The organism is Streptomyces sp. NPDC107517, assembly GCF_055582645.1.
Window position 1 is genome coordinate 101,859 of the sequence record NZ_JBVJPM010000010.1, and the last position, 112,385, is coordinate 214,243.

Consider the following 112,385-nt stretch of genomic DNA (forward strand, 5'->3'; position numbering starts at 1 on the left):
CCTCCGTTTCCAGGCGGCGACCGGTCAGCTCGAGAACCACGGTCGGCTGAAGGCCGTCCGCAAGGACATCGCGCGGATCTACACCCTCATGCGTGAGCGCGAGCTGGGCATCGAGACGGTGGAGAACGCCTGATGAGCGAGAGCAACGTGACTGAAGAGACTGCCGCCCGCGGCTTCCGCAAGACCCGTGAGGGTCTGGTCGTCAGCGACAAGATGGACAAGACCGTCGTCGTCGCTGTCGAGGACCGCGTCAAGCACGCGCTGTACGGCAAGGTCATCCGCCGTACGAACAAGCTCAAGGCGCACGACGAGCAGAACGCTGCCGGCGTCGGCGACCGCGTCCTCATCATGGAGACGCGTCCGCTGTCGGCGACCAAGCGCTGGCGCATCGTCGAGATCCTCGAGAAGGCCAAGTAATTCTCTGAGGGGTATCCCTCAGAGTTCGTTCCGCCAGGCTCCCGGGGCAGTTCGCTGAACTGCCCCGGGGGAACCGGCAGACAATCAGGAGATAGACGTGATCCAGCAGGAGTCGCGACTGCGCGTCGCCGACAACACGGGTGCGAAGGAAATTCTCACCATCCGTGTTCTCGGTGGCTCGGGTCGCCGCTACGCGGGCATCGGTGACGTCATCGTCGCCACCGTCAAGGACGCGATCCCCGGCGGTAACGTGAAGAAGGGTGACGTCGTCAAGGCGGTCATCGTTCGCACCGTCAAGGAGCGCCGCCGTCCGGACGGCTCGTACATCCGCTTCGACGAGAACGCCGCCGTCATTCTGAAGAACGACGGCGACCCTCGCGGCACCCGTATCTTCGGCCCGGTGGGCCGTGAGCTGCGCGAGAAGAAGTTCATGAAGATCATCTCGCTCGCGCCGGAGGTGCTGTAAGCATGAAGATCAAGAAGGGCGACCTGGTACAGGTCATCACCGGTAAGGACAAGGGCAAGCAGGGCAAGGTCATCGCGGCCTTCCCCCGCGAGGACCGCGTCCTGGTCGAGGGTGTCAACCGGGTCAAGAAGCACACCAAGGCCGGCCCCACCGCCAGCGGTTCGCAGGCCGGTGGCATCGTCACGACCGAGGCCCCTGTCCACGTGAGCAACGTTCAGCTCGTCGTGGAGAAGGACGGCAACAAGGTCGTCACGCGTGTCGGTTACCGCTTCGACGACGAGGGCAACAAGGTTCGCGTTGCCAAGCGGACGGGTGAGGACATCTGATGGCTACCACCACGACTCCGCGTCTCAAGACGAAGTACCGCGAGGAGATCGCGGGCAAGCTGCAGGAAGAGTTCTCCTACGAGAACGTCATGCAGACCCCGGGCCTCGTCAAGATTGTGGTCAACATGGGTGTCGGCGACGCCGCCCGTGACTCCAAGCTCATGGACGGTGCCGTCCGTGACCTGACCACGATCACCGGTCAGAAGCCGGCCATCACCAAGGCCCGCAAGTCCATCGCGCAGTTCAAGCTGCGTGAGGGTCAGCCGATCGGTGCCCACGTCACGCTCCGTGGCGACCGCATGTGGGAGTTCCTGGACCGCACCCTGTCGCTCGCGCTTCCGCGCATCCGCGACTTCCGTGGTCTGTCTCCCAAGCAGTTCGACGGCCGTGGCAACTACACCTTCGGTCTCACGGAGCAGGTCATGTTCCACGAGATCGACCAGGACAAGATCGACCGCGTCCGGGGTATGGACATCACCGTGGTCACCACGGCGACCAACGACGATGAGGGCCGTGCGCTCCTCCGTCACCTCGGCTTCCCCTTCAAGGAGGCGTAAGCGAGATGGCGAAGAAGGCTCTTATTGCCAAGGCTGCTCGTAAGCCGAAGTTCGGTGTGCGTGGCTACACCCGCTGCCAGCGCTGCGGCCGCCCGCACTCCGTGTACCGCAAGTTCGGCCTGTGCCGCGTGTGCCTTCGTGAGATGGCTCACCGTGGCGAGCTGCCGGGCGTGACCAAGAGCTCCTGGTAATCCCCTTCTGTCCTTAGGGACTTGGGAATTACCGGACGCTCTCGGTAAGTATTTGGACGGCGGGAGCCCTCCTTCACATGCCGTAGGCTTGTGGGGTTGGGCGCCCGCCGCCCATACCGACTTACTACGCCGTAGGTCCCCGCACCGCACCCGTCCCGCCTCTGTGTGGGGAGAGGGATGGCGCATACAGGAAACCCCGGCGAGAGAGGCCGAAGGCCAATTCATGACCATGACTGATCCGATCGCGGACATGCTGACTCGTCTGCGTAACGCGAACTCGGCGTACCACGACACCGTGGCGATGCCGCACAGCAAGATCAAGTCTCACATCGCGGAGATCCTCCAGCAGGAGGGCTTCATCACGGGCTGGAAGACCGAGGACGCCGAGGTCGGCAAGAACCTCGTCCTCGAGCTCAAGTTCGGCCCGAACCGTGAGCGCTCCATCGCGGGCATCAAGCGGATCTCCAAGCCCGGTCTCCGGGTTTACGCGAAGTCCACCAACCTGCCCAAGGTCCTCGGCGGCCTCGGCGTGGCGATCATCTCCACGTCGCACGGTCTCCTGACCGGCCAGCAGGCAGGCAAGAAGGGCGTAGGTGGGGAAGTCCTCGCCTACGTCTGGTAGTCGGGAACGGAGGAATAGCTAATGTCGCGTATTGGCAAGCTCCCCATCACGGTTCCCGCCGGCGTGGACGTCACCATCGACGGTCGTACGGTCTCGGTTAAGGGCCCCAAGGGTTCCCTCAACCACACGATCGTCGCTCCGATCGTCATCACGAAGGACGAGGACGGCGTGCTGAACGTCGCCCGTCCCAATGATGAGCGTCAGAACAAGGCTCTGCACGGCCTGTCCCGCACGCTGGTGGCCAACATGATCACCGGCGTGACCGAGGGTTACGTGAAGAAGCTCGAGATCAGCGGTGTCGGTTACCGCGTCCTGGCGAAGGGCTCCAACCTGGAGTTCTCGCTCGGCTACAGCCACCCGATCCTGATCGAGGCGCCCGAGGGCATCTCGTTCAAGGTCGAGTCGCCGACCAAGTTCTCGGTCGAGGGCATCGACAAGCAGAAGGTCGGCGAGGTTGCGGCCAACATCCGCAAGCTGCGCAAGCCCGACCCGTACAAGGCCAAGGGCGTCAAGTACGAAGGCGAAGTCATCCGCCGCAAGGTCGGAAAGGCGGGTAAGTAAGCCATGGCATACGGTGTCAAGATTGCTAAGGGCGACGCTTACAAGCGTGCTGCCATCAAGCGCCGTCACATTCGTATCCGTAAGCACATCTCGGGTACGGCCGAGCGCCCGCGCCTGGTCGTGACGCGTTCGAACCGCCACATCGTGGCCCAGGTCATCGACGACGTTAAGGGTCACACCCTCGCGTCGGCGTCGACCCTGGACACCTCGATCCGTGGTGTCGAGGCCGACAAGTCCGCGCAGGCCGTCAAGGTCGGCGCCCTGGTCGCCGAGCGCGCCAAGGCCGCGGGCGTCGAGGCTGTCGTGTTCGACCGTGGTGGTAACCAGTACGCCGGGCGCATCGCCGCTCTGGCGGACGCCGCCCGCGAAGCCGGTCTGAAGTTCTGATCCGGTTCCGTAGCTAGCGGAAAACGAAGAGAGGTAATTCCAATGGCTGGACCCCAGCGCCGCGGAAGCGGTGCCGGTGGCGGCGAGCGGCGGGACCGGAAGGGTCGCGACGGTGGCGCTGCTGCCGCCGAGAAGACCGCATACGTTGAGCGCGTTGTCGCGATCAACCGTGTCGCCAAGGTTGTCAAGGGTGGCCGTCGCTTCAGCTTCACTGCGCTCGTCGTGGTGGGCGATGGCGATGGCACGGTAGGCGTCGGTTACGGCAAGGCCAAGGAGGTGCCGGCCGCCATCGCCAAGGGTGTTGAGGAGGCCAAGAAGCACTTCTTCAAGGTCCCCCGTATCCAGGGCACCATCCCGCACCCGATCACGGGCGAGAAGGCTGCGGGCGTCGTCCTGCTCAAGCCGGCTGCTCCCGGTACCGGCGTTATCGCCGGTGGCCCGGTGCGCGCCGTGCTCGAGTGCGCCGGCGTTCACGACATCCTGTCGAAGTCGCTCGGTTCGTCGAACGCGATCAACATCGTGCACGCGACCGTGGAGGCCCTCAAGGGCCTGCAGCGTCCCGAGGAGATCGCGGCTCGCCGTGGTCTGCCCCTCGAGGACGTCGCCCCCGCGGCTCTGCTTCGTGCACGTGCGGGAGCGGGTGCGTAATGGCTCGCCTCAAGATCACGCAGACGAAGTCGTACATCGGTAGCAAGCAGAACCACCGCGACACCCTGCGTTCGCTCGGGCTCAAGCGCCTGAACGACGTGGTCGTCAAGGAGGATCGTCCCGAGTTCCGCGGCATGGCTAACACCGTGCGGCACCTCGTGACGGTCGAGGAGGTCGACTGATCATGGCGGAGAACAACCCGCTCAAGATCCACAACCTCCGTCCCGCCCCGGGCGCCAAGACCGCGAAGACCCGTGTGGGTCGCGGTGAGGCGTCGAAGGGTAAGACGGCCGGTCGTGGTACCAAGGGCACGAAGGCCCGTTACCAGGTTCCGGAGCGCTTCGAGGGTGGCCAGATGCCCCTCCACATGCGTCTCCCGAAGCTCAAGGGCTTCAAGAACCCGTTCAAGACCGAGTTCCAGGTCGTGAACCTCGACAAGCTGAGCGCGCTGTACCCGGAAGGTGGCGAGGTCACCGTCGAGGGTCTCGTCGCCAAGGGTGCCGTTCGCAAGAACAGCCTCGTCAAGGTGCTCGGCCAGGGTGAGCTCACCGTGGCGCTGCAGGTGACGGTTGACGCCGTCTCCAACTCCGCCAAGGAGAAGATCACCGCCGCCGGCGGTACCGTCACCGAGCTCGTCTGACCTTTTCAGACGTCTCGATGACATGAGCGATTCCCAACCGGGGATGCCCCACATATGGGGCATCCCCGGTTGGTCGTTCCAAGGGGGGCATGGTCGCCGGTATGGTGGCCTGCACTGTGCTGTATCTGTCTGGGGCTCACGCCCCGGGCCGGGCGGTGTGTCCTGAAGACGATGTGTCTGAGGGATCTTCACCCGGTGCTTGACTGTTACGCATTCCTTCACTCATCGAACCTCAAGACCGTCACCTCTGACGCACGTGCGCGGGGGTCGCAGGAGGCACCGTGCTCACCGCGTTCGCCCGGGCGTTCAAGACGCCCGACCTGCGCAAGAAGCTGCTCTTCACGCTCGGCATCATCGTGGTCTACCGACTCGGTACGCATGTACCGATCCCGGGGGTCAGCTACTCGAACGTCCAGACATGCGTGGACGCGAACAAAGGCACGCAGGGGCTGTTCGGTCTCGTCAACATGTTCAGTGGTGGCGCGCTCCTGCAGATCACGATCTTCGCGCTCGGCATCATGCCGTACATCACCGCGAGCATCATCCTGCAGCTGCTCACTGTCGTGATCCCGCGGCTCGAGGCCCTGAAGAAGGAGGGTCAGGCGGGTACGGCGAAGATCACGCAGTACACCCGTTACCTGACCGTGGCGCTCGCCATCCTCCAGGGCACCGGCCTCGTCGCGACCGCTCGCAGCGGCGCCCTCTTCCAGGGCTGCCCCGTCGCGAACCAGATCGTCCCGGACCAGTCGATCTTCGTGACGATCACGATGGTCATCACGATGACCGCCGGTACCGCCATCGTCATGTGGCTCGGTGAGCTCATCACCGACCGCGGCATCGGCAACGGCATGTCGATCCTGATGTTCATCTCGATCGCCGCCACCTTCCCGAGCGCCCTGTGGACCATCAAGACGACCGGTGACCTCGCCGGCGGCTGGATCGAGTTCGGCGCCGTGATCCTGGTGGGCCTCGTGATGGTCGGCCTGGTGGTGTTCGTCGAGCAGGCGCAGCGCCGCATCCCTGTCCAGTATGCGAAGCGCATGATCGGTCGCCGGTCTTACGGCGGTACGTCCACCTACATCCCGCTGAAGGTCAATCAGGCGGGTGTGATCCCTGTCATCTTCGCCTCGTCGCTGCTCTACATCCCGGCCCTCGTCGCGCAGTTCGCGGGAGGCAATTCCGGGTGGAAGACCTGGATCAACGACCATCTGACCAAGGGAAATCACCCCTATTACATCGTTTCGTACTTCCTCCTGATCGTTTTCTTCGCGTTCTTCTACGTGGCGATCTCGTTCAACCCCGAGGAAGTCGCGGACAACATGAAGAAGTATGGTGGCTTCATCCCGGGCATCCGGGCTGGCCGGCCGACCGCTGAGTACCTGAGCTACGTACTCAACCGGATCACGTGGCCGGGTTCGCTGTATCTGGGTCTGATCGCTCTCGTACCAACGATGGCGTTGGTTGGCTTCGGGGCAAGCCAGAACTTCCCGTTCGGCGGGACCAGCATCCTGATCATCGTGGGTGTCGGTCTGGAAACGGTGAAGCAGATCGAGAGCCAGCTTCAGCAGCGCAATTACGAAGGGTTCCTCCGCTGATGCGTATCGTCCTCGTCGGGCCGCCCGGTGCGGGCAAGGGAACGCAGGCCGCGTTCCTTGCCAAGAACCTGTCGATTCCGCACATCTCCACGGGCGACCTCTTCCGTGCCAACATCAGCCAGGGCACGGAGCTGGGCAAGCAGGCAAAGGCGTACATGGACGCCGGCAACCTGGTCCCTGACGAGGTCACCATCGGGATGGCCAAGGACCGCATGGAGCAGCCGGACGCCGTGAACGGCTTCCTGCTCGACGGCTTCCCTCGCAACGTCTCGCAGGCCGAGGCGCTCGACGTCGCCCTCAAGGCGGACGAAGTGAAGCTCGACGCGGTCCTGGACCTCGAGGTCCCCGAGGACGAGGTGGTCAAGCGCATCGCCGGCCGCCGCATCTGCCGCAAGGACTCCGCGCACGTCTTCCACGTGTCGTACAAGCAGCCGAAGCAGGAAGGCGTCTGTGACGTCTGCGGCGGCGAGCTGTACCAGCGCGAGGACGACAGCGAGGACACCGTTCGCAAGCGTCTCGAGGTCTACCACACGCAGACCGAGCCGATCATCGACTACTACCGGGCCCAGGGCCTGGTGCGGACGATCTCGGCGCTCGGCAAGGTCGACGAGGTGACCGCGCGGGCCATGGAGGCCCTCGGGCGCGACAAGTAAGCCGTTACGCTGCTCCGGCCGCGGTGCCCGTACAGGGCGCCGCGGCCGTAGTGTTGTCCAGGTAAACCCGTAGTGCGGAAGACGGAGAGCGCAGGCCCCCATGGTGCAGATCAAGACCCCCGAGCAGATCGCCAAGATGCGTGAGGCGGGGCTGGTCGTCGCCGCGATCCACGCGGCGACGCGTGAGGCCGCGGTGCCCGGTGCCACCACCCGGGATCTGGACGAGGTCGCGCGCAAGGTGCTCGACGCGCACGGGGCCAAGTCGAACTTCCTCGGTTACGGGGGTTTCCCCGCGACCATCTGCACCTCGGTCAACGAGGTCGTCGTCCACGGCATCCCGGACGACAAGACCGTCCTCAGGGACGGCGACATCATCTCCATCGACTGCGGCGCGATCATCGACGGCTGGCACGGCGACGCCGCGTACACCGCGTTCGTCGGGACCGGCCACGCTCCGGAGCTGGTCGAGCTCTCGCGGGTGACCGAGGAGTCGATGTGGGCCGGCATCGCCGCGATGAAGAACGGCAACCGGCTCGTCGACATCTCCCGCGCCATCGAGTCCTACATCCGCCGCCAGCCGAAGCCGGGCGGCGGCAAGTACGGCATCGTCGAGGACTACGGCGGCCACGGCATCGGCACCGAGATGCACATGGACCCGCACCTCCTGAACTACGTCGAGCGCCGCCGCGGCAAGGGCCCCAAGCTCGTCCCCGGCTTCTGCCTCGCGATCGAGCCGATGGTCTCCCTCGGCACCCCGCGCACCGAGGTCCTCGAGGACGACTGGACGGTCATCACCACGGACGGCACCTGGTCCTCGCACTGGGAGCACTCCATCGCGCTGACCGAGCAGGGCCCGCTGGTCCTGACGGCGCCGGACGGCGGCAAGGCGAAGCTGGCCGAGCTCGGTGTCATCGCTGCTCCGGACCCTCTTGCATAATGATCTTGAGCGTAGGGCAGACTTCCCCGATTCGTGTTTCCGGGGGCCCTGACGTAGACTGACTCGTCGGCTCTCGTGCACACGCATGCCTGCATGTACGTGTTGAGTCGATCAAGGTAGTCGATTCGAAGGGCAAAGCGTGGCCAAGAAGCAAGGTGCCATCGAGATCGAAGGCACTGTCGTCGAGTCTCTCCCGAACGCCATGTTCAAGGTGGAGCTCCAGAACGGCCACCAGGTCCTGGCTCACATCAGCGGCAAGATGCGTATGCACTACATCCGTATCCTCCCTGACGACCGGGTCGTGGTGGAGCTGTCTCCGTACGACTTGACGCGTGGCCGGATCGTCTACCGGTACAAGTAGATCTTGCCCGCACTCCGCCTCGCGCGGGGTGGTGGCACTGACCCGGAGAACCTCACCCAATGAAGGTCAAGCCGAGCGTCAAGAAGATCTGTGACAAGTGCAGGGTGATCCGCCGTCACGGCCGGGTCATGGTTATCTGCGACAACCCGCGCCACAAGCAGCGCCAGGGCTGACGCACTACTGCACTTCGCAGATCGCGCGACGCAAGTAAGCACATATGCAGGACCCGTCCCTCTTCAGATCCATTGGTAATGGAGGGCGACACCCCCGGTCGGAGGCCGGGGACCCAGGATGTACCTCGTACGGCACCTGGGAACGGTTCTGCTGAAGACCTCCGAGAATCAACAGGAGCCTTGAATGGCACGCCTTGAAGGCGTTGACCTCCCGCGCGACAAGCGCGTAGAGGTTGCCCTCACCTACGTGTTCGGCATTGGCCGCACGCTGTCCCAGCAGACGCTGGACGCCACCGGTGTGGACCGCAACATCCGCGTTCGTGATCTGTCCGAAGAGGACCTGATCAAGATCCGCGAGTACGTGGACGCGAACATCCAGACCGAGGGTGACCTCCGTCGCGAGATCCAGGCCGACATCCGCCGCAAGGTCGAGATCGGCTGCTACCAGGGTCTTCGCCACCGTCGTGGCCTGCCCGTCCGCGGTCAGCGCACCAGCACGAACGCTCGTACCCGTAAGGGCCCGCGTCGCGCCATCGCCGGTAAGAAGAAGCCGGGCAAGAAGTAGTCCTCGCTCAGCGGTCTATCGACAGCTGTCGCTGCAGGACCGACCACCTCCCGTAGGAGTAATAGATGCCCCCCAAGGGTCGTCAGGGCGCTGCCAAGAAGGTGCGCCGCAAGGAAAAGAAGAACGTCGCCCACGGGCACGCTCACATCAAGAGCACGTTCAACAACACGATCGTGTCCATCACGGACCCGACCGGCAACGTGATCTCCTGGGCCTCCGCCGGCCACGTCGGCTTCAAGGGCTCGCGCAAGTCCACTCCGTTCGCCGCGCAGATGGCCGCCGAGTCGGCCGCGCGTCGCGCCCAGGAGCACGGCATGCGCAAGGTTGACGTCTTCGTCAAGGGTCCGGGCTCCGGCCGCGAGACCGCGATCCGCTCCCTCCAGGCCACGGGCCTCGAGGTCGGTTCGATCCAGGACGTCACGCCGACCCCGCACAACGGCTGCCGTCCGCCCAAGCGTCGCCGCGTCTGACCTGACGTACGACTGCTTGGTCTGAGGTTTTCGGGCGGTACGGCTCTTAGGGGCCGTATCGCCCGTACCCTTGTTACTGCATCAACACCGGGCCACCACCCGGTGGCATCAGGGCATCAAATAGTGGGTGCCCCTGTCTGAAGGATTCCTTCATGCTTATTGCTCAGCGCCCGTCGCTGACCGAAGAGGTCGTCGACGAGTTCCGCTCCCGGTTCGTGATCGAGCCGCTGGAGCCGGGCTTCGGTTACACCCTCGGCAACTCGCTTCGCCGCACCCTCCTGTCGTCGATCCCCGGCGCTGCTGTCACCAGCATCCGCATCGACGGTGTCCTGCACGAGTTCACCACCGTGCCGGGCGTCAAGGAAGACGTCACCGACCTCATCCTGAACATCAAGCAGCTGGTCGTCTCCTCGGAGCACGACGAGCCGGTCGTGATGTACCTGCGCAAGCAGGGACCGGGTCTGGTCACCGCCGCCGACATCGCGCCCCCGGCCGGTGTCGAGGTGCACAACCCCGACCTCGTCATCGCCACGCTCAACGGCAAGGGCAAGCTGGAGATGGAGCTGACCGTCGAGCGCGGTCGCGGCTACGTCTCCGCCGTTCAGAACAAGCAGGTCGGTCAGGAGATCGGGCGCATCCCGGTCGACTCGATCTACTCGCCGGTCCTGAAGGTCACGTACAAGGTCGAGGCGACCCGTGTCGAGCAGCGCACCGACTTCGACAAGCTGATCGTCGACGTCGAGACGAAGCAGGCCATGCGTCCGCGTGACGCCATGGCGTCGGCCGGTAAGACCCTGGTCGAGCTGTTCGGTCTCGCCCGCGAGCTGAACATCGACGCCGAGGGCATCGACATGGGCCCGTCCCCCACGGACGCCGCCCTGGCCGCCGACCTGGCGCTGCCGATCGAGGAGCTCGAGCTCACCGTTCGTTCGTACAACTGCCTCAAGCGCGAGGGCATCCACTCCGTGGGTGAGCTCGTCGCCCGCTCCGAGGCGGACCTGCTCGACATCCGCAACTTCGGTGCGAAGTCGATCGACGAGGTCAAGGCGAAGCTGGCCGGCATGGGCCTTGCGCTCAAGGACTCGCCTCCCGGCTTCGACCCGACCGCCGCCGCCGACGCCTTTGGCGCCGACGACGACGCGGACGCCGGCTTCGTGGAGACTGAGCAGTACTAGTCGCCTTCGGCGGGGCTCGCGGACTTCCGTGGCCGCCCCGCCGTTGTCGCCGAGGCTCTGTCCTCAAACGCCGGACGGGCTGAAAATGCCCGCCCGGCCCATCCTCCAGGCGCCCGCCTGCGGGGAACTGACTCCGGTACCTGATACGGCCGGTGCAGAGAAGGAGAAACACCATGCCGAAGCCCGCCAAGGGTGCCCGTCTGGGCGGCAGCGCTGCGCACGAGAAGCAGCTTCTCGCGAACCTCGCGAAGGCCCTCTTCGAGCACGGCAAGATCACGACGACCGAGGCCAAGGCCCGTCGTCTGCGTCCGTACGCGGAGCGTCTGGTCACCAAGGCGAAGAAGGGTGACCTTCACAACCGCCGTCAGGTGCTCACGGTCATCACGGACAAGAGCGTCGTCCACACGCTCTTCACCGAGATCGCCCCGCGCTACGAGAACCGTCCGGGTGGTTACACCCGTATCACCAAGATCGGTAACCGCCGTGGCGACAACGCGCCCATGGCTGTCATCGAGCTGGTCGAGGCGCTGACGGTTGCGCAGCAGGCCACTGGTGAGGCCGAGGCCGCCACCAAGCGTGCCGCCAAGGACGCCGAGGCTGCCGCTCCGGCCGCCGAGGAGTCCAAGGACGCCTGAGGCTCTGCCTTGATGTGAGCGGGTCCGCCCTTCGGGGCGGGCCCGCTTTCGTATTGCCTTCGCCTGAGAGGATCTGTGTGTGAGTGACGAGGTAGAGCCCGGGTTCGTGCGGGTGCGGCTTGACGTGTCGTACGACGGCAAGGACTTCTCCGGGTGGGCGAAGCAGGCCAGCGGCCGGCGGACCGTGCAGGGTGAGATCGAGGACGCGCTGAGGACCGTGACCCGGTCCGCGCAGACGTACGAGCTGACCGTGGCCGGGCGGACCGACGCGGGCGTGCACGCGCGCGGGCAGGTCGCGCATGTCGATCTGCCGGAGGACGTCTGGGCCGAGCACCAGGACAAGCTGCTGCGCCGGCTCGCGGGGCGGCTGCCGCACGATGTGCGGGTGTGGAAGGTGGCCGAGGCACCCAACGGGTTCAACGCGCGGTTCGCCGCCGTGTGGCGCCGGTACGTGTACCGCGTGACCGACAACCCCGGTGGCGTCGACCCGCTGTTGCGCAGTCATGTGCTGTGGCACGACTGGGAGTTGGACCTCGACGCGATGAACGTGGCCGCTCAGAAGCTGCTCGGGGAGCACGACTTCGCCGCGTACTGCAAGCGGCGTGAGGGCGCCACGACGATCCGCACGCTCCAGGAGCTGCACTGGGAGCGGTCGCCCGACGGGATCCTCGAAGCGACCGTCCGGGCGGACGCGTTCTGCCACAACATGGTGCGCTCGCTGGTCGGCGCGATGCTGTTCGTCGGTGACGGGCACCGGCCGCCGGACTGGCCGGCGAAGGTGCTTGCCGCCGGTGTGCGGGACTCGGCGGTGCACGTGGTGCGGCCGCACGGCCTGACGCTGGAGGAAGTCGGTTACCCCGCCGACGAGTTGCTCGCGGCGCGCAGCCGGGAGGCGAGGAACAAGCGGACGCTGCCGGGGGCGCCCTTCTCGGAACCGGGGTGCTGCTGAGCCCCTACTGGGGCGCCTCGGCCGCCGCCGAGGCCTGCGCCTCACCGCGCCGGGTGATCTGACGGAACGTGAACTCGGCGAGATCGTCCCCGGTCGTGTAGACCGCGCGGTCCTTGGTGGTGACGTCCCGCCCGCCGCTGGTGAAGCCGGCGGTCGTGAAGTACGCGTAGCGGCCGTACGAGTTGGTGGTCGAGCGGCAGATCGTCGTACGGCAGAACGCGGGGACGCCCGAGCCGGACAGGGAGGTCACGGTGCCCTTGGTGTACTGGTTCTTGGCCTTCGTGGCCTGGGCCTCCGTGTCGAAGACGGCGACGCCGACGGTGACCGCCACACCGTCCTTCGCGTAGGTGGCGCGGATCAGGCGCGTGCAGTCGTTGCCCGTCAGGACGCCTCCGAGCGCGCCCTGGGTGGCCGAGCCGCAGCTCTTCGTGCTGGCGGTCGCGCCCTTCTTGTAGACACGGTCGCCGACGGTGAGCCTGGTGCCGGGGAAGAGGGTGTCAGCGCTGAGCGGGGCCTTGTCCTTCTCGGCGCTGGAGATGAAGTCCTTGGGGTCGAGCGGGGGCGGCGGCGTGGTCTCCGCGAACGTCGGGTCCGCCGGGGTCGTGTCGCTCGGGATGTCCGCGGTCGTCGGCAGCTGGTCGGCGGGCTTGTTCGAGGCCGAGCTGTTGCCGTTGGCGGAGACGATCGCGAACGCGACGGCCGAGCCGACGGCGACCGTGGCGAGCGCGCCACCGCCGATCATCAGCCAGCGGCGGCGCCGCGCGCGCGCCTCGGACGCCTCGGCGAGCGCCGCCCAGTCCGGTCCCTGTGAACCACCACTGCCCCCGGAACCCCACTGGGGTCCCCCCTGCCCAAAGCTCATGGGGCGCATCTTAGACCGCCGCGCAGGGGGTGCCGGGGCGTGGTGGGGAAGGGTGTGCGCAGGGTCTGGCCGATCTTGTGTGTGCCTTGTGTGCGCTTCCTGTGTGCCGGGGGTCACGCGCGTACGGTGCTGCCTGCGGCGACGTGCGGTTACTCTGGTACACGGCAGGGCCGCCCAGTGCGGCGGATCCGGCGTTGCCGGTGTCCAGGTCCGCGTTTTGACCCGTACGGGGAAGCGCGGGTATCCTGCTTGTTCGTTATGTGTATTGGCTTTCTCGTTCTCACGTGAGAGGCCATGCACAGGTTCCCTGGAGCAGTTACCAGTGGGCGGCATACGGGCGCTGAACCCGGCACTGTCGTCCCCAGCTGCACGATCGCTTCAGTGATGCCACTTTCAGCACCCATCCACTGAAGAAGAAGAAGGCTGCTAAGTGCGTACGTACAGCCCCAAGCCCGGCGACATCACTCGCCAGTGGTACGTCATCGACGCCCAGGATGTCGTCCTGGGTCGTCTGGCGACCACTGCCGCGAACATCCTGCGGGGCAAGCACAAGCCGATCTACGCCCCCCACGTCGACGCTGGTGACTTCGTCATCATCATCAACGCGGACAAGGTGCACCTCTCCGGCAACAAGAAGACCCAGAAGATGGCGTACCGCCACTCGGGTTACCCGGGCGGTCTGCGTTCGGTTCGTTACGACGAGCTGCTGGACAAGAACCCCGAGAAGGCCGTCGAGAAGGCCATCAAGGGCATGATCCCCAAGAACACCCTGGGCCGTCAGGTGCTCTCGAAGCTGAAGGTCTACTCGGGCGACCAGCACCCCCACGCTGCCCAGCAGCCGGTGCCGTTCGAGATCACCCAGGTCGCGCAGTAGTTCCGGCCACCCCCAAAGACGAAAAAGAATCTGAGGAGAATCGTGGCCGAGACCACCGTTGAGCAGCCGGTCGAAGAGACCGAGATTGTCGACGTCGAGCAGTACACCACCGAGTCCGAGATCCCCGTCGAGGGCGAGTACACCTCGGAGTCGAACGCCGCGCGCTTCGGCGACCCGCAGCCGGCCGCCGGCCTGGGCCGTCGCAAGAACGCCATCGCGCGCGTTCGCATCGTGCCCGGCACCGGCAAGTGGAAGGTCAACGGGCGCACGCTCGAGGACTACTTCCCGAACAAGGTCCACCAGCAGGAAGTCAACGAGCCCTTCAAGGTGCTCGAGCTCGACAACCGCTACGACGTCATCGCCCGCATCTCGGGTGGCGGCGTCTCCGGTCAGGCCGGTGCGCTCCGTCTCGGTGTCGCCCGTGCGCTGAACGAGGCCGACGTCGACAACAACCGCGGCGCCCTCAAGAAGGCCGGTTACCTCAAGCGTGACGACCGTGCGGTCGAGCGCAAGAAGGCCGGTCTCAAGAAGGCCCGTAAGGCCCCGCAGTACAGCAAGCGCTAAATCGCTGCTGCTCGTTCGTTTCGTTCGCCCCGGCGGCACGCTGTGTGCCGCCGGGGCGTTCGTCTATAGCGGCGCCGGGCGTATAACGGCACAAGGCGCTCACAAGTTTGCATGCTCGGATGATTTCCGACGCTTCTTCGAGAATTGCGAAAGTTCGGAGGACACCAGTGGGACGACTGTTCGGCACGGACGGCGTACGAGGTGTCGCCAACGCGGATCTGACGGCCGAGCTCGCGCTCGGACTCTCCGTGGCGGCGGCACATGTACTCGGCGAGGCGGGGACGTTCGAGGGGCACCGTCCCGTGGCCGTGGTCGGTCGTGACCCGCGGGCCTCGGGCGAGTTCCTCGAGGCCGCGGTCGTCGCGGGTCTGGCGAGCGCGGGCGTCGACGTCCTGCGGGTCGGCGTGCTGCCCACCCCCGCGGTGGCGCATCTCACCGGCGCGCTGGGCGCCGACCTCGGCGTGATGCTGTCCGCCAGCCACAACGCGATGCCGGACAACGGCATCAAGTTCTTCGCGCGCGGCGGCCACAAGCTCGCCGACGAGCTGGAGGACCGGATCGAGCAGGTCTACGAGCAGCACCGCACCGGTGAGCCGTGGGACCGCCCGACCGGTGCCGGCGTCGGCCGTGTGAACTCGTACGTCGAGGGTGCCGAGCAGTACGTGGCCCACCTCATCGGTGTGCTGCCCAACCGACTCGACGGCCTGCGGATCGTCCTGGACGAGGCGCACGGCGCGGCGGCGCGGGTCTCGCCCGAGGCGTTCGCGCGGGCCGGTGCCGAGATCATCACGATCGGCGCCGACCCGGACGGCCTGAACATCAATGACGGCTGCGGATCCACGCACCTCGACCTGCTGAAGGCCGCCGTCGTCGAGCACGGCGCCGACCTCGGCATCGCGCACGACGGTGACGCCGACCGCTGCCTGGCCGTCGACCACACCGGCGCCGAGATCGACGGGGACCAGATCCTCGCCGTGCTCGCCCTGTCGATGCGGGAGCACGGCGGCCTGCGCCAGGACACCGTTGTCGCGACCGTCATGTCGAACCTCGGCTTCAAGCTGGCCATGGAGCGCGAGGGCATCCAGTTCGTGGCGACCGCCGTCGGCGACCGGTACGTCCTGGAGTCGATGAAGGAGCACGGCTACGCGCTCGGTGGCGAGCAGTCCGGGCACGTGATCATCCTCGACCACGCGACGACCGGCGACGGCACCCTCACGGGTCTGCTGCTCGCGGCCCGCGTCGCCCAGACCGGCCGCACCCTCCAGGACCTCGCCTCCGTCATGGAGCGCCTCCCGCAGGTGCTGGTCAATGTGCGCGACGTCGACAAGTCCCGGGTCACGACGTCCGCCGAGCTGGCCGCCGCCGTCAACGACGCCGAGCGCGAGCTGGGCGAGACGGGCCGGGTGCTGCTGCGTTCGTCCGGCACGGAGCCGCTGGTCCGCGTCATGGTCGAAGCCGCCGACATCGAGCAGGCCCGCTCGATCGCCGGGCGCCTCGCCGATGTCGTCAAGTCCACGCTGGGCTGAGGACGTCCGGCCCGACCGGTGCGCTACACCGGTCCGGCCGCGGGAACGGCACGCTTGCGCTGCATCGCCCAGAACCACTTCTGGGCGAGCAGGGTGAGCGTGCCGGCCAGGACGATGCCGCCCAGGTTCGCGAGGAGCTGGCCGGTCGAGCCCCAGGTCTGGGCGTAGTCGCTGTACGCGAACGCCACCGCCGCGTTCGCCGCGGCCGGGACCGTCGTCACCGAGATGGCGACGCCGATCAGGGCGCCCGACTTCGCCGACGTGAGGGACAGCGTCCCGGCGATGCCCGCGAGGAACGCCACGACGAACGACATCCAGTCCGGCTGCCAGATGAACGACGTGTTCGGCCGGTCCGCCTCGATCATCGAGCGCGTGAACAGGCCGAACGTGTCAAGGAGCCAGCTGAACCCGGCCGTGAGCACCATCGCGGCGGCGAATCCCGCCAGCAGCGCCCACAGCGATCGCCACACCAGGCGCGGGGCGCGCTGTACCAGCGCCGTGGAGATCCCGGCGAGCGGCCCGAACTCGGGCCCGACGGCCATCGCGCCGACGATCAGGATCGCGTTGTCCAGCATCACACCGCAGGCCGCGAGCATCGTCGCGACGGCCAGGAACGCCACGTAGGTGACGTTGAGCGTCGACTCCTCGTGCGTCGCCTCCGTCAGTGCTTCCCACAGGACCGCGTCCGCGCCCTCGCCCGGCGCCTCGTCCTCCGCCCTGTCGGCCAGCCTCGACAGCGACAGGTCGATGTTCTCGACGGCGATCGAGCCCGTCGTGTCGATGTGGAGGCCGCGCAGCCCGCTGATCAGCGCGTCGCCGGCCTCCCGGGCGACGTCGCACATCACGACGTCACCCTTGGGGTCGCGGGCCGCGCCCGGCACCACCACGAGATGCGTGGTGCCGACGGTCCTCTCGATCAGGCGGGCCACCGCGTCGGTCTTGTCGGCCGGGGTGATCAGTCGCAGGTGCAGCATGCGCGAAGCGTAGCTTTCCGGCTTTCTACAGCTTCCGCAGGCTCAGCCGCTGCACCTTGTGGTCGGGGCCCTTGCGCACGACGAGCGTCGCGCGGCCGCGCGTGGGCGCCACATTCTCCAGCAGGTTCGGCTTGTTGATGGTCCGCCAGGTCGTGCGCGCGTAGTCGAGCGCCTCCTCCTCGGAGACCTGCGTGTACTTGCGGAAGTACGAGGACGGGTTCTGGAAGGCCGTCTGGCGGAGCTTCTTGAACCGGTTGAGGTACCAGCTCTCGATGTCCTCGGCGCGCGCGTCCACGTACACGCTGAAGTCGAAGTAGTCGGCGAGGCCGACGCGGGTGCGGCCGTCCTTGCCGGGCATGGCCGGCTGGAGCACGTTGAGGCCCTCGACGATGAGGATGTCGGGGCGGCGGACCGTGAGCTTCTGGCCGGGCACGATGTCGTAGATCAGGTGGGAGTAGACGGGTGCCGAGACCTCGTCCTTGCCCGCCTTGATGTCGGCGACGAAGCGGGTCAGGGCGCGTCGGTCGTACGACTCGGGGAAGCCCTTGCGCGACATCAGGCCGCGTCGCTCCAGCTCCTTCGTCGGCAGCAGGAAGCCGTCCGTGGTGACCAGCTCCACGCGGGGGTGCTCCGGCCAGCGGGACAGCAGCGCCTGGAGGAGGCGGGCGACGGTCGACTTGCCCACCGCCACCGAACCGGCGACCCCTATGACGAAGGGTGTGCCCGACTGGGACGCCTTCTCGACGGTCTCACCGAGGAAGGTGTTGAGGGCGCCGCGCAGGGTGTCGGTGGCGCCGACGTAGAGGTTGAGGAGGCGCGAGAGCGGGAGGTAGATGTCCCGGACCTCGTCGAGGTCGATGACATCGCCGAGGCCGCGCAGTTTCTCCAGCTCATCGGCGGTGAGGGGGAGCGGCGTCTTGTTGCGCAGCGCGCTCCACTCGGTGCGGGTGAGGTCGACGTAGGGAGTCGCCTCCGGCTTGTGCCGGTGGGCGCTCCGCGGTGCCGTCGGGGGCACAGAGACCGAAGAGATCACAGTCCATTGTTACGGCTGTGTGGACGGGGTGGGGGGTGGGGTGCGTCACCTTGGCGGCGGTGAGGTGCGGCGAGTGGGGGTGCGGTGGGCTTTTTGTGCGTGGTTCGTGCCGGAATTCGCGGGTTTTCGTGGTCGCAGGTCTGGACCGGGCGGGGGAACGGGGATACGTTCCCGGCACCCGGCGCCGAGCCGCGCCGCCCGGGTGGGAGGGAACCGTTATGGCCGTGCCCCGATTGCGTGACCTCGTCCGGCGCAGACCCGGACCCACTGAGGGCGACTTCGCCGGTCAGGTGCGCAGTGAGCTCGCCCTCGATCTGCCCGACGAGGACCTGCGCGAGGACCTCGACGACTGTCTCGACCTCTACGAGATGGGCAGCAAGCCGCGCTGCGAGGAAGTGGAGTACCTGCGTCTGCTCGAAGACGCGCGGGACCGGATCGTCTGGGGCTGCTGACCGCGCCGCGCGGCCTTAGGCTGCCGCCATGTGCGGAATCGTGGGATACGTCGGATCTCAGTCGGCGCTCGACGTCGTGCTCGCCGGGCTGAAGAGGCTCGAATACCGGGGTTACGACTCGGCGGGGGTCGCGGTGCTCGCCGACGGCGGCCTCGCCTCGGCCAGGAAGGCGGGCAAGCTCGCCAACCTGGAGAAGGAGCTCGTGGAGCGGCCGCTGCCGGCCGGGGCCACGGGCATCGGCCATACCCGCTGGGCCACCCATGGCGCCCCCACCGACGCGAACGCGCATCCCCACCTCGACAACGCCGGCCGGGTCGCCGTCGTCCACAACGGCATCATCGAGAACTTCGCCGAACTGCGCGCCGAGCTCGCCGAGCGCGGGCACGTCCTGGACTCCGAGACCGACACCGAGGTCGTCGCGCATCTGCTCGCCGAGGAGTTCTCCGTGTGCGCGGACCTCGCTGAGGCCATGCGGCTCGTCTGCCGGCGCCTCGAAGGGGCGTTCACGCTGGTCGCCGTGCATGCCGACGAGCCCGATGTCGTCGTGGGCGCCCGGCGCAACTCGCCGCTCGTCGTGGGCGTGGGGGAGGGTGAGGCGTTCCTCGCCTCCGACGTCGCCGCCTTCATCGCCCATACGCGCTCCGCGATCGAACTGGGCCAGGACCAGGTCGTCGAGCTGCGCCGGGACGGCGTACGGGACGGGGTGACCGTCACCGACTTCGACGGGCGGCCCGCCGAGGTGCGGTCGTACCACGTCGACTGGGACGCCTGTGCCGCCGAGAAGGGCGGCTACGACTACTTCATGCTCAAGGAGATCGCCGAGCAGCCGAAGGCGGTCGCCGACACGCTGCTCGGGCGCATCGGTGTCGACGGGGCGCTGACGCTCGATGAACTCCGTATCCCCGCGGCCGTGTTGAAGGGAGTCAACAAGGTCGTGATCGTGGCGTGCGGGACGGCGTTCCACGCCGGTCTCATCGCCAAGTACGCCATCGAGCACTGGACCCGGATCCCCTGCGAGGTGGAGCTCGCGAGTGAGTTCCGGTACCGGGATCCCATTCTGGGCGGGCGCTCGCTCGTCATCGCCATCTCTCAGTCCGGCGAGACCATGGACACGCTGATGGCGCTGCGGCACGCCCGCGCGCAGGGGGCGACCGTCCTCGCCATCTGCAACACGAACGGTTCGACCATTCCCCGCGAGTCCGACGCCGTGCTCTACACGCACGCCGGGCCCGAGGTCGCCGTCGCCTCCACCAAAGCCTTCCTCACCCAGCTCGTCGCCTGCTACCTCGTGGCCCTGTACCTCGGGCAGGTGCGGGGCACGAAGTGGGGGGACGAGATCCGGGCGGTGATCCGGGACCTGGCCGACATCTCCGGTGAGGTCGAGCGCGTTCTGGAGACCATGGAGCCCGTGCGGGCGCTGGCCCGGTCGCTCTCCGACAAGCGGACCGTGCTCTTCCTGGGGCGGCACGTGGGCTACCCCGTCGCCCTTGAAGGCGCCCTGAAGCTCAAGGAACTCGCCTATATGCACGCCGAGGGCTTCGCCGCCGGTGAACTCAAGCACGGGCCCATCGCGTTGATCGAGGAGGACGTGCCTGTGGTGGTCGTCGTGCCGTCGCCCAAGGGGCGGTCCGTCCTCCACGACAAGATCGTGTCCAACATCCAGGAGATCCGCGCCCGTGGGGCGCGCACCATCGTGATCGCCGAAGAGGGCGACGAGGCGGTCGTCCCCTACGCCGACCATCTCGTACGGATCCCTGCCACCCCTACGCTCCTTCAGCCGCTGGTTGCGACGGTGCCGTTGCAGGTGTTTGCTTGCGAGCTGGCCACTGCGCGGGGGAACGAGGTCGATCAGCCTCGGAACCTTGCCAAGTCCGTGACGGTGGAGTGACGGGCCGGATCTGATCACTAGGGGCTGGCTTTGATTATTGGGGTCGGGATCGACGTTGCCGAGATCGAGCGTTTCGAGGCGTCGCTCGCGCGTACGCCCGGAATGGCCGAACGGCTCTTCGTCGAGCGGGAGTTGCTGCTGCCCAGCGGGGAGCGGCGGCATGTTGCCTCTCTTGCCGCGCGGTTCGCCGCCAAGGAGGCGCTGGCCAAGGCGCTGGGGGCGCCGGCCGGGTTGCGGTGGACCGACGCGGAGGTCTGCGTCGAGGCGAGTGGGCAGCCGCGGCTGCGGGTCACCGGGACCGTTGCCGCCGCTGCCGAGAAGATCGGGGTGCGGTCCTGGCATGTGTCTCTCAGTCACGATGCCGGGATCGCGTCCGCTGTTGTGATCGCTGAGGGGTAGGGGCCGCGGGGCAGCGGCAAGGGGGCTCTGTCTCGGTCTCGGGTCCGGTCCCGGTCTCGGGTCCCGTTCCGGTTTGGGTGTGCGCTTCGCGCGCCGGGTTCTTCTTTGCGGGAGACTCGGTTTCATGCGTACCGCCTACAGCGTGGACACCGTACGGACCGCCGAACGCGCCCTCATGGCGCGGCTTCCCGAAGGCGCCCTTATGCAGCGTGCCGCCGCCGGGCTCGCCGTCGTCTGCGCCGAGCTCCTCGGCAAGGTGTACGGGGCCCGGGTCGTGCTCCTCGTCGGGTCCGGGGACAACGGGGGCGACGCCCTCTACGCCGGCGCCCGGCTCGCCCGTCGTGGCGCCGGGGTCGCCGCCGTGCTTCTGGACTCCGAGCGGGTGCACCGTGCCGGGCTCGCTGCCTTCCTTTCCGCCGGGGGACGCGTCGCCGAGAGCGGTGAGCGGGTTCTTGCCGGGGCCGATCTCGTGGTCGACGGGATCGTCGGCATCGGGGGAAGGGGCGGGCTTCGTGCGGGTGCTCTGCCTGTTGTCCGTGCTGCCCTGGATTCCCGTGCCGTCGTCGTTTCCGTGGATCTGCCCAGCGGCGTCGACGCCGATACGGGGCAGGTCGACGGGGAGGCCGTGCGCGCCGATGTGACCGTCACGTTCGGTGCGTACAAGCCCGGGCTTCTCGTTGATCCCGGGCGGGAGTACGCCGGTGCCGTCCGGCTGGTCGACATCGGGCTGGAACTGGTCTCCGGCGAGGGGGATCTGGAGGCCCTTCAGCACGAAGACGTGGCCCGGCTGTTGCCCGAGCCCACCGGTGAGAGCGACAAGTACCGGCGCGGTGTCGTGGGCATCGTCGCCGGGTCCGCCCGGTACCCCGGCGCCGCCGTGCTGGCCGTGGCCGGGGCCTTGCGGGGTGGGGCCGGGGCCGTTCGGTACGTCGGGCCCGCGGCCGGCGCCGTCGTCTCCCGGTTCCCGGAGACCCTGGTGTCCGAGGGCGCGCCCGGCAAGGCGGGGCGCGTGCAGGCGTGGGTGGCCGGGCCCGGCCTTGGTGATGACGCGTCCGGGCTCGCGGATGTCGTGGGGGCCGATGTGCCCGTTCTGATCGACGCCGACGGGTTGCGGCTCGCTGATCCTGAGGCCGTCCGGGGGCGGGACGCGCCTACTTTGCTTACGCCTCATGCGGGGGAGGCCGCCGCGTTGTTGGGGGTTTCCCGGGAGGAGGTGGAGGCGGAACGGCTCGCCGCTGTGCGGGAGTTGGCCGACCGGTTCTCCGCTGCCGTTCTTCTGAAGGGGTCCACGACCCTGGTTGCCGGTGGTGGGGGGCGGTCGGTGCGGGTCAATCCCACTGGTACCGCGTGGCTGGCCACCGCTGGAAGCGGTGATGTTCTGTCCGGGCTCGCCGGGTCGTTGCTCGCCGCTGGGCTCGGGGCGCTCGATGCCGGGTCTGTCGGGGCCTATCTGCATGGGCTTGCCGCGCGGCGGGTGTCCGGTGGGGCGCCTGTTGTCGCTCAGGATGTGGCGGGGGGGATTGCTGGGGCCTGGGGGGATGTCCGGCGCGGGTTCTAGGCGGCGGGCTCAGGGTCTGGCGCGGTGGGGCGGTGGGGGTTCGTCCTCCCGTGCGGTGCGTCGGGCGGTTGGCGGGTGGTTGTGGTTCTTCGTTTCGGGGTGGCTGTCGGCTTGGTGATTTGGGTGGGTGTGGTGGGTTTGGGGGGTGGTGGTCGCATGGGGGTGTCGGGGGGCTCTGAGACACTGGGCGCACGATGACTGAGAGAGCACCTGCCGTGGGCCGTGCCCGGGCCGAGATCGATCTGGCCGCTCTGCGGGCCAACGTGCGGTCCCTGCGCGATCGCGCGCGCGGGGCCGAGTTCATGGCTGTGGTCAAGGCTGATGCCTATGGCCACGGCATGATCCCCTGCGCGCGCGCCGCGCGGGAGGCCGGTGCCACCTGGATCGGTACGGCCACGCCCGAGGAGGCCCTCGCGGTGCGTGCCGCGGGGATCGAGGGGCGCGTCATGTGCTGGCTGTGGACGCCCGGCGGGCCCTGGCGCGAGGGCATCGAGGCCGATCTCGACATGTCCGTGAGCGGCATGTGGGCACTGGACGAGGTTGTTGCCGCGGCTCGGGTGGTGGGGCGTCCCGCGCGTATTCAGCTGAAGGCCGACACCGGGCTCGGGCGTAATGGGTGTCTGCCCGGTGACTGGCCCGAGCTTGTGCGTTCCGCCGTTGCCGCGGAGCGCGAGGGGCTTGTCGTCGTTTCCGGTCTCTGGTCCCATTTCGCTTGCGCCGATGAGCCGGGGCATCCGTCGATCGCCGCCCAGTTGGATCGTTTTCGCGAGATGGTCTCCTTCGCGGAGGGTGCCGGGGTTCGGCCCGAGGTCCGGCACATCGCGAATTCGCCGGGGACCCTGACCCTGCCCGAGACCCACTTCGATCTGGTGCGGCCCGGCATCGCCATGTACGGGATCTCGCCGAGCCCCGAGATCGGCACCCCCGAGGACTTCGGGCTGCGGCCCGTCATGACCCTGTCGGCCTCGCTCGCCCTGGTGAAGCACGCCCCGGGCGGGCTCGGCGTCAGTTACGGGCATCACTACGTCACCCCGGGCGAGACCACCCTGGGGCTCGTCCCCCTCGGGTACGGGGACGGGATTCCCCGGCACGCCTCGGGGACCGGGCCCGTGCTCATCGGGGGGAAGTTGCGGACCGTCGCAGGGCGCGTCGCCATGGACCAGTTCGTCGTCGATCTCGGCGGCGACGAGCTGAAGGCCGGGGACGAGGCCGTGCTCTTCGGGCCCGGCGGCCGGGGCGAGCCGACCGCCGAGGACTGGGCGCAGGCCGCCGGCACCATCGCGTACGAGATCGTCACCCGGATCGGGGCGCGTGTTCCGCGCGTCTATGTGGACGGAGGAGCGGCACGTGAGTGAGAGCAGCGGTGAGGCCGCGGCGGCCGTCGCGAGCTGGCGGGTGGCCGGGCTCGCCGGCGCCGCGATAGGCGTCGTCGCGGCCGGTGCCGCCGCCGGTGTCGCCGTCGAGCGGCTCACCGTCGGCCGCGGCATGCGCAGGAAGGCGCGGCTCGCGCTGGATGCCTCCGGCCCGTTCGGGTCCCTGCGCGGCACCCCCGGCAAGGCCCACGCCGAGGACGGCACCGAGCTCTGCTACGAGGTCGAGGAAGTGGAGTCCGAGGGCGGTGCCGCCCCTCGCAGGCGCCGGCTCTTCGGCCGTAAGGTGCCCGCGCCGGTCACCGTCGTGTTCAGTCACGGGTACTGCCTCAACCAGGACTCCTGGCATTTCCAGCGTGCCGCCCTGCGCGGAGTGGTGCGCTCCGTCTACTGGGACCAGCGCAGTCACGGGCGGTCCGGGCGCGGGGTCGAGCAGGCCGGCGGCGGGCCCGACGTCACCATCGACCAGCTCGGGCGCGACCTGAAGGCCGTCATCGACGCCGCCGCCCCCGAAGGGCCGCTCGTCCTCGTCGGGCACTCCATGGGCGGTATGACCGTGATGGCCTTCGCCGACCAGTTTCCCGAGGTCGTGGCCGAGCGCGTCGTCGGCGTCGCTCTCGTCGGGACCTCCTCCGGCAGGCTCGGCGAGGTCAGCTACGGGCTGCCCGTGGCCGGCGTCAACGCCGTGCGGCGCGTGCTCCCCGGCGTCCTGAAGATTCTGGGCCGGCGCGCCGACCTCGTGGAGAAGGGGCGCCGCGCCACCGCCGACCTGTTCGCCGGCATCATCAAGCGCTACTCGTTCGCCTCGCGTGACGTCGATCCCGCCGTGGCCCGCTTCGCCGAGCGCATGATCGAGAGCACGCCGATCGACGTCGTCGCCGAGTTCTACCCCGCCTTTCAGGAGCACGAGAAGAGCGAGGCCGTCGAGCGGTTCGCGCAGCTCCCGGTACTCGTACTGGCCGGTGACCAGGATCTCATCACCCCCAGCGAGCACAGCGAGGCCATCGCCGGGCTGCTGCCCGACGCCGAGCTGGTGCTCGTGCCCGACGCCGGGCACCTGGTGATGCTGGAGCACCCCGAGGCCGTCACCGACCGGCTGGCCGACCTCCTCGCGCGCACGGGAGCCGTTCCCGCAGGGGCTACCGTGGGAAGTTATGGAGACACCGCACAGCCCGGCAGCTGACGCCGCCACCGCCTCGATCACCGTCAACTCGCCCGCCCATATGGGGGATTTGGGCCGTCGCCTGGCCAAGCTGCTGCGCCCCGGCGACCTCGTGATGCTCACCGGCGAGCTGGGCGCGGGCAAGACCACGCTGACCCGCGGGCTCGGCGAGGGCCTCGGTGTGCGGGGCGCCGTGACCTCTCCGACCTTCGTCATCGCCCGCGTCCACCCGCCGCTCGGCGACGGGCCCGCCCTGGTGCACGTGGACGCGTACCGGCTCGGGGGCGGACTCGACGAGATGGAGGACCTCGACCTCGACGTCTCGCTGACCGACTCCGTGATCGTCGTCGAGTGGGGCGACGGCAAGGTGGAGGACCTCACCGACGACCGGCTCCATGTCGTCATCCACCGCGCCACGGGGGACACGGACGACGAGGTGCGCTCGGTGACGTTGCGTGGCCTCGGGGCGCGCTGGGCCGGCGCGGGCCTGGAGGCTCTGGCCGCCTGACTCTCGTACCTTCACCCGAACGTTCCGACATGACGTCGGCAAAATGTTGCGCGGCGCGCGCTCGCCGTGGTCACATGGATACCAGTCCTGGTTAGGTCTACCTAACTTTGCTGCCCCCGGAGCCCAGGAGGCATCCATGTCGGCTTCAGAACGTGACGTGCCGCAGCAGCCCCGCGTGGCGCCGGGGCGCGGGGACATGTCCGGGATCTCCGCATCGGGGCTGTCCATGAGTGATCTGCTCGCGTCCTGCGCCGCCGCGTCCGCCGTCTCCACTCCACCCGTCGAGGAGGGGGAGAGCAGGAGGGAGGAAGGCGGTGAGGAGCGGCGTGATGCCGCGTGAGCTGTTCTGTGACGCGGACCGGGTGACGGAGGGTCCTACTGGACCACGACGATCTTCTTGCCGATCGTCGCGAACTCCCACATCGCGTCGCCGTCCGCCCGCTTCTCGCGGATGCCGCCCGTCTTCTTGGCCGGGTCCGGTGCCGGCATCGAGCCGTCGACCGCCGCGCTGAAGCCGATCGTGACGCCGTCGACATTCGCGAACCGCACCACGTGCTCGATCGGTACGCCGTCGCTGCCGGTGATCGCAGCCGAGCGCGACGTCACCAGGTACTTCCCGGTCGGCGGGTTCACGGTGCTCGGCGTCACCTTGAAGGTGCGCTGCGCCTTGCCGCCCTCCGCGACCAGCCACACCCGGTCCTCGCTCACGGAGTAGACGACCCGCTCACCGGCGCCGGACTGCTTGGGCACCTCTGTCCCGTCCTTCTTCTCCTCGGGGGAGTGGGACGCGGCCGTGGAAGGGGATTTCCCGGTCTCCGGCGGGGCCAGGCTGTCCGGCGCGCTGGCCGATGCCTGGTAGGCGAGGAAGCCGACCACGGCGAGTGCCGCCGCGGTGAGCCCGGCCACGAATCCCGAGCTGCTCCGTGCCACCTGTGTGCCCACCTCTCCTGCCCGTACGTCGTTGTGGTGACGGTAGCAGCAGGTGTGCGGGTCACCGGGGCGGCCGTGGGCGGGGCGCCGGAGCCGTAGGCTGTTTGTGTGCTGCTGCTCGCGCTGGATACCGCCACCCCCGCCGTCACCGTCGCCCTGCACGACGGCTCCTCCGTCGTCGCCGCATCGAGCCAGGTGGACGCCCGTCGGCACGGGGAGCTGCTGCTGCCCGCCGTCGACCGGGTGCTCGCCGAGGCCGGCGTCAGACTCGACGCCGTCACCGGCATCGTCGTCGGCGTGGGCCCCGGCCCCTACACAGGCCTCCGCGTCGGCCTGATGACCGCCGACACCTTCGGCCTCGCGCTCGGTGTCCCCGTCCACGGTCTGTGCACGCTGGACGGGCTCGCGTACGGCGCCGAGGCCGCCTCCTTGGACGGCCCCTTCGTCGTCGCCACGGACGCGCGGCGCAAGGAGGTCTACTGGGCGCGCTACGAGGATCCGCGCACCCGGGTCACCGAGCCCGCCGTCGACCGCCCCGCCGACATCGCCGAGCAGGTCGCGGGCCTTCCCGCGGTCGGCGCCGGTGCCGTGCTGTACCCGGACACGTTCCCGGACGCGCGCGCCCCCGAGAACGTGTCGGCGGCCGCCCTCGCCTCGCTCGCCGCCGAGAAGCTCGCCGCCGGCGAGGAGCTCGAGGCGCCGCGCCCCCTGTATCTGCGCCGGCCCGACGCGCAGGTGCCCAAGAACTACAAGGTGGTCACCCCGAAGTGAGCGCGGCTCTGCGCGAGATGCGCTGGTGGGACATCGACTCCGTGCACGCGCTCGAGAAGGATCTCTTCCCGGACGACGCGTGGTCCCGTGGCATGTTCTGGTCCGAGCTCGCGCACGCGCGCGGCGCCGGGTCGACCCGCCGTTATGTCGTCGCCCACGACGGCGACCGTCTCGTCGGGTACGCGGGCCTCGCCGTGTCCGGCACGGACTACGAAGGCGGCTCCGGCGTGGGGGCCGACGTGCAGACCATCGCCGTCGCCCGTGACCAGTGGGGCACCGGGCTCGGTGCCCGGCTCCTCACCGTCCTGCTGCGCCACGCGACCGACTTCGAGTGCGCCGAGGTGACGCTCGAGGTGCGGGTCGACAACACCCGGGCGCAAAAGCTCTACCAGCGCTTCGGCTTCGAGCCCATCGGCTTCCGCCGCGGCTACTACCAGCCGGGCAACGTGGACGCGCTCGTGATGCGTCTGACCGACCCCTCGACCTCCGTGACACCCGTACAAGGAACCGAAAATGGCTGACGAACCTCTCGTCCTCGGCATCGAGACCTCCTGCGACGAGACCGGTGTCGGCATCGTCCGCGGCCACACGCTGCTCGCCGACGCGGTCGCCTCCAGCGTCGACGAGCACGCCCGCTTCGGCGGTGTCGTCCCCGAGGTCGCCTCGCGCGCGCACCTGGAAGCCATGGTGCCGACCATCGAGCGCGCCCTGAAGGACGCCGGGGTCGCCGCCTCCGACCTGGACGGGATCTCCGTCACCGCGGGCCCGGGGCTCGCGGGCGCGCTCCTCGTGGGCGTCTCGGCGGCCAAGGCGTTCGCGTACGCGCTCGGCAAGCCGCTCTACGGCGTGAACCACCTCGCCTCGCACATCTGCGTGGACCAGCTGGAGCACGGGCCGCTGCCCGAGCCCACGATGGCGCTGCTCGTCTCCGGCGGCCACTCGTCGCTGCTGCTCTCCTCCGACATCACGTCCGACGTGCGGCCCCTCGGCGCGACCATCGACGACGCGGCGGGCGAGGCCTTCGACAAGATCGCCCGGGTGCTGAACCTCGGCTTCCCCGGCGGTCCCGTCATCGACCGGTACGCGAAGGAGGGCGACCCGAACGCGATCACCTTCCCGCGCGGGCTCACCGGACCGCGTGACCCCGCGTACGACTTCTCCTTCTCCGGCCTGAAGACGTCCGTCGCGCGCTGGATCGAGGCGAAGCGCGCCGCGGGTGAGCACGTTCCGGTCCGGGATGTGTCGGCGTCGTTCCAGGAGGCCGTCGTCGACGTGCTGACCCGCAAGGCCGTGCGTGCCTGCAAGGACGAGGGCGTCGACCACCTCATGATCGGCGGCGGTGTGGCGGCCAACTCGCGGCTGCGGGCGCTGGCTCAGGAGCGGTGCGAGGCCGCCGGGATCCGGCTGCGCGTGCCGCGGCCCAAGCTGTGCACGGACAACGGGGCGATGGTCGCGGCCCTCGGCGCCGAGATGGTGGCGCGCAACCGGTCCGCGTCCGCCTGGGACCTGTCGGCCGATTCGTCGCTGCCGGTGACGGAGACGCACGTGCCGGGGCTCACGCACGACCATGACCATGTGCACGAGGTCGCGAAGGACAACCTGTACTCATGACCGTCGCGTTGATGTGGGAGGCCCGGGCGGCCGAGGGGCGGGGCGAGGAGCTGCTCGCCTGGGCGCGGGGGCAGGTCCTCGCGGCCGAGCCGCTGCGGCGCGAGTTCTTCCGCGCCCCGCAGGACCGGGTCCTCGTCATCACCTGGTGGAACGCGGCGTACGACGCCGAGCTGCCCGAACTGCCCGAACCCGAGGGTGAGTTGGTGATCCGGGCGCCGCATCGGTGGCGGTTCGAGGCGGTCGCTCCGGCCTGAGGCGGGCCCGCTCCGGGACGTGAGAACCGTCTGAGATTCCCGGATAACGGTGTCTTACTGGTTTACCGTTGTAATAATTCCGACTTATGTTCGCCCTGTGAAGCGAATACAGCGCCGTCGTGGGCGTTTGGTGAAGACCGCCGGTGCCGTGGCCGGTTGCGTGCTCGTCCTCACCGGGGGCGGGGCCGCATGGGCGTACTGGCATCTGGACCACAACATCCAGGGCGTCGACATCGACAACGCGCTCGGTGACGACCGGCCCCCGAAGCCGGCCCCGGTCACTCCGGGGCCCTCGGCGACCGCGCCGCCCGCCGGGGCGCTGAACATCCTTGTCCTCGGCTCGGATTCGCGCAGCGGCAGCAAGAACTCCGCGCTCGGCGGCGGCCACAGCGAGGGCGCCCGCTCGGACACCGCGATGGTCGTCCATCTCACCGCCGGCCGCTCGTCGGCGACCGTCGTCAGCATCCCCCGCGACACTCTCGTCGAGCGGCCCGCGTGCCCGACCTCGTCCGGCGGCACCACGCAGGCCGCGTACGGCGCCATGTTCAACAGCGCGTACTCCGTGGGCGGTCCGGTCTGTGCCGTGAAGACGGTGGAGAAGCTCACCGGCGTCCGCATGGACCACTATCTGGAGATCGACTTCTCCGGCTTCGCCTCGGTCGTGGACGCGCTCGGCGGCGTGGAGGTCACGACGACCGAGGACATCGACGACGACCTGAGCCACCTCCAGCTCGACGCGGGCCACCACCACCTCGACGGCAAGCAGGCCCTCGCCTTCGCCCGCACCCGGCACGGCGTCGGCGACGGCAGCGACCTCGGCCGCATCAAACTCCAGCAGCAGCTGGTCAAGTCGCTGGTGGAGAAGGTCTCGGAGAGCGGTCTCCTGACGAACCCGGCCCGCCTCTACAAGGTCGCCGACGCCCTCACCGGAAGCCTCACCACGGACACCGGCCTCGACTCCCTCGGCGAACTCCAGGGCCTGGCGGGCAGCTTGAAGGGGCTGTCGGCCGATGAGGTGAAGACAGTGATGATGCCGGTGCTCCCGGCGCCGTCCGACCCCAACCGCGTCGTCGCCGACGAGCCGGAGGCCGGAAAGCTGTGGGCCTCGCTCCGGTGACGCGTCAGGCGTCGTGCGTCAACAGGCGGCGCCAGAGCGGGGGGTGACGTACCCGGCCGCCGGGGAGGAGGCGGGTGGGCCTCGGTGCGGTTGGCGGTGAGTGTCATGCCGGGCCGGCGCACGGGTGCCCGGAGGGGCGGCCACGGCCCGCCAGGCGCCGCGCGAAGCCCCCAGCCCCTGTTCACCCGGGCCTCACCGCCCCCTGCCGCCCTCACGCTCCGTGCCCTTCGACCACGACGACCGCTGCCACCGGCGGTTGCCCGGGAGGGGTCGGAAAACTTCCCGAAGAAATTTCCGCGTGCGTGTCGATCCGCCCCGGTCCCGTTCGACGCGTAGACGAGAGCGGGGAGAAGCCCCGACCGCACCGAACGAGGAGTTCACCATGCCGCGCTACATGACCTTGGTCCGTATCGACGAGAGCAAGGCCCCTGCCGAGGGCCCCAGCGAGGCGCTGATGCAGCGCATGGGCGAGCTGATCGAGGAGATGACCAAGGCCGGTGTGCTCCTCGACACCGGAGGCCTCCACCCGTCGTCCGAGGGCACCCGCATGCACTACGAGAACGGCGAGATCACCGTCACCGACGGCCCCTTCACCGAGTCCAAGGAGGTCATCGGCGGCTACGCGATCATCCAGGCCAAGGACCGGGCCGAGATCCTGGAGTGGACCAAGCGCTTCCTGAAGGTGCACGAGGAGCACTGGACGGTCACCTCCGAGATCCGGGAGATCGCTGAGGGCTGAGCCACGCCGGACAGGACCTTGTCCGCCGTACGGCCGGGGGTGTCTGATGGTGGGCCGTGACAGCAGAACGTACTGCCGAAGCGGCCCACGCCATCGAGACCGTCTTCCGTCTGGAGGCGCCCCGCATCATCGCCGGCGTCACGCGCATCGTCCGGGACGTGGGCATAGCGGAGGAACTCGCGCAGGACGCGCTGGTCGCCGCCCTGGAGCAGTGGCCGGACGACGGGGTTCCCGACAACCCGGGCGCGTGGCTCATGGCCACCGCCAAGCACCGGGCGATCGACCTCGTGCGCCGCAAGGAGCGGTACGCGCGCAAGCTGGCGGAGGTCGGCCGTGACCTGGAGACCGCACCGCCCCACCTGGACGAGCCCGCGGACCCGGACGACATCGACGACGACCTGCTCCGCCTCGTCTTCACGGCCTGCCACCCGGTCCTGTCCGCCGAGGCCCGGGTCGCGCTCACGCTGCGGCTGCTCGGCGGCCTGACCACCGCCGAGATCGCCCGCGCGGTCCTGGCCCCCGAGGCGACGGTCGCCCAGCGCATCGTGCGCGCGAAACGCACCCTCGCCACGAAGAACGTCGCCTTCGAAGTGCCCTACGGACCCGAGCGGGCGGCCCGCCTCGGCTCGGTCCTGGAGGTCATCTACCTCATCTTCAACGAGGGGTACGCGGCCACAGCCGGCGACGACTATCTGCGCCCCGGTCTGTGCGAGGACGCGCTGCGGCTCGCCCGGCTCCTGGCCGGCCTGATGCCGAAGGAGCCCGAAGTGCACGGCCTGAGCGCCCTGTTGGAGCTCCAGGCCTCGCGCTCGGCCGCCCGGACGGGCCCGTCGGGCGAGCCCGTCCTGCTCAGGGACCAGGACCGTACGCGCTGGAACCAGCTCCTGATCCGGCGCGGGTTCGCCGCGCTCGGCCGCGCGGACGCCGTGTCCACGGGGGGCGGGCCCGGCCCGTACGCCCTCCAGGCCGCGATCGCCGCCAGCCACGCGCACGCCCACACGTACGCGGAGACGAACTGGGAGGGGATCGCGACGCTGTACGGGCTGCTCGCCGCCAGGGCGCCGTCCCCCGTCGTCGAGCTGAACCGGGCGGTGGCGGTGTCCATGGCCGAGGGGCCCGCGGCCGGTCTGGCCCTGGTCGACGCCCTGGCCGGTGAACCGGCGCTGCGCGACTACCACTTGCTGCCGAGCGTGCGCGGAGACCTGCTCGATCGGCTCGGGCGGTACGAGGAGGCGCGGGCGGAGTTCGAGCGGGCCGCGTCGCTGACGCGCAATGAACGGGAGCGGGAGCTGCTGCTGGCGCGCGCGAACAACTGCCGTGAGGAGCGGGGAAATCCCTATTCCCATGGCTCTCACCAGCCACTACAGTGACGCGGCTGCCGTGACACGGCCGCGTCGGCGGGGGGAGACCCCGACGCGGTGGCGTGAGCGGGCGGCAATCCGACATTTCTGATCCGTGGGGGGTCACCTTTGAAGTTCTTCACGCGCCGCCGTGCCGCGGTGCTCGCCACCGCGGTCGCGCTCGCCGCGGGCAGTCTGGCGACCGCGCCCGCCGCCTCGGCGGACGCCGGCCCCTGGCCCGGCACCGAGGGCAAGATCCTTTTCGACGGCCCGCAGCTGTACGACCCGGCCACGGGCGCCGTCACCCAGGTCCCCAACACGAACGACGGGGAGTGGTCCGCCTGGGCCCCGGACGGCAGCCGTCTGGTCAGCGCCTGGCAGGACGTCCAGAGCATCCGCCCGAGCGGTGCCTCCAAGGTCACCCTCCCGGACGGCGAGGGATTCCATGCCAGCTACATCCCCAGTGACCTCACCTACGGGTGGGGCGGCCGGTACATCTTCTTCACGTCGAACGGCCAGCTCGGCTACGGTCCCTCCGACGGCTCGTGGGCCCCGCGCCCGCTCCTGACGAGCGCTCAGGAGCCGACCACCGTCTGCGACAACGACCCGACCGTGAGCATGTCGGGTGTGATCGCGTTCGAGCGGCGCATCAACTACGGCTGCTACGACAACCAGGGCATCTGGACCTACGACCCCGAGACCGGGGCGGTGAAGCAGATCCTCACCGAGGGCGAGCAGCCCGCCTTCTCACCGGACGGCACCCGGCTGGCCTTCGTCCGGTACCCCGACGGCGGCCCGTCGCAGATCTTCACAGCGAACGCCGACGGCACGGACATCAAGCAGATCACCAACGGCCCGCGCGGCTACGCCAACCCGTCCTGGTCACCCACCGGCGAGCGCATCATCTTCGACGCGGACACCTCGGGCGACAGCTCGAATGTGCACACCACGGAGTACGTGGACCTGGCCGACGGGACGCTGACCGCGGTGGCGGGTCACCAGGAGGGCAACTTCGGCTACAACCCCAGCTGGCAGCCGCTGCGCAAGAACACCACGGGCCGTGTCTGGGGCGCAGACACCTACGGCACCAACATCGCCTCCTCGCGCTGGACGTGGAACACGGTCGGGAAGAGCGAGCCGGGCCTGATGGACGCCAAGGCGGCGGTGCTGATCAACCGCGACAGCCCCTCGTACTCGCTCACGGCACCCGCCCTCGCGGGCAAGAAGCACGGGCCGGTCCTCATGACGCCGTCGGGTGGCCTGTCGTCCGCGGTGAAGGCGGAGCTCAAGCGGACGCTGAAGCCGGGAGCGTACGTCTATCTCGTCGGCGGCACGTCCATGCTCAGCAGCACCGTGTCCTCGCAGGTGACCGCGCTCGGCTTCACGCCGAAGCGGCTGGCGGGCACCTCCCGCTACTCGACCTCGGTCGCCGTGGCCAAGTCGATCACCAGCGCGCCGAAGTACGTGTTCCTGGCGACCGGGACCGACTATCACTCGGCGCTGGCGGCGTCGGTCGCGGCGGGCGCGGACGGGACGAGCAGCGCGGGCGGCGTCGTGCTCAACGACGGCAACACGCTGACCTCGTCGGTGAAGTCGTACCTCAACAGCCTCGACCCCGACGACACCATGATCATCCCGGTGGGGACGTCCGCGAAGTACGCGCTGACGCACACGACGTTCTCCAGCTGGCCCTCGACGTACAGCTACTACCCGGTCACGGGGACCGGGCACGAGGGCACCGCGGCCGCTCTTGCCAAGCTCTGGTGGAGCGCGCCGAGCCAGGCGGGGCTCGCCTCGGTCGACTCCTGGCGCGGCGGTGTGTCCGCGGGCTCCGCGATGAACGTGTTCGGTCCCGTGCTCTGGACCACGCCCGGCTCCCTGTCGAGCGCGACGAGCAGCTACCTGATGCGGGAGTCCGCGAGCGTCCAGTTCACGGTCGGCTTCGGCGGCAGCACTTCCGTGGCGGCCGGCGCGCTGGACGCCTCAGGAGCCGCGATCAGCGCGGGCAGCGGCCAGTACGTCTATCACCCGTACTACAACGGTGTGGAGCCGCAGAGCACGCGGCGGAGCACCTTCCTGGCCCGCACGAACGGCGGTGACGCCACCTCGGTGGAGCGGACCGGCCCGATCGGTGCCGAGCCGAACCTGGAGCCGCTCAGGACCCGGCACCACCAGTAGCCGGCTGCGCGGGCGCCCCCAGCAGCATCGTCGGGGCGCCCGCGACGCGGGTCAGGAAGACCGTCAGCGCGTTCGGGCCGTGCCGCTTCGGCAGCGCCTTGCGGCGCAGCTCCTCCGGCTCCACCGCCGACCCCCGCTTCTTCACCGTCAGGATCCCGACCTCGCGCTCCCGCAGCAGCGCCTTCAACTTCTTCACGTTGAAGGGGAGTTGGTCCGTGATCTCGTAAGCCGTGGCGTACGGCGTCGCGTGCAGCGTGTCGGAGGTGACGTAGGCGATCGTCTCGTCGATCAGCCCGCCCCCGACCTCCTCGGCCACGTCGGCGACCAGGTGGGCGCGGATGACGGCGCCGTCGGGCTCGTACAAGTACCGCCCCACGGGCCGTACTCCGGGGTCGGGGAGGCCGCGGCCGGTGAGTGCGCGCGGCCCGGGGAGCAGCGTCGCCCGCATGCGGCCCGGCTCGGTGCCGAACCAGAGCACGGCCTCCTTCACGTCCCCGCCGTCCGAGATCCACTCGGCGTCGGCCGCGCCGGGGATCGCCTCGTGGGGGATGCCGGGCGCGATCTTCAGGGCCGCGTGCCGGGCCCCGAGCGCCGCGCCGACCGCCCAGGACAGGGGAGGGGAGTACGCCTCCGGGTCGAAGATCCGGCCGCCTCCCTTGCTGCCGGCCCGGCGCGCGGGGTCGACGAACACGGCGTCGTACGGCTCCGTGTCGACCTCGGTGACATCGGCCTCGCGGACCTCGATCAGCCCGTCGAGGCCCAGGGCCTGAGCGTTCGCCCGGGCGACTTCGCAGGTCAGGGGGTCGCGATCGACGGCGAGTACGGAGATCCCGGCGCGGGCCAGCGCGATCGCGTCGCCGCCGATGCCGCAGCACAGATCGGCGACGGAGCGCACCCCGAGCGCCTTGAACTCCTGCGCGCGGTGGGTGGCGACGCTCGTGCGGGTCGCCTGCTCGACGCCGTTCGCCGTGAAGTACATGCGGCCGGCGTCCGCCTCGCCGAACTTGGCCGCGGCGCGCTGTCGCAGCCGGGCCTGGGCGATGGCCGCCGAGACGAGCTCCGCCGGGTGGTCGCGGCGCAGCCGGGTGGCGACGGCGAGCTCCTGGCCGGGGGTGATGTCCCGTACGTCGTCGAGGAGCGCCTGGCCCTCCGCGGAGAGCAGCGAGCTGAAGGAGGCGAGGTCGTTCACCAGGCCCATTGTGGGCCAGTCGGTGGACGGTGCGCGCCCGGCCGCGGTGTCGGGCCCTGATCGGCGCCGCGAGCTGCGAGGATCCGGCGCCATGCGACTTGTACGACAAAACGACAAAAGGGTCATGAAGGGGACGCTGAGTCGAAGGGCCCGGAACAGCCGTACGCGGACCGGTCTCGCCGGGCTCGCCGCCTGCGCGGTGGCCTCCGGGTGCGCCGCGTCCGTCGGCGCGGATGCCGTCCGCCCGGCGCCCGGCCAACAGCCCCTCCACGGGCCGCCTGCCCACGCTCTCGACTCCTACGGGGGCAAGCCGGGCACCGCGCGGGCCGCCCGGGTCGCGATGGCCAGGAAGTGGCGCCTCGCCGAACCGCCGCTCCTCGCGCCGTCCCCGCCCGCCGGCAAGCCGGTGATCGGCGCCCGCAAGGGCTTCGAGGTCCACGGCCAGGAGGATCTGCCGCCCGTCTTCACGACCGTGCCCACCAAGGACAAGGTCGTGTTCCTCACCATCGACGACGGCTCCGAGAAGGACCCGGCGTTCCTGGAGATGATGAGCGACCTGAAGATCCCGTACACCGCCTTCCTCAGCAACTACCTGGTGGAGGACGACTACGGCTACTTCAGGAAGATGCAGTCCCACGGCGTCACCCTGAACAACCACACGCTGACGCACCCGTACCTGCCCGGCCTGTCCTACGCGGGGCAGAAACGCGAGATCTGCGGCATGCAGAACATCATGGAGGAGCAGTACGGCAAGCGGCCCGTCCTCTTCCGCCCGCCGTACGGCAACTACAACCGGGACACGCTGCGCGCCGCCAAGTCCTGCGGCATCAAGTACGCGCCGATCTGGAACGAAGAGGTGTTCGCCGACCACATCGAGTGGCGCGAGGTGGACCAGGACCTGCACCCCGGCGACATCGTCCTGACCCACTTCCGCGGCCGCGACGAGTGGAAGGGCACCATGCCCGACATGGTCCGCCGGCTCATGAAGTACGTCACCGACAAGGGGTACGCGGTGGCCCGGCTGGAGGACTACCTGTGAGGTCCGTGCGGGCGCGACAGGTCCCCGCGCGCACCGGGCGGCCGCGGCGGCTGCTCGCCGCCGCCCTGGCCGCCGGTGTCCTCGCCTCCGCGCTGCTCACCGGGTGCGCCCCGTCCGTGGACCCGATCGAGCGGCTCAGCAGGAAGGCGGCCGAGAAGGTCCGCCACGCGAGCCACCCGGCACCGACGGCCACACCGGCCGCCGGCGTGGGGCGCGGGTCGGCCTGGGGCGCTCTGGGCGCCGGGAAGGCGGCGCCCGGGGCGCCCGCTCACGCCGCGCCGCTCAACTCTCCGCAGGGCGGCCGCGCTTCGGACGCCTATCGCGGCTGGGGGCTCTCCGCGCCGCTCGCCCCGGCGCCCAGACCTCCGGTACGCCACGCGGCCGGGCCCGGCCCGGGCCCGTACCCGCTTCCGCCCGTCGTGGACCACGTCCGGACCAGGGACCGCGTCGTCTTCCTGACCTTCGACGGCGGCGTGGACCGCGACCCGCGCTTCGCCGACATGGTCCGGGACCTGAGGCTGCCCGTCAGCGTCTTCCTCACGGACGGCGTCGCGGGCCCCGGCCACGACCGGTTCGGCACGCTGCGGGCCCTCGGCGCGGGCGTGCAGAACCAGACCCTGAACCACCACTCGCTGCCCTCGCTCCCGTACGCCGAGCAGCACGCCGAGATCTGCGGCCAGCAGGACCGGCTCAAGAACCGCTTCGGCATCCGCCCCCGTCTCTTCCGCCCGCCCTTCGGCGAGTACGACCAGGACACCCTGCGTGCGGCCGCCACGTGCGGGGTCGGTGCCGTCGTCCTGTGGCGCGCCTCGACGACGGGCGAGGGCCTGAGTTACGCGGACGGGGACCGGCTGCGTCCCGGTGACATCGTCCGGGTTCGGTTCAGTGACCGTGCCGGGCCGCGCGGCGCGACGCCGACCGGGACGACGGCGCGGCTGCTGCGCAGTATCCAGGCCCAGGGGTTCACGGTGGGGAGGCTCGAGAACTACCTGTGAGGGAGGGGCCGTAGGGGCTGTGGCGGACGGGCCGGAGGGGCCGTGCGGAGGACTCGCCCTCAGTGAATTGGCACTCCGCTTGACCGAGTGCTAATCGCAGTCATAGTCTCGGCCCTGGCACTCCCCACTGGAGAGTGCCAATAGCGACGGGCAGGTCCGGCACCCGCGACGACGGATCCACCTGGTCGCCACCTCAGACAGTCAACCCCGTGATCTCCGAAGGGGGAGGTCGGATCGTGACGACCACCAGCTCCAAGGTTGCCATCAAGCCGCTCGAGGACCGCATTGTGGTCCAGCCGCTCGACGCCGAGCAGACCACCGCCTCTGGCCTGGTCATCCCGGACACCGCGAAGGAGAAGCCCCAGGAGGGCGTCGTCCTCGCCGTGGGCCCGGGTCGCTTCGAGAACGGTGAGCGCCTGCCGCTCGACGTGCAGACCGGCGACATCGTGCTGTACAGCAAGTACGGCGGCACCGAGGTGAAGTACAACGGCGAGGAGTACCTCGTCCTCTCGGCTCGCGACGTGCTCGCGATCGTCGAGAAGTAATTCACCCACTGTTTTAGTTCTGCGCCCCTGGCACCCCGCTACTCAGCTGCGACTTTTCTCAGCATGCCGGGCGTCGGGGGCGCAGTTCGTTCGAGAGGACTAACAGCTCCATGGCGAAGATCCTGAAGTTCGACGAGGACGCCCGTCGCGCCCTCGAGCGCGGCGTCAACAAGCTTGCCGACACGGTCAAGGTGACGATCGGCCCCAAGGGCCGCAACGTCGTCATCGACAAGAAGTTCGGCGCACCCACCATCACCAACGACGGTGTCACCATCGCCCGTGAGGTCGAGGTCGAGGACCCGTACGAGAACCTCGGCGCCCAGCTGGTGAAGGAGGTGGCGACCAAGACCAACGACATCGCGGGTGACGGCACCACCACCGCCACCGTGCTCGCCCAGGCCCTGGTCAAGGAAGGCCTGCGCAACGTCGCCGCCGGCGCCTCCCCGGCCGCCCTGAAGAAGGGCATCGACGCCGCGGTCAAGGCCGTGTCCGAGGAGCTCCTCGCGACCGCCCGCCCGATCGAGGACAAGACCGACATCGCCGCCGTCGCCGGTCTGTCCGCCCAGGACTCGCAGGTCGGCGAGCTCATCGCCGAGGCGATGGACAAGGTCGGCAAGGACGGTGTCATCACCGTCGAGGAGTCCAACACCTTCGGGCTCGAGCTGGACTTCACCGAGGGCATGGCCTTCGACAAGGGCTACCTGTCTCCGTACTTCGTGACGGACCAGGAGCGCATGGAGGCCGTGCTCGAGGACCCGTACATCCTGATCAACCAGGGCAAGATCTCCTCCATCCAGGACATGCTGCCGCTGCTCGAGAAGGTCATCCAGGCCGGTGGCTCCAAGCCGCTCCTGATCATCGCCGAGGACGTCGAGGGCGAGGCCCTGTCGACCCTGGTCGTGAACAAGATCCGCGGCACGTTCAACGCCGTCGCCGTCAAGGCGCCCGGCTTCGGTGACCGCCGCAAGGCGATGCTCGGCGACATGGCCACCCTCACCGGTGCCACCGTCATCGCCGAGGAGGTCGGCCTCAAGCTCGACCAGGCCGGTCTGGACGTGCTCGGCACCGCCCGCCGCGTGACCATCACCAAGGACGACACCACGATCGTCGACGGTGGCGGCAACAAGGCCGACGTCGAGGGCCGCGTCAACCAGATCAAGGCCGAGATCGAGAACACGGACTCCGACTGGGACCGCGAGAAGCTCCAGGAGCGCCTCGCGAAGCTCGCCGGCGGCGTCTGCGTCATCAAGGTCGGTGCCGCGACCGAGGTCGAGCTCAAGGAGAAGAAGCACCGTCTGGAGGACGCCATCTCCGCGACCCGCGCCGCGGTCGAGGAGGGCATCGTCTCCGGTGGTGGCTCCGCTCTGGTGCACGCCGTCAAGGTCCTCGAGGGCAACCTCGACAAGACCGGCGACGAGGCCACCGGTGTCGCGGTCGTGCGCCGCGCCGCCGTCGAGCCGCTGCGCTGGATCGCCGAGAACGCCGGCCTCGAGGGCTACGTCATCACCTCGAAGGTCGCCGAGCTCGACAAGGGCCAGGGCTTCAACGCCGCGACCGGCGAGTACGGCGACCTGGTCAAGGCCGGCGTCATCGACCCGGTCAAGGTCACCCGCTCCGCCCTGGAGAACGCCGCGTCCATCGCTTCGCTGCTGCTCACGACCGAGACCCTGGTCGTCGAGAAGCCGGCGGAGGAGGAGCCCGAGGCCGCCGGCCACGGGCACGGCCACTCCCACTAGTGCACTGAGCACTCGGTGCGGCGCCGGTCGCACCGGCGTCTGCTCGTACGAGGCCCGGTTCCGCGCTTGTCGCGGGGCCGGGCCTCGGCGTTGCGCCCCGCGACACGGCCGACGGTCAGTCCTCGAGTTCGTCGAGCGCGCCGAGCTGGGCCATCAGCCCCAGCCGGTCCTCGTGCCACCAGCCCTCGACGATCTTCCCGTCCTCCTGGAACCGGAAGATGGTCGCGCCGGTCATCGTGAGCTGTTTGCCCGTCGCCGGGATCCCCATGAAGTTGCCGTTGTGCTCGGCGCTGAAGGTCCACCGCGTGCACACCCGGTCGCCTTCGGTGATCTGGTCGTCGAGGGTGAACTCGAAGTCGAACGCGCCGCGGTACATCTCGATCTGGCGCCGCATCGCGTCGAGACCGATGGTGTCCGTGACGTTGCCGGGATCGTGGTCGTGGTAGTCCTCCGCGAGCAGGCCGTCCAGCGGCGGCAGTTCGCCCTCGGTGGCGATCGTCTCGAAGAACCGGCGCGCGTTGCCCGCGTACAACTGCTCGTCCCGCACCACGTCCAGATCGGTGAAGGTGGGCATCTCGTCGCAGAGGGCGACCATTTCCCGGAAGACCGTGTCGGTTTCGGGAAGGTTCGAGCTCCGCATCGCCTCCTCGTACGACGGGAACTCGACGATCTCGATGAAGTGGGTGTCGTCGGACCGGTCCTTGCCGATGACGCTGTGCGTCGCGGTCCGCTTCCCCCGGGTCTTTTCCGCCCAGGTGTCCATGAGCTGGTTCATCTCGTCGAATCGGCTGGTCTTGCAGTCGATGACCTGCACAAACGTCATGTCGCCGCCTCCGGCCCCCCTGCGCCCCCCTGCGTAAGGTCCGGACAGCTCCATCTTCCCACCGCCGTGTAACGAGCCGCGGGAACGGGCGAGGGGCCGAGGCAACCGCCGCCCCGGCCCCGAACCGCCGCGCCTTACCGAGGCCCGTACTTGCGACCCGTCTTCGCCGTGACCCCGCCGAGCAGCCCGCGCGGCGCCAGTTTCACGACGCCCATCAGCGTCTTGTACCGCGGATCCGGGATCGACAGCGACTTGCCGCGCGCCAGGTCGGCGAGCGCCGCCGCCACCAGCTTGTCGGCGTCGAGCCACATCCACTTGGGGATGTTGTCGGTGCCCATCGAGGCCCGCTCGTGGAACTCCGTACGGACGAAGCCCGGGCAGAGCGCCATCAGCCGCACACCACTGCCGGCCAGGTCCCGCGCCGCGCCCTGCGTGAACTGCACGACCCACGCCTTCGACGCGCCGTACGTCCCGCGCGGCACGAACGCCGCCACCGACGCCACGTTCACCACGCCGCCCCTGCCGCGCTCACGCATCGGCGCCACCGCGGCGGACGTGAGCCGCAGGACCGCCTCGCAGTGCACCTTCAGCATCGTCAACTCGTCGGCGAGCGGGACCTCCAGGTACTGGCCCTTGTTGCCGAAGCCCGCGTTGTTGACCAGCAGGTCCACGGGACGCTTGCGGTCGGTCAGCCGTGCCTCGACCGCGCCGATGCCCTCGTCGGTGGCGAGGTCGGCCGTGAGCACCTCGGCCTCGATGCGGTGCCGGTCGTGGAGCTCGGTGGCCTGCTCGCGCAGCCGCTTGGTGTCACGCGCCACCAGGACGAGGTCGTGGCCGTCAGCGGCGAGCCGGCGCGCGAACGCGGCACCGATCCCCGAGGTGGATCCCGTAATCAGAGCGGTAGTCATGGGGTCAGGCTAGGGGGCCCCGGCCATGATCCGCCGGACACCCCCCGGTGACCGCCGTGGGCATGACCACGCTCGGGAGCCCCGGGCGTCGTCCCTGCGAGCGTCGCAACCGCAGTGCGGCCGGGACCACAACCGCCGTGCGGGCCACGCCCGTTACCGTCACGCGGCCCACGCCCGCTTCACGCCTGCGTCGCGTCGCCCGCCGCACCCCCGTCTCCGTACTTGGCCACGTAAGAACGGGCCGTCTCGACGGCCTGGGGGTCGAGCGTGTCCGCTGCGACGAGCAGCCGCGGCAGCAGCTCCCGCTCGGTCGTGACGGCGCGGAACTGGAAGGCGACGGTCACTTCGTGGTCGGGCCGGTGCACGATCTCGATCGTGTCGCCCGCCCGGATCGCGCCCGGCTCGATCACCCGCAGATACGCGCCCGGGGCGGCCCGCGCGGTGAAGCGCCTGACCCACCCCTTCTCGCCGATGTGGCCCTGGAACGTGCGGCAGGGGATCCGGCCGGAGGCGACCTCGAGGACCAGGTCGGAGCCGACGCGCCAGCGCTCGCCGATCTTCGCGCCCGTCACGTCGACACCCTCGGTCGTGAGGTTCTCGCCGAACGAGCCGTTGCGCAGCTCGTGGCCGAGCGTGCCCTGCCACTCGTCGAGGTCCTCGCGGGCGAAGGCGTAGACCGCCTGGTCGTCGCCGCCGTGATGGCGCATGTCGCACACGGCGTCCCCTTCGAGACCGCTGGCGCCCACCCCCTTGGGCCCGGGCGCCGCCACCCGGACGGGGCCCGGCACCGGCTGCTTGTCGATTCCGGTCACGCCCTCGGCCTGGTCGGTGTGCTCGCTGGCCTCGGGGCGACCCACGTTCAGAGACAGAAGCTTCATGACGGCACGCTAAGCGACGCGACGCCAAAGCGTCGACGCAATATTTTCCGTGGCATCCAAGGATCCCTTATGCTTGAGGGATGATCGAGGCCCGTCACCTCCGTGTCCTGCGCGCCGTGGCCGCCACCGGCTCCTTCTCGGCGGCCGCCCGCGAACTCGGCTGCACCCAGCCCGCGGTCAGTCAGCAGATGAAGGCCCTCGAATCCTCGGCGGGCACTCCGCTCCTCATCCGCACCGGCCGCGAAATGCGCCTCACTCAGGCGGGTGAAGCCCTGGTGCGCCACGCGGCGGGAATTCTGGCCGGGCTGACCGCGGCGGAGGAAGAGGTCGCCGCCATCGCGGGCCTGCGCGCCGGCCGCGTCCGCCTCGTCTCCTTCCCGAGCGGCAGCTCCACGCTCGTCCCCACCGCGCTGGCCGCCCTGCGCGCCGCACACCCCGGCACCCGTGTCTCCCTCGTGGAGGCGGAGCCGCCGCGCTCGGTCGAGATGCTGCGCGAGGGCGACTGCGACGTGGCCCTGGCCTTCCGGTACGAGGGGCGGCGCGAAGCGCCTGCGGAGAGGGGCGGTGGCGGCAGGCGGGACGGCGAAGGGGCACAGGCCGCGGAGGACTGGGACGACCTCGTCGTACGTCCGCTGCTCGCCGACCGTCTCGTCGGCCTCGTTCCTGAGGGGCACCGTCTCGCCAGGTCCGGCGCGGTCTCCATCGGCGAGCTGGCCGACGAGCCCTGGATCGCGGGCTGCCCGCGCTGTCGCCGGCAGCTGGTGGAGGTCTGTGAGGGTGCGGGATTCACGCCGCGCATCGACTTCGCGACCGACGACTATCCGGCGGTGATCGGTCTGGTCGGCGCGGGCCTCGGTGTGGCGGTCCTGCCGGAGCTCGCCATCGAATCCGTACGCCCCAAGGGTGCACGCACGGTGACGGTGGAGCCGGCTGTGCAGCGCGAGATCGTCGCCCTCACACTGCCCGACCTGGCTCAGGTGCCGGCCGTGGCAGCCACGCTCGACCACCTGGCGCGGGCCGCGGCTCGCTGATCGGGCCCTGACGAACCCGTGATCGGGCCCTGACAAGCCCGCGGGCACGCCAATGCGTCCCCACCGTGAAGAAACGTTTCCGTCAGTTGTTCACCACGGGCGGTGCGCCGCCCGCCGACGCCGGTGCGGCAGCGACGAGCCGGTTGCGGGCGCGGCCCATGAGCTCCTCGCGCTCGTCCTCGGTGAGCCCGCCCCACACGCCGTAAGGCTCGCGTACCTGGAGCGCATGAGCCGCGCACTCCGCGCGCACCGGACATCTCATGCAGACCTCTTTGGCCGAGTTCTCGCGAGCGCTGCGCGCCGCTCCCCGCTCTCCCTCCGGATGGAAGAAGAGCGAACTGTCCACCCCGCGGCAGGCCGCGAGGAGCTGCCAGTCCCATAGATCTGCGTTCGGTCCGGGAAGGCGGGAGAAATCTGCCATTGCTGTGTCCCCTTGTAGCCGTTCTGACGCGGATACGGTGCCCAAGAACCGTACATCTACTGTCTAAGGAGATGAAAATATGACTCATTACGAATCTAGCCTCAGACACCACTGAAAGTGAAGAAAAACGGCTAAATGGGGCATGCCTTGTGGCGAAACCTTGTGGGTCGCTTGCGCCGTCTGCTCTGTATCCGGTCCCTCACGTAGAGTGCCGAAGCAGACCGTCGAACCCGTAACTCTTTCGGGTGACCGTCGTTGAGAGTGCGGAGGCGGTTGAAAGAACAAGCGCTCGGGCATGTGTCCGAGAGCGTCGACCGCACAGGTGACGATTCGTACCAGCCTGGAGGCCCAAGGTGACGCGCATCAGCTGCGGAGGACGGTCATGACATCCGTCCTCGTCTGCGACGACTCCCCGCTTGCCCGAGAAGCGCTCCGCCGCGCGGTCGCGACCGTCCCCGGCGTGGAGCGCGTGACGACCGCGGCCAACGGCGAGGAAGTCCTCCGCCGCTGGGGCGCCGACCGCTCGGACCTGATTCTGATGGACGTACGCATGCCCGGTCTGGGTGGCGTCGAGACGGTCCGGCGGCTGCTGTCCGCCGATCCCGGTGCGCGCATCATCATGCTCACCGTGGCCGAGGACCTGGACGGTGTCGCGCTCGCCGTCGCGGCCGGCGCCCGCGGCTATCTGCACAAGGACGCCTCGCGCGCCGAACTGCGTGCCACGGTCACGCAGGCGCTCGCCGACCCGACCTGGCGGCTCGCGCCGCGCAGACTGCGCTCGGCCGAGATGGGCGCGGCGCCGACCCTCACGGCGCGTGAGATCCAGGTACTCGAAGGCATGAGTCACGGCCGGTCCAACGCGGAGATCGGGCGAGAGCTCTTTCTCTCCGAGGACACGGTCAAGACGCACGCACGCCGCCTCTTCAAGAAGCTGGGCGCCTCGGACCGCGCGCACGCCGTGGCGCTCGGATTCCGCTGGGGCCTTGTCCGCTAAGGCCCACGATGCGCCGCCGCGGGGGCACAGCGATCCCCGTCCGCCCCAGGGTGGACGGGGCTGCGGGCGGCCGCCGGTCCTCGTTTCGCCGGACATGCCGCATCCTTGAGTTGTGGAGTTCCTCAGGGACGAGTCGGTCGAGCGGAAGGGGAGGGCGCACGAGATGAGTTCCGGCGCACCTGCTCATAACGCTTCAGTGCACAACTACGGACGCGGTGCCGCGGACCGGACGCCGCCAAGGCACCATGGACCGATGCGCGACGACGAGGCAGCCGGCCCAGGAGCCATCGGTGCACTGGTCCACAGCGCTGTCGAGGGCGACGAGCAGGCCACGCACGACCTTCTGGCGCACGTCCACCCCCTCGCGATCCGCTACTGCCGCAGCCGTCTGACCCGACTGCCGGGTGACGCACGGCACTTCGTGGAGGATCTCGCGCAGGAAGTCTGTGTCGCGGTGCTCCTCGCGCTGCCGCGCTACAAGGACACCGGGCGCCCCTTCGAGGCGTTCGTCTTCGCCATCGCCGCGCACAAGGTCGCCGACCTGCAGCGCGCCGCCATGCGGCATCCCGGTTCCACCGCCGTGCCCTCCGACGAGATGCCGGAGCGGCCCGACGACTCGCTGGGACCGGAGGAGCGGGCCCTGCTCAGCAGCGACGCGGAGTGGGCGAAGAAGCTCCTCGCCAACCTTCCGGAGAACCAGCGCGAGCTGCTGCTGCTCCGGATCGCCGTCGGCCTCACCGCGGAGGAGACGGGGCAGATGCTCGGCATGTCGCCGGGCGCCGTCCGTGTCGCCCAGCACCGCGCACTCAGCCGACTGCGGGCGCTCGCCGAGCAGTGAGCTGAAACGGCGGGCGGAAACGCTGAGCTGAAACGGCGGGCGGAAACAGCGGGCGGAGCAGCGCTTCAAGCGGCGCCCGATCAGTCACCCGATGAGTGAGACGCGCCACGCGTGCGCGGGACTCCCCCTGTGCGGGGCGCGGGCTGCGCACGTGTGAACGTACAAATCTGCCTGGTGATCTTGATCGTGGAATGAGACACCTCCGGATCCCGTTAGCATGGACATCCGCACCGATCAAGGCCATTTGGGGAAGGTGTCATGACTGCAAACGTCGACGGAGTGCCCGAGAAATTCGCGACACTCGGGCTGACCTACGACGACGTGCTGCTGTTGCCGGGCGCGTCCGAGGTCCTCCCGAACGCGGTCGACACCTCGTCCCGCATCTCCCGCAACGTGCGCGTGAACATTCCGCTGCTGTCGGCGGCGATGGACAAGGTCACCGAGTCCCGCATGGCCATCGCCATGGCGCGGCAGGGTGGCGTCGGCGTGCTGCACCGCAACCTGTCGATCGAGGACCAGGTCAACCAGGTCGACCTCGTGAAGCGTTCCGAGTCCGGCATGGTGACCGACCCGATCACCGTGCACCCGGACGCGACGCTGGCCGAGGCCGACGCGCTCTGCGCGAAGTTCCGCATCAGCGGCGTCCCGGTGACCGACCCGGCGGGCAAGCTGCTCGGCATCGTCACCAACCGCGACATGGCGTTCGAGTCCGACCGCAGCCAGCAGGTGCGCGAGGTCATGACTCCCATGCCGCTCGTGACCGGCAAGGTCGGCATCTCCGGCGTCGACGCCATGGAGCTGCTGCGCCGCCACAAGATCGAGAAGCTTCCGCTGGTCGACGACGCGGGTGTCCTCAAGGGCCTCATCACGGTCAAGGACTTCGTGAAGGCCGAGCAGTACCCGAACGCCGCGAAGGACGCCGAGGGCCGCCTCCTCGTCGGCGCCGCGGTGGGTGCGAGCCCCGAGGCCCTGGAGCGCGCGCAGGCGCTGGCCGAGGCGGGCGTGGACTTCCTCATCGTCGACACGTCGCACGGACACAACAGCAACGCGCTGAACTGGATGGCGAAGATCAAGTCCAGCGTCGGCGTCGACGTCATCGGCGGCAACGTCGCGACGCGTGACGGCGCGCAGGCCCTGATCGACGCCGGTGTCGACGGCGTGAAGGTGGGTGTGGGCCCCGGCTCCATCTGCACCACGCGCGTGGTCGCCGGTATCGGCGTCCCGCAGGTCACCGCGATCTACGAGGCGGCTCTCGCCGCGCGTGCCGCCGGTGTCCCGGTCATCGGTGACGGCGGCCTGCAGTACTCCGGCGACATCGGCAAGGCGCTCGCCGCCGGTGCCGACACGGTGATGCTGGGCAGCCTTCTCGCGGGCTGTGAGGAGTCCCCGGGTGAGCTGATGTTCATCAACGGCAAGCAGTTCAAGTCGTACCGCGGCATGGGTTCCCTCGGGGCGATGCAGTCCCGTGGGCAGGGCCGGTCGTACTCCAAGGACCGCTACTTCCAGGCCGACGTCGCCTCCGACGACAAGCTCGTGCCCGAGGGCATCGAGGGCCAGGTGCCCTACCGCGGCCCGCTGGCCAACGTGCTGCACCAGCTCGTGGGCGGTCTGCGCCAGACGATGGGCTATGTGGGTGCCGCCACCATCGACGAGATGGAGACCAAGGGCCGGTTCGTCCGGATCACGTCCGCGGGCCTCAAGGAGAGCCACCCGCACGACATTCAGATGACGGTCGAAGCGCCGAACTACAGCCGCAGCAAGTAGTCGCCGACAGTCGAAGACAGGGTCAGGGGCGGCCCCGGGGTTCCCGGGGCCGCCCCTGGCGCGTATGTCGGGGATACTGGAAGGCGCTGAAACGCAGAGGGAAAGGCCACACACGTGACTGAGATCGAGATCGGGCGCGGCAAGCGCGGCCGCCGGGCGTACGCCTTCGACGACATCGCCGTCGTACCGAGCCGCCGTACGCGCGACCCGAAGGAGGTCTCGATCGCCTGGCAGATCGACGCCTACCGCTTTGAGCTGCCGTTCCTGGCCGCTCCCATGGACTCGGTCGTGTCGCCGGCCACCGCCATCCGGATCGGGGAGCTCGGTGGCCTCGGCGTGCTGAACCTCGAGGGCCTGTGGACCCGCTACGAGGACCCGCAGCCGCTCCTCGACGAGATCGGCGAGCTGGACACGGAGAGCGCCACACGCCGCCTCCAGGAGATCTACGAGGCTCCCATCAAGGAGGAGCTGATCGGGCAGCGCATCAAGGAGGTGCGCGACTCCGGTGTCGTCACCGCCGCCGCGCTGTCGCCGCAGCGCACCGCCCAGTTCTCCAAGGCGGTCGTGGACGCGGGCGTCGACATCTTCGTGATCCGGGGGACCACCGTGTCCGCCGAGCACGTCTCCGGTGCCGCCGAGCCGCTGAACCTGAAGCAGTTCATCTACGAGCTCGACGTGCCGGTCATCGTGGGCGGCTGCGCCACGTACACGGCCGCGCTGCACCTGATGCGCACCGGCGCGGCCGGTGTGCTCGTCGGCTTCGGTGGCGGCGCCGCGCACACCACGCGCAACGTGCTGGGCATCCAGGTGCCGATGGCGACCGCCGTGGCCGATGTGGCCGCCGCCCGCCGCGACTACATGGACGAGTCCGGTGGCCGGTACGTGCACGTGATCGCCGACGGTGGCGTGGGCTGGTCCGGCGACCTGCCGAAGGCCATCGCCTGCGGCGCCGACGCCGTGATGATGGGCTCCCCGCTCGCGCGCGCCACGGACGCGCCCGGCAAGGGCCACCACTGGGGCATGGAGGCCGTCCACGAGGACGTGCCGCGCGGCAAGAAGGTCGACCTCGGGACCGTCGGTACGACGGAGGAGGTCCTCACCGGGCCTTCGCACACCCCGGACGGTTCGATGAACTTCTTCGGCGCCCTCAAGCGCGCCATGGCGACGACCGGCTACAGCGAGCTCAAGGAGTTCCAGCGGGTCGAGGTCACGGTGGCGGACTCGCAGCACCGCCGCTGACGCAGTACTCCGTGGAAGGGGCCCGCACCGTTTCGGTGCGGGCCCCTTCCACGTGGAGGGCCTCTATGGGGCTGCGGGGAAGGGCTTCACAGGCGGTGGGCCGCGCCTGTCGGGGTGGCGCCCCTGGTGTCCAGGAGGAGCTGGGCCTTCACGGACAGGCCCTGGAGGTCGTACGTGCGGTGCGGCTGAAGCAGGATCGTCAGGTCGGCGTCGGCGGCTGCCTCGTAGAGGAAGTCCGCGCGGGGGACGGGGTGGCCGAGGACGTTCCACGACGGGATGTGCGGGTCGTGGTAGCTGACCGCCGCGCCCAGCTGCATCAGCCGGGTGGCGATCTCGTGGGCGGGGGTGCCCTCCAGGTCGGCGACGTCGGGCTTGTACGTGACGCCGAGGAGCAGGATGCGGGCGCCGCGGGCCGACTTGCCGTGTTCGTTGAGGAGGGTGGCGGCGCGCTGGATCACGTACTGCGGCATGTGGTGGTTGACCTGCTGGGCCAGCTCCACCATGCGCAGGGGGCGGACCGGGAGGGGCGGGCGTGAGAGGTCCTGGGGGACTCCGTGGCCGCCGACGCCGGGGCCGGGGCGGAATGCCTGGAAGCCGAAGGGCTTGGTCTCGGCGCAGCGGATGACGTCCCACAGGTCGACTCCCAGGTCGTGGCAGAGGACGGCCATCTCGTTGACCAGGGCGATGTTGACGTGGCGGTAGTTGGTCTCCAGGAGCTGGACGGTCTCGGCCTCGCGTGGGCCACGCGCGCGTACGACCTTGTCGGACAGGCGGCCGTAGAAGGCGGCGGCGGACTCCGTGCAGGCGGAGGTGAGGCCGCCGATGACCTTGGGGGTCGTGGCGTACGCGTGCGTGCGGCTGCCGGGGTCGAGGCGGCCGGGGGAGTAGGCGAGGTGGAAGTCGCGGCCCGCGCGCAGCCCCGAGCCGTCCTCCAGGAGGGGGCGCAGGACGCCTTCGGTGGTGCCGGGGGCGACCGGGGTCTCGATGATCACCGTGGTGTGGGGGCGCAGGCGGGCGGCGAGGGCGCGCGTGGCGTCGGTGAGCTGCGCGAGGTCGAGGGAGCGGTCCGCGCCGAGTGGCGCGGGGGCGCAGATGACGGCGGTGCGGACGCGGCCGAGTTCGGCGGGGTCGCCGGTCGGCCGGAAGCCCCCCGAGAGCATCCGGCGGATGTCGGCGGCGGTCAGGGTTCCCTCGGCGCCGTCGCCGGGGAGGCGGCCGGCCGCGAGGTCGGTGGCGCGTGCGGGGTCGTAGCCGATGGTCGCGATGCCGGTGGCGACGGCGGCCTGGGCGAGGGGCAGGCCGAGGTGACCGAGTCCGATGACGGCGAGATCTGCAGGCATGGAAGTGGGCCGTCCTTCCCAATAGCCGGAGCGGGAGGGGAGCGCAAGTCCTGTGGACAAGATGGGCGAGCGCAATGTCACACTAGGAGTAAATATGACCGTTATGCGGTATTGCGGGGCCGGGAATCCTGGAGTGTTGTCCACAGGCTGCGGGTGAGTGGTGGCTGAAGTCGGGCACGGCGGTCAGAATCGGTGAATGGGGGATGAGGGCCGGGGCGCACCGGACAGGTGACACCGGGTGGGACCGACTGGACCGACGCCGACTGACCGACAGCGGGAGGTAGCAGTGAGGACAGCGACACTGGGACCGGCGGAGCGTGCCGAGGCGCTCGCGGGAATGGCCGAGCGGGAGCTGGACATCCTGGTCGTGGGCGCGGGGGTGGTCGGTGCGGGAACCGCGCTCGACGCCGCGACCCGCGGTCTGTCCACCGGCCTGGTCGAGGCGCGGGACTGGGCCTCCGGCACATCCAGCCGGTCGAGCAAGCTGATCCACGGCGGGCTCCGGTATCTCGAGATGCTCGACTTCGCGCTCGTGCGCGAGGCGCTGAAGGAGCGCGGGCTGCTCCTCGAGCGGCTCGCCCCGCACCTCGTGAAGCCGGTCCCGTTCCTGTATCCCCTCCAGCACAAGGGCTGGGAGCGGCTGTACGCGGGCTCGGGCGTCGCCATGTACGACGCGATGTCGATGGCGCGCGGGCACGGGCGCGGCCTGCCCATGCACCGCCATCTGAGCCGGCGTCACGCACTGCGGGTCGCGCCCGCGCTCAAGAAGGACGCGCTCGTGGGCGCGTTGCAGTACTACGACGCGCAGATGGACGACGCGCGGTACGTGGCGACGCTGGTGCGGACAGCCGCGATGTACGGGGCGAAGGTCGCCAACAGGGCGCGTGTGACGGGGTTTCTGCGCGAGGGCGAGCGCGTCGTCGGCACCCGTGTCGAGGACGTGGAGGGCGGTGGGGAGTACGAGATCCGCGCCCGCCAGATCGTGAACGCGACGGGGGTGTGGACGGACGACACGCAGGCGATGGTCGGCGAGCGGGGCCAGTTCCACGTACGCGCGTCCAAGGGCATTCACCTCGTCGTGCCCAAGGACCGGATCAACTCGACGACCGGGCTCATCCTGCGTACCGAGAAGAGCGTCCTGTTCGTGATCCCGTGGGGGCGTCACTGGATCGTGGGCACCACGGACACGGAATGGGACCTCGACAAGGCGCACCCCGCGGCCTCCAGCGCCGACATCGACTATCTGCTGGAGCATGTGAACTCGGTGCTCGCGGTGCCCCTCACGCGCGACGACGTCCAGGGGGTCTACGCGGGCCTGCGGCCCCTGCTCGCCGGCGAGTCCGACGCCACGAGCAAGCTCTCGCGCGAGCACACGGTGGCGCACCCCGTGCCCGGGCTCGTCGTCGTGGCGGGCGGCAAGTACACGACGTACCGGGTCATGGCCAAGGACGCCGTCGACGAGGCGGTGCACGGGCTCGACCAGCGCGTTGCCGACTGCGTCACCGAGGACATTCCGCTGGTCGGTGCCGAGGGCTACCACGCGCTGTGGAACGCGCGGGCGAGGATCGCCGCGCGGACCGGGCTCCACGTGGTGCGGGTGGAGCATCTGCTCAACCGGTACGGGTCGTTGGCGGAGGAGTTGCTCGACCTGGTGGCTGCCGACCCCGGGCTCGGCGCGCCCCTCACCGGCGCCGACGACTATCTGCGGGCCGAGGTCGTGTACGCCGCCTCGCACGAGGGGGCCCGGCATCTCGACGATGTGCTGACGCGGCGCACGCGGATCTCGATCGAGACGTTCGACCGGGGGACGCGGTGTGCGCGTGAAGTGGCGGAGCTGATGGCCCCGGTGCTCGGCTGGGACAAGGGCCAGATCGAGCGTGAGGTGGAGCATTACGAGAAGCGGGTGCAGGCCGAGCGGGAGTCTCAGCGTCAACCTGATGACCTCTCGGCCGATGCGGCGCGATTGGGGGCGCCGGACATTGTGCCGCTGTGACGGGGTGGGCCGGGGTTGCGCTGGGGGCTGTGCCCCCAGGCCCCCCTTCGCCCTTCGGGCTCGTCCTCAAACGCCGGACGGGCTGAGAGGGGCGGCTCGTCTTCAGGTGTCGGGTTCGCAGAACTCTGCCGTCAACAGGCGGCGTTCCAGTTGGGGGGTGTTCGTCACCGTGGCTGTGTTGGTGCGGAACGTGATCACTCTCGACGCCGTTCTCGTTGCCGCTGTGCGGACGTAGCTGCCTTCTATTCGGCCGTTGTGACCCCAGACCGTCAGTCCGCAGGGGAGTTTCGTCGGATAGAGGCCCATGCCGTAGCGACCTTGTGCGGTGCGGGTGTTGAGCATCGCGCCGAGTTGGCGTGGCGGGAGGAGCCGGCCCCTGAGGAGGGCCGTGTAGAAGCGGTTCAGGTCCGTGAAGGTGGAGATCAGTTCGCCTGCGGCGCCCGCCAGGCGTGGGTTCAGGGTGGTTACGTCGCGGCCCGCCGTGTCGTACGCGTGGCCGTGCGGGGTGGGCAGACCGGTGCGGGTGCCGGGGAACGACGTGCCGGTGAGGTGGAGCGGTTCGATGATGCGGCGGCGGGCCTCGGTCGCGTACGAGTGGCCCGTGACCTGGCCGATGACCAGGCCGAGCAGGACGTAGTTCGTGTTCGAGTACGACCAGTGGCCGCGGGGCTCCGGCGGGTCGGCCTCGGCCAGGCGTACGGCGGTTCTGGCGGACACCGGGATCTTGCCGTGCGTGCGCGCCGTGAAGTCGGGCAGGCCACTGGTGTGGGTGAGAAGCGAGCGGAGGGAGACGGCGTGGTCACGTAGGAGACCCGGGAGATGATCGTCAACCGTGTCCGAGAGGCGCAGGCGGTGTTCGGCGGCGAGTTGCAGCACGACCGTTGCGATGAACGACTTCGTGATGCTCCCGGCCCGGAAGTGGTCGGTGCGGCGGATCGTGGGGCCGGTGCGCAGGAAGCGCGTCGTCCTGCCCTCGCGGGCGAGCAGCGCCGCGGCGGGGGCCTTGCCCTGCGTGACCAGCAACGGAAGAGTGGCATCCGTGGCCGGGGCCGCGAGCGTCGTGGAACTGCCCGGAAACATCCAGAACAGGGCTGCTGCCAGGGGTATCGCCAGCAGTGTCCGAAGTACGGGCATGACGTTCCCTCCTTGTGTGCGGTCCATCATGCGGGACGGTCGACCCTGGGCGTGGAGTGGTCCCCGGGTGAGGGACAATGAAGGCTCTGTCAGGGCGGGTTGCAGAGGGGACGCATGTCGGAGGCGGAGCAGGCGGGCACAGCTCGTCAGGACAAGAGCGCACGTCTCCTCGCCGGGCGCTACCGGCTGGGAGAGGTCCTCGGCCGCGGCGGCATGGGCACCGTGTGGCGGGCGAAGGACGAGACACTCGGCCGGACGGTCGCCGTCAAGGAACTGCGGTTCCCGTCGAGCATCGACGACGAGGAGAAGCGGCGTCTGATCACGCGAACGTTGCGTGAGGCGAAGGCGATCGCGCGGATCCGGAACAACAGCGCGGTGACGGTCTACGACGTGGTCGACGAGGACGACCGGCCGTGGATCGTGATGGAACTCGTCGAGGGCAAGTCCCTCGCGGAGCAGATCCGCGAGGACGGCCTGCTGGAGCCGCGGCGCGCCGCCGAGGTCGGGCTCGCGATCCTCGACGTGCTGCGCGCCGCGCACCGCGAGGGCATCCTGCACCGCGACGTGAAGCCGTCGAACGTGCTGATCGCCGAGGACGGGCGCGTCGTCCTCACGGACTTCGGCATCGCCCAGGTCGAGGGCGACCCCTCGATCACGTCCACCGGCATGCTCGTCGGCGCGCCCTCGTACATCTCGCCGGAGCGGGCGCGCGGGCACAAGCCCGGCCCCGCAGCAGACCTCTGGTCCCTCGGCGGACTGCTGTACGCGTCGGTGGAGGGCGTTCCCCCGTACGACAAGGGGTCCGCCATCGCGACCCTGACCGCCGTCATGACCGAGCCGGTCGACCCTCCCAAGAACGCCGGGCCGCTGGAGAAGGTCATCTACGGGCTGCTCGCCAAGGACCCGGAGCAGCGGCTCGACGACGCCGGGGCACGGGCGCTCCTGACCGACGTCCTGCACGCTCCCGAGCCCAAGGCCGAGGAGCCCGAGCCGGTCGACGCGACCAAGGTCGTGCCGCTGCCACCCCTTCCCGAGCAGACGCCCAAGTCGCCGAAGCCGTCGAAGGCGCCCAAGGTGCGCTTCGGCAAGGGAAGTTCGGGGGCCGCGGCGGGCGCCGGAGCTGCCGCCACTTCTGGTTCCGCGGACGCCGGATCCGGATCCGGTTCCGGCGTCGCCGTGGGGGACGGCGCGGGCAAGAGGGGCGAAGAGGCCTCCGAGAAGCTGCGCGGTGCGCTGCGGACGGTGCGGAAGGCCGCTGCTGCGGCGACCGCCGCGACGGCGGCCGGTGCGGCAGGCAAGGGTGGCGGAGAAGCATCCGGCGCCACGGCGGAGGCCTCCGCGCATCCCGCGGCTGGGCAGGGCGGTTCGGGTGCCCCGGCGCAGCCCGCCGGGCCGCCGCGCACGCCCGCGACCAGGGCCTCGCTCACGGACGTGGTCCCGCGGCGCACCCTCGTGATCGTGGCGGTGCTCGTCGCGCTCGCCGTGATCGGCACGGTCATCGGCATCGCGTTCAGCGGTGGCGACGACGGCAGTGCCGCCAAGGGCGGCGACAAGGCCGCCTCCGCGGGAGCGAGCGGAGGCAGCGGCAGCGACGGTAGCGGTGACGAGGACAAGGGCAGCGGCTCCGGCAGCGGCAACGACGCGGCGCAGGACGGCGGCAAGGGCTCCGACAAGGGCAAGGGCTCCGGCTCGGACACCGGCAAAGGCGACGACAAGGACGCCGACGCCGGCCAGGGGGCGTCGCCCGACAGCACCAGCGGCGGCAGCGGGGTCCCCGGCGGCACCGGCGCGGCCTCGACGTACAAGCACGACCAGGGCTTCTCCATCGGGCTCCCGAAGGGCTGGAAGTACACCTCGACGAGCGCGGCGGGGGCCCGCTTCACGGGTCCCGACGGGCAGAAACTGCTCGTCGGCTGGACGACGACGCCCAAGTCGAACCCGGTCCAGGACTGGCGCAACCAGGAGCAGTACATGCGCCGCGCCCAGTACGACCGGATCCGCATAGCGGCCGTCGACTTCCGCGGCTGGAACACGGCGGACTGGGAGTTCACTTACGTCGACGGGGGCACCAAGTACCGCTCCGTGGACCGCGGTTTCGTGGTCAACAGCGGTCTCGGCTACGGCCTGATGTACACGGCCAAGGCCGCTGACTGGGGCAGTGCGCAGCGCAAGTCCGCCTGGCAGACGTTCACCAAGACGTTCAAGCCGAAGTCCTGAGCCTGACGGCGGTCGGGCACGTATCGTGAGTGCTCGCGGACCGTGCGCAGCCGCATCGGTGCGCATCACTGCGCACAACAGGGCGCAGAACGAACGGAATTGACCACCGGGCGGACAGGGGGACGCGTCGTGGAGGACTACGCGGGGCGAGTGCTCGCCGACCGCTACCGCCTGCCGCTGTCGCCCGCCGACGCGTACGAGTTCGCATCGACACGGGCGTTCGACACCTACAGCGGCCAGGAGGTCCTGGTCAGACAGGTGCCGTTACCCGAGGTCGTCGAGGCCGAGGTGCTCGACGCCGAGGGGCTCCCGGACGGGTTCGTACCGCGTGAGTCGCGTGGCCGGCGCGAGCGGGGGGACGCGGCGCGGACCACGCGCAGGCCGACGGATCCCGCGGTGCGCCGTGCCATCGAGGCCGCGCAGGCCGCCGCCCAGATACCCGACCATCCACGGCTCGACCAGGTCTTCGACGTGTTCGCCGAGGGCGGCTCGCTGTGGATCGTCAGTGAGGTCGTCTCCGCGCGGCCGCTCGCCGCGCTGCTCGCCGAGGCGCCGCTGTCCCCGTACCGGGCGGCCGAGGTCGCTTCCGACGTCCTCACCGCCCTGCGCGCGCTGCACGCCCACGGCTGGGTCCACCGGAACATCACCGCCCGCACGGTTCTCGTGTGCGACGACGGCCGGATCGTGCTGACCGGACTCGCGGCCGGCGCGGCGGAGGAGGCGTTGTGCGGCTACGACCCGACGCCGGCGCCGCCCGCGGCGCCCTCGGAGCCGCGGGACCCGCAGGCTTCGGCTCCCGCGTCCCCGTACACCCCTCCCGCTCCCTCTGCCCCCGCGCCGTCCCGGCCCGCCGCCCTTGAGGCCGGGAGCGACCCTCGGGCCGCGCGCGCGGGGGCGATAGCCGCGTACCGGGCCGGTGCGCGGGCCGCCGCGCGCGGGGGTGTGGACACGGACGGGACGCCGGGGCCGCCGCAGCGCGGGCGGGGCGGGGAGTCCGGGGGCGAGTCGGGCGCCGGGACGCACGGGGGCGACGCGCGGTCCGGCCGGATCGACGACCCCTACGGCGTACGCGGTTCCGCCGAGCGCCCCTGGCACGGGGCGATCCCGCGGCCCGGTACGGAGCAGGCCGGGCCCGCCGCTCTTGAGGCGCCCGACTCCGCCCCGCAGAGCACGCGTTGGGACCGGCTCATCCCCGCGCAGCAGACGGCGTCGGCGGCCGTTCGCGGGCCGGTCACCGCCCTCGCCGCCGACCGCGCGCGGCAGGCGCGGATGACCGTCGTCGGGCCCGTCACCGAGCGCTGGGCGCCCGAGCAGGCGGGGCCCGTCCACGAGAACTGGCAGCTGGCCGCTCCGATCGGACCGGCCACCGACCTGTGGGCCCTGGGCGCCCTCCTCTTCCGGGCGGTCCAGGGGCATGCCCCGTACCCGGAGGAGAACACCGGCGAGCTGGTGCAGATGGTGTGCGCAGAGCCGCCCGCGTTCGCCGAGGAGTGCGGGCCGCTGCGGCCCGTCGTCGAGTCGCTGCTGCGTCAGGACCCCACGGAGCGGCTCGACTTCGAGGAGCTGCGGGGATGGCTCAGGTCGCTGGTGCGGTCCGCGCCGGAGCCTGAGGCGGGCGTGAACGTCGTGGCCGCACCCCCGTTCGACGCCACGCGGCTGCCGGTCGTACGGCGCCGGGGCGAGCTCGTACGCAGGCGCCGTTGGCGCTCCTCCGCCCAGGCCGTAGCCGGGCCCGGGCATGCGCGCCACAAGCGGGCCAAGGCGCAGCCGCAGCAGGCCGAGCGGCGCACGAGGCCGGAGCGTCACCTCCGGTCGGAGCGTCGCCCCCAGTCGGAGCGCGGCCCCAGGGAGCCCCGTTCGCTCGGCCGCACCCTGCTCGTTCTCGTACTGCTCGGCCTGGCCGCCGCGGTCGCGTATGCCGTGCTCTTCATGCCGAAGGCCGAGCCGAGCGGCGGCACGCCGGGTGACGGTGCCAAGGATCACGCGGGCGCCACCGGCGGGGGCCGGCCCGCGCCCGACGGCGGCAGGTCCACGCCGGCGCCGTCGGCGGGCGGATCCGCGGGCAAGAACGGCGGCGACAGCTCGTCGACCCCCTCCGCCACCGACCCGCAGACCGACTCGTCCGAGCCCGAGGTCGCGCAGGGCTTCACGCTGCGCAAGGACCCCGAAGGGTTCCGCGTCGCCGTCGCCAAGGGCTGGAACCGGCAGGGCAGGAACGGACAGGGCCAGGTCCTCTACACGCACGGCGACTTCGAACTCGTGGTCGTGCCGGGGCGCGACAGCGCGTCCGCGTACGGCAGCGACCCGATGACGTACCAGCGGGAGAAGGAACGCGAGTTGCAGCCCTTCCGCGACTCGACGTGGGCGACGTCCTCCGGGATGCGCCGGATCGACGTGGGCGGTCGGGCCATGGCCGAGGGCCAGTTCACGTGGCAGAACTCGGCGGGCCGCGAGACGTACGTACGCAACCTCGCGATGATCGTGGGCGGCCGCTACCACGTGGTGCAACTGCGGGGCCCCGAAGCCGAACGCGACGAGGTGACGCGCCTGTACGAGCAGGCGTCGGCGACGTATCAGAGCACGGGCTGATGTACCGGAGCGCCGTCTGATACAACGCCAGACGTCGTACCGGCGTACTGAATGCACCCGGTTGATGACCTGCCGCCCCCCCGTCCCGGCAGGCGACAAGCGTCACAGTGCGGTCTCCGTGCACCCCCGGCGGTTCCCTGCGCCTGGGCCGCTCCCTAATGTGGCTCTGTCAAGGCCATGAGCGGCCCTGGCACGACCAATGCGCCTGCGGGGGAACGTGAATCAGATGCAGGGCCTGCTCCTCGCGGGCCGCTATCGACTCGGTGACTCGATCGGGCGCGGCGGCATGGGCCGGGTGTGGCGGGCGCACGACGAAGTGCTGCACCGGGCCGTGGCCGTCAAGGAACTGACGGCGGCCCAGTACGTGCAGGAGGCCGACCGAGCCGTGCTGCTCGCGCGGACACAGACGGAGGCGCGGGCCGCCGCGCGCATCAACCACCCGGCGGTCGTCACCGTCCACGACGTGCTGGAGCACGACGACCGGCCGTGGATCGTGATGGAGCTCGTCGAGGGCCCCTCGCTCGCGGACGCCGTGAAGGAGTCGGGCCGCATCCAGCCGCGCGAGGCCGCCCGCATCGGCCTGTGGACACTGCGGGCGCTGCGCGCCGCGCACGCGGCCGGGGTGCTGCACCGCGACGTCAAGCCGGGCAACGTCCTGCTCGCCCGCGACGGACGGGTGCTGCTCACGGACTTCGGGATCGCGCAGGTCGAGGGCGACTCGACGATCACGCGGACCGGCGAGATAGTCGGCTCGGTCGACTATCTGGCGCCCGAGCGGGTCAGTGGCGCGGCGCCCGGGCCCGCGTCCGATCTGTGGGCGCTCGGCGCCACGCTGTTCACGGCCGTCGAGGGGAAGTCCCCGTTCCGGCGCACGTCGCCGATCAGCACGATGCAGGCCGTCGTCGAGGACGAGCCGGGCGAACTGACGTACGCGGACGCCCTCGCGCCCGTCATCCAGGCCCTGCTGCGCAAGGACCCGGCCGCGCGCCCGTCCGCCGACGAGGCCGAGACGATGCTCGCCGAGGCCGCCGAGGGGCGGCGGTCCAGCGCTGCGCAGGCCTATGTGCCCACGCAGGTGCATACCGCGGCGCCGCCGGCGCCCCCGGAGAAGTCGACTGCGATAGGCGTGCATCACTCCGCCGTGCCGGCCCCCGCGGCCGGTCGCCGCACGTGGCCGCGTGTCGTCGCCGTGGCGCTGGCGGCGGCGCTCGTCGGCGGCGGCGGGGTGTTCGCCGCGAACCACTACCTGAGTCACCGGACCTCGAACACGAACTCCGGCAAGGACGGGACCGAGACCTCTGCGGGTTCGGGCAACGGCAAGCACAAGGCCGGGAGCATTCCGGACGACTGGGTCCGCGTCGACGACGTCGAGGGCTACAGCCTCATGCTGCCGAAGGACTGGAAGCGGCAGGCGGACGGCCAGCAGGTCGACTACACGCCGGACGGCGGCGCCCACTTCGTGCGGATCGGGGTCGACGAGTCCCCCGACTGGCCCGACTCGTACCACCACCAGCTGGACCTGGAGCGGCAGGTCACGAAGCTGCCCGCCTATCAGCAGATCAACCTGCAGCCCAACACCTACCGTGACCGGCCCGGCTCCCTGTGGGAGTTCACCTGGACCGCGGGCAACAAGGACACGACGTCGGGCCCGCGGCACGCGATCGAGCAGACGTACGTCGAGAACGACGGCACCGAGTACGCCATCTATCTGTCCGTGCCGGAGGCCGACTGGGACGAGGGGCGGCAGCAGTTCGACGCGATCCTGCGGGGCTGGGAGCCGTAGGCACCGCGCCGGCCCTGCGGTTTCGTTGATCCCTTGACGGCCCGGAGCATGCCCCTCCGGGGCCCGTTCCGTGCGGCATGATGGGACGCATGGGGACCGAGGGGGAGGGCAACGTCCGTGTGATCGCGGGGCGTTACCGGCTGGAGGCGCGCATCGGCCGGGGCGGAATGGGCGTCGTGTGGCGCGCCTCCGACCAGCTGCTCGGGCGGCGCGTCGCGGTCAAGGAACTCGTACTCGACGAGACGCTCTCCGCCGACGAGGCCCGCCGCCAGAAGGACCGCACCCTGCGCGAGGCCCGCGCGGTCGCCCAGCTGAGCCACCCGAACGTCATCGTCGTCCACGACGTCGTGGAGCACGACGAACGCCCGTACATCGTCATGGAGTTGATCGAGGGCGGTTCGCTCGCCGACCGGCTCTCGCGGACCGGGCCCGTCGACCCGCGGGAGGCGGCCCGGATCGGGATCGCGCTCCTCGGCGCGCTGCGGGTCGCGCACGCGGCGGGGGTGCTGCACCGCGATCTGAAGCCGGCGAACGTGCTCGTCGAGGCGGGCAGTGAGCGCGTCGTGCTCACGGACTTCGGGATCGCGCAGGTCAGCGGCGCGACGACGCTCACCGAGACGGGTTCCTTCGTCGGCTCGCCCGAGTACACGGCGCCCGAGCGCATGTCGGGGGAGCGGACCGGTCCCGAGTCGGACCTGTGGTCGCTGGGCGCGATGCTGTGCGCGGCCGTGACGGGTGAGTCGCCGTTCCGGCGCGATTCGCTGGGCGGGATCATGCACGCGGTGGTCGTCGGCGAGATCCGCCCGCCCGCCGAGGCCGAGCCGCTGCTGCCCGTCGTGCGGGGCCTCCTCGAGCGGGATCCGGAGCGCAGGCTCGGCCTGGACGAGGCCGACCGGCTCCTTCGCGCGTACGTCGCCACGGGGACGACGCCGCGGGCGGTGGGCGGCTACACGCCCACCGCCAGGAACAGCCTCACGGCGCCCGCTCCCCCGCCCCCGCAGAAGCGTTCCGCTCGCGTGGTCCTGGCGGCCGCCGCGCTCGTCGCCGCGATGGCCGGGGCCGGCGTCTCCGCGGCCGCGCTGCTCGTGAACGGGGGCGACGGCGGCGGCACCCACCGCCCCACGGCGTCCGCGCCGGGCCCCACGGGCGACACGGCGTCCCCCTCGGACTCGGCGTCGGAGCCCCGTCCGACGGTCACCGTCACGGAGCAGCAGACCGGTACGCGGCCCGCGTCCCCCGCCGGTTACCGCACGGCCGTCGACCCGGAGGGCTTCTCCCTGGCCGTGCCGGACGACTTCAGCAGGAAGCCCGACGGACCCCGGATCTTCTACATGTCGCCGGGCGGCACGTTCAGGATCGGCATCAAGGAGGCGGCCCCCGACCCGGGCGGGCCCGGCGCCGTGCAGCGCCGCTCCGACGCGAAGGGGCCCGCCAACAACCCCGGCTACCGTGACGGTTCGGTCACCGACACGACTCACGGCGGCCGGCCGGCCGCGCTCTGGCGGTTCACGTGGAACGGCTTCAGCACGGCGGAGGGCGCGAGGCACACGTACGACCTGTGCTGGGAGCAGGGCGGCCGGATGTACGACGTGTGGGTGTCGGCGCCGGTCGGCCGGATCGCCGAGGCCAAGCGGTACTTCGACACGGCGGTCGCCACATTCGTGCCCTCCGGGGGCGGTTGAGGCATCGGGGCGGTCACAAGTGAGTGATCCCAGTGGATCCGGTGGCGTCCCGCACGGTAGGCATGGAGGCATGAGTAACAACGGGGGACCCGCCTACGGCCCGAACGATCCGACGAGCTTCGGACTCCAGCCGCCACAGCAGCCGCACACGCCCCAGCAGGGGAACCCGTACGCCCAGCCCCCCACCGCATATCCGCAGCCGCAGCCGCAGCCACAGCCGCACCCGCAACCCTCGCACCAGCCGCCGCCCACGCGGGTCGTGCCGCCGCGGCAGGCCTCGGAGCCCGAGCCCGGTGCCGGGCGTCTGATCGGCGGGCGCTACCGGCTCCTGAGCAAGCTCGGGCACGGCGGCATGGGCACCGTGTGGCGGGCCAAGGACGAGACGGTGGACCGCGAGGTGGCGGTCAAGGAGCCGCGCGTCCCCGACCATCTGCCGGAGCGCGAGCGGACCACCGTCTTCGAGCGGATGCGGCGCGAGGCGCGCGCGGCGGCCCGGCTCGACCACCCGGCCGTGGTCAACGTCCACGATGTCGCCGTCGAGGACGGACAGCCGTGGATCGTCATGGAGTTCGTGCAGGGGCGCACGCTCGGTGACGCGCTCCAGGAGGGCACGCTCAGCGCCCGCGAGGCGGCGCGGATCGGCCTCGAAGTGCTCGGCGCCCTGGAGGCCGCGCACGCCGCGGGCGTCCTGCACCGCGACGTGAAGCCCGACAACGTGATGCTCGGCCGCCACGACCGCGTGGTCCTCACCGACTTCGGCATCGCCCAGATCGAGGGCGAGACCAGTCTGACGGACACCGGCGGCTTCGTCGGCTCGCCCGAGTTCATCGCCCCGGAGCGGGTCCTCGGCCAGCGCCCGGGCCCCGCGTCCGACCTGTGGTCCCTCGGCGTCGTCCTGTACGCGGCGACGGAGGGCGTCTCGCCGTTCCGCCGCAACAACACGCCGGCGACGCTCCAGTCCGTGATCAACGCGACCCCGGCGGCGCCCGCCGCGGCCCAGGGACCGCTCGCCGAGGCCGTCAACGGCCTGCTCGCCAAGGACCCGGCCCGGCGTCCGAACGCGGCGCGCGTGCGCGATCTCCTGGAGCGCGCGGTCAACCCGCCGCAGCAGCCGCCCACCCAGGTCGTCCAGCTCGCGGGCCCCGGCGGCAAGGGCGTCAGCCTCAGCCGCAAGGCGCTGCTGGGCGCCGGCGCCGCGGTCGTCGCGGCGGCGGTGGTGGCGTACCTGGTGATCGCGGACCCGTTCGCGGGCCCGCTGCCCGACGGGTGGCAGGACCACCAGGAGAAGACGCTCGCGGCGACGATCGCGGCGCCACCGGAGTACGTGAGATCCGAGGCGGACAACAGCATCGACAAGACCAAGCACTGGGTCACCTACACCGACCCGAGCTACGGGGTCTGGATCAGCCTCAACCTCAAGAAGAAGGCCGAGGACAGCCTCAACGGGATCGCGAGTTCCGCGTCCGCGCAGGCGTACAAGGACTCCGACGAGATCAACAAGGGCGACAACACAGATATGGCGGACAAGCCCGTTCCGCACAGCCGGACGGTCAAGACCACGTACAACGACCGCGAGTCCGCCGAGAACACCATCACCTACACGGATGACAGTGATTCCAACGCGCCCAAGCCGCGTGAGGCGAAGGTCTTCTACTACAAGACCAGGTCGGGCGACATGTACCAGCTCTGGATCGACTACCCGGGCAAGGGCGACTTCACCGAGCGCGGGCGTGAGGTGGCGAAGGCGGCGATCGCCAACCTCGACATCGGCAAACTCTGACCGAAGGCCCTGACAACGCCCTGATCAGGGGCTTTGTTGCCAGCGATCGCTGGCGGCGTGTGAGTGCTTGGTGAAACCTCGTTACCCGTGGGTACCCAAAACGTTGACGGGCGCTTACGCTCGCGCCATGACGGACTCGCAGGCCATCTCCAAGGACCGTACGGACAAGACCGGCACGAACCCGGTCGCCCCCGCCCCGCAGGGCGTGCGCACCGCGGCCGACGTGGTGACGCCCGAGCTGGTCGCCCAGCTCACCAAGGGGGTGGCCGGCTCGGGCCGCACCGCCAACCACACGCCGTTCACCGGCGAGAAGCTGGCGGACCTGCCCGAGTCCACGCCCGAGGACGTCGCGGAGGCCTTCGAGCGGGCCCGTGCCGCGCAGGCCGTCTGGGCGAAGGTGCCCGCGCGGCAGCGCGCCGCCGTGCTGCTGCGCTTCCACGACCTGGTGCTCGCCCGTCAGGCCGAGGTCCTCGACCTGATCCAGCTGGAGACCGGCAAGGCGCGCCTGCACGCGCACGAAGAGGTCCAGGCCGTGGCCGTCGCGGCCCGCCACTACGGCCGCAAGGCCCCCGCCTACCTGAAGCCGAAGCGGCACACGGGCGCCGTCCCGACCCTCACCAAGGTCACCGAACTGCGCCAGCCGCGCGGCGTCGTGGGTCAGATCGCGCCCTGGAACTACCCGTTCGAGCTGTCCGTCGGCGACGCGCTCCCGGCGTTCGTGTCCGGCAACGCGGTGGTCATGAAGCCCGACACGGAGACCTGCCTGACGGCGCTGTGGGCGCGCGACCTGCTCATCGAGGCAGGGCTGCCCGCCGAGGTCTTCCAGGTCGTCCTCGGCGAAGGCCCGGTCGTGGGGCCCGAGTTGGTCAAGCACGCCGACTACGTCTCGTTCACCGGCTCCACCCGTACGGGCCGCGAGGTCGCCCAGGGCGCCGCCGCGCGCCTCGTCGGCGTCTCGCTCGAACTCGGCGGCAAGAACGCGATGCTGGTCCTGGCGGACGCCGACATCGACAAGGCGGCGGCCGGCGCGGTCCGCGCCTGCTTCTCCTCCGCGGGCCAGCTCTGCATCTCCATCGAGCGGCTCTACGTCCACGAGTCGATCGCCGACGCGTTCGTCGAGCGGTTCGCCACGCGCACCAAGGCGATGCGCCTGGGCAAGTCCCTCGCGTACGGCGCGGACATGGGATCCCTGGTCGGCGAGCGGCAGTTGGAGACGGTGACGCGGCACGTCGACGAGGCCGTGGCCAAGGGGGCGAAGCTCGTGGCCGGTGGCGTCGCGCGCCCCGACATCGGCCCCTACTTCTTCGAGCCGACCATCCTCGACGGCGTCGAGGCCCCGATGTCCGTGTGCAACGAGGAGACCTTCGGCCCGGTCGTCTCCATCTACCGCTTCACGGACGAGGACGAGGCCGTCGCGCTGGCCAACGGGACGCCGTACGGCCTGAATTCCTCGGTCTGGACGAAGGACGCGAGGCGCGGTCACGACGTCGCCGCCCGGCTGCGTACCGGCACCGTCAACATCAACGAGGGCTACGCGCCCGCGTACGGCAGTGTCCAGTCGCCGATGGGCGGCATGAAGGACTCGGGCCTCGGCCGCCGCCACGGATCCGAGGGAATCCTCAAGTACACCGAGGCGCAGACCGTCGCGCACCAGCGGATCATGCCGATGGCGCCGTCGTTCGGGATGACCGACGAGAAGTACGCGGCGTTCATGAGCCGCAGCCTGAAGGCGATGAAGACCTTCCGTCTTCGTTAGAGCACCACCCGTTCTCAACGAGGAGAGCCAGTGTCACAGGAGAACTCTGTCCGGAGTGAAGCCGGGAGCGCCGACGACGCCGCGTACGACTACGACGTCCTCGTCGTGGGCTCCGGCTTCGGCGGTTCCGTGTCCGCCCTGCGCCTGACCGAGAAGGGCTACCGCGTCGGCGTGCTCGAAGCGGGCCGACGCTTCGAGCCCGGCACGCTGCCCAAGAACTCCTGGGACCTCAAGAACTACCTGTGGGCGCCCAAGTTCGGCATGTACGGCATCCAGCGCATCCACCTCCTCGGCAATGTGATGGTCCTCGCCGGGGCGGGCGTCGGCGGCGGCTCGCTGAACTACGCCAACACGCTCTACGTGCCGCCGAAGCCGTTCTTCGAGGACCCGCAGTGGAAGGACATCACCGACTGGCAGGCGGAGCTGAAGCCGTACTACGACCAGGCGCAGCGCATGCTGGGCGTGCGGCTCAACCCGACCATGACGCCGGCCGACGTCCACCTCAAGGCGGCGGCGCAGGACATGGGCATCGGCGACACGTTCCACATGGCGCCGGTGGGTGTCTTCTTCGGCGACGGCAAGGACGCCTGTGGCGAGGAAGGGACCGGTTCGGTGAAGGCCGCGCCCGGCACGCAGGTCGACGACCCGTACTTCGGGGGCGCGGGCCCGGCCCGTAAGGCGTGCACCGAGTGCGGTGAGTGCATGACGGGCTGCCGCCACGGCGCGAAGAACACCCTCAACGAGAACTACCTGTACCTCGCCGAGAAGGCGGGCGCGGTGGTGCACCCGATGACGACGGCCGTCTCCGTCACCGACGACTCGCGGGGCGGCTACGCGGTCCAGACGCTCCCGACGGACGACAGGAAGAAGGGCGCGGGCCGTACGTTCAAGGCCCGGCGCGTCATCGTCGCGGCCGGCACGTACGGCACGCAGACCCTGCTGCACCGCATGAAGGCGGGCGGCCAGCTGCCGTACCTGTCCGCCAGGCTGGGTGAGCTGACGCGGACGAACTCCGAGGCGCTCGTCGGCGCCCAGACCAACAACCGCCGCTACAAGAAGCGTCACGGCAAGCCCAAGGTCGACTTCACGCAGGGCGTCGCGATCACGTCCTCGATCCACCCGGACGAGAACACGCACATCGAGCCGGTCCGCTACGGCAAGGGATCGAACGCGATGGGCGGCATGACGATCCTCCAGGTCCCCTACGCGCAGGGCTCGTCCCGCGTGGCCGGGTGGCTCGCCAACGTGGTCAAGCACCCGACGCTGATGGCGCGTTCGCTCTCCAACCACCGCTGGTCCGAGCGGACCATCATCGGTCTGGTCATGCAGTCCCTCGACAACTCGCTGACGACCCGTCTGAAGCCGGACGGCGTCGGCAAGGGCCTGCTCACGGCCGAGCAGGGCCATGGCGCACCCAACCCCAAGCAGATCAAGGCCGCCGTGGACGCCGCGTCCACGATCGCCGCCGAGATCAACGGCTTCGCGGGCTCGAACATCGGCGAGCTGATGGGCACCCCGCTGACCGCGCACTTCCTGGGCGGCTGCCCGATCGGCGACTCCCCTCAGACGGGCGTCATCGACCCGTACCACCGCCTCTACGGGCACCCGGGCATCTCGGTCGTCGACGGCGCCGCGGTCACGGCGAACCTGGGCGTGAACCCGTCCCTGACCATCACGGCGCAGGCCGAGCGCGCGATGTCGTACTGGCCCAACAAGGGCGAGGAGGACCCGCGTCCGGAGCAGGGCGTGGCGTACGCGCGGCTGTCCGCGATCGCGCCGAAGAACCCGGCGGTCCCGGAGGGCGCGTTCGGCGCGCTGAAGCTGCCGTTCCTGGGAATGCCGGCGGTTCCTCCCAAGAAGACCGCGAAGTGACGCCGGGCAGCTGACGCCGGACACCTGACTCCGGGCAACTGACCCCGGACGCCTGACCCCGGACATACGAAAGGACCTGCGCCCCCCTCCGAGCGCAGGTCCTTTCGCGTGTCCCTACGGGGTGTTACGCGGTGGCGCCGGCCTTGCGGCGACGCACGGTGAACACGGCACCGGCACCGGCGACGACGGCGACGCCGCCGATCAGGCCGATGGTCGGGACCATGGAGGACGAACCGGTCTCGGCGAGGCTGCCGGTCACCTCCTGGGTGTTGCTGTCGTTCGGCTTCTCGGACGGCATCGGAACCTTGCCGCCTTCCTGCGGCTTGGTCCCGTCGGTGTCCGTGCCGGGCTTCACGATCTCGATCAGGTAGCTGGCGGAGCTGTCGCTGAAGCAGTCCAGCTCGTCGTCGTTGTAGAAGCCGCCGCCGATGGTCAGGCCGGCGCCGATGGGGGCGCTCGCCTTCACGTTCAGGCGGAGCTGGTAGTTGACCGACTTGCCGGCCTTGATACCCGACAGGTCGAGGAAGCCGAACGAGTAGCCGTACTCGTCGTTGATGTCGACCCAGGCGCCGTCGACCTTCGCCTGGAGACGGACCTGGCTCGCCTTGTACGCGTTCTCGGCGTTCTCGTCGTTCGGGCCGACACCCGCGTAGAAGATCGCCTCGTCGAGGTCGGTCTTCGTCGGGTTCTTCACGTTGAGGGTGAAGCCGTGCCAGCCGCTGCCCGCCGCGATCTTGCCGGGCAGACCGCTGAGGGAGACGGCCAGCTTGGACTGGTAGCCCTCGTTGTCCTCCTCGCAGATGCCGGTCGGTTCGGTCGGCTCGTCCGACGGCGTCTCGGACGCGGAGGGCGACGGCGAGGTGGAGTCGGACGGCGTGCCCGACGGCGTGGAGGAAGCGGTCGTCGCGGGCGTGGAAGCCGGCGTCGAAGAAGGGCTCTCGGGGGTGGACGGGGTGGTTTCGGGCGACGACGGCTCGGCCGTGGTCGACGCAGACGTCTCGGCCGGCGTAGGCGACGTCTCGTTGACGACGGTCGTCGTGTCGGGAGTTTCGTCGGCGAACGCGGCCGGCGCCGAAAGCAGCGCGATCGGGGCTATGGCAGCCGTCGCGGCCGCGGCGGCCAGGGCACGGCGAAGCTTCATGAAGACCTCGGAAAGTCCGGCGTACTGCTGTGGCGCAGTACGAGCTGAGAGGCCTCCGCGTTGTGGGGTCGCGGGTGTGGCCGTTGGTTCCGCAGAAGTGACCGGCAACCCCGGGAAATGGTTGCCCTCGACTTCACGGGATTCTTATGTGAGCTGGGTCACCCAGCGCCCCGTACAACCGTTGCGGCGATCTTCGATCGTTATGCAAAGCGCTGGCAAAGGGGGCTGGTGGCGGGCTTGGATGGCGCCTCGGTACGGGCCGACGCGTGGCCCCGTGCCGCAGAGGACGAAGGTGGGAATGTGAAGTCAGGTGTGAGACGTGTAGTGGCGGCCGCTGCCGTGGTCGCGGCCCTGGGTGTGACGACGGCGTGCGGGGGGTCCTCCGAGACCACCGACGACGCGAAGAAGCCGGCGAAGACCGCCGCTTCGGAGAAGACCACGGCGCCCGCGAAGCCCGCCGAGGAGGGCGCGAAGGCGCTCACGGCGGCCGAGCTGGAGAAGGCCGTCGTCGCCACGGGAGACGTCAAGGGCTACAAGGTCGAGAAGGTGGGCAAGGACGACCTGCCGCCGACCGAGAGCGTCGCCGCGAAGCCGGCCTCGTGCCAGCCGCTCGCCGACATGTTCATGTTCTCGACGCAGCCGACGGCGAAGGACCGGGTCGTGCGCACGCTCATGGCGACGGACGAGCTCGACCCCAAGGTGACCTCGCTGGCGCTGCTCGCGCACGACGGTGCCGACGCCGCCGAGGTCATGAAGGACCTGCGCACGGCCTCGAAGAACTGCACCGCGTACGAGCACGTCGACTACAAGTACACCGGCGTCAAGGAGCGGCCCGCTCCCGACGCGGGTGACGAGGCGGTCTCGTACGACGTGAAGGGTGTCATCGACGGCGACAAGGTCCCGATGACCTTCACCGTGGTGCGCAGCGGCTCGACGGTCGTGGCCTTCTACACCATGAACATGCTGGACGCGAACAAGACCGACGTGCCGCAGGAGATCGTCGACGCGCAGCTCGCGAAGCTGGAGAAGACGGTCTGACCTCGGCTGTCCGGACCCGGCGGGCTCGGCTCGGCTCGGTGGGCACAGCGAAGGGCCCCGCGGACGCGTCCGCGGGGCCCTTGGCCTTCAGCACCGACGTCAGGGCGGCGTCGGTGCCGGGGGAGCGGCGCCGGGGGGTTGCGCCGCTGGTACGGGTCTGCCAGGGGTCGCCGCCCCCGGCGCGCGGTGGCGTGCGGACGGGGCGGGCCTGCGCCAATTCACTTGTGGAGCCCGGGACGGGGGGCTCTGTGGGGTGTGGGGTTTCTCCGCATCGTGCTCGCGGGTCTGTCGTGCGCGCAACCGTTTCGACCGACCGTTTCGACCACAGGGGCGAAGGGGTTCTGCTGGGAGGCCGACCGGCCCCGGGCGTCCCCGGGACCGGTCGTTCTCTTGGGTGACCGGGCTGCTGTCCCCTGCCGTCCGGTCACAAACGCTGGAGCGAGGTCCCACGACGTAGGGCATGGATCCCTACGTCTCATCGCTCCAGCAAAACCACGCGTGGATTGAGCGGGCCCGCCCCTGGCTGGCACGGACATCGGGACCAACGAAGGGTGCCGCGCACCGGTCACGCGCCGTACGGGTGAGAGCGGATCCGAACGTGGGTGCGTCGAGCAGGCATCAGACCCGGCCCCGGCACAGCTCCAGGAGCGTCATCGCGAGGCCCGTGCCGGGCTTGCCGAGGGCGTCCCTGTAGTGGCCGAGAACCTCCAGCTCGCGCGCCAGGTTCACGCGGCGCCCGCCCGAGGTGATGCGCGCCTCCTGGATGACGGCCGAGACGGCCATCCGTTCCTGGATCAGGCCGATGATCCGGTCGTCGAGCGAGTCGATGCGCTCACGGGCGCCGGTGATCACGTCGGCGGCCTCGGAGGTGTGGGCGCCGGTCTTCTCGCTGGGGGTGGTGGTGGTCATCGTGGGGCTCCTCGTCGTCTGTGGACGGGTGTCCCGGAGTGGCAAGGACCGGAGATGACAGGACGCCCCGGGCCTTGTCGGCCCGGGGCGCCCGGTTAGTCGCTTGTCAGGTGATCAAGCAGCTCGACCATGGCAGCCGGCAGGCCGGTTGCCATAGGTAAAGAGGAAGTCGATGCGGTGCTTGGTCACAGCACCAGTATGCCCCGGCCCGGTGGCCCCGGCCACCGCGTCCGTGGGATGAGACGAAGAGTGTTCGCCCGGGCCCGTTAGAATCGACAAAACAGACCCCTGCTCGTGTTCCACCGCCGGAAGGCCGCCGCCGTGCCATCAGCGTCCCCCGCTGCCGCCCCTGACACCGTTCTGGTTGTCGACTTTGGTGCGCAGTACGCCCAGCTCATCGCCCGCCGCGTCCGCGAGGCCCGCGTCTACAGCGAGATCGTGCCGAGCACCATGCCGGTCGACGAGATGCTCGCCAAGAACCCGAAGGCGATCATCCTCTCCGGCGGCCCCTCGTCCGTGTACGCGGAGGGCGCCCCGCGCCTGGACCGCGCCATCTTCGAGGCCGGCGTCCCCGTCTTCGGCATGTGCTACGGCTTCCAGCTGATGGCCACGACCCTCGGCGGCACCGTCGACGACAACGGCGCCCGCGAGTACGGCCGCACGCCGCTGACCGTCTCCCGCCCCGGCTCCACCCTCTTCGAGGGCACCCCGACCGAGCAGTCCGTGTGGATGTCGCACGGCGACGCCTGCTCGGCCGCGCCCGAGGGCTTCACCGTCACCGCGTCCACGGACGTCGTGCCGGTCGCGGCCTTCGAGAACGACGCCAAGAAGCTGTACGGCGTGCAGTACCACCCCGAGGTCATGCACTCCACGTACGGCCAGCAGGTCCTCGAGCACTTCCTCTACCGGGGCGCCGGCATCGAGCCGACCTGGACCACGGGCAACGTGATCGACGAGCAGGTCGCCGCTATCCGCGAGCAGGTCGGCACCAAGCGCGCGATCTGCGGCCTGTCCGGCGGCGTCGACTCCGCGGTGGCCGCGGCCCTCGTCCAGAAGGCCATCGGCTCCCAGCTGACCTGCGTGTACGTCGACCACGGCCTGATGCGCAAGGGTGAGACCGAGCAGGTCGAGAAGGAGTTCGTCGCCTCGACCGGCGCGAACCTCAAGGTCGTCGACGCGAGCCAGCGCTTCCTGGACGCGCTGGCCGGGGTCTCCGACCCCGAGACCAAGCGGAAGATCATCGGCCGCGAGTTCATCCGCGTCTTCGAGCAGGCGCAGGCGGAGATCGTCGCCGAGGGCGCGGCCGACGGCGAGGACGTCGCGTTCCTGGTCCAGGGCACGCTCTACCCGGACGTCGTCGAGTCCGGAGGCGGCACCGGCACGGCGAACATCAAGTCCCACCACAACGTGGGCGGCCTCCCCGAGGACCTGGAGTTCGCGCTCGTCGAGCCGCTGCGCCAGCTCTTCAAGGACGAGGTGCGCATGGTCGGCGCCGAGCTCGGCCTGCCGGACGAGATCGTCCAGCGCCAGCCGTTCCCGGGCCCCGGCCTCGGTATCCGCATCGTCGGCGAGGTCACCAAGGACCGGCTCGACCTGCTGCGCGAGGCCGACGCCATCGCCCGCGAGGAGCTGACGGCGGCCGGTCTCGACCGTGACATCTGGCAGTGCCCGGTCGTCCTGCTCGCGGACGTCCGCAGCGTCGGCGTCCAGGGCGACGGCCGCACCTACGGCCACCCGATCGTCCTGCGCCCCGTCTCCTCCGAGGACGCCATGACGGCGGACTGGACGCGCATGCCGTACGACGTCCTGGCGAAGATCTCGACCCGCATCACGAACGAGGTCGCGGACGTCAACCGCGTCGTGCTCGACGTGACGAGCAAGCCGCCGGGCACCATCGAGTGGGAGTAGTCGCTCCCCGACGCCGTGTGTGAAGGCGCCGCCCACTGCCGCATGGAGTGGGCGGCGCCTTCATGTCTGGGGGACGGCTCAGGTGCGCTTCAGGGTGCGCACCGGCTCGCCGCCCGGCTTCCACACCTGTACGACCAGGTACTTCTCGTCCTCGATGAAGGTGCGGGTGACCTCGGTCAGCTCGGTGCGGAAGAGGTGGAAGTCGTCCGGGTCGGGGACCTGGACCGAGTCCGTGTAGGAGGCGATGACCTCGGGGTCCTCGACCAGCAGCGCCCGTCCCGAGATCCGTACGTCCCCGCCGCCCATGCCGGTGCCGTCGCCCGGGTTGGCCTGGACGGCGAAGCGCGGGTCCCGGAGCAGATCGCGCGCCTTGAGCGAGCCCGGCATCATGCCGAGCCAGAACTCCCCGTGCAGGAACCGCACCTCCAGTCCGCTCGTGCGCGGCGAACCGTCCTTGCGCAGGGTCGCCAGGATGTGGTGCTGGAACCGGCCGAAGCGCTCCTCGACCGTCTTGGCGAGGTCCGGTTCGGCCGTGGTGAAAGTAGCCCAGTTCGACGTCATACGCCGAGTCTGGCGCGGATACCCGACACCTGCTGTCCGGTATGCGCGGCGCCGTCGGCGACGAGTTCGGCGCACTCTCTTCACCGCCCGCCTCTGTCCTCCTGCGCTCCTCGGAGGTAACTTCCGCTCCATGTCCACGCAGATGCCGCCGCCGGTCCCCACCGAACACCTCCAGTTCGCGATGCCCCCCATCCACGACTCCCCGGCCGACGAGCGTCGGCACCGCATGGAGCGGCTCGCGGGCGCGCTGCGCATCTTCGGGCGTCTCGGCTACGAGGACGGGGTGTCGGGGCACATCACGGTGCGGGACCCGGAGTACGACGACTGCTACTGGGTGAATCCCTTCGGGATGCCGTTCAAGCACGTCACCGTGTCCGACCTGGTCCTCGCCAACGGGGACGGCCAGGTCGTCGAGGGCCGCCGCCATGTGAACCAGGCCGCGTTCACCGTCCATGCCCAGGTCCACCGGGCGCGGCCCGACGTGGTCGCCGTCGCGCACTGCCACTCGCTGTACGGGCGGGCGCTGTCCACGCTCGGCGAGCTGCTCGACCCGATCACCCAGGAGGCGTGCGCCTTCTACGAGGACCACGCGCTGCTCGACGAGTACACCGGCGTGGCCGTGGACCCGGACGAGGGGCGGCGGATCGCGGCCGCTCTCGGCGCGTACAAGGCGCTCATCCTGCGCAATCACGGGCTGCTCACCGTGGGCGAATCCGTCGACTCGGCCGCGTGGTGGTTCCTGTCGATGGAGCGCTCCTGCCAGGTGCAGCTCGCGGCGCGGGCCGCGGGCCGCCCGATTCTGATCGACCACCGCCAGGCCGTGGCGTCCCGGGACCAGCTGGGCGGCGACCTGGTGGCGTGGATCAACCATCAGCCCCTGTGGCAGGAGATCAGCAGCGCGGAGCCGGATCTGCTGTCCTGAGCGGAGGCCGGTGTCGTCCTGAGCCGGGGCGGTGCCGTTCCGGGTCGGGCTCGGTGCCGTCCTGACTCGGGGCAGCGGTGCCTTGAGCCGGGGTCGTCGTCCTTGAGCCGGGGCTGTGGCCTCGGGGGTCAACACCGGCGTTCACCGTTCACCCCCTCTGACCGGACCTGGCGGCCCTGGACGGCCTGGCGTACGGCACAATTCCCAGTCATTACACGGAAGTTGACGCGCGACCGTTCGGGTCGGGCGGGCTCCGGACGGGAAGGCGGGCGTACCGGGTGGCGGTCCAGGAGGCGCGAGAGGGAACGCACAGCGGGGGCTGCACCTGCGGCGACTGCCCGCACGGGGCGCGCGAAGGGCACCGCAGGGCCGTGGCCGCGTTCCTCGCGAAACGGGATGAACTGGCGGCCGGGCAGGGGCTGCCCGCTGCCGTCGCGCACTCGGCGGGCGCGTCCCGCCAGTGGGTCTCGGACGAGCTGACCCAGTCCGCGCGGGGCATGGCCGATCGCGGGCGCGCCGAGGGCGACGCGTGGCTCGCCGGGCTGTGGCCGCGCACGGTCGGCGTGGTCTGGGGCGGGTGCGCGCTGCTCCTGATCGTGCAGGCGCTCACGGCGATCGGCACGGGCTGGACGCCGGCGCGCACGGCGGGACTGCTCGCGGCGGTCGTCGTGAGCGGCCTCCTGACCGGCGCGGCCTACGTCCACCGGGCGGTCGGCGGGGTGCTCGCCCCGGTCGTCGGCGAGGACAACCGTCTGTCCACCTCCCGGGCCGTCGCCGCCTGCTGGGTCCTCGTCGTGGTCTACGCGGTGCTCGTCCTGGTGGGCGAGCTGGCCGGTGCCGCCGGCCACCGCGAACGCGATGCGCTGGTCTCCGGCCTTGAACTCGCCCGGGGCGCCGGGGTGGTGACCGTCCTGGCCGTCGTCTGCGGGGTCGCCGTTCTGGTGCGGCGGGTCGTGGGGGTGCGCGTGCTGGGCCAGCGCCTGCAGAAGGTGCGCGCGGACCGGCCGCGCGCCGCCGACCTGCTCACGGACGACGCAGGACGCGGCACCTTCGCCGACATCCAGTACGTGCTGATCTCGGCCGTCGCGCTCGTCTTCGTGGCGGTGCGCCTCGCCCGCCGCCCCGGACAGCTGCCCGATCTGCCGTGGGGCCTCGCCCTGCTGGTCCTGGTCTCGGCGGCCACCTACCTCGCGGCCAAGTACGCGGAGGGCGGACGGCCCGTGATCCTTTCGGTCGTGCGGTCCCGCGAGGCCGGGGACCTGGACGCGCCGATCCGCACCGGAGACGACATCGAGATCCGCGGGGCCGGCTTCGTGCCGCCGGGTGCGACCACCGCGGACCGGCTCTCCCGGATGATCGTCCGCATCGGTCCGGTGCACGTCCATGTGCCTCTCGTCCCGGTTCAGGGCGGATTCACCAACCCCACCGACTCGACCCTGACGGTCCCGGTTCCCGTCGATGTCGAGCCGGGGCGGGTCGACATCCAGGTCGTCACCGCGGCGGGCGTGGAGACGAACCGGTACGGGATCGATGTTTCGGACTGAGTGTCCACGTCCGGCCTGCGGCAATAGCTGAACGTCACTGAACGGTCGCGCCCTCTCGTACGTATGGTCTGGTGACGGGCATCTTTTTGCTGCACCGATGCAGGTGCGAGAGGCGGCGGACGGGCGATGACTCACGGCATGCGGACGGACATCCATACCGGTTACGTCAACGGCAGGGGCGGCTGGCGGGACAGCGCCCAACGGTTTGCACTCCTTCCTTTGCGGATCTTCCTCGGCGTCACCTTCATCTACGCGGGGCTCGACAAGCTGACCGACAGCGCGTTCTTCCACGCCACCGGATCGGGGTCGATCGGGGAGCAGATGCGCGGAGTGCGGGACATCTCCGCAATCCCCGCCATGGTCGACCTGGCGCTCAAGAGCCCGAGCGGCATCGGTTACGCGATCGCCTTCGGTGAACTGGCCGTCGGTATCGGCACGTTGATCGGTCTGTTCGCCCGGCTCGCCGCCGTGGGCGGCATGCTGATCTCGCTCAGCCTGTGGCTGACGGTGAGCTGGGCCACCGAGCCCTATTACCTCGGCAACGATCTTGCCTATCTGATGGCGTGGCTGCCGCTGGTGCTTGCGGGGGCTTCGGTGTTCTCGGTGGACGCGATGCTTGCGGCTCGGCGACGGGCCCGGGGTGGGCTCGGCTGACGGGTTTCCTTGTTCGGCTGACGGGCTTCTTTGTGCGGCGGGGGCTTTGAGGGCCCGTGTCGCGTTCTTGGCTGCTGGCGGCCGGTTGTGGCTGGGCGCGCAGTTCCCCGCGCCCCTTGGCGGCGTCCGTGCGCCGTTTCCGCTCTTACGGGGAGCCGGAGTCCGTCGGGTGGGATCTTTGGCGGCGGCGCATTGCGTAGGTTGCCACGCCCGCCACCGCGGCCAGGACCAGGCCGACGGTGACCAGGGGGATCACCGCGAACCACTCCACCTCCCAGCCGCCCAGCGCGGCGCCCAGGTAGAGGACTCCGGCCGCGGTCAGGAACAGGCCCGCGATCAGCTTTCCCGGCTGGAAGTCATGACGTGGCACGGGCCACCTCCGCCTGTCCGACACCGACTTCGAGCCGCAGTTCGACCGTTCCGCCGTCCTTGCTGCCCACCGGCGGTGTGAGGGTCACCCTTTGCTCCTGTCTCGGACGGATGTCCACGTCCTGTGTCTTTTCGTCCGGCAGCCGGATGTCACCGACGCCCACCTCGGCCCGCAGTACGACCGTCGCGTCCTTCGGCACGACGACCTTGAGCTGCCCCGCTCCGACCTCCGCTCTTGTCGTCAGCGTCTTGCCCTTGCCGAGATCGATCCCGCTCAGATCGAGTGTGCCGACGCCCGTTCCCAGCTCGTATGCCGGCTCCACCTGGGCGACCGAGGCCGGGGTCCATTCGGTGCGCACCCAGTGAGTGGTGATGTCGGAGGGGAGCGCGGCCGACGCGGCGAGAAGGCCCGCCGTGATGACCGCGAGGATGATCGAGCCGACGCCGGTCCGTCCGACGAATGCGCTGAGCGCGATCCCCAGACCGAAGACGACGAGCGCGCTCGCGAGACCGGCCTGGAGGGCCGTGCCGAGCGGGTGGCCGTGCCAGGTCGCCGCCGTGCCCGCACAGCCCGCGGCCAGCGCGAGCAGGAACGTCCAGCCGCCGATCCAGCGCGGCCCGCGCTGCTTGGGTGCCCCGCCTTCCGGGCCGCGGGAGGAGACGTCAGGGCCCCAGGCCGTCCGGTGCCCGTGCGCCGTGGGCTCGTACCGGATGTCGACGCCGTTGTCGGGCCCCCAGAAGTATCCGGTCCCTCCGACGTGTGTGCCGTCCTTGACTATCGGGTCCCGCCACCAGGACGGCGCCCCGGCGACGGGCGGAGCCTGCGCCTCGGGCGGCGCGTCGGCCACGGTCTGCGCGGCCAGAGGGTCGGGGTCGGCCGCTCGGCGCTGCTGGGACCAGTACCCCGCGCCCGCGAGGAGCAGGGCGAGGACGGCGGCGAATGTGAGCACTCCGCCGTTGTTCAGCATGGAGAGGAAGAGTCCGCAGCCGACGAGCGCGAAGAGCACGGCCGTCAGCGCAGGGCCGTCCACGCGGCCGGAGAGGAGCTTGCGCGCCTCGTTCTCCTCCTCGTCGTCGTACGGGACGAAGAGCCAGGCGAAACCGTAGAAGATCAGGCCGAGCCCGCCCGTCGCGGCGAGCACGGCGAGGCCGATCCGGAAGATCACCGGATCCATGTCGCAGTGCCGGCCGAGTCCCGCGCACACTCCGCCCAGCGTCCCGTGCCGCCGGTCGCGCCGGAACTTGCTCGGCGGCGCGGGGACGCCGGGCTCCTGTCCCGGTGCGGGCGGCGCGGACGCGCCGCCGGAGCCGCGCCCGGGCACCGCGTCCTGCGGCTGCCCGGCCTGCGCTCCCGTCGAGGCGTGCTGGTGATCTGTCATGCGTCCATCGTGACGGGCCGAGGTCCGCCGCGGCAGTCGGGACGACCCTGGACCAACCCTGATATTGCCCCTGACGGCGCTCGGGGCCGGGCCGGAGATCAGGGGAGTCTCCGGGCTGAACCCTGATGCCCGGGGTCCGTCCCGCGTGTGACCATCAATGGCATGCCGGAAGCCGCAGCACCACCCGTTGACGTCCCGCGGCCGCCGCGCAAGCTCTACCGCTCCAGCGACGGACGCTGGCTCGGTGGAGTGGCGCGGGGGCTCGCCGGGCATCTCGGCCTGCCCGTGATCTGGGTGCGGCTCGTCTTCGTGGGCCTGTTCATGGCGGACGGCCTCGGCGCTCTCCTGTACGCGGCCTTCTGGTTCTTCGTCCCGCTCGGCGTCGGAGGCGTGGGCAGCGAGCGGACCCCTGCCTTCACCACGGAGACGGCCACGGACGGGCGGCGCAGGCTCGTCGCCCGCAAGCCGGACAAGGGGCAGATCGTCGCCCTGCTCCTCATGGTCGTCGTGTCGATGGTGTTCGTCGGCAATGTGAATCTGGCGGGGAACGCGAAGGCGTATCTGTGGCCGACGCTCCTCGTCGGTGCGGGCGTGGCCCTCGTCTGGCGCCAGGCGGACAACGCGCGCCGGGCCCGCTGGATGGAGGTCGGCCGCCGCAAGCGCACGCTGAATCTGGCGCGGGCCGCGGCCGGTGTCGTACTCGTCGGGGCCGGTGTCACCGGGATCTTCGTGCTCCAGGGGTCGGCCGAGCACCTCGGCTCCATCCTTCAGGCCGCCCTCGCCGTCCTCGTCGGCATTGCCCTCCTCGCCGGCCCCTATCTCGTGCGCATGACGCAGGATCTGTCCGAGGAGCGCCTCATGCGGATCCGCGCGCAGGAGCGGGCGGAGGTCGCGGCCCATGTCCACGACTCGGTCCTGCACACCCTCACGCTGATCCAGCGGAACGCGGAGAGCGCGAGCGAGGTGCGGCGCCTGGCCCGCGCACAGGAGCGAGACCTGCGGGCCTGGCTCTACAGACCGGAGGGGAACGGCAAGGACGAGGCGGAGGAGCCCGGCACGGTCGCGGAGGCGGTCAAGCGCAGCGCGGCCGAGGTCGAGGACAAGCACGGGGTGCCCCTCGAGGTGGTGGTGGTCGGCGACTGCCCGCTCGACGACGGTCTCTCGGCACAGATGCAGGCTGCGCGGGAAGCGATGGTGAATGCCGCCAAGTACGGTGGCGAGGGCGGTGCGGTCCAGGTCTACGCCGAGGTCGAGGAGGAGACGGTGTTCGTGTCCGTACGCGACCGGGGCCCCGGTTTCGACCTCGACTCGATTCCCGCGGACCGGATGGGCGTACGAGAATCGATCATCGGCCGGATGGAGCGCAACGGCGGCACGGCGCGGCTGCGCGCGGTGCCGGACGGCGGCACCGAGGTCGAACTGACCATGAAGAGGGCGGAGAAGACCCCATGAGTGACGAGCAGGTCAAGCCGGACGCGACCGCGGCGAGCGAGCCGGAGACGAAGCCGGCCGGCCGTCACGCACGCGTGGTGCTTGTCGACGACCACCGGATGTTCCGCACCGGCGTCCAGGCGGAGATCGGCCGCACGGAGACGACGGGCGTCGAGGTGGTCGGCGAGGCCGCGGACGTGGACCAGGCGGTCACGGTCATCACGGCCACGCGCCCCGAGGTCGTCCTCCTCGACGTGCACCTTCCCGGTGGCGGCGGCGTCGAAGTCCTGCGGCGCTGCGCCCCGTTGATGACGGCGGCCGACAACCCGGTCCGCTTCCTGGCCCTTTCCGTGTCGGACGCAGCGGAGGATGTCATCGGGGTCATCCGCGGTGGTGCCCGCGGGTATGTCACCAAGACGATCACCGGCACGGACCTGGTCGACTCGATCTTCCGCGTCCAGGACGGCGACGCGGTCTTCTCGCCGCGTCTGGCGGGCTTCGTCCTCGACGCGTTCGCGTCCACGGACGCCCCGCCGGTCGACGAGGACCTCGACCGCCTCACGCAGCGCGAGCGCGAGGTGCTGCGCCTCATCGCCCGCGGCTACGCGTACAAGGAGATCGCCAAGCAGCTGTTCATCTCCGTCAAGACGGTCGAGTCCCATGTATCGGCGGTCCTCAGAAAGCTCCAGCTGTCGAACCGCCACGAGCTGACGCGGTGGGCCACGGCGCGACGCCTGGTGTGACGGGCGGTGACGACACGTCTTCCGCAGTCCGCGCTGAGCAGCGGCGCCATATTCCACCTCGTCGGTCTCGCGGCCGACGCGGTCGAATCGGGTGATCCGCTGGAGTGGCAGGTGCTGCGCTACCAGCGTATGCAGGGGGTCGAGTACACCCGCTCGCCATGGACCTGGCCACTGCAGCCGGCCGCGGCCCAACTCGACTATCTGGCCCACACGTTCACCGAGGAGTTCTTCTCGACCTGTCCGCCGTCCGCCCGCACCCTGTGGATCCGTGCGGCGGGAAATCGGACGGTGCCCGAGTTCATGAACGACCTGGCGACGCTCCTGAGGATGGCGCGCCGCGAGCCCGAGGCGACGTATGAGGAGATCCCTCTCGCCCGCTGGGAGCTGGCGGTGAGTTTTCCGCGGCTGCTCGGCCTCGAGAGCTGGCTCGACCCGGCTTTCACCGACGAGGAGGACCCGCTCCGCGCGGCGATAGAGAGCGAACACCCCTACTGCGCCGAGCACCTGCCGGAGCTGATCGCCCAGGTGACACAGGCGCTCGCCCTCTGCCGGGACTCGGAGGCGTTCGCCGCGCAGTTGCGCGCGCACTGCGGCTCCGAGGCCCCCGGGGTGCTGGCCGAGGTGGCGGACCTCGCGTACGCCCACATGGCGCGCGAGCACCGGAGCGGCACTCTCGTCACGCCACTCGCGTAGCCCCCGCAAAAGGCATCTGGTCGATCGGCGCGATGCGGACCGGGGCGCTCGGGTTCGGGGCGTGGATCATCTTGCCGTTGCCGATGTAGAGGCCCACGTGGCTGATGCCCGAGTAGAAGAAGACCAGGTCGCCCGGCTGCAGCTGGGAGCGTGGGATGCGAGGGCCCGCGTTGATCTGGGAGTACGTGGTGCGCGGCAGGGAGATGCCCGCCGAGCGGTACGCGGCCTGGGTGAGGCCGGAGCAGTCGAAGGAGTTCGGGCCCGTGGCGCCCCACACATAGGGGCTGCCGAGGGCGCTGTAGGCGTAGGCGATGGCCGCCGCCGTGCGGGAGTCAGGGGCCTTGGGCAGGGCGCCGGACGGCATCTCGCGGGAGGAGTCGGAGCGGGACGCGCGGCCGAGCGCGCCGCTGTCGCCGACGCCGGCGCGCTCGGCCGCCGGTAACTGGTCGAGCAGACGCTTCGCCTCCGCCAGTTTCCCGGTGACCGTCTTCTTCTGCTTCTTCAGCTCTCCCTGCCGCTTGCGCAGCTCGGTGAGCCGGCCGTCGGCCTCGGCGCGCAGCTGGTCGATCTGCCGGAGTTCGCGCTGCACGCGCCCGACCGCGGCGGCCTGCCGGGTGCCGAGCCGGTCGGCGAGCGCCGCGTTGTCGAGGTAGTGGGCGGGGTCGGAGGACAGGACGAGCTGGACCGCCGGGTCGAGGGCGCCGGTGCGGTACTGCGCGGCGGCGGCCGAACCGAGCGCCTCGCGCTGGGTGTTGAGCCGGTCGGTCCTGCGGGCCGCCTCGTCCCGCAGGGCGCCGAGCTTCTTCTCGGCCTTGTCCGCCTTCTCCTTGGTGCCGTTGTACTTCTCGGTGGCCTTCTCGGCCTCCTGGTAGAGCTGGTCGACCTTCGCCTTCACCTGGCTCGGGGTGAGCCGGGGATCCGCGTGCGCCGCGCCGTCCAGGGCGGTGGCGGTCGCCGCGGAGGCGAGAGCGAGGGTCGCCGCGGTGCGGGCCGTGGGGCCGGTGAGCGAGCGCTGGCGGGGCTTGCGGTGCGCTGCCGACACGAGGGGCACGTCCTTCCGGTACGTACTGCTTACGCGTCCGGCGGCGGCCCGCAGGGGAAGCGGGGCCGCCGCCGGACCTTTCTCGGCGGTAGGTGCCCGACTGCCGCCCCTGAGCGGGGCGGGGGTGGGGAGCCGGTCACCTGAGGAAGGACGCTAAACCTGACCGTCACGGGTTGGTGACGGATTGTCCGCAACTGGTCCATGTGTTCCGGGTGTGACCGGGTGTGACCGACGCGGGACCGGTGCGGGCCGGTTCATGGAGGCAGTGAGGCCCCGGCTAGGCTCGCCGGTCATGGACGTACTCATCCACCTCTTCGTCGGCCTGCACATCATCGGCATCGCCTCGCTCCTCGGTGGGTTCCTCACCCAGATGAAGGCGATGGGCAAGGGAACGGCCCGGTTCGTCCCGGCGATGCTGCACGGCGCGCTGACCATGCTGGTCACGGGTGTCGCCCTGGTGGGTCTGAACCAGGCGGACGGCAACACCGTCAACAACATCAAGATCGGCGTGAAGCTCGCGCTGCTGATCGTGATCCTCGGCCTCGTGTACGTGAAGCGGGACGACGAGAAGGTGGACAAGGGGCTGTTCGGCCTCGTCGGCCTCCTGACCACCGCGAACATCTTCATCGCGGTCCTCTGGACCTGAGTCGGGCGCATGTTCGGGATCTGAGGCGGGCGGGTGTCCGGGATCTGAGCCGGGCGGGTGTCCGGGACCTGCGTCAGGCGGGTGTCCGGGACCTGAGCGTCCCGAACAGGGTGGCGAGCCACGCGGCCACCGCGATCCACACCAGTACCTGCCCCGGCCCCTTGAGCCAGGGCACATCGGCGGCGGCGCTCACGGACAGTGCCGCCGCCGCTGTCATTCCCATCGGGAAGACCGTCGACCAGCGCCGCACGTCGTAACGCGGCCTGGGCCACCGCACCTCAGCCAGCGCCAGCACGACGTAACAGGTCACATCGAGCGCGAGCAGCAGGAAGCTCATGGTGCGCAGGACGTCCGTGTCGTCCCTGTTCCACAGCCCCGTCGCGACGAGCTTCGACGCGGCGAGTGCGGAGATGGCGAGCGCGCCGCCCGCGACCCAGTGGTCCCCGGCGCCGGAGGCCACCTCGCGCAGGTCGAAGTGGAGCAGCGCGAGGCAGTACAGGATGATCCCGCCCCAGAAGAGCACCATCCCGGTGAACCCGAGCCAGTGCGCGCCGACCGCGGGCACGAGCGTCGCCGCCAGGACGACGAGGCCCTGCGTCGCGACACAGCCGAGGAACACGGCCCCCGGCATCCGCGGCCTCCAGTGCCGTACGACGCTGATCAGGAGCACCGGCCAGACGAGCGCGGCCAGGGCGAGGAGCGCCTCGGCCAGGGTCTGCCGGCCGAGCATGGAGATCCGGGTGCCGAGGACGGCCGTCGCCGCGACCGCGGTGAGCGCGGGCGGGGTGTCCGCCTCGGACTCCCAGCGGTCGCGCTCCCGCACCAGCCGTTTCGCGAAGTCCGCCGCGAGGAGCAGCCAGAGGGCGGCGGCGAGCACCAGCATGATGCCGGACAGCACCGAGTAACCGGTCAGTCGCAGGCCGACCGAAATAATGCCGGTGGCCATGATGGCGGCGCCGGCGGCCGGTGGGAGCTGGGACCACGTGGGTCCGGGACGTGGGGTTGCGTTCGGGCCGCGCACCGCCCGAACGTAACCCCACGAAGGCGGTCAGGCCGGGCGCACCACGCTGTGGATCGGCATGTAGTAGATCGACTCGACGCGGACGTTCGCGCCCGGCTTCGGCGCGTGGATCATCTTGCCGTCGCCTATGTAGATGCCGACGTGGCTGATGTCGTCGTAGAAGAAGACCAGGTCACCGGGCTTGGCGTCGGCCGTGGTGACGGTCGTGCCGACCTTGACCTGGTCCCAGGTCGTGCGCGGCAGCGTGATGCCGGCCGCCTTCCACGCGGCCTGCGTGAGGCCCGAGCAGTCGTACGAGTCCGGTCCCGTGGCGCCCCACACGTACGGCTTGCCCATCTGGGACTCGGCGAAGGCGATGACCTTCGCGGCCTTGGTGGCGTAACCGCTGCTGGTGCTCCCGGAGCCCGTACCCGTACCCGTCCCCGAACCGGTACCGGTGCCCGTGGTCTCCTTCTGGCGCGCCTCCTCGGCCGCCTTGCGCTTGGCCTCCGCCTCGGCCTGCTGACGCGCCAGCTCCTCCGCCTTCTTCCTGGCGGCCTCCTGCTTTTTCTTCTCGATCGCCGCGAGCCGCGCCTTCTCCTCGGCGGTCAGCTTCGACAGGAGTTCGCGGGCGTCACCGAGCTTCTGCTGGACGTCCCTCTTCGTGCTCTTGAGCGTGGCCTGCGAAGTGGTCAGCGTCTCCAGGCTCTTGGCCGCCTCCGTGCGCTTCTTCGTGGTGGCGGCCTGCTCGGTCTGGTAGTCGTCGACGGCCTTCTTCTGGCGGCTCGTGAGCCGGCTCATCAGCTGGTCCTGGTCGAAGTAGTCCTGCGCATCGTCGGCGAGGAGCAGCGTCGCGGTGTCGGAGACGGCGCCCGTGCGGTACTGGGCAGCGGCGAAGGTGCCGAGCTCCTGGCGTGCCTTGTTGAGCTTCTCGGTGCGCTGCGCGACGTCGTCGAGGAGGTCGCCGACGCGCTTCTGCTGCTTGGTGGTGCGCTCCTTGGCCGCGTTGTACTTCTCCGTGGCCACGCCCGCCTGGTGGTAGAGGGTGTCGACCTTCTTCTGGACCTCTTCCAGGCTCGGCTTCGACGGCGCGGAGGGGGCGGCGGTCGCGGTCTGCGAGAGCAGGGCGATGGACGTGAGGGCCGCCGTGGTGATGCCGACGACGGGGGCCGTGCGGGGGCCGGCTGTTCTGGTGCGCGGCTTGCGGTGCGACGCCAAGGGTCGCGTCTCCTTCCCATGACCGCCTACCGGGTTAGCTGTCGGGTTCGGGCGGAGATTCGGAAGGCTGCCCTACGGCCGTGCCCTGACGGGTCGTCGGCCGATTCACCCCAAAGGTCGTGGGTCCCCGGTTCCATGCCTCTCGGCGTACTGAACTCAGCGGGGGCGACCCGCTCGCGGCGCGGTTGCCGGCGGGGGGACGGGCGGCCCGCGGAGCACGCTAGCCAACTCGTGTGGCTGCTGTGAAGGTTGATGTTCGATATGCCCGATACATTTTCGTGACCTTCGGCAATCTTGTCGGTGACCTCCGGTAACCTTCGCTGAGGGTGATTACCGCACTACAAGAGGTGGCCGGGCCCGCGAAGTCGGAGGAAGTTTCCGGGACGGCCGTGGGTGTCAGTGGGGCGGCCTAGACTCGTAGAGCGATGAGCAGCCTCTTTGACGACAGCTTCCTGGCGGACCTCACGGCTTCGAAGGCCAGTGAGGAGCATGCCCCGCCGCCGCCCGAGGACGACACGGCTCCGGAGCACGTTCCGGACGACCTGTTCGACGGGAAGTTCGACGTGCCCCCGGCCAGGGACGAGTACTACCGGGACGGCGCCCCACGCCCGGCGCTCGACCCGGCGGCCCTCCTCGACGGGCTGAACGAGAACCAGAAGGCGGCCGTCGTCCACGGCGGCTCCCCGCTGCTCATCGTGGCGGGCGCGGGGTCCGGCAAGACCCGCGTGCTCACGCACCGCATCGCGTACCTCCTCGGCGAGCGCGGTGTGCACCCCGGCCAGATCCTCGCGATCACGTTCACGAACAAGGCCGCGGGCGAGATGAAGGAGCGCGTCGAGTCCCTCGTCGGCCCGCGGGCGAACGCGATGTGGGTGTCGACGTTCCACAGCGCCTGCGTCCGCATCCTGCGCCGCGAGTCGAAGAGGCTCGGCTTCACGTCGTCGTTCTCGATCTACGACGCCGCCGACTCCAAGCGCCTCATGGCCCTGGTCTGCCGCGACCTCGACCTGGATCCGAAGAAGTTCCCGCCGAAGTCCTTCAGCGCCAAGATCTCGAACCTGAAGAACGAGCTGATCGACGAGGAGGACTTCGCGGCACAGGCCGCCGACGGCTTCGAGAAGACCCTCGCCCAGGCCTACGCGATGTACCAGTCCCGCCTCCGCGAGGCGAACGCGCTGGACTTCGACGACCTGATCATGACGACGGTAAATCTCCTGCGCGCCTTCCCGGACGTCGCGGAGCACTACCACCGCCGCTTCCGCCACGTCCTGGTCGACGAGTACCAGGACACGAACCACGCGCAGTACGCGCTGGTCAGGGAGCTCGTGGGGTCGGCCGACAGCGGCCGCGGGGAGGACGAGCCGCCCCGCGCGGACGACCTCCCGCCGGCCGAGCTGTGTGTCGTGGGTGACGCCGACCAGTCGATCTACGCGTTCCGCGGAGCCACCATCCGGAACATCCTCCAGTTCGAGGAGGACTACCCCGACGCGACAACGATCCTGCTGGAGCAGAATTACCGCTCGACGCAGACCATCCTCTCCGCGGCCAACGCGGTCATCGAGCGGAACGAATCCCGCCGCCCCAAGAACCTGTGGACGAATGCGGGCGCGGGCGCGCAGATCACCGGCTATGTCGCGGACACCGAGCACGACGAGGCGCAGTTCGTCGCCGACGAGATCGACCGGCTCACGGACGCGCGCGACGCGAAGGCCGGCGACGTCGCCATCTTCTACCGGACGAACGCGCAGTCCCGTGTCTTTGAAGAGATCTTCATCCGCGTCGGCCTGCCCTACAAGGTCGTCGGCGGAGTCCGCTTCTACGAGCGCAAGGAGGTCAGGGACGTCCTGGCCTACCTGCGGGTGCTCGCCAACCCCGAGGACTCCGTCCCCCTGCGCCGCATTCTCAATGTGCCGAAGCGCGGCATCGGCGACCGTGCCGAAGCGATGATCGACGCGCTCTCCCAGCGCGAGAAGATCTCCTTCCCGCAGGCGCTGCGCCGCGTCGACGAGGCGTACGGCATGGCGGCCCGCTCGACGAACGCGGTGAAGCGGTTCAACACGCTGATGGAGGACCTCCGCACGATCGTCGAGTCGGGCGCGGGCCCGGCCACGGTCCTGGAGGCCGTGCTCGAACGGACCGGCTATCTGGCCGAGTTGCAGTCGTCGACGGACCCGCAGGACGAGACGCGCATCGAGAACCTCCAGGAACTCGCGGCCGTGGCCCTGGAGTTCGAGCAGGAGAGCGCGGCGGCGGACGGCGTGGTCGAGGGTGCGGGCGAGGCGAGCGTCGGTACGCTCTCCGAGTTCCTGGAGCGGGTCGCGCTCGTTGCCGACTCCGACCAGATCCCGGACGAGGAGGACGACGGCTCCGGCGTCATCACGCTGATGACGCTGCACACCGCCAAGGGCCTCGAGTTCCCGGTCGTCTTCCTGACCGGCATGGAGGACGGCGTCTTCCCGCACATGCGCTCCCTCGGCCAGGTCAAGGAGCTGGAGGAGGAGCGCCGCCTCGCCTACGTCGGCATCACGCGCGCGCGTGAGCGGCTGTATCTGACGCGCTCCACGCTGCGCAGCGCCTGGGGCCAGCCCTCGTACAACCCGCCGTCGCGCTTCCTGGAGGAGATCCCGGACGCGCATCTGGAGTGGAAGCGGACCGGCGCCGTGGCGCCCGCCAAGTCGACGGGTCCGACGAGCGGTATCGCCGCGTCTCTCTCGTCGTCGCGCTCGCGCTCGACACCGGCGTTCGCCACGCGCCGGGCGACGGAGAAGCCGGTCGTCGCGCTGTCCGTGGGAGACCGGGTCACGCACGACCAGTTCGGCCTCGGCACGGTCGTCGGAGTCAAGGGCACAGGGGCGAACGCGGAGGCGACAGTCGACTTCGGCGAGCCCAAGCCGAAGCGCCTGCTGCTGCGGTACGCGCCGGTGGAGAAGCTGTAGCTCAGCAGTCCGGTGGGGGAGCCGTAGCTCGGTAGGCCGGTGGGGAAGCTGTAGCTCTGTAAGGCCGGTGGGGGAAGCTGTAGAGGGCTCCCGCCGGGAGGGCTCGGTCCTACTACGTCGGGTCGAGCCCGTGGCTGCGGAGCCACGGGAGCGGGTCGACGGCCGAGCCGCCGCCGGGACGCACCTCGAAGTGCAGGTGCGGACCGGTGGAGTTGCCGGAGTTCCCGGAGTGCGCGATGAGGTCGCCGGCCTTGACCGGTCCGCTCATGACGGCGTGGCTGGAGAGGTGGCAGTACCAGGTCTCCGTGCCGTCCTTCGCCGTCAGGATCGTCATGTTCCCGTAGGCGCTGTTCCACTGTGTACGGACGGTGCCGTCGGTCGCGGCCATCACCGGGGTCCCGTACGCGACGGGGAAGTCGATGCCGGTGTGCACGGACATCCAGTTGATGCCGGCCTGCCCGAAGTAGGCGCTCAGCCCGCGCTGCGCGACCGGGAGGACGAACTTGGGACGCAGCCGCTCCTTGCGCGCCGCTTCCTCCGCCGCCTGCTTCCGCTCGGCCTGCTGCTTGGCCCTGAGGTCGATACGTTCCTGGGTGCGGCTCGCCCGGTCGGCGAAGTCGCCCGCGTCCGCGGAGAGGTCCGCGAGCTGGGTGTCGAGCTTGTTGTTGGCGACGGAGGGCTTCACGGCGGTCGCGTCCGGTGCCGAGGCCGCCGTCGTGTCCTTGCTGTCGTCGCCGCCGAGCCCGCCGACGGAGGCCGCGGCCACTCCCGCGACACCCATCACGCACACCGAGGGCACCGCGACGGTGAGCAGCGCGGAGCGCTTGGCGGGAGAGCGGCGGCGGGAGCGGGCGCGCTGGGCCGGGGTGACCGGGGCGGGCCGCTCGTCGCGGGCGACGGTCTCCTCGACGTCGTCGGGGCCCTCGCTGCGGCTGTCGTGGTGATCGTCGCTGTGGCTCAACTCGGGCTCGGGGGCGTCGAGTTCGCCGTAGTCGTGCCGTGCGTCGAGGTCGTTGTCGTCGTCTTCGGTGCCCGCGGAGTTCCACGCGGTGGCGTCGTACGCGCCGGTGTCGAGGGTCTGCGCTTCGAAGGTCTGTGTCGCGAAGGGCAGACCCTCGAACGCCTGCGTCTCATAGGCCTGAGCCTCGAACGCCTGGGTCTCGAAGCCCTGCGCGTCGAAGGTTCCGGTCGCGTAAGTCCCGGTCTCGAAGGCCGCCGGTGACTGGAAGGTCTGCGTGGCGAACGCGTCCTGCGTGGTGAATCCCTGCGCCTGCGCCCCGAAGGCGTTCGCGTCCCACTGCCCGGTCTGGCCGGCCCACGCGCTGTTGTCCCACTGGCCGGAATGATCCGGTCCGGACTGGGCCGGAATACCGCTGAGTTGCTCGTGAGCGGCGGTCCCCCAGACAGCGGTGGTGTCGTAGCTGCCGGTGCCGTACGCGGAGGCGTGCTGCTGCGCCGCGTACGGGTCGTGGTGCTGGGGGTCCTGCGTCGTCAGTGTCTGGTGCGCGCCGGTCGCCCACTGGGCGTTGTCGTACGAGCCGGTGCTCTGCGCGCCGGGAAGGTCACCGAAGAGGGGGTCGGCCGCGAAACCGCCCGTGGCGAAGCCGTCGTAACCGGTGTAGTCGCCGTACTGCGCGCTCTGCTGGTCGTACGGAGCGTAGGGCGCATAGTCGGCGTCCTGAGCCGGGGCCGGGGAGGTCTGAGTCCCCGACGGGTGACGGTCGTTCACCAACTTCTCTTTCGCCTCGACAACAGGGGCTGCCAGAGCAGTGCGGTGACTGTACCCGGCGGTACGCGGGCTCGACAATCTTCGGCAGGTTTCCCGTTCGCAGGAAACGGGCATTCGGCCGTCTTTCGGCGGACTGTGGGCAGAGCTTTGGCCCTGCGTTCGAGAATCGTTCGACGTTTGGCCAGTTCGGAGACCGTCCCGGGGGCACGTTCAGGCCGCGGTCACGCCACTGTCAGGCCGCCCACCGCGTCGGCGGCGCGCGCGCCTTCCGTCTCCTCGGCGTCGAGTGCCTGCCGTATACCGGCGGCGACCGCCGGGTGGACGGGGAGCGCGAGGTGTCCGACGCCGGTGACGCGGACGTTCTGCGCGATGAGGTCGGGGTGGTCGATGCAGGCCGTCTCCAGCGGAACCATGATCTGGTCGAGGTCGCTCCAGAAGCTCACGAAGTGGGTGCGGCAGCCGGGGGCGGGCCGGGACAGCTCCTCGATGACGGTCGAGCCGGGGCGCATCTGCCGGACGATCGGGTGCGCGTCCATCAGTGGCGCGACCGTGGTCCCGCTGTGCGGGGTGCCGAGCGACACGAGGGTGCGTACGCGCAGATCGCCTCCCAGGCACTGCACGTAGTAACGGGCGATGAGTCCGCCGAGGCTGTGCCCCACGATGTCCACGCGGTCATGGCCCGAGCGCTCGCAGATCTCCTCGACATGGCGGGCGAGCAGTGCGGCGGCCGTGCGGATGTCGTAGGTCAGCGGCGAGTAGTTCAGCGACTCCACGTGGTGCCGGCCGTGCTGGGCGAGGGAGCGGCGCAGCAGGACGAAGACGGAGCGGTTGTCGATGAAGCCGTGCAGCAGGAGAACCGGCGGCTTGCTCTCGGTGACCGGCAGGCGGGCGCTGAGGCTGTCAGGGGTGCCGTGGGCGTTCTCGGCCTCGGGACCCGGCAGCGTGGCGCTCTCCGTCAGGTACGAGGACTCGCCCGTGCCCTCGGTCAGGCCCTTAGGGGCGGGGCTGTAGCCGAGCTCAGGGAGCCCCGGGGCGGCCCTGCGCTCCTGGATGATGCCGGAGGGGTAGAGCAAGAGGTGCCCGGCGAGTATCGCGACCTCGAGAGCGGTCGCCTTCAGCAACGAGACGGAGACCCCGGCCACTCTGGCGGGGAACACCAGTCGGGCGGGGAACAGCTGACAGAGCGGGCGAAAAGGCAGGATGCTCGTGACCTTCATGGCCGACCTCCCGTCGGCACCCGGGAAAACGGCTCTGTCTCCCGTGTGCCCTCATGGGAAGCATGCGCCGAGGTGGCCGACGATGCGCGTCGTACGCGGACTGTGACTGCTTGGTGTCCGTGTGTGACCGCCGTGGTGCGTCGCGAAAACTCCGCACGTACCGCGGCGCCGATGCGCCCTGCCGCCCGCCGCGCGGTCCGCGGCGGTGTGGTGCGACTGTCTCTTTGCGGCTCCCCTTGCGCCAGAGTCCCCCGTATGCGGTTTCTGAACCGCCTGCGGCGGCTGTGGCGCGCAGCGAACGTGTCCCAACGTGTGATTTCCCCCTCGCTCCGCACCGCGAAACGGCCGGTTGCGGGATGCTGTCGATAACGTTCGTTCACTTCCCGGGTACGCATCAGGTCAGGTATCGGGTAGAAGTCGCTTCATGGAGGCAGTGATGGGTGTGGCAGCCGGTCCGATCCGCGTGGTGGTCGCCAAGCCGGGGCTCGACGGTCACGATCGCGGGGCCAAGGTGATCGCGCGGGCGCTGCGCGATGCCGGTATGGAGGTCATCTACACCGGCCTGCACCAGACGCCGGAGCAGATCGTCGACACGGCGATCCAGGAGGACGCCGACGCGATCGGTCTCTCGATTCTTTCCGGGGCGCACAACACGCTCTTCGCCCGCGTCATCGAGCTCCTGGTGGAGCGCGACGCCGCGGACATCAAGGTGTTCGGCGGCGGGATCATCCCCGAGGCGGACATCGCTCCGCTCAAGGAGAAGGGCGTCGCGGAGATCTTCACCCCGGGCGCGACGACGGCGTCGATCGTGGACTGGGTCAACGCGAACGTCCGCCAGCCTGCAGGGGCTTGATCCCTTCGGCTCCCAGGTGAGGACGCAGGGGTGCCGGTTCGGTGCGCGGTCTTCGCTCCGCCCGAACCGGACAGTCCCCTTCGCCCTGCCTCACCCCGTACTCATTGCGCTTGCATCCCGCTCAACTCGTCGCGCATCGCCTGTCGCAGGCGCAACGTGCTGACCAGGCGCTGGAACGCTTCCGACCAGTAGCCGCCGGCGCCGGGGGCCGCGTCTTCCGGTTCGTCCGGGGTGGCGGTGAGGCCTTCGAGCCGGGACGCTTCCGCGGGGTCCAGGCACCGTTCGGCAAGGCCCATGACGCCGCTGAAGCTCCACGGGTAACTGCCCGCGTCCCGCGCGATGTTCAGCGCGTCGACCACTGCCCGCCCGAGCGTCTCGGCCCAGGGCTGGGCGCAGACCCCGAGCAGCTGGAACGCCTCGGACAGGCCGTGCGTCGCGATGAACCCCGCCACCCACTCGGATCGTTCACCGTCGGGGAGTGCGCCGAGGAGCTTCGCCCGTTCGGACAGCGATACGGCGCCCGGGCCTCCGGCGTCCGGAGACGCGGGTGCGCCCAGGAGTGCGCGCGACCATACGGCGTCCCGCTGGCGCACAGCGGCCCGGCACCAGGCGGCGTGCAGTTCGCCCTGCCAGCCGTCGGCCACCGGCAGCGCGACGATCTCCTGCGGCGTACGCCCGCCGAACCGCGGGGTCCAGCAGCCGAGCGGTGTCGCCTCGACCAACTGGCCCAGCCACCACGACCGTTCACCCCGGCCCGCCGGCGGCGTGGCGACGACGCCGTCCCGCTCCATGCCCGCGTCGCACTCGTGCGGTGCCTCGACGGTGAGCGTCGCCGCGCCATGAGTGCGGTCGACTGCCACACAGGAAGCGGCGCGCGACGCCATCCGGGCTGCCAGTGCCGAGCCGGGGAGTGCGGAGAGCAGCTCGGCGGCCGTGGCTCTGACGTTGCGGCTGCGGTCGGACAACGCCTGCTCCAGGAACGGCTCGTCCGCGTCGCCGAGTCCTGACCGCAGCGAGTCGAGGAACATCAGCCGGTCCTCGGCCCGCTCGGCGGGCCAGGTGGTTGCGAGCAGCTCTCGCGCCGCGTCCGGGCTGTGTGCGCGCACCCGGGCCAGGAGCGCGACCCGCTCGGCGAACAGACCTTCCTCCCAAAGGCGTTGCACGTCTGCCGCGTCCTCGGGCGCCGGGAGCGCCGTGCCGCCGCCGGGGGCGGCACGGAGCGCGAACTTCCAGTCCGGGTTCAGCCGGGCCAGCCACAGTGCGCGCGGGCCGGCGAACGTGAGGGCCTGCGGCCGCAGATCCGTGCGCCCGCGCGCCGCGTCGAGAAGTGCGGGGAGGAGATCCGCGGGGGCCGCGTACCCCTTTGCGTTGGCCCCGGCCAGCCACTGGGGCAGCAGCTCCATCAGGTCGGGAGCCGTGCCACGGCGGCCGCCTCCGGTGCCGGGGCGGTCGGTGAGCAGCGTCGCCAGTCTGCGTCGCGCGGGGGCGGGGAGCAGGGGCCGCGGGTCGTCCGCCGCCCGCGCCGGGAGCGAGGCGGCGGGTGCGGGCCGCAGGCCGGCCCGCCGTCGTACGGTCTGCACGGCGGCGGCGTCGAGCAGCGCGGTGGGCGCGTCGGCGCCGGCCGAGTGGCCTGGCGGCGTCCGCCGGTCCGTTCCGAGCAGGGCGACGGTGACAAGCTCTTCCCATGGGTCACCGGTGGTGGTGTTGGTGGGCGTGGCGCTGGCGGTCGAAGGTCCGTTCATGTCGCTCCTCTCCAGGGGGTGGGTGCGCGTAGTCGTTTCCGTCGTCTCTGTCGTCCGGCTCGTCAGCGCAGTGCCACCGCCTCTCCCGGGCCTTCCGGCCAGGCCGTGAGAGGGGTGAAGCCGCGGTGGCCGCATTCGCCGAAGACGGTGACCGGGGCTCCGCCGGACAGCGCCGCCAGCCGCCACAGCCCGGGGCTCGAAGCGGCCTGCGGCGTGATCGGGAGCGCCAGCCGCTCCGGGGCCGGTCGCGCCGGATGGGGGCGTGCCAAGTCATCGTCCGCATCGGCCAGTTGCCAGCCGCTGCCACTGCCGCTCGCCCCGTCCGGCGTGGGTATGACCCGACTCAGCGTCACCGGCCACGACTCCAGCCATGGGTCGAGGCCCAACGCGTCCCCGTACCGGGCAACCGCCTCCGCCACGCCTGCCCCCTTGGGCCGTACGGGACTTGGGGCGGGCGCCGTGAACTGTTCGCCCAGGTCGACGCGGAGCTGCCCGTCGCCCGCGTACGCGCTGAGCTCGGCGTCCAGCGCCAGTCCGACCGGCAGCGAGAGTGCCGGAGCGCGGCCCGCCGCCCCGTAGGAGAGGAGGAGCGCCGTGTGGCCGGACTCCGTCCCGTACAGCCACGTCCGGCGTGTGGTGAGCCGACTGTCGGCCGTGTCGTACTGCGCCAGGACCAGCCATCGGTCCCGGGTGGGCCGCCCGTCCGCCGATGACGGCAGTCCGATGCGTGAGCGGACCGTCGCCGCGAGTGGGGCGGGGAGCAGGTCGCGACGCAGCCAGCCGCTGTCGAGGAGGTGCAGCAGCGCGCATTCCTCCAGGAGCCGCACCGGCCAGCCGGGGCCGGACGCGGGTATCGACCCCAACTCCCGCACCCGCGCGGCCAGTCCGGGCGCCTGTGCGTCCACCATGCGGGCCGCGGTCTCCTCCCACATCCCGTAACCGGCCTGCTCGGCCGAGGCGAGGCCGCCGCGCAGCAGGTCCGCGAGCCGCTGCTCCAGCTCGCTCGCGCCCGCCGTGACCCGCTCGGCGCGTCGCTCGGCCCTGCGGCGCGCGGCCTCGGGATCAGCGGTGGCGCCCCCGGCCGCGTCCGTCTCCCGCTTGGTCTGCGCCCGCTTCCTGCGCCCTTCGGCCCACTGCTCCGCCCAGTCCGGAAGCGTCCGCGTGTCCGGCACCGAGCCGTCCGCCCCCGCCCACAGCAGAAGCAGCCCGAGGGCGTGCTTGCACGGGAACTTACGGCTCGGACAACTGCACTTGTAGGCCGGGCCCGCCGCGTCCGCGACATCCACGACCGTCTGATACGGCTTGCTGCCGCTGCCCTTGCAGAGCCCCCACACCATCCCTTCGCCCGAACTTCCCGCCTCCGACCAAGGTCCGGCGACGCCGAGCCTGCTCCCCGCCTTGCGTGACGGGGCGTCAGGCGCCAGTGCCAGCACCTGGTCCGCCGTCCAGCGCACCCCCTGCTGAGTCATGTTCTCGAAGGTAGGTCCCGCCACTGACAATCGGCCGTGGCGCGGGTGTTCGCACAGGTCAGCGGCGTACGACCGGTGATTGTCAGTGGCGTGGTGCACGGTGGAGTCACATCCCGGCCGAGTGCTCGGGATGTGCCGGACGTGCCGGCCGAGTCCGGCCGAAATCGAGGGGGATCGCCATGACCGTGTCCGTCGAACCGACCGAGAAGAGCGCCGCGTCCGCGGGGGACCAGAGTGCCGCGCAGGCGCTGCGGCCGCATGCCGAAGACGCCTTCGCCGCCGAACTCGCGGCGCTGGCCGCGCAGGACGACCGGCCGCGCCCGGAGCGCTGGCGCCTCTCGCCGTGGGCCGTCGCCACGTATCTGCTCGGCGGGACACTGCCCGACGGGACCGTCATCACGCCGAAGTACGTGGGGCCGCGCCGCATCGTCGAGGTCGCCGTCACCACGCTCGCCACCGACCGCGCCCTGCTGCTGCTCGGTGTGCCGGGCACCGCGAAGACCTGGGTCTCCGAGCATCTCGCGGCCGCCGTCAGCGGCGACTCGACGCTGCTCGTGCAGGGCACGGCGGGCACCCCCGAGGAGGCGATCCGGTACGGGTGGAACTACGCGCGGCTGCTCGCGCACGGCCCGAGCCGGGACGCCCTCGTGCCCAGCCCCGTCATGCGCGCCATGTCCGAGGGGATGACGGCCCGGGTCGAGGAGCTGACCCGTATCCCGGCCGATGTGCAGGACACACTGATCACGATCCTGTCGGAAAAGACGCTGCCGATACCGGAGTTGGGCCAGGAGGTGCAGGCCGTCAGGGGCTTCAACCTGATCGCCACGGCGAACGACAGGGACCGGGGGGTCAACGACCTGTCGAGCGCGCTGCGCCGCCGCTTCAACACCGTGGTGCTTCCGCTGCCGGAGAGCGCTGAGGCGGAGGTCGACATCGTCTCGCGCCGTGTCGACCAGATCGGCCGCTCCCTCGAACTGCCCGCCGCTCCGGACGGTTCGGACGAGATCCGCCGCATCGTCACGGTCTTCCGGGAGCTGCGGAGCGGCGTCACCGAGGACGGGCGTACGAAGCTGAAGTCGCCGAGCGGCACGCTGTCCACGGCCGAGGCGATCTCGGTCGTGACGAGCGGGCTCGCGCTGGCCGCCCACTTCGGGGACGGGGTGCTGCGGCCGTCCGACGTCGCGGCGGGCATCCTCGGGGCCGTCGTCCGTGACCCGGCCGCGGACCGGGTGATCTGGCAGGAGTACCTGGAGGCCGTGGTCCGCGAGCGGGACGGCTGGAAGGACTTCTACCGCGCGTGCCGCGAGGTGAGCGTATGAGCGAGCGGGGGAGGGGGCAGGGGCCGCTGCTGCTCGGGGTGCGTCACCACGGCCCCGGTTCGGCCAGGGCTGTCCGGGCCGCGCTCGATGCCGCGGGTCCGAGGGTGGTCCTGGTCGAGGGGCCGCCCGAGGCGGACGCCCTGGTGGCACTCGCCGCCGACGAGGGCATGGTGCCGCCGGTCGCGCTGCTGGCGCATGTCGTGGACGAGCCGGGGCGCTCCGCGTTCTGGCCGCTGGCCGAGTTCTCCCCGGAGTGGGTCGCGATCCGGTGGGCCCTGGAGCGGGACGTTCCGGTCCGCTTCATCGACCTGCCGGCGGCGCACAGCCTGGCCCTGCGCGACCAGGGCGCGACGCCGGCCGACCCCGAGGGGGACGGAGAGCAGGGCGAGGACCGGCTCGGGGAGGATTCCAGGGAGGCGGTGCGCGTCGATCCGCTCGCCGTACTCGCCGAGACGGCGGGGCACGACGACCCGGAACGCTGGTGGGAGGACGTCATCGAGCACCGGGGCGCGTCGGGGGACGCGTTCGCGCCGTTCGAGGCGCTCGGCGAGGCGATGGGGGCGCTGCGGGAGGAGTACGGCGACGGCGGGCACGGGCGGGACCTCGTGCGGGAGGCCCATATGCGCCTTCAACTGCGCACCGCGCAGAAGGAGTTCGGGGACGGTGTCGCGGTGGTGTGCGGCGCCTGGCACGTTCCCGCGCTGCGGGTGAAGACCACGGTCGCCGCCGACCGGGCCGTCCTCAAGGGGCTGCTCAAGGCCAAGGTCGACATGACCTGGGTGCCCTGGACGTACCGCCGGCTCGCCCGGGCCGGCGGATACGGAGCGGGTATCGACTCGCCCGGCTGGTACGGGCATCTGTTCAGCGCCCCGGACCGGCCCGTCGAACGCTGGATGACCAAGGTCGCCGGGCTGTTCAGGGACGAGGACAGGATCGTGTCGTCGGCGCACGTCATCGAGGCGGTGCGGCTGGCCGGGACGCTCGCCGCGATGCGGGGCCGTCCACTGGCCGGGCTGACCGAGACGACGGACGCGATCCGCGCCGTGATGTGCGAGGGGTCGGACGTACCCCTGTCGCTCGTCCACGACAGGCTCGTCGTCGGGGACGTACTCGGCGAGGTCCCGGACGCGGCGCCCGCCGTGCCGCTCCAACGCGACCTCACCCGGCGCCAGCGCTCCCTGCGGCTCAAACCCGAGGCTTTGGAGCGGGAGTTGGAGCTCGACCTGCGCAGGGAGACCGACGCGGCGCGCAGCCGGCTCCTGCACCGGCTCCGCCTCCTCGACGTCGGCTGGGGCGAACCGGCACGGTCCGTGCGCGCCTCCACGGGCACGTTCCGGGAGACCTGGCGGCTGCGCTGGGAGCCCGAGCTGTCCGTGCGCGTCGCCGAGGCGGGGGTCTGGGGGACGACCGTGCTCTCGGCGGCCACCGCCAGAGCCGAGGCGGACGCGATCGGCGCGCCGGCCCTCGCCGACGTCACCGCCCTCGCGGAGCGCTGCCTCCTCGCCGAACTGCCGGATGCACTCCCGGTGGTGATGCGTGTGCTGGCCGACCGCGCCGCGATGGACGCGGACGTCGGCCATCTCGCCCAGGCCCTGCCCGCCCTCGTGCGCTCCTTGCGCTACGGCGATGTGCGAGGCACGGACACCCGGGCGCTGAGCGAGGTGGCGGCCGGTCTCGCCGAGCGCGTCTTCGTGGGCCTGCCGCCCGCGTGCGCGGGGCTCGACGGGGACGCCGCGGCCGAGATGCGCGGCCATGTGGACGCGGTGCACGCGGCGGTGGGGCTCCTGGAGGACGACGGGACGGCCGGACACGGAGGCCGCTGGCACTCCGTGCTCCGGGTCCTCGCCGCACGCGACAGTGTGGCCGGCGTGATCCGGGGGAGGTGCGCGCGGCTGCTCCTCGACGACGGACAGCTGGCCGAGGGGGAGGCCGCGCGGCTGATGGGGCTCGCCCTCTCGCCCGGCACCGGGCCCGCCGAGGCCGCCGCGTGGATCGAGGGGTTCGTGGGCGGCGGTTCCGGCGGCGGACTGCTCCTCGTGCACGACGAGCGGCTCCTCGCCCTCGTCGACGACTGGCTGACGGGAGTGTCCGCCGACGCGTTCACGGATGTGCTGCCGCTGCTGCGCCGCACGTTCTCCGCCTACGAATCCGGTGTGCGCCGCACGCTCGGGGAACTGGTGCGGCGCGGGCCCGCGGGGGCGGGACCCAAGGCGGCCGTGGGGACGGCGCCGCCAGGGTTCGCGCCTGGCCTCGACCTGGTGCGCGCGGACGCGGTGCTGCCGTTGCTGCGGCTGCTGCTCGGGACGGACGACGCCGACGCCAGATCTGACTCGGGAACCGGTTCCGGCCGGGGTGACAACGACCTGGTGGGGGTGGCCTGATGGCGGTCGACCAGATGGACGGGCTCAGCGGGGGAGCCCGGGACGAGCGGATGCGGCGCTGGCGGCTCGTGCTCGGCGGGGACGAGGCGGACGGCACCGGATGCGCGCTCGGCGGCCAGGACGCGGCGATGGACGGCGCCCTGACCGCGCTCTACGGGGGAGGTGACAAGGCCGAACGGGGGCGTCACCGCTCGGCCGGCCTCGGGGCGTCCGCGCCGTCCGTGGCGCGCTGGCTCGGCGACATCCGCACGTACTTCCCGTCCTCCGTCGTCCAGGTCATGCAGCGCGACGCCATCGACCGCCTCGGCCTGTCCGCGCTCCTGCTCGAACCGGAGATGCTGGAAGCGGTCGACGCCGACGTGCACCTCGTCGGCACGCTGCTCTCCCTCAACAAGGCGATGCCGGAGACGACGAAGGAGACGGCACGCGCCGTCGTGCGGAAGGTCGTCGAGGACCTGGAGAAGCGTCTCGCCACGCGGACCCGCGCGACGCTCACCGGCGCGCTCGACCGCAGCGCCCGTGTCAACAGGCCCCGCCACCACGACATCGACTGGAACCGCACGATCGCGGCCAACCTCAAGAACTATCTGCCGGAGTACCGAACGGTCGTCCCCGAGCGGCTCATCGGATACGGCCGCGCGTCCCAGTCGGTGAAGAAGGAGGTCATCCTCTGCATCGACCAGTCGGGTTCGATGGCCGCCTCGGTCGTCTACGCCTCCGTGTTCGGCGCCGTGCTGGCCTCGATGCGGTCCATCGACACCAGGCTCGTCGTGTTCGACACGGCCGTCGTCGACCTCACCGACCAGCTCGACGACCCGGTCGACGTCCTGTTCGGCACGCAGCTCGGCGGTGGCACCGACATCAACAGAGCGCTCGCGTACTGCCATTCGCAGATCACGCGCCCCGCGGAGACCGTCGTCGTCCTCATCAGCGACCTCTACGAAGGGGGAATCCGGAACGAGATGCTGAAGCGGGTCGCCGCGATGAAGTCGTCAGGAGTGCAGTTCGTCACGTTGCTCGCGCTGTCCGACGAAGGGGCACCCGCGTACGACAGGGAGCACGCGGCGGCGCTCGCGGCCTTGGGAGCACCGGCATTCGCCTGCACACCGGATCTTTTCCCGGAGGTGATGGCGGCGGCGATCGAGAAGCGTCCGCTGCCGATACCGGACTCGGAGAACCCGGCGAACGGGGCGTCGTAGGTGCGGGACGCCGTAAATCCGGACATGACTACCCATCGGTAACAGGGGGCTTGCGCAACCTCGGGCGTCCCGTGCAAGGATCGGCGCGGCTCTTCTCATTCCCGCGCCCACGCGTCCCGCGTCCCCGCGCTCCTCGTACGGGAGGGTTCCCCCACCTTGACTTCCCCGGTCGCTCTGCCTGTTGCCGCTCCGCGCGTCGTGCGCGCAGCGGCCGGGCGGCGTGCGCTGAGCGTGGCGCTCCGGGTGATGTTCCTCGCGGGGGGCCTGATCGTGCTCGGGCTGCTGTGCGGAGGGAGGGCGCATGCGGCCGAGGGAGTTGTGCCGCCGACGGAGGCCGCGGGCGAGCAGGCGGTTCACGCGACCGCTCAGACGCCGGATCACGCACCCGTCCCCGCGCAGGCGGCGCACCGTACGTCTCCCGCCGGCGGTTCCCGAGCAGTCGGGGCCGTGCGGGAGCAAGCCGTGGAGCACGCCCGGATTCGCGTGGTCGAGCCCGTCCGGACCCACGTGACCGGGCCGGTCCGCACTCAGGTCGCCGCACCTGTCGTACGAGGAGTACGCGACGTGCGGGGAACGGTCCGGGGAGCGGTGCGCGAAGAGATCCGGGAAGTGGGGGAGTTCGTCGGCGGGCTCGTCACCGAGGCTCCGCCGCGGTTCCTGCCGGGTCCGCCGTCGATGCCGGGGCTGCCCGGCATCCCGGGCGGGATCGGTGCCCCCGGCGGCCCCGGTCAGCCCGGGAACGGCGCCCACACGGCACCGGCTCCGAGCGCGGGAGCCCATGCGGCCGCCGCGCACAGTGACGGCGCAAGGCCCGGCAAGCGAGAAGCAGCCGAGCCCGTGAGCGACGTGTTCGCCTCGGCGGGCGACAACGCCGTACCCGTACGAACCCCGGCCACGAGGGCGGTCGGCAGCCCGGCTCCCGCCCCCGCACCCGCGTTCCCGAGCGGCAGCGCGGTCGGTCAGTCGGCGGGGGACGGCAGCACGACGCGGCACTCCGATCTCACCGCGGCGGCGTTCGGCAGCGGCGCGACGGCCCGGCTGCTGCCCGGAGCGACGGCGTCCTCCCACACCGCCCCCACCCGCGACAGGCACCGAGACATCCCCGAATTCCCCGGCTAGGGCAGCCCGTTCCCCGCACGTGACCTGCCGCGCGGGGGCGGCACAGGTCTGCCCGCCGACCGGACCACTCCGGCCGGACGCCGCCGGCCCACCGCTGGACCTCCAGCGCGGGACCGGACATGAGAATTCGAAGGATCTGACGCAAGCATGAACAAGAACATCCGCCGTTCCATCGTGATAGCCGCCGGCGTCTCCGGTGCGTGGGCGCTCGGTTCCGCCGCCGCCAGCGCCGACGAAATGCCCGCCCACTCCGTGGCGGTCCCGGACCTGGCCGGTGACGTGGTGGCAGACGTCCAGGGCACGGTCTCCCACGTCCAGGGCACCGTCGACGACGTCACCCATGGCACCGTCGGCTCGGTCGCCGGCAAGGCCCAGGACACCGTGGCGGGCGTGACCGGCCAGACCCGGACGACCGCGTCCGGCGCGGTCTCCGACGTCTCCGGAACCGTCTCCGGCGCCGCCGCCGAGGCCGCGCCCCAGGCCGGTCCCGCCGTCGCCGGGGCCCAGGGCGCGGTGCGCCACACCGACGCCCGGGTCGAGGCCGCCGCCGCGCACGCCAAGCAGCAGGCCCGGACCTACGTCGAGGGCGTCACCGACGTCGCCGACACCGCCCGCACCGCCGCCGCCCGCGCCGCACACGCCCGCACCGCCGGGGTCCCGAACGTGTCGGCCGACGCCGTCGCGCAGAACGCCGGCGCCCGGGCCGCAGCCGTACAGGACGGCGCCACGCAGGAGATCGACTACCTGTTCGGCCCGCTGTCCGCGTTCGCCCCCGACGTCGACCGCACGGTGACCGGCGCGCAGGGCCACGTCCAGGACGCCACCACTCAGCTCCAGGGCATCGCCGCCCAGGCGTACGGCACCGCGGCGCAGGTCCCGGGCTACGCCCAGAACGTCCCGGCCACCGCCTCCGGCGCCGTCGGCCAGGTGACCACGGCCGCCGGTCCCGTCGTCGACGAGACCTCCGCCGCGGTGCTTCCCCCCATCGCCGCGACCGCCGTGCACGGCGTGGTCCCGGTCGCCGGCCAGGCGGTCGGTGACGTCGGCACGCTCGCGGGCGGTGCGGTCGGCGACGTGACGCCGTTCGCCGGTGGCGTCGTCAGCCACGTCACGCCGTTCACGGACGGGGTCGTGGGCCAGGTCCAGCCCTTCGCGCAGTCGGTCGTCGCGGAGGACGTGCAGCCGTTCGCGGGCGGGGTCGTCGGCGCGGTCCAGCCCCTGGTGCAGGCCGTGTACGACCAGGTGCAGCCGGTCGTGCAGGGCGTCGGCGGCAGCGCGGAGTACCTGGCGCAGGGCGTCGTGGGCGACGTGACGCCGTTCGCCGGTGGTGTGGTCGGCGACGTGACGCCGTTCGCCGGCGGGGTCGTCGGTGAGGTCTCGCCGTTCGCGCAGAACCTGACCGGTACGGTCGGCGCCGACGCGCAGCCGCTCGCCGGGAACGCGGTCCAGGGCGTCCAGGGCGTGGCCGCCTCGGTCGCCCCGAGCTACCTGACGAACGCCACGGACGCCGCCGCCAACGGCATCGGTATCTGAGGCGCCGCAGAGGCTCTCCGTCCGAAGTCCGTATCTGCAGTCCGTATCTGTGGTCCGTCCGGCGCAACCGCGGAACGCGTCGGACGGACCGAGGCGGACTGAATACGTCGTCTGTGGGCAGCCGGGGACCGGAGTGACAGGCCGGGCCCGGTCCGGCAGATGGCGGCGGGTGGTCCCCATTGGGGTGAGGATCACCCGCCCGGGCCCTTCCCAGCCCGGTGGCAGGGCCCTCCAGGTCCTCCCACCGGGTCTTTCAGGGGCTCTCAGGGGCCCCACCGGGCGCACCCCAGGCCGGTGGGGCCCCGATCTGTGACAGTTATCACCGCCCAGGTGGGATCTGCGATTTAGGGACCCCGGGCGAGCGGCGATAACCTGCGAGACGGACATGCCGCGTACCGGACTCCGTCCTACGCCTCCCCTGTGACAGCGCAGTCACGTTGCCCTTCGCGGCACGCCCACGCAGACAGCTGACCACAAAGCAGCGAGATCGCAGCGAGATCACGGAAAAGGGACGGACGCGCGTGGACCTGTTCGAGTACCAGGCGAGGGACCTCTTCGCCAAGCACGGTGTACCGGTGCTGGCCGGTGAAGTCATCGACACGCCTGAGGCGGCGCGCGAGGCCACCGAGCGACTGGGCGGCAAGTCGGTCGTCAAGGCGCAGGTGAAGGTCGGCGGCCGTGGCAAGGCAGGCGGCGTCAAGCTCGCCGCCACCCCGGACGAGGCCGTCGCCCGCGCGACGGACATCCTCGGCATGGACATCAAGGGCCACACGGTCCACAAGGTGATGATCGCCGAGACCGCTCCGGAGATCCTCGAGGAGTACTACGTCTCGTACCTCCTCGACCGCACCAACCGCACCTTCCTCGCCATGGCGTCCGTCCAGGGCGGCGTCGAGATCGAGGTCGTCGCGGAGGAGAACCCCGACGCCCTCGCGAAGGTGCCGGTCGACGCCAACGAGGGCGTCTCGAAGGAGAAGGCCCGGGAGATCGTCGCCAAGGCGAAGTTCCCGGCCGAGGTCGCCGACCAGGTCGCCGACATCCTCGTCACCCTGTGGGACACCTTCATCAAGGAGGACGCCCTCCTCGTCGAGGTGAACCCGCTCGCCAAGGTCGCCTCCGGCAAGGTCATCGCCCTTGACGGCAAGGTCTCCCTCGACGAGAACGCGGACTTCCGCCAGCCCGAGCACGAGGCGCTCGAGGACAAGGACGCAGCCAACCCGCTCGAGGCTGCTGCCAAGGCCAAGAACCTCAACTACGTCAAGCTCGACGGCGAGGTCGGCATCATCGGTAACGGTGCCGGTCTGGTCATGTCGACCCTGGACGTCGTCGCGTACGCCGGTGAGAACCACGGCAACGTGAAGCCGGCCAACTTCCTCGACATCGGTGGCGGCGCGTCCGCCCAGGTGATGGCGAACGGCCTGGAGATCATCCTCGGCGACCCGGACGTCAAGTCCGTGTTCGTCAACGTCTTCGGCGGCATCACCGCCTGCGACGAGGTCGCCAACGGCATCGTGCAGGCCCTGGCGCTCCTCGCCGACAAGGGCGAAGAGGTCACCAAGCCGCTGGTCGTGCGACTCGACGGCAACAACGCGGAGCTGGGTCGCAAGATCCTCAGCGACGCCAACCACCCGCTCGTCCAGCGTGTGGACACCATGGACGGCGCGGCCGACAAGGCCGCCGAGCTCGCCGCGGCTGCGAAGTAAGGAAGAGGGACTCAGACCACCATGGCTATCTTCCTCACCAAGGACAGCAAGGTCATCGTCCAGGGCATGACCGGTGCCACGGGCATGAAGCACACCAAGCTCATGCTCGGTGACGGCACGAACATCGTCGGCGGCGTGAACCCGCGCAAGGCCGGCACCTCCGTCGACTTCGACGGCACCGAGGTCCCGGTCTTCGGGACGGTCAAGGAGGCCATGGAGGCGACGGGCGCCAACGTGTCCGTCCTCTTCGTGCCGCCGGCCTTCTCCAAGGCTGCCGTCGTCGAGGCGATCGACGCCGAGATCCCCCTCGCGGTCGTCATCACCGAGGGCATCGCCGTCCACGACTCCGCCGCGTTCTGGGCGTACGCGAAGTCGAAGGGCAACAAGACCCGCATCATCGGCCCGAACTGCCCCGGTCTCATCACCCCGGGCCAGTCGAACGCCGGCATCATCCCGGGCGACATCACGAAGCCGGGCCGCATCGGCCTGGTCTCGAAGTCCGGCACGCTGACGTACCAGATGATGTACGAGCTCCGTGACCTCGGCTTCTCGTCCGCCGTCGGCATCGGTGGCGACCCGGTCATCGGTACGACGCACATCGACGCCCTCGAGGCGTTCGAGGCCGACCCCGACACCGACCTGATCGTCATGATCGGTGAGATCGGCGGCGACGCCGAGGAGCGTGCGGCGGACTACATCGCCAAGCACGTCACCAAGCCGGTCGTCGGCTACGTCGCGGGCTTCACCGCCCCCGAGGGCAAGACGATGGGCCACGCGGGCGCGATCGTGTCCGGCTCTTCTGGCACCGCACAGGCCAAGAAGGAGGCCCTCGAGGCCGCCGGCGTGAAGGTCGGCAAGACGCCGACCGAGACGGCCAAGCTGGCGCGCGAGCTGCTCTCGTAGTTCCGCCACCACCTGCCTGACATCAGTGGGCCCGCACCCTTTCGGGGGTGCGGGCCCACTGTCGTTGCGTCTGTACGGGAACCCTGTACGGGAACCCTGTACGGGAACCCTGTACGGGAACCCTGTACGGGAACCCTGTACGGGAATCCTGTGCGGGAACCACGTGAGGGGACCGCGTCCGGGAGCCGGTCCGGGAAGCCCGTAGGGGCTCAGTCGGCCGCGGGGGCGAGGCGGTGGGGGCCGTTCTGCGTCGACTTGTGCAGCTTGTCGCGCAGCTTCTTGTCCGCCTTCGTGAGAGGTCCCGGCCCCGTCCGCGGCGGCACTCCGGTGATCACGGAGCCGGGGGCGGGGATCGGTTCGTAACGGGTCGGCGCGGTGCGCAGCGTGAGGGCCGTCGCACCGACGATCAGGACGGTGAAGGTGATGGCCGAGCGGGTCCAGAAGCGCGTCCGGCGCTCGCCCTCCGCGCGGACCTGGGCCGACTTGGGGGCCTGGAGCTTCTCGGCGCCCGCGAGTTCGGTCAGGTGCCGGTGGAGCTGGTCGGGCACGGCGAGGGCCGGCAGCTGCTCGGCCACGGCCTCCCGCGCGTGGAGCAGCCGATTCGCCGCAGCGAGCGTGGTGGCCTCCGTCTCGGCGGCGGTCTCGGGCAGATCGAGCCCGATCCCGTCGTAGAGCAGGAGGGTGCGGCGGTACGAGGTCGGCAGGCTCAGGAGTACGTCGAGCAGCGCGCGGTGGCCGGCGTCGGCCGGCGGCGCCTCGGGGTGCCGGTGGCTCGGGCGCAGCCGGTGCCAGGGCGACATGGCGTACTCGTAGGCGGCGGCCCTGACCCAGCCGACGGGATCGCGGTCCACGGCGACCTCGGGCCAGCGTTGCCAGGCGAACTGGAAGGCGCGCTCCACGGACTCCCTGGCGAGGGTGCGACGGCCGGTGAGGAGGTAGGCCTGGCGGACCAGGCCGGGGGCCGCGTGGGTGTACAGCCGGTCGAAGGCCTCGGTGGCGTCCTTCGGGGACTGGGCCGGGCCCGGGCTCCCGCCCGCGTCTGCTGTGGCCGCGGGCCGCCCCCACTGTCCGCCGCGTTCCTGGCCCCGGTCGAGCGGGGCGGAGTCCCAGCGTCCGACGGAGCGTCTGGTCCGGGCGGGGGCCGTGGTGGCGGTGGCTGCTGCCTTGGCGGTGACCGTCGCCTTGGCCGCGGGCGCTTGTCTCTCCGCCTCGATGTCCGCCAGGAACGTCACGTACGCCTCTCCCTTGCGGCCTCTCGGGGTGGTTCGGCCGGATTCCCAGGAGCGGACCGTTTCGCGGGTGACGCCCACTTGGGTGGCGACCTGAGCCTGAGTCAGGGACTTCGACTCGCGGAGTCTGCGCCGCTCGTCGGGGGTCGGCAGCGGGGAGGCGGGGCTCTGCGTCATAGGGGACTCCACACACCCTTTCGCGTGAATAAGTACATAAACGCATCTTGCGCGACACATCCGGTCTTCGCCTGTTACGCGACTAAAGCGTGTGTCGTTGGGAGCATGGCCGCGTGACCCAAATGACCGACCGTGGCCTGTCGTTGCCGCTCCTGCTCTCCCGCGTGCGTGACCGCTCCCCGGGGCCCGCCGCCTGCCTGCTCGGCGGGGTCGTCGCGGCCGGCCTCGGACTCGGCTCGTCCGCCGTGCTCGTCATGGTGCTGTGGATCAGCTCGCCCTACCCGGACAGCGGTCCCGGCGGGGCCCTGCACGCCGCCGCCGCGCTGTGGCTGCTCGCGCACGGCGCCGAGGTCGTCAGGACGGACACGCTCTCGGGGACCCCGGCGCCGATCGGCGTCTCGCCACTGCTCCTTCTGGTGATTCCGGTGTGGCTGGTGCACCGCGCGGCGCGCGACGCGGTGGAGGGCGCCGACGACGGGGAAGCGCCGCAGACGGCCTGGCGGACCGCGTGGTGCGGGGTCGTGACGGGGTATCTGCTGGTGGGCGGCGGCGCAGCGTTCTACGCGTCGGGCGGTGAGCTGCGGCCGTCCTGGCCGAGCGTCACCGCGCATCTGACGGTCGTCGCCGTTGCCGCCGCGGGCGCCGGTGTCTGGACGGCCCACGGCCGTCCGCGCATCCCGTGGCCCGCGCTCCTGCGCCATCGTCGCGACGCCGTCCAGGACGGCGAGCGCGAGGTGCTCGGACGACGTCTGCTGCCGGTCGCCGCGCGGGCCGCGGCCGCCGGGGCGCTCACGCTCGTGGCGGGCGGCGCGCTGGTCGTGGCGGCGTCGACGGTGTGGCACGGCGAGGCGGTGCGGCATTCGTTCGAGCAGCTCACGGACGTGTGGTCGGGACGGGCCGCGGTGCTGCTGCTGGCCGCCGCGCTGGTGCCGAACGCGGCGGTGTGGGGCGCCGCGTACGCGCTCGGTCCCGGCTTCGCGCTCGGCGGGGGGAGCGTGGCCGGTCCGCTCGGGGTGTCGTCGGGGCCGCTGCTGCCCGCCTTCCCGCTGCTCGCGGCGGTGCCGGAGTCGGGCCCCGGGTCGACGCTCGGCTGGTCGGCGGGGGCGGTGCCGGTCGCGGCCGGGCTGACGATGGCGTGGTTCGTGGCGGGGGCGGCGGCGCCCCGGCACGGGGAGCGGGACGAGGCGTGGTCGCGAGGGCGTACGGCGATGGCGGCGGGCGTCGCGGCGGTGCTGTGCGGGCTGGCCTTCGCGGGGCTCGCGGCGGCGGCCGGTGGTCCGATGGGCGTCGCGGGGCTCGCGGAGTTCGGGCCCGTGGGGTGGCTGACCGGGCTCGCGGCGGCGGGGTGGACGGCGCTGGTGGGGGTGCCGGTGACGGTGGGGCTGCGGGCGTGGCGGGTCAGAGTGCCGCGCGATGAGCGGGTCGGCCAAACGGGCGCGGAACGGGCCGGGAAACCGTCTGTGGAGCGGGCCGGGAAATCGGCTGAGGAGCGAGCCGAGGCGCGGGCCGAGGAGCGAGCCGAGGCGCAGGCGCGGGCCGGGGAATCCCTCGAGGAGCGGGCCCCGTCGTGGTGGAGGCGCCCCCGGATCCCGTCGCCGAGGAACTGGCTGCCGCGACGGCGCCGGGAGGGGGCGGCGCAGGCCGGGCAGGCCCCGTCGGGCGACGCCGCGCTCGAGCCGTACGACTTCTTCCCCGTGGACCCGTTCTCCGCCGACCCCTTCTCCGTGGACCCCTTCCCGGGCGGGCCCGTCCGGGTGGGCGACGCCTGGCCGGGCGAGTCCACTAGGGAAGCGCGCTGGGCAGCGCTCAAGGAGGCGTCCGACGCGAGCAGGGACACGGAACCGGAGGCGGGCGCGAACAGGGCCCCGGGCGCGCCTCCCGAAGAGCCCCGCCCGCCGGACACTCCCTAGTCGCGCGTGCCGAGCAGAGTGCGCAGTTCCTTCGGGAGCTTTTCGTTGCACGCCTTCTGGGACGCGCTGGTCAGCGCGTCGTTCACGCACGTGTAGTAGTCGCTGTAGACCAGCTGGGCCGTGAACGTGGCGGCGACCAGGGCCAGGGCGAGGGAGCCGGTGACCAGGCCGCTCACGGCCGCCGTGGTCTGCGGTCTCGAACCGGCCGCGGGGCCGGTGGGCGCCGGGTCGTCCGGGTTCGGCGTGCGGGGCTTGGCGCGCAGGGCGGTGATGCCCCAGTACAGGGCGAGCGCGCCGAGCAGCAGAGCCACGTAAGGCCAGCTGAACAGGGCGAAGAAGAAGCCCCACATGCCGGAGAGCAGTGCGTAGCGAGCGCGGCGCTGGGCCGGGTCCGTCGGGTCCCAGCGCATGCCGGAACCGGGCCCCTGAGGGCCTTCGGGGCCGCCCTGACCGCCAGGGCCGCCGCCCTGGCCGGGACGGTCGCCGAAGCGGCCGCCCTGGGAGCGGCCCGGCTGCCGGTCGCTCCACTGACCGCCCCACGGGTTCCGGTCCCCGCCCGACCCGTCGCCCTGGCCGTCCTGACCGCCCTCGGGGCGGCGCGGCTGCCACGGGCGGTCGGGCGAGCCCTCCGGCGGCGGCGCGAACGGGTTGTCGTCCTGGGAGGGCTTGGACGACTTGGACGGCTTGGAAAGCTTGGACGGCTTGGAGGAATCGGCGGAGTCGGGCGGTGTGTCCTGGGGCGGAGGAGGCGTGGGACGGCCTTCGCGCAACAGGGTCGAGCCGGCGGGCAGCAGCGGCAGGCGGAGGCTTCGGTCCGGCATCAGGTGTGCGTCTTCCCCTAGATCGATCGTGGCGCGGCTGCGGGCGAGCCCGTTCTGAAGTGAACGTCCCGCAAGCGGGCGGCGTTCCTTCGGTGGCGAATCCGCCACAGACGCTACCTTCCGGCCGCGCCCCCGTCCCGTGGGGGCCGCTCCATGTGCCGGTATCGTTGCTGACGGTCGACCGCTTCGTAGAGTTCCCCGTATCGGGAACCACGAAGCCTTTGTGCGACCCTACAAACGCACTCCCGAGAAAGGCCCTCGCTGTGGCCAAGCGGCTCGTCGTGCTGGTCTCCGGATCAGGCACGAATCTGCAGGCTCTGCTCGACGCCCTCGCGGCCGAGGGCGCGGAGGGTTACGGCGCCGAGATCGTGGCCGTCGGCGCCGACCGTGACTCCATCGCCGGGCTCGAGCGCGCCGAGCGCGCCGGGCTGCCCACCTTCGTCTGCCGGGTGAAGGACTTCGCCACCCGCGAGGAGTGGGACCGGGCGCTCACCGAGGCCACGGCGGCGTACGAGCCGGACCTCGTGGTCTCGGCCGGGTTCATGAAGATCGTGGGCAAGGAGTTCCTCGCCCGGTTCGGCGGGCGGTTCGTGAACACGCATCCCGCCCTGCTCCCCAGTTTTCCCGGAGCCCACGGTGTCCGCGACGCGCTCGCGTACGGCGCCAAGGTCACCGGATGCACCGTCCACTTCGTCGACGACGGCGTCGACACCGGCCCGATCATCGCCCAGGGCGTGGTCGAGGTCCGGGACGAGGACGACGCGAGCGCTCTGCACGAGCGCATCAAGGAAGTCGAGCGCAGGCTGCTCGTCGATGTCGTGGGGCGTCTGGCCCGCAACGGCTATCGCATTGAGGGACGAAAGGTAGTTATCCAGTGACCGCCGAGAGCAACAAGCGGCCCATTCGCCGGGCGCTCGTCAGCGTCTACGACAAGACCGGTCTGGAAGACCTCGCGCGCGGGCTGCACGAGGCGGGTGTGGAGCTGGTGTCGACCGGCTCGACCGCTGCGAAGATCGCCGCCGCCGGGGTGCCCGTCACCAAGGTCGAGGAGCTCACGGGCTTCCCCGAGTGCCTCGACGGGCGCGTCAAGACTCTGCACCCGAAGATCCACGCGGGCATCCTCGCCGACCTGCGCCTGGAGGACCACCGGCGCCAGCTCGACGAGCTCGGCGTGGAGCCCTTCCAGCTCGTCGTCGTGAACCTGTACCCCTTCAAGGAGACCGTCGCCTCGGGCGCCACTCCCGACGAGTGCGTCGAGCAGATCGACATCGGTGGCCCCTCGATGGTGCGCGCCGCAGCCAAGAACCACCCGTCGGTGGCCGTCGTCACCAGCCCCGCCCGGTACGCCGACGTCCTCTCGGCCGTTCGCGCCGGCGGCTTCGACCTGACCGCCCGCAAGCGCCTCGCCGGCGAGGCCTTCCAGCACACGGCGGCGTACGACGTCGCGGTCGCGTCCTGGTTCGCCGACGGCTACGCGGCCGCCGACGACAGCGGTCTCCCCGAGTTCCTCGGCGCGGCGTACGGGCGCAAGAACGTCCTGCGCTACGGCGAGAACCCGCACCAGGCCGCCGCCCTCTACGTCGACGGCACCGGTGGTCTCGCGGAGGCCGAGCAGCTGCACGGCAAGGAGATGTCGTACAACAACTACACGGACACGGACGCCGCGCGCCGTGCCGCGTACGACCACGACGACCCGTGCGTCGCGATCATCAAGCACGCCAACCCGTGCGGCATCGCGGTCGCGTCGAGCGTCGCCGAGGCGCACCGCAAGGCGCACGCCTGTGACCCGATGTCCGCGTTCGGCGGCGTCATCGCCGTCAACCGGCCGGTGACGAAGGAGATGGCCGAGCAGGTCGCGGAGATCTTCACCGAGGTCATCGTCGCGCCCGAGTACGAGGACGGCGCGCTCGAGGCCCTCACCAAGAAGAAGAACATCCGCGTGCTGCGCGCCCACCAGGGCCCGTCGGCGACCGTCGAGACGAAGCAGATCGACGGCGGCGCGCTCCTCCAGGTCACCGACCGTGTCCAGGCCGACGGCGACAACCCGGCGAGCTGGACCCTCGCGACGGGTGACGCGCTGTCCCCGGGCGAGCTCGACGAGCTGGCGTTCGCCTGGAAGGCGTGCCGCGCGGTGAAGAGCAACGCGATTCTGCTGGCCAAGGACGGCGCCTCGGTCGGCGTCGGCATGGGCCAGGTCAACCGCGTCGACTCCTGCAAGCTGGCCGTGGAGCGCGCGGGCGCGGAGCGGGCACGTGGCTCCTTCGCCGCGTCGGACGCGTTCTTCCCGTTCCCGGACGGGCCGCAGATCCTGATCGACGCCGGTGTGAAGGCGATCGTCCAGCCCGGCGGCTCCATCCGTGACGAGCAGGTCATCGAGGCCGCGAAGAAGGCGGGCGTGACGATGTACCTCACCGGCACGCGCCACTTCTTCCACTGAGCGGACCCCTCGCACACGGCCGCGGGCCGTGCCTTCCTCTGGGAAGGCACGGCCCGCGGCCGTTCCCCGTGGCGCTCCGGCTGTCAGCCCTGCGGAGCCCGGCCGACCCGTAGGCCGTCGACATCCAGCGCACGCTGCCGTCACCGCGAAGGGCCGCGCTCCCCTTGTGACGGGAGAGAGCGGCCCTTACGGGTCTTACGGGTCTTACGGGTGCAGGGTGGGAAACCCCCGCTTCGACGTGAACTCGATCAGTAGCGCGGGCGGTTGAACCAGGTGGACGCGGCGCTGTTCACCATGGAGCCGAGGATGATGCCGGCGATGGCGAGCGAGATGAGTCCGCCGAAGGTCGCCGAGCCGCCGCCACCGTTGATGGTGTTGACGAGACCACCGATGATCATCAGCGACGCGTAGACGATCGTCGTGATGCGGATGCCGCTTCCGCCGTTCTTGAACTTGACGCCCAGGAAGATCGACAGGGCGCCGAGGGCCACCATGAGGGCCGCGATGAGGAAGCCGAGCCCGGCCAGCGTGTCCGTGGCGTCACCGGACCCGACGCCGTTGGACACGTCCTGGGCCGCGCCGATCGCGATGCCCGCGATGATGCCGAAGAGGAGCTGGAAGCCGGCGAGGATGAACAGGAGCACGCGCGCGGTCTTCATCAGGCCGGGCATCTCCATCGGCATGGCATTGCCGCCGGGGAAGCCGGGGTACGCGGGCTGGCCCTGCGGGTAGCCGTAGCCGGGCTGCTGCGGGGGCGGGCCCTGCGGGTACCCGTAGCCGGGCTGGCCCTGGGGAGCCTGGGGCGGGTAGCCGGGCTGCTGACCCTGCGGCGGACCGTAGGGGTTGTTCGGGTCGCCGAAACTCATGGCTTTTTCCTCCGTTGCCTAGTGCGGGGACAACGCGCGGCACCAAGCGGAGGAAAGTTCTGAACAGAGCGGTCGTCCCCCCGGTACTGCCCGCGGCACTGTTGCCGCTCATGGTTCTTTAGGTGCGGCTTATTTGTCCAGCCGCATTCCGTATGCGTTGTGGAAGTGCAACAACGGTGATCAAGCTGGGACGCCCGGATTGGAACCGGGGCGGTCCCATCCGCGAAGATGGGGGCATGACCGCCCAGATTCTCGATGGCAAGGCCACCGCAGCCACGATCAAGTCCGATCTGTCCGCCCGCGTGGCGGCCCTGAGGGAGAAGGGCGTCACGCCCGGCCTCGGCACCGTCCTGGTCGGTGAGGACCCGGGCAGCCAGAAGTACGTCGCGGGCAAGCACCGGGACTGCGCCCAGGTCGGCATCGCCTCCATCCAGCGCCACCTGCCGGCCACCGCCACGCAGGAGGAGATCGAGGAGGTCGTCCGCGAGCTCAACGAGGACCCCGCCTGCACCGGCTACATCGTCCAGCTCCCGCTGCCCAAGGGCATCGACGAGAACCGCATCCTGGAGCTGATGGACCCGGCCAAGGACGCGGACGGCCTGCACCCGATGAACCTCGGCCGCCTGGTCCTGAACGAGCCGGCGCCGCTGCCCTGCACGC

General features: G+C 70.7%; 106 protein-coding genes and 1 riboswitch (2 of these 107 cut by a window edge). Of the genes, 80 read left to right on the forward strand and 26 right to left on the reverse strand.

The features are described 5' to 3' along the window. The 22 genes from rpmC to truA form a co-directional block, all read left to right on the forward strand. Positions 1-133: the 3' portion of a 50S ribosomal protein L29 gene (rpmC, locus tag ACZ67T_RS23305; RefSeq protein WP_059079052.1), read on the forward strand. It extends 92 nt beyond the left edge of the window; only the last 133 of its 225 coding nucleotides appear in the window; the start codon falls outside the window, past its left edge; the stop codon is at positions 131-133. Next, positions 133-417: a 30S ribosomal protein S17 gene (rpsQ, locus tag ACZ67T_RS23310; RefSeq protein WP_100594880.1), complete on the forward strand. Its 285-nt coding sequence runs from the start codon at positions 133-135 to the stop codon at positions 415-417. Before rpmC ends, rpsQ begins: the two co-directional genes overlap by 1 nt. A 97-nt stretch (positions 418-514) precedes the next feature. Further along, entirely contained in the window at positions 515-883 is a 369-nt protein-coding gene (rplN, locus tag ACZ67T_RS23315) for a 50S ribosomal protein L14 (protein ID WP_003974257.1), read from the forward strand. A 2-nt stretch (positions 884-885) separates the two neighbouring features. Continuing rightward, complete coding sequence (gene rplX / locus ACZ67T_RS23320) at positions 886-1,209, forward strand: 50S ribosomal protein L24 (protein WP_100594879.1); 324 nt, start codon at positions 886-888, stop codon at positions 1,207-1,209. Continuing rightward, positions 1,209-1,766, forward strand: coding sequence for a 50S ribosomal protein L5 (rplE, locus tag ACZ67T_RS23325; protein ID WP_116511056.1), 558 nt, complete (start codon positions 1,209-1,211; stop codon positions 1,764-1,766). The genes rplX and rplE overlap by 1 nt, the downstream gene beginning before the upstream one ends. A gap of 5 nt (positions 1,767-1,771) precedes the next feature. Further along, positions 1,772-1,957, forward strand: coding sequence for a type Z 30S ribosomal protein S14 (locus ACZ67T_RS23330; RefSeq protein WP_003948630.1), 186 nt, complete (start codon positions 1,772-1,774; stop codon positions 1,955-1,957). A gap of 223 nt (positions 1,958-2,180) precedes the next feature. Next, a complete protein-coding gene (gene rpsH / locus ACZ67T_RS23335; RefSeq protein ID WP_030221010.1) occupies positions 2,181-2,579 on the forward strand; it encodes a 30S ribosomal protein S8 in 399 nt (132 codons plus the stop codon). Between the two features lie 21 nt (positions 2,580-2,600). Continuing rightward, positions 2,601-3,140, forward strand: a complete 540-nt coding sequence (rplF, locus tag ACZ67T_RS23340) for a 50S ribosomal protein L6 (RefSeq protein ID WP_469986537.1) — start codon at positions 2,601-2,603, stop codon at positions 3,138-3,140. 3 nt (positions 3,141-3,143) lie between these two features. Beyond that, positions 3,144-3,527, forward strand: a complete 384-nt coding sequence (rplR, locus tag ACZ67T_RS23345) for a 50S ribosomal protein L18 (RefSeq protein WP_127832078.1) — start codon at positions 3,144-3,146, stop codon at positions 3,525-3,527. Positions 3,528-3,569: 42 nt separating this feature from the next. Beyond that, a complete protein-coding gene (rpsE, locus tag ACZ67T_RS23350; RefSeq protein ID WP_116511048.1) occupies positions 3,570-4,175 on the forward strand; it encodes a 30S ribosomal protein S5 in 606 nt (201 codons plus the stop codon). Further along, entirely contained in the window at positions 4,175-4,357 is a 183-nt protein-coding gene (gene rpmD / locus ACZ67T_RS23355) for a 50S ribosomal protein L30 (protein WP_041985698.1), read from the forward strand. The genes rpsE and rpmD overlap by 1 nt, the downstream gene beginning before the upstream one ends. Positions 4,358-4,359: 2 nt before the next feature. Next, positions 4,360-4,815 (forward strand): 50S ribosomal protein L15, encoded by a 456-nt coding sequence (gene rplO, locus ACZ67T_RS23360; protein WP_100594874.1) that lies wholly within the window; start codon positions 4,360-4,362, stop codon positions 4,813-4,815. Positions 4,816-5,096: 281 nt separating this feature from the next. Further along, positions 5,097-6,410 (forward strand): preprotein translocase subunit SecY, encoded by a 1,314-nt coding sequence (secY, locus tag ACZ67T_RS23365; protein WP_469986538.1) that lies wholly within the window; start codon positions 5,097-5,099, stop codon positions 6,408-6,410. Then, positions 6,410-7,063, forward strand: coding sequence for an adenylate kinase (locus tag ACZ67T_RS23370; protein WP_469986539.1), 654 nt, complete (start codon positions 6,410-6,412; stop codon positions 7,061-7,063). Before secY ends, ACZ67T_RS23370 begins: the two co-directional genes overlap by 1 nt. A gap of 100 nt (positions 7,064-7,163) precedes the next feature. Continuing rightward, the gene (map, locus tag ACZ67T_RS23375) at positions 7,164-8,000 is read left to right on the forward strand and encodes a type I methionyl aminopeptidase (RefSeq protein ID WP_469986541.1); all 837 of its coding nucleotides are present in this window, start codon (positions 7,164-7,166) and stop codon (positions 7,998-8,000) included. A gap of 139 nt (positions 8,001-8,139) precedes the next feature. After that, positions 8,140-8,361, forward strand: coding sequence for a translation initiation factor IF-1 (gene infA, locus ACZ67T_RS23380; RefSeq protein WP_003948620.1), 222 nt, complete (start codon positions 8,140-8,142; stop codon positions 8,359-8,361). A 59-nt stretch (positions 8,362-8,420) separates the two neighbouring features. Next, positions 8,421-8,534 (forward strand): 50S ribosomal protein L36, encoded by a 114-nt coding sequence (gene rpmJ, locus ACZ67T_RS23385; protein WP_003974245.1) that lies wholly within the window; start codon positions 8,421-8,423, stop codon positions 8,532-8,534. A gap of 184 nt (positions 8,535-8,718) precedes the next feature. Next, positions 8,719-9,099 carry a 30S ribosomal protein S13 gene (gene rpsM / locus ACZ67T_RS23390; RefSeq protein WP_100594870.1) on the forward strand — a complete coding sequence of 127 codons (381 nt, stop codon included), beginning with the start codon at positions 8,719-8,721 and terminating at the stop codon, positions 9,097-9,099. Positions 9,100-9,164: 65 nt separating this feature from the next. Then, positions 9,165-9,569 (forward strand): 30S ribosomal protein S11, encoded by a 405-nt coding sequence (gene rpsK / locus ACZ67T_RS23395; protein ID WP_003948617.1) that lies wholly within the window; start codon positions 9,165-9,167, stop codon positions 9,567-9,569. A 152-nt stretch (positions 9,570-9,721) separates the two neighbouring features. Beyond that, entirely contained in the window at positions 9,722-10,744 is a 1,023-nt protein-coding gene (locus ACZ67T_RS23400; protein ID WP_469986542.1) for a DNA-directed RNA polymerase subunit alpha, read from the forward strand. Positions 10,745-10,917: 173 nt separating this feature from the next. Continuing rightward, positions 10,918-11,379 carry a 50S ribosomal protein L17 gene (rplQ, locus tag ACZ67T_RS23405; RefSeq protein ID WP_469986543.1) on the forward strand — a complete coding sequence of 154 codons (462 nt, stop codon included), beginning with the start codon at positions 10,918-10,920 and terminating at the stop codon, positions 11,377-11,379. Between the two features lie 79 nt (positions 11,380-11,458). Then, positions 11,459-12,328 carry a tRNA pseudouridine(38-40) synthase TruA gene (truA, locus tag ACZ67T_RS23410; protein WP_469986545.1) on the forward strand — a complete coding sequence of 290 codons (870 nt, stop codon included), beginning with the start codon at positions 11,459-11,461 and terminating at the stop codon, positions 12,326-12,328. 4 nt (positions 12,329-12,332) lie between these two features. Here truA and ACZ67T_RS23415 read toward each other — a convergent pair whose 3' ends face one another. Next, positions 12,333-13,190 (reverse strand): hypothetical protein, encoded by an 858-nt coding sequence (locus ACZ67T_RS23415; RefSeq protein ID WP_469986546.1) that lies wholly within the window; start codon positions 13,188-13,190, stop codon positions 12,333-12,335. 430 nt (positions 13,191-13,620) lie between these two features. Here ACZ67T_RS23415 and rplM point away from each other — a divergent pair, with 430 nt between their 5' ends. The 3 genes from rplM (at position 13,621) to glmM (ending at position 16,154) form a co-directional block, all read left to right on the forward strand. Beyond that, on the forward strand, positions 13,621-14,064 hold the full coding sequence (gene rplM, locus ACZ67T_RS23420) for a 50S ribosomal protein L13 (protein WP_100594865.1): 444 nt from the start codon (positions 13,621-13,623) through the stop codon (positions 14,062-14,064). Positions 14,065-14,106: 42 nt separating this feature from the next. Next, positions 14,107-14,628 (forward strand): 30S ribosomal protein S9, encoded by a 522-nt coding sequence (gene rpsI / locus ACZ67T_RS23425; protein ID WP_469986547.1) that lies wholly within the window; start codon positions 14,107-14,109, stop codon positions 14,626-14,628. Positions 14,629-14,795: 167 nt separating this feature from the next. Further along, positions 14,796-16,154, forward strand: a complete 1,359-nt coding sequence (glmM, locus tag ACZ67T_RS23430; RefSeq protein ID WP_469986548.1) for a phosphoglucosamine mutase — start codon at positions 14,796-14,798, stop codon at positions 16,152-16,154. A 23-nt stretch (positions 16,155-16,177) separates the two neighbouring features. On the opposite strand, the gene ACZ67T_RS23435 is transcribed toward glmM, so the two are convergent. Beyond that, positions 16,178-17,128: a DUF389 domain-containing protein gene (locus tag ACZ67T_RS23435; protein ID WP_469986550.1), complete on the reverse strand. Its 951-nt coding sequence runs from the start codon at positions 17,126-17,128 to the stop codon at positions 16,178-16,180. Positions 17,129-17,153: 25 nt separating this feature from the next. Further along, positions 17,154-18,143: a type I pantothenate kinase gene (coaA, locus tag ACZ67T_RS23440; RefSeq protein ID WP_100594970.1), complete on the reverse strand. Its 990-nt coding sequence runs from the start codon at positions 18,141-18,143 to the stop codon at positions 17,154-17,156. 242 nt (positions 18,144-18,385) lie between these two features. On the opposite strand from coaA, the gene ACZ67T_RS23445 reads away from it, so the two are divergent. From ACZ67T_RS23445 to ACZ67T_RS23480, 8 genes are all read left to right on the forward strand, one after another. After that, on the forward strand, positions 18,386-18,613 hold the full coding sequence (locus ACZ67T_RS23445; protein ID WP_469986551.1) for a hypothetical protein: 228 nt from the start codon (positions 18,386-18,388) through the stop codon (positions 18,611-18,613). Positions 18,614-18,641: 28 nt separating this feature from the next. Beyond that, entirely contained in the window at positions 18,642-20,501 is a 1,860-nt protein-coding gene (gene glmS / locus ACZ67T_RS23450) for a glutamine--fructose-6-phosphate transaminase (isomerizing) (RefSeq protein WP_469986553.1), read from the forward strand. 30 nt (positions 20,502-20,531) lie between these two features. Further along, positions 20,532-20,900, forward strand: coding sequence for a holo-ACP synthase (locus ACZ67T_RS23455; protein WP_469986555.1), 369 nt, complete (start codon positions 20,532-20,534; stop codon positions 20,898-20,900). Between the two features lie 124 nt (positions 20,901-21,024). Next, the gene (locus tag ACZ67T_RS23460; protein WP_469986797.1) at positions 21,025-22,458 is read left to right on the forward strand and encodes an NAD(P)H-hydrate dehydratase; all 1,434 of its coding nucleotides are present in this window, start codon (positions 21,025-21,027) and stop codon (positions 22,456-22,458) included. 194 nt (positions 22,459-22,652) lie between these two features. Continuing rightward, complete coding sequence (gene alr, locus ACZ67T_RS23465; protein WP_469986556.1) at positions 22,653-23,813, forward strand: alanine racemase; 1,161 nt, start codon at positions 22,653-22,655, stop codon at positions 23,811-23,813. Continuing rightward, positions 23,806-25,011: an alpha/beta fold hydrolase gene (locus tag ACZ67T_RS23470; protein ID WP_469986558.1), complete on the forward strand. Its 1,206-nt coding sequence runs from the start codon at positions 23,806-23,808 to the stop codon at positions 25,009-25,011. The genes alr and ACZ67T_RS23470 overlap by 8 nt, the downstream gene beginning before the upstream one ends. After that, positions 24,983-25,498, forward strand: coding sequence for a tRNA (adenosine(37)-N6)-threonylcarbamoyltransferase complex ATPase subunit type 1 TsaE (gene tsaE, locus ACZ67T_RS23475; RefSeq protein ID WP_469986559.1), 516 nt, complete (start codon positions 24,983-24,985; stop codon positions 25,496-25,498). The genes ACZ67T_RS23470 and tsaE overlap by 29 nt, the downstream gene beginning before the upstream one ends. Positions 25,499-25,634: 136 nt before the next feature. Next, on the forward strand, positions 25,635-25,838 hold the full coding sequence (locus ACZ67T_RS23480) for a hypothetical protein (RefSeq protein WP_469986561.1): 204 nt from the start codon (positions 25,635-25,637) through the stop codon (positions 25,836-25,838). Positions 25,839-25,873: 35 nt separating this feature from the next. On the opposite strand, the gene ACZ67T_RS23485 is transcribed toward ACZ67T_RS23480, so the two are convergent. Next, entirely contained in the window at positions 25,874-26,428 is a 555-nt protein-coding gene (locus ACZ67T_RS23485; RefSeq protein WP_469986562.1) for a hypothetical protein, read from the reverse strand. 108 nt (positions 26,429-26,536) lie between these two features. Here ACZ67T_RS23485 and tsaB point away from each other — a divergent pair, with 108 nt between their 5' ends. The 8 genes from tsaB to ACZ67T_RS23525 all read left to right on the forward strand — a co-directional run bounded on the left by tsaB (position 26,537) and on the right by ACZ67T_RS23525 (position 34,438). Further along, a complete protein-coding gene (tsaB, locus tag ACZ67T_RS23490; protein WP_469986564.1) occupies positions 26,537-27,199 on the forward strand; it encodes a tRNA (adenosine(37)-N6)-threonylcarbamoyltransferase complex dimerization subunit type 1 TsaB in 663 nt (220 codons plus the stop codon). 17 nt (positions 27,200-27,216) lie between these two features. Further along, complete coding sequence (rimI, locus tag ACZ67T_RS23495; protein ID WP_469986799.1) at positions 27,217-27,720, forward strand: ribosomal protein S18-alanine N-acetyltransferase; 504 nt, start codon at positions 27,217-27,219, stop codon at positions 27,718-27,720. After that, a complete protein-coding gene (tsaD, locus tag ACZ67T_RS23500) occupies positions 27,713-28,810 on the forward strand; it encodes a tRNA (adenosine(37)-N6)-threonylcarbamoyltransferase complex transferase subunit TsaD (protein WP_469986565.1) in 1,098 nt (365 codons plus the stop codon). Before rimI ends, tsaD begins: the two co-directional genes overlap by 8 nt. Continuing rightward, complete coding sequence (locus ACZ67T_RS23505; RefSeq protein WP_469986566.1) at positions 28,807-29,064, forward strand: hypothetical protein; 258 nt, start codon at positions 28,807-28,809, stop codon at positions 29,062-29,064. The genes tsaD and ACZ67T_RS23505 overlap by 4 nt, the downstream gene beginning before the upstream one ends. 127 nt (positions 29,065-29,191) lie before the next feature. Then, complete coding sequence (locus tag ACZ67T_RS23510; protein WP_469986801.1) at positions 29,192-30,181, forward strand: LCP family protein; 990 nt, start codon at positions 29,192-29,194, stop codon at positions 30,179-30,181. Between the two features lie 382 nt (positions 30,182-30,563). After that, the gene (locus ACZ67T_RS23515; RefSeq protein ID WP_383087352.1) at positions 30,564-30,920 is read left to right on the forward strand and encodes a YciI family protein; all 357 of its coding nucleotides are present in this window, start codon (positions 30,564-30,566) and stop codon (positions 30,918-30,920) included. Between the two features lie 56 nt (positions 30,921-30,976). Beyond that, the gene (locus tag ACZ67T_RS23520) at positions 30,977-32,290 is read left to right on the forward strand and encodes an RNA polymerase sigma factor (RefSeq protein ID WP_469986568.1); all 1,314 of its coding nucleotides are present in this window, start codon (positions 30,977-30,979) and stop codon (positions 32,288-32,290) included. 99 nt (positions 32,291-32,389) lie between these two features. Beyond that, the gene (locus ACZ67T_RS23525) at positions 32,390-34,438 is read left to right on the forward strand and encodes a cell wall-binding repeat-containing protein (protein ID WP_469986569.1); all 2,049 of its coding nucleotides are present in this window, start codon (positions 32,390-32,392) and stop codon (positions 34,436-34,438) included. On the opposite strand, the gene ACZ67T_RS23530 is transcribed toward ACZ67T_RS23525, so the two are convergent. Further along, complete coding sequence (locus tag ACZ67T_RS23530) at positions 34,416-35,627, reverse strand: class I SAM-dependent methyltransferase (RefSeq protein ID WP_469986570.1); 1,212 nt, start codon at positions 35,625-35,627, stop codon at positions 34,416-34,418. The two genes, ACZ67T_RS23525 and ACZ67T_RS23530, sit on opposite strands and share 23 nt — an antisense overlap. Before the next feature lie 124 nt (positions 35,628-35,751). On the opposite strand from ACZ67T_RS23530, the gene ACZ67T_RS23535 reads away from it, so the two are divergent. The 4 genes from ACZ67T_RS23535 to groL all read left to right on the forward strand — a co-directional run bounded on the left by ACZ67T_RS23535 (position 35,752) and on the right by groL (position 39,942). Then, positions 35,752-36,666 (forward strand): polysaccharide deacetylase family protein, encoded by a 915-nt coding sequence (locus ACZ67T_RS23535; protein WP_469986571.1) that lies wholly within the window; start codon positions 35,752-35,754, stop codon positions 36,664-36,666. 5 nt (positions 36,667-36,671) lie between these two features. Next, a complete protein-coding gene (locus ACZ67T_RS23540) occupies positions 36,672-37,661 on the forward strand; it encodes a polysaccharide deacetylase family protein (protein WP_469986573.1) in 990 nt (329 codons plus the stop codon). Positions 37,662-37,897: 236 nt separating this feature from the next. Further along, positions 37,898-38,206 (forward strand): co-chaperone GroES, encoded by a 309-nt coding sequence (gene groES, locus ACZ67T_RS23545; protein WP_073810087.1) that lies wholly within the window; start codon positions 37,898-37,900, stop codon positions 38,204-38,206. Between the two features lie 110 nt (positions 38,207-38,316). Next, entirely contained in the window at positions 38,317-39,942 is a 1,626-nt protein-coding gene (gene groL / locus ACZ67T_RS23550) for a chaperonin GroEL (protein WP_469986574.1), read from the forward strand. A gap of 115 nt (positions 39,943-40,057) precedes the next feature. Here the strand turns inward: groL and ACZ67T_RS23555 are convergent, their stop codons facing one another. From ACZ67T_RS23555 to ACZ67T_RS23565, 3 genes are all read right to left on the reverse strand, one after another. Further along, positions 40,058-40,765 carry an ester cyclase gene (locus ACZ67T_RS23555; protein ID WP_469986576.1) on the reverse strand — a complete coding sequence of 236 codons (708 nt, stop codon included), beginning with the start codon at positions 40,763-40,765 and terminating at the stop codon, positions 40,058-40,060. A 134-nt stretch (positions 40,766-40,899) separates the two neighbouring features. After that, a complete protein-coding gene (locus ACZ67T_RS23560; protein WP_469986578.1) occupies positions 40,900-41,673 on the reverse strand; it encodes an SDR family NAD(P)-dependent oxidoreductase in 774 nt (257 codons plus the stop codon). Positions 41,674-41,852: 179 nt separating this feature from the next. Further along, positions 41,853-42,551, reverse strand: coding sequence for an MOSC domain-containing protein (locus tag ACZ67T_RS23565; RefSeq protein ID WP_469986580.1), 699 nt, complete (start codon positions 42,549-42,551; stop codon positions 41,853-41,855). An 80-nt stretch (positions 42,552-42,631) separates the two neighbouring features. Between ACZ67T_RS23565 and ACZ67T_RS23570 the strand changes: the two genes are divergently transcribed. Continuing rightward, a complete protein-coding gene (locus ACZ67T_RS23570) occupies positions 42,632-43,582 on the forward strand; it encodes a LysR family transcriptional regulator (protein ID WP_469986581.1) in 951 nt (316 codons plus the stop codon). An 82-nt stretch (positions 43,583-43,664) separates the two neighbouring features. Here ACZ67T_RS23570 and ACZ67T_RS23575 read toward each other — a convergent pair whose 3' ends face one another. Beyond that, positions 43,665-44,003 (reverse strand): WhiB family transcriptional regulator, encoded by a 339-nt coding sequence (locus tag ACZ67T_RS23575; protein WP_100594840.1) that lies wholly within the window; start codon positions 44,001-44,003, stop codon positions 43,665-43,667. Between the two features lie 382 nt (positions 44,004-44,385). Between ACZ67T_RS23575 and ACZ67T_RS23580 the strand changes: the two genes are divergently transcribed. The 4 genes from ACZ67T_RS23580 (at position 44,386) to ACZ67T_RS23595 (ending at position 48,838) form a co-directional block, all read left to right on the forward strand. Then, positions 44,386-44,997: a response regulator transcription factor gene (locus tag ACZ67T_RS23580; RefSeq protein WP_003948568.1), complete on the forward strand. Its 612-nt coding sequence runs from the start codon at positions 44,386-44,388 to the stop codon at positions 44,995-44,997. A 253-nt stretch (positions 44,998-45,250) separates the two neighbouring features. After that, positions 45,251-45,835, forward strand: coding sequence for a sigma-70 family RNA polymerase sigma factor (locus ACZ67T_RS23585; protein WP_324903690.1), 585 nt, complete (start codon positions 45,251-45,253; stop codon positions 45,833-45,835). A gap of 258 nt (positions 45,836-46,093) precedes the next feature. Continuing rightward, entirely contained in the window at positions 46,094-47,599 is a 1,506-nt protein-coding gene (gene guaB, locus ACZ67T_RS23590) for an IMP dehydrogenase (RefSeq protein WP_469986583.1), read from the forward strand. A 114-nt stretch (positions 47,600-47,713) separates the two neighbouring features. Then, the gene (locus ACZ67T_RS23595; RefSeq protein WP_100594838.1) at positions 47,714-48,838 is read left to right on the forward strand and encodes a GuaB3 family IMP dehydrogenase-related protein; all 1,125 of its coding nucleotides are present in this window, start codon (positions 47,714-47,716) and stop codon (positions 48,836-48,838) included. 86 nt (positions 48,839-48,924) lie between these two features. Here ACZ67T_RS23595 and ACZ67T_RS23600 read toward each other — a convergent pair whose 3' ends face one another. Further along, positions 48,925-50,178 (reverse strand): nucleotide sugar dehydrogenase, encoded by a 1,254-nt coding sequence (locus ACZ67T_RS23600; RefSeq protein ID WP_469986585.1) that lies wholly within the window; start codon positions 50,176-50,178, stop codon positions 48,925-48,927. 286 nt (positions 50,179-50,464) lie between these two features. On the opposite strand from ACZ67T_RS23600, the gene ACZ67T_RS23605 reads away from it, so the two are divergent. Beyond that, a complete protein-coding gene (locus ACZ67T_RS23605; protein ID WP_469986586.1) occupies positions 50,465-52,171 on the forward strand; it encodes a glycerol-3-phosphate dehydrogenase/oxidase in 1,707 nt (568 codons plus the stop codon). A gap of 102 nt (positions 52,172-52,273) precedes the next feature. On the opposite strand, the gene ACZ67T_RS23610 is transcribed toward ACZ67T_RS23605, so the two are convergent. After that, positions 52,274-53,305 (reverse strand): serine hydrolase domain-containing protein, encoded by a 1,032-nt coding sequence (locus ACZ67T_RS23610; protein WP_469986588.1) that lies wholly within the window; start codon positions 53,303-53,305, stop codon positions 52,274-52,276. 114 nt (positions 53,306-53,419) lie between these two features. On the opposite strand from ACZ67T_RS23610, the gene ACZ67T_RS23615 reads away from it, so the two are divergent. The 7 genes from ACZ67T_RS23615 (at position 53,420) to ACZ67T_RS23645 (ending at position 66,984) form a co-directional block, all read left to right on the forward strand. Further along, entirely contained in the window at positions 53,420-55,522 is a 2,103-nt protein-coding gene (locus ACZ67T_RS23615; RefSeq protein ID WP_469986589.1) for a serine/threonine-protein kinase, read from the forward strand. Positions 55,523-55,651: 129 nt separating this feature from the next. Next, a complete protein-coding gene (locus ACZ67T_RS23620; RefSeq protein ID WP_469986591.1) occupies positions 55,652-58,111 on the forward strand; it encodes a protein kinase in 2,460 nt (819 codons plus the stop codon). A 226-nt stretch (positions 58,112-58,337) separates the two neighbouring features. Next, positions 58,338-59,894, forward strand: a complete 1,557-nt coding sequence (locus ACZ67T_RS23625; protein ID WP_469986803.1) for a serine/threonine-protein kinase — start codon at positions 58,338-58,340, stop codon at positions 59,892-59,894. An 89-nt stretch (positions 59,895-59,983) separates the two neighbouring features. Next, a complete protein-coding gene (locus tag ACZ67T_RS23630) occupies positions 59,984-61,576 on the forward strand; it encodes a serine/threonine-protein kinase (protein WP_469986593.1) in 1,593 nt (530 codons plus the stop codon). Between the two features lie 70 nt (positions 61,577-61,646). Further along, the gene (locus ACZ67T_RS23635) at positions 61,647-63,356 is read left to right on the forward strand and encodes a serine/threonine-protein kinase (RefSeq protein ID WP_469986595.1); all 1,710 of its coding nucleotides are present in this window, start codon (positions 61,647-61,649) and stop codon (positions 63,354-63,356) included. Positions 63,357-63,483: 127 nt separating this feature from the next. Then, the gene (locus ACZ67T_RS23640; RefSeq protein ID WP_469986596.1) at positions 63,484-65,112 is read left to right on the forward strand and encodes a succinic semialdehyde dehydrogenase; all 1,629 of its coding nucleotides are present in this window, start codon (positions 63,484-63,486) and stop codon (positions 65,110-65,112) included. 30 nt (positions 65,113-65,142) lie between these two features. Then, positions 65,143-66,984 (forward strand): GMC oxidoreductase, encoded by a 1,842-nt coding sequence (locus ACZ67T_RS23645; RefSeq protein WP_469986598.1) that lies wholly within the window; start codon positions 65,143-65,145, stop codon positions 66,982-66,984. A 124-nt stretch (positions 66,985-67,108) separates the two neighbouring features. Here the strand turns inward: ACZ67T_RS23645 and ACZ67T_RS23650 are convergent, their stop codons facing one another. Next, complete coding sequence (locus ACZ67T_RS23650; protein ID WP_469986600.1) at positions 67,109-68,125, reverse strand: LAETG motif-containing sortase-dependent surface protein; 1,017 nt, start codon at positions 68,123-68,125, stop codon at positions 67,109-67,111. Between the two features lie 312 nt (positions 68,126-68,437). Here ACZ67T_RS23650 and ACZ67T_RS23655 point away from each other — a divergent pair, with 312 nt between their 5' ends. Then, complete coding sequence (locus ACZ67T_RS23655) at positions 68,438-69,163, forward strand: hypothetical protein (RefSeq protein WP_469986601.1); 726 nt, start codon at positions 68,438-68,440, stop codon at positions 69,161-69,163. Between the two features lie 618 nt (positions 69,164-69,781). Here ACZ67T_RS23655 and ACZ67T_RS23660 read toward each other — a convergent pair. Then, positions 69,782-70,072 (reverse strand): chorismate mutase, encoded by a 291-nt coding sequence (locus tag ACZ67T_RS23660; RefSeq protein ID WP_469986603.1) that lies wholly within the window; start codon positions 70,070-70,072, stop codon positions 69,782-69,784. A 321-nt stretch (positions 70,073-70,393) separates the two neighbouring features. Between ACZ67T_RS23660 and guaA the strand changes: the two genes are divergently transcribed. Further along, positions 70,394-71,980: a glutamine-hydrolyzing GMP synthase gene (gene guaA, locus ACZ67T_RS23665; RefSeq protein WP_469986605.1), complete on the forward strand. Its 1,587-nt coding sequence runs from the start codon at positions 70,394-70,396 to the stop codon at positions 71,978-71,980. Between the two features lie 78 nt (positions 71,981-72,058). Here guaA and ACZ67T_RS23670 read toward each other — a convergent pair whose 3' ends face one another. Continuing rightward, positions 72,059-72,541, reverse strand: a complete 483-nt coding sequence (locus ACZ67T_RS23670; protein WP_398375417.1) for a pyridoxamine 5'-phosphate oxidase family protein — start codon at positions 72,539-72,541, stop codon at positions 72,059-72,061. A gap of 130 nt (positions 72,542-72,671) precedes the next feature. On the opposite strand from ACZ67T_RS23670, the gene ACZ67T_RS23675 reads away from it, so the two are divergent. The 3 genes from ACZ67T_RS23675 to ACZ67T_RS23685 all read left to right on the forward strand — a co-directional run bounded on the left by ACZ67T_RS23675 (position 72,672) and on the right by ACZ67T_RS23685 (position 75,661). After that, positions 72,672-73,463 carry a class II aldolase/adducin family protein gene (locus ACZ67T_RS23675; RefSeq protein ID WP_469986607.1) on the forward strand — a complete coding sequence of 264 codons (792 nt, stop codon included), beginning with the start codon at positions 72,672-72,674 and terminating at the stop codon, positions 73,461-73,463. A 278-nt stretch (positions 73,464-73,741) separates the two neighbouring features. Continuing rightward, complete coding sequence (locus ACZ67T_RS23680) at positions 73,742-75,007, forward strand: hypothetical protein (protein WP_469986609.1); 1,266 nt, start codon at positions 73,742-73,744, stop codon at positions 75,005-75,007. 126 nt (positions 75,008-75,133) lie between these two features. Then, entirely contained in the window at positions 75,134-75,661 is a 528-nt protein-coding gene (locus ACZ67T_RS23685) for a DoxX family protein (protein ID WP_469986610.1), read from the forward strand. A 145-nt stretch (positions 75,662-75,806) separates the two neighbouring features. Here the strand turns inward: ACZ67T_RS23685 and ACZ67T_RS23690 are convergent, their stop codons facing one another. Beyond that, positions 75,807-76,031 carry a hypothetical protein gene (locus tag ACZ67T_RS23690; protein ID WP_469986612.1) on the reverse strand — a complete coding sequence of 75 codons (225 nt, stop codon included), beginning with the start codon at positions 76,029-76,031 and terminating at the stop codon, positions 75,807-75,809. Then, complete coding sequence (locus tag ACZ67T_RS23695) at positions 76,018-77,409, reverse strand: PspC domain-containing protein (RefSeq protein ID WP_469986613.1); 1,392 nt, start codon at positions 77,407-77,409, stop codon at positions 76,018-76,020. Before ACZ67T_RS23695 ends, ACZ67T_RS23690 begins: the two co-directional genes overlap by 14 nt. A 162-nt stretch (positions 77,410-77,571) precedes the next feature. On the opposite strand from ACZ67T_RS23695, the gene ACZ67T_RS23700 reads away from it, so the two are divergent. Genes ACZ67T_RS23700 through ACZ67T_RS23710 form a run of 3 tightly spaced genes read left to right on the forward strand, consistent with a single transcriptional unit; the run spans position 77,572 to position 80,276 of the window. Then, positions 77,572-78,861, forward strand: coding sequence for an ATP-binding protein (locus tag ACZ67T_RS23700; protein ID WP_469986615.1), 1,290 nt, complete (start codon positions 77,572-77,574; stop codon positions 78,859-78,861). Beyond that, entirely contained in the window at positions 78,858-79,583 is a 726-nt protein-coding gene (locus ACZ67T_RS23705; RefSeq protein ID WP_469986616.1) for a LuxR C-terminal-related transcriptional regulator, read from the forward strand. The genes ACZ67T_RS23700 and ACZ67T_RS23705 overlap by 4 nt, the downstream gene beginning before the upstream one ends. A gap of 6 nt (positions 79,584-79,589) precedes the next feature. Then, complete coding sequence (locus ACZ67T_RS23710; protein ID WP_469986618.1) at positions 79,590-80,276, forward strand: hypothetical protein; 687 nt, start codon at positions 79,590-79,592, stop codon at positions 80,274-80,276. Here ACZ67T_RS23710 and ACZ67T_RS23715 read toward each other — a convergent pair. Further along, positions 80,260-81,318: a C40 family peptidase gene (locus ACZ67T_RS23715; RefSeq protein ID WP_469986620.1), complete on the reverse strand. Its 1,059-nt coding sequence runs from the start codon at positions 81,316-81,318 to the stop codon at positions 80,260-80,262. The genes ACZ67T_RS23710 and ACZ67T_RS23715 overlap by 17 nt on opposite strands. Before the next feature lie 292 nt (positions 81,319-81,610). Between ACZ67T_RS23715 and ACZ67T_RS23720 the strand changes: the two genes are divergently transcribed. After that, positions 81,611-81,964, forward strand: a complete 354-nt coding sequence (locus tag ACZ67T_RS23720; protein ID WP_469986622.1) for a hypothetical protein — start codon at positions 81,611-81,613, stop codon at positions 81,962-81,964. A 73-nt stretch (positions 81,965-82,037) separates the two neighbouring features. Here ACZ67T_RS23720 and ACZ67T_RS23725 read toward each other — a convergent pair whose 3' ends face one another. Then, positions 82,038-82,985 (reverse strand): tellurite resistance/C4-dicarboxylate transporter family protein, encoded by a 948-nt coding sequence (locus ACZ67T_RS23725; RefSeq protein ID WP_469986624.1) that lies wholly within the window; start codon positions 82,983-82,985, stop codon positions 82,038-82,040. Positions 82,986-83,012: 27 nt separating this feature from the next. Beyond that, positions 83,013-84,182 (reverse strand): C40 family peptidase, encoded by a 1,170-nt coding sequence (locus ACZ67T_RS23730; RefSeq protein ID WP_469986626.1) that lies wholly within the window; start codon positions 84,180-84,182, stop codon positions 83,013-83,015. A gap of 8 nt (positions 84,183-84,190) precedes the next feature. Beyond that, positions 84,191-84,340, reverse strand: a riboswitch (cyclic di-AMP (ydaO/yuaA leader). A 267-nt stretch (positions 84,341-84,607) separates the two neighbouring features. Here ACZ67T_RS23730 and pcrA point away from each other — a divergent pair. Continuing rightward, positions 84,608-87,118 carry a DNA helicase PcrA gene (pcrA, locus tag ACZ67T_RS23735; protein WP_469986628.1) on the forward strand — a complete coding sequence of 837 codons (2,511 nt, stop codon included), beginning with the start codon at positions 84,608-84,610 and terminating at the stop codon, positions 87,116-87,118. Positions 87,119-87,230: 112 nt separating this feature from the next. Here the strand turns inward: pcrA and ACZ67T_RS23740 are convergent, their stop codons facing one another. Beyond that, entirely contained in the window at positions 87,231-88,847 is a 1,617-nt protein-coding gene (locus ACZ67T_RS23740; RefSeq protein ID WP_469986630.1) for a M23 family metallopeptidase, read from the reverse strand. Positions 88,848-89,068: 221 nt separating this feature from the next. Beyond that, entirely contained in the window at positions 89,069-90,064 is a 996-nt protein-coding gene (locus ACZ67T_RS23745) for a lipase family alpha/beta hydrolase (RefSeq protein ID WP_469986632.1), read from the reverse strand. Positions 90,065-90,500: 436 nt separating this feature from the next. Here ACZ67T_RS23745 and ACZ67T_RS23750 point away from each other — a divergent pair, with 436 nt between their 5' ends. Next, positions 90,501-90,917 (forward strand): cobalamin B12-binding domain-containing protein, encoded by a 417-nt coding sequence (locus ACZ67T_RS23750; protein ID WP_100594811.1) that lies wholly within the window; start codon positions 90,501-90,503, stop codon positions 90,915-90,917. 101 nt (positions 90,918-91,018) lie between these two features. Here the strand turns inward: ACZ67T_RS23750 and ACZ67T_RS23755 are convergent, their stop codons facing one another. Both ACZ67T_RS23755 and ACZ67T_RS23760 read right to left on the reverse strand, forming a co-directional pair. Further along, the gene (locus ACZ67T_RS23755; protein WP_469986634.1) at positions 91,019-92,659 is read right to left on the reverse strand and encodes a DUF5691 domain-containing protein; all 1,641 of its coding nucleotides are present in this window, start codon (positions 92,657-92,659) and stop codon (positions 91,019-91,021) included. 62 nt (positions 92,660-92,721) lie between these two features. After that, positions 92,722-94,128, reverse strand: a complete 1,407-nt coding sequence (locus tag ACZ67T_RS23760; RefSeq protein WP_469986635.1) for an SWIM zinc finger family protein — start codon at positions 94,126-94,128, stop codon at positions 92,722-92,724. Positions 94,129-94,307: 179 nt separating this feature from the next. On the opposite strand from ACZ67T_RS23760, the gene ACZ67T_RS23765 reads away from it, so the two are divergent. From ACZ67T_RS23765 to sucD, 7 genes are all read left to right on the forward strand, one after another. Then, positions 94,308-95,447, forward strand: a complete 1,140-nt coding sequence (locus ACZ67T_RS23765; protein ID WP_469986637.1) for an ATP-binding protein — start codon at positions 94,308-94,310, stop codon at positions 95,445-95,447. Continuing rightward, a complete protein-coding gene (locus ACZ67T_RS23770; RefSeq protein ID WP_469986638.1) occupies positions 95,444-97,828 on the forward strand; it encodes a DUF5682 family protein in 2,385 nt (794 codons plus the stop codon). Before ACZ67T_RS23765 ends, ACZ67T_RS23770 begins: the two co-directional genes overlap by 4 nt. Continuing rightward, positions 97,828-99,027: a VWA domain-containing protein gene (locus ACZ67T_RS23775; RefSeq protein ID WP_469986640.1), complete on the forward strand. Its 1,200-nt coding sequence runs from the start codon at positions 97,828-97,830 to the stop codon at positions 99,025-99,027. The genes ACZ67T_RS23770 and ACZ67T_RS23775 overlap by 1 nt, the downstream gene beginning before the upstream one ends. 156 nt (positions 99,028-99,183) lie before the next feature. Further along, positions 99,184-100,146 carry a hypothetical protein gene (locus ACZ67T_RS23780; RefSeq protein WP_469986641.1) on the forward strand — a complete coding sequence of 321 codons (963 nt, stop codon included), beginning with the start codon at positions 99,184-99,186 and terminating at the stop codon, positions 100,144-100,146. A gap of 147 nt (positions 100,147-100,293) precedes the next feature. Beyond that, entirely contained in the window at positions 100,294-101,679 is a 1,386-nt protein-coding gene (locus ACZ67T_RS23785) for a hypothetical protein (RefSeq protein ID WP_469986643.1), read from the forward strand. Between the two features lie 521 nt (positions 101,680-102,200). Further along, positions 102,201-103,382 carry an ADP-forming succinate--CoA ligase subunit beta gene (gene sucC, locus ACZ67T_RS23790; protein WP_469986644.1) on the forward strand — a complete coding sequence of 394 codons (1,182 nt, stop codon included), beginning with the start codon at positions 102,201-102,203 and terminating at the stop codon, positions 103,380-103,382. Between the two features lie 21 nt (positions 103,383-103,403). Further along, positions 103,404-104,285 carry a succinate--CoA ligase subunit alpha gene (gene sucD / locus ACZ67T_RS23795; protein WP_366120304.1) on the forward strand — a complete coding sequence of 294 codons (882 nt, stop codon included), beginning with the start codon at positions 103,404-103,406 and terminating at the stop codon, positions 104,283-104,285. Positions 104,286-104,494: 209 nt separating this feature from the next. Here the strand turns inward: sucD and ACZ67T_RS23800 are convergent, their stop codons facing one another. Continuing rightward, positions 104,495-105,691 carry a helix-turn-helix domain-containing protein gene (locus tag ACZ67T_RS23800; RefSeq protein ID WP_469986645.1) on the reverse strand — a complete coding sequence of 399 codons (1,197 nt, stop codon included), beginning with the start codon at positions 105,689-105,691 and terminating at the stop codon, positions 104,495-104,497. A gap of 122 nt (positions 105,692-105,813) precedes the next feature. Here ACZ67T_RS23800 and ACZ67T_RS23805 point away from each other — a divergent pair, with 122 nt between their 5' ends. Continuing rightward, on the forward strand, positions 105,814-107,601 hold the full coding sequence (locus ACZ67T_RS23805; RefSeq protein ID WP_469986805.1) for a cell division protein PerM: 1,788 nt from the start codon (positions 105,814-105,816) through the stop codon (positions 107,599-107,601). Here ACZ67T_RS23805 and ACZ67T_RS23810 read toward each other — a convergent pair. Beyond that, entirely contained in the window at positions 107,598-108,422 is an 825-nt protein-coding gene (locus ACZ67T_RS23810) for a hypothetical protein (protein ID WP_469986646.1), read from the reverse strand. The two genes, ACZ67T_RS23805 and ACZ67T_RS23810, sit on opposite strands and share 4 nt — an antisense overlap. A gap of 263 nt (positions 108,423-108,685) precedes the next feature. Here ACZ67T_RS23810 and purN point away from each other — a divergent pair, with 263 nt between their 5' ends. Both purN and purH read left to right on the forward strand, forming a co-directional pair. Then, a complete protein-coding gene (purN, locus tag ACZ67T_RS23815) occupies positions 108,686-109,300 on the forward strand; it encodes a phosphoribosylglycinamide formyltransferase (RefSeq protein WP_469986648.1) in 615 nt (204 codons plus the stop codon). Next, positions 109,297-110,859 (forward strand): bifunctional phosphoribosylaminoimidazolecarboxamide formyltransferase/IMP cyclohydrolase, encoded by a 1,563-nt coding sequence (gene purH, locus ACZ67T_RS23820; protein WP_469986649.1) that lies wholly within the window; start codon positions 109,297-109,299, stop codon positions 110,857-110,859. Before purN ends, purH begins: the two co-directional genes overlap by 4 nt. 248 nt (positions 110,860-111,107) lie before the next feature. On the opposite strand, the gene ACZ67T_RS23825 is transcribed toward purH, so the two are convergent. Continuing rightward, positions 111,108-111,725, reverse strand: coding sequence for a hypothetical protein (locus tag ACZ67T_RS23825; RefSeq protein WP_469986651.1), 618 nt, complete (start codon positions 111,723-111,725; stop codon positions 111,108-111,110). Between the two features lie 236 nt (positions 111,726-111,961). Here ACZ67T_RS23825 and ACZ67T_RS23830 point away from each other — a divergent pair, with 236 nt between their 5' ends. Next, positions 111,962-112,385, forward strand: the beginning of a protein-coding gene (locus ACZ67T_RS23830; RefSeq protein ID WP_469986653.1) for a bifunctional methylenetetrahydrofolate dehydrogenase/methenyltetrahydrofolate cyclohydrolase. The gene runs 440 nt beyond the window's last position; only the first 424 of its 864 coding nucleotides appear in the window; its start codon is at positions 111,962-111,964; the stop codon falls past the right edge of the window.

What these genes read in the sequence shown, in the direction of transcription:
- rpsQ (WP_100594880.1), top strand. Translation starts at nt 133, where the DNA reads ATGAGCGAGAGCAACGTGACTGAAGAGACTGCCGCCCGCGGCTTCCGC.
- rplX (WP_100594879.1), top strand. Translation starts at nt 886, where the DNA reads ATGAAGATCAAGAAGGGCGACCTGGTACAGGTCATCACCGGTAAGGAC.
- rplE (WP_116511056.1), top strand. Translation starts at nt 1,209, where the DNA reads ATGGCTACCACCACGACTCCGCGTCTCAAGACGAAGTACCGCGAGGAG.
- ACZ67T_RS23330 (WP_003948630.1), top strand. Translation starts at nt 1,772, where the DNA reads ATGGCGAAGAAGGCTCTTATTGCCAAGGCTGCTCGTAAGCCGAAGTTC.
- rpsH (WP_030221010.1), top strand. Translation starts at nt 2,181, where the DNA reads ATGACCATGACTGATCCGATCGCGGACATGCTGACTCGTCTGCGTAAC.
- rplF (WP_469986537.1), top strand. Translation starts at nt 2,601, where the DNA reads ATGTCGCGTATTGGCAAGCTCCCCATCACGGTTCCCGCCGGCGTGGAC.
- rplR (WP_127832078.1), top strand. Translation starts at nt 3,144, where the DNA reads ATGGCATACGGTGTCAAGATTGCTAAGGGCGACGCTTACAAGCGTGCT.
- rpsE (WP_116511048.1), top strand. Translation starts at nt 3,570, where the DNA reads ATGGCTGGACCCCAGCGCCGCGGAAGCGGTGCCGGTGGCGGCGAGCGG.
- rpmD (WP_041985698.1), top strand. Translation starts at nt 4,175, where the DNA reads ATGGCTCGCCTCAAGATCACGCAGACGAAGTCGTACATCGGTAGCAAG.
- rplO (WP_100594874.1), top strand. Translation starts at nt 4,360, where the DNA reads ATGGCGGAGAACAACCCGCTCAAGATCCACAACCTCCGTCCCGCCCCG.
- ACZ67T_RS23370 (WP_469986539.1), top strand. Translation starts at nt 6,410, where the DNA reads ATGCGTATCGTCCTCGTCGGGCCGCCCGGTGCGGGCAAGGGAACGCAG.
- map (WP_469986541.1), top strand. Translation starts at nt 7,164, where the DNA reads ATGGTGCAGATCAAGACCCCCGAGCAGATCGCCAAGATGCGTGAGGCG.
- rpmJ (WP_003974245.1), top strand. Translation starts at nt 8,421, where the DNA reads ATGAAGGTCAAGCCGAGCGTCAAGAAGATCTGTGACAAGTGCAGGGTG.
- rpsM (WP_100594870.1), top strand. Translation starts at nt 8,719, where the DNA reads ATGGCACGCCTTGAAGGCGTTGACCTCCCGCGCGACAAGCGCGTAGAG.
- rpsK (WP_003948617.1), top strand. Translation starts at nt 9,165, where the DNA reads ATGCCCCCCAAGGGTCGTCAGGGCGCTGCCAAGAAGGTGCGCCGCAAG.
- ACZ67T_RS23400 (WP_469986542.1), top strand. Translation starts at nt 9,722, where the DNA reads ATGCTTATTGCTCAGCGCCCGTCGCTGACCGAAGAGGTCGTCGACGAG.
- rplQ (WP_469986543.1), top strand. Translation starts at nt 10,918, where the DNA reads ATGCCGAAGCCCGCCAAGGGTGCCCGTCTGGGCGGCAGCGCTGCGCAC.
- ACZ67T_RS23415 (WP_469986546.1), bottom strand. Translation starts at nt 13,190, where the DNA reads ATGAGCTTTGGGCAGGGGGGACCCCAGTGGGGTTCCGGGGGCAGTGGT.
- ACZ67T_RS23435 (WP_469986550.1), bottom strand. Translation starts at nt 17,128, where the DNA reads ATGCTGCACCTGCGACTGATCACCCCGGCCGACAAGACCGACGCGGTG.
- glmS (WP_469986553.1), top strand. Translation starts at nt 18,642, where the DNA reads ATGTGCGGAATCGTGGGATACGTCGGATCTCAGTCGGCGCTCGACGTC.
- ACZ67T_RS23460 (WP_469986797.1), top strand. Translation starts at nt 21,025, where the DNA reads ATGCGTACCGCCTACAGCGTGGACACCGTACGGACCGCCGAACGCGCC.
- alr (WP_469986556.1), top strand. Translation starts at nt 22,653, where the DNA reads ATGACTGAGAGAGCACCTGCCGTGGGCCGTGCCCGGGCCGAGATCGAT.
- tsaE (WP_469986559.1), top strand. Translation starts at nt 24,983, where the DNA reads ATGGAGACACCGCACAGCCCGGCAGCTGACGCCGCCACCGCCTCGATC.
- ACZ67T_RS23480 (WP_469986561.1), top strand. Translation starts at nt 25,635, where the DNA reads ATGTCGGCTTCAGAACGTGACGTGCCGCAGCAGCCCCGCGTGGCGCCG.
- rimI (WP_469986799.1), top strand. Translation starts at nt 27,217, where the DNA reads ATGCGCTGGTGGGACATCGACTCCGTGCACGCGCTCGAGAAGGATCTC.
- tsaD (WP_469986565.1), top strand. Translation starts at nt 27,713, where the DNA reads ATGGCTGACGAACCTCTCGTCCTCGGCATCGAGACCTCCTGCGACGAG.
- ACZ67T_RS23505 (WP_469986566.1), top strand. Translation starts at nt 28,807, where the DNA reads ATGACCGTCGCGTTGATGTGGGAGGCCCGGGCGGCCGAGGGGCGGGGC.
- ACZ67T_RS23515 (WP_383087352.1), top strand. Translation starts at nt 30,564, where the DNA reads ATGCCGCGCTACATGACCTTGGTCCGTATCGACGAGAGCAAGGCCCCT.
- ACZ67T_RS23535 (WP_469986571.1), top strand. Translation starts at nt 35,752, where the DNA reads ATGAAGGGGACGCTGAGTCGAAGGGCCCGGAACAGCCGTACGCGGACC.
- groL (WP_469986574.1), top strand. Translation starts at nt 38,317, where the DNA reads ATGGCGAAGATCCTGAAGTTCGACGAGGACGCCCGTCGCGCCCTCGAG.
- ACZ67T_RS23555 (WP_469986576.1), bottom strand. Translation starts at nt 40,765, where the DNA reads ATGACGTTTGTGCAGGTCATCGACTGCAAGACCAGCCGATTCGACGAG.
- ACZ67T_RS23560 (WP_469986578.1), bottom strand. Translation starts at nt 41,673, where the DNA reads ATGACTACCGCTCTGATTACGGGATCCACCTCGGGGATCGGTGCCGCG.
- ACZ67T_RS23565 (WP_469986580.1), bottom strand. Translation starts at nt 42,551, where the DNA reads ATGAAGCTTCTGTCTCTGAACGTGGGTCGCCCCGAGGCCAGCGAGCAC.
- ACZ67T_RS23570 (WP_469986581.1), top strand. Translation starts at nt 42,632, where the DNA reads ATGATCGAGGCCCGTCACCTCCGTGTCCTGCGCGCCGTGGCCGCCACC.
- ACZ67T_RS23575 (WP_100594840.1), bottom strand. Translation starts at nt 44,003, where the DNA reads ATGGCAGATTTCTCCCGCCTTCCCGGACCGAACGCAGATCTATGGGAC.
- ACZ67T_RS23580 (WP_003948568.1), top strand. Translation starts at nt 44,386, where the DNA reads ATGACATCCGTCCTCGTCTGCGACGACTCCCCGCTTGCCCGAGAAGCG.
- ACZ67T_RS23585 (WP_324903690.1), top strand. Translation starts at nt 45,251, where the DNA reads ATGCGCGACGACGAGGCAGCCGGCCCAGGAGCCATCGGTGCACTGGTC.
- guaB (WP_469986583.1), top strand. Translation starts at nt 46,094, where the DNA reads ATGACTGCAAACGTCGACGGAGTGCCCGAGAAATTCGCGACACTCGGG.
- ACZ67T_RS23600 (WP_469986585.1), bottom strand. Translation starts at nt 50,178, where the DNA reads ATGCCTGCAGATCTCGCCGTCATCGGACTCGGTCACCTCGGCCTGCCC.
- ACZ67T_RS23610 (WP_469986588.1), bottom strand. Translation starts at nt 53,305, where the DNA reads ATGCCCGTACTTCGGACACTGCTGGCGATACCCCTGGCAGCAGCCCTG.
- ACZ67T_RS23615 (WP_469986589.1), top strand. Translation starts at nt 53,420, where the DNA reads ATGTCGGAGGCGGAGCAGGCGGGCACAGCTCGTCAGGACAAGAGCGCA.
- ACZ67T_RS23625 (WP_469986803.1), top strand. Translation starts at nt 58,338, where the DNA reads ATGCAGGGCCTGCTCCTCGCGGGCCGCTATCGACTCGGTGACTCGATC.
- ACZ67T_RS23630 (WP_469986593.1), top strand. Translation starts at nt 59,984, where the DNA reads ATGGGGACCGAGGGGGAGGGCAACGTCCGTGTGATCGCGGGGCGTTAC.
- ACZ67T_RS23635 (WP_469986595.1), top strand. Translation starts at nt 61,647, where the DNA reads ATGAGTAACAACGGGGGACCCGCCTACGGCCCGAACGATCCGACGAGC.
- ACZ67T_RS23640 (WP_469986596.1), top strand. Translation starts at nt 63,484, where the DNA reads ATGACGGACTCGCAGGCCATCTCCAAGGACCGTACGGACAAGACCGGC.
- ACZ67T_RS23650 (WP_469986600.1), bottom strand. Translation starts at nt 68,125, where the DNA reads ATGAAGCTTCGCCGTGCCCTGGCCGCCGCGGCCGCGACGGCTGCCATA.
- ACZ67T_RS23660 (WP_469986603.1), bottom strand. Translation starts at nt 70,072, where the DNA reads ATGACCACCACCACCCCCAGCGAGAAGACCGGCGCCCACACCTCCGAG.
- ACZ67T_RS23670 (WP_398375417.1), bottom strand. Translation starts at nt 72,541, where the DNA reads ATGACGTCGAACTGGGCTACTTTCACCACGGCCGAACCGGACCTCGCC.
- ACZ67T_RS23675 (WP_469986607.1), top strand. Translation starts at nt 72,672, where the DNA reads ATGTCCACGCAGATGCCGCCGCCGGTCCCCACCGAACACCTCCAGTTC.
- ACZ67T_RS23685 (WP_469986610.1), top strand. Translation starts at nt 75,134, where the DNA reads ATGACTCACGGCATGCGGACGGACATCCATACCGGTTACGTCAACGGC.
- ACZ67T_RS23695 (WP_469986613.1), bottom strand. Translation starts at nt 77,409, where the DNA reads ATGACAGATCACCAGCACGCCTCGACGGGAGCGCAGGCCGGGCAGCCG.
- ACZ67T_RS23700 (WP_469986615.1), top strand. Translation starts at nt 77,572, where the DNA reads ATGCCGGAAGCCGCAGCACCACCCGTTGACGTCCCGCGGCCGCCGCGC.
- ACZ67T_RS23705 (WP_469986616.1), top strand. Translation starts at nt 78,858, where the DNA reads ATGAGTGACGAGCAGGTCAAGCCGGACGCGACCGCGGCGAGCGAGCCG.
- ACZ67T_RS23720 (WP_469986622.1), top strand. Translation starts at nt 81,611, where the DNA reads ATGGACGTACTCATCCACCTCTTCGTCGGCCTGCACATCATCGGCATC.
- pcrA (WP_469986628.1), top strand. Translation starts at nt 84,608, where the DNA reads ATGAGCAGCCTCTTTGACGACAGCTTCCTGGCGGACCTCACGGCTTCG.
- ACZ67T_RS23745 (WP_469986632.1), bottom strand. Translation starts at nt 90,064, where the DNA reads ATGAAGGTCACGAGCATCCTGCCTTTTCGCCCGCTCTGTCAGCTGTTC.
- ACZ67T_RS23750 (WP_100594811.1), top strand. Translation starts at nt 90,501, where the DNA reads ATGGGTGTGGCAGCCGGTCCGATCCGCGTGGTGGTCGCCAAGCCGGGG.
- ACZ67T_RS23755 (WP_469986634.1), bottom strand. Translation starts at nt 92,659, where the DNA reads ATGAACGGACCTTCGACCGCCAGCGCCACGCCCACCAACACCACCACC.
- ACZ67T_RS23760 (WP_469986635.1), bottom strand. Translation starts at nt 94,128, where the DNA reads ATGACTCAGCAGGGGGTGCGCTGGACGGCGGACCAGGTGCTGGCACTG.
- ACZ67T_RS23765 (WP_469986637.1), top strand. Translation starts at nt 94,308, where the DNA reads ATGACCGTGTCCGTCGAACCGACCGAGAAGAGCGCCGCGTCCGCGGGG.
- ACZ67T_RS23770 (WP_469986638.1), top strand. Translation starts at nt 95,444, where the DNA reads ATGAGCGAGCGGGGGAGGGGGCAGGGGCCGCTGCTGCTCGGGGTGCGT.
- ACZ67T_RS23775 (WP_469986640.1), top strand. Translation starts at nt 97,828, where the DNA reads ATGGCGGTCGACCAGATGGACGGGCTCAGCGGGGGAGCCCGGGACGAG.
- ACZ67T_RS23785 (WP_469986643.1), top strand. Translation starts at nt 100,294, where the DNA reads ATGAACAAGAACATCCGCCGTTCCATCGTGATAGCCGCCGGCGTCTCC.
- sucD (WP_366120304.1), top strand. Translation starts at nt 103,404, where the DNA reads ATGGCTATCTTCCTCACCAAGGACAGCAAGGTCATCGTCCAGGGCATG.
- ACZ67T_RS23800 (WP_469986645.1), bottom strand. Translation starts at nt 105,691, where the DNA reads ATGACGCAGAGCCCCGCCTCCCCGCTGCCGACCCCCGACGAGCGGCGC.
- ACZ67T_RS23805 (WP_469986805.1), top strand. Translation starts at nt 105,814, where the DNA reads ATGACCGACCGTGGCCTGTCGTTGCCGCTCCTGCTCTCCCGCGTGCGT.
- ACZ67T_RS23810 (WP_469986646.1), bottom strand. Translation starts at nt 108,422, where the DNA reads ATGCCGGACCGAAGCCTCCGCCTGCCGCTGCTGCCCGCCGGCTCGACC.
- ACZ67T_RS23825 (WP_469986651.1), bottom strand. Translation starts at nt 111,725, where the DNA reads ATGAGTTTCGGCGACCCGAACAACCCCTACGGTCCGCCGCAGGGTCAG.